Genomic DNA, 83,858 nt, shown 5'->3' on the forward strand with positions numbered 1-83,858 from the left:
GAGCCACAAGTTCTTTTCCAGTACCACTCTCCCCTTTTATAAAAATGGTAGCTTTATTATTCTTTACACGCTCGATAATTTGAATTATATCGTTTATTTTTTCCGAAGAACCAATTATATCGCCATATGGTTCGCTGTCTTGATTGGCTGGTTTAGTTACAGCCGTTTCATTTGTAGAAATTTTTGGGTTGTTATTTGTATCGGCTTGTAACGTGCCATCCACAGCCGTTTTTAATTCATCTTTGGTGAAAGGTTTTGTGAGGTACGCCACCACACCAGATTTAATTGCGTTAAGCGAATCTTGTATAGAAGGATATCCAGTTACTACCAATTTGGGTAAATTTGGATAGTGTTCTGAAACAAATTTAATAAGTTCGAACCCATCAATTTCAGGCATTTTCAGGTCGGTAATCAACAAATCGATTCGGGTATCACGCAAAATAGTGACTGCTTCTTTTACCGAAACAGCTCGATACGTATGAAAATTCCACGAACGTAAATGACGTTGTAACAATTCCAATATATCGATATCATCATCTACAATAAGTATGTTTTCACTGCGTAACTGCATAGGTTATGATTTTGGAAGCCTAACGGTAAAGGTAGCACCTTTGTTTTTATTATTTTCGGCCTTGATAGTTCCTTTATGGCTCAATACGATACCGTGCACCACGCTAAGGCCCAAACCTGATCCATCGCCTGTGGGTTTTGTACTGAAAAAAGGTTGAAATATTTTCTCAAGATCTTTTTTAGGAAGTCCTGGACCTTCATCGGAAATTATAAGGGCATTTTCTGTTTCTGTCTGAAATGCTTTAATAGTCACCAATCCATTTTTAGGCGAAAAGTAAATGGCGTTTATTATTAAATTGAATATAATCTGCGTTAACTGAATAGTATCGGCTTTCAGCCACAATTCTTCTTCTTCAATTTTCACGACATATTTTACTTCTTCCTTACGAAAGGTAGCATCAAGCAAGCTAATGGCATCTCTAATATTGGGGACAATGTTTACTTTCTTCATTTCCTGAGGCATTTCGCAGGCAAAAAACATCAGTTTTTTTACTACCTCTCTAGAAAATATGGCGTTATGAATAATTTTATCTAAATCACTTGAAACATTCTTTTCGTTTTTGAATTCATCTTTCAACAATTCAGCAAAACCTAGGATATTGGCCAATGGTGTATTTAATTCGTGAGCAATTCCTGCTGTTATTTCGCCAATGATACTCAAACGATCGGCACGTTCCATTTGTCGTTTTAAAGAAGCTTCGTTCTCCTTAATTTCAATGCGTTCTAGTAAGTTTTCAATCTTTAGAGCTACATTGTCTAACAACTGCTGTTCCTCTCTTAAAAAAGCACTTTTATCAGCAGTTAAAGATGCTATTATTTTTCCATTAAGTTTGTTGAAAACCTTAATTTCGCTGCTGAGACCGACGTTTTCATCTACATTTCCCGTTTTAAAAGAGTTAATAGATGTTTCGATTGCTATTTCAGTATATTTAGGAAATTGAAAGGCTTTTTTTAAACTATTTGCAATTGCTTTTAAGGTTTCATCTAACTCTTCAACATTAGCACTGACGATAATTGATGATACTTCATATAAACAAGTTAATTCTTTTATTCGTTCTTGTAAGGCTTCTTCTGTATGCGACATGTGCTAGATTTTAGAAGTTTAAAATTTCATTATCACCAAATGGTATCGTGTTACAAAAACTAAGCTTTCTTCTATACTCTAAAAATAGGAAAAGTCTGTTGAGTAGCTGCCTAAATTAATAGAATAACCACGGCGACAGTTGTTTTTCAAAGAAAATTGAGGGAATTTTAAAACCGTTTGCTTTAAAAAGCAGCTATCATCTTATTAAATTAATTTTAATTGATTGATTATATTTTGCAAAGAATCTTTAGCATCTCCAAACAATAAGTTACAATTGTCCATTCCAAACAAATCGTTTGAAACGCCTGCATACCCATTACTCATTCCTCGTTTCATCACCACTGTTTGCTTACTTTGATATGCTTTAACAATAGGCATCCCGTAGATAGGACTATCTTGATTGTTTTCTGCAGCTGGGTTTACCACATCGTTTGCCCCGATTATCAAGACCATATCGTAATGGGCCATATCGCCATTTACTTGATCCATTTCTTTTAAGTGTTCGTAATCTATATTTGCTTCAGCAAGTAACACATTCATATGTCCAGGCATTCTTCCTGCGACAGGGTGTATGATAAAATCTACTTGGGCATCTCTCTTTTCTAAAAGTTGTTGTAGTTGACCACAAAGATGTTGTCCTTGAGCCACCGCAAGACCATATCCTGGGATTATTGCAATTTTATTGGCAAAAGATAGCTGCATAGCTGTTTCGGAAACGGTTGTTTCCTTTATATTTTGCGCTTTTGTATCTTCGGCTACTTTTCCTTTTTTAAATTTCCCCGCCAATACCTTAAGCAAAGAACGGTTCATCGCTCTACACATTAATAACGTCAATAGAATTCCTGCTGCGCCAACAAAAATACCACCCGCAATCATCGCTTTGTTACCATAGACAAAACCTGCCAAAGCGGTAGCAATACCAGTAATTGAATTTAGCAACGAAATTACAACTGGCATATCGGCACCACCAATGGGCAATACAAATAAAACACCATACACCAACGCAATGAACGCCATTGCATACGCTAATATTTCAAAAGATATGGGTAGTACTCCTACGAAATATAAAATAGGCATCACAAAAAATAACACCAATAGGATTCTGGAACCTAAAACAACCATAACATGACGATTGTCTTTCGTTTTTCCGGCAAGTTTTCGATAGGCGACAACACTTCCTGAAGCTGCTACTGCTCCGGTAATCAACCCTAAAAGCAATAAAATTTGCATTCCTAAAAAGGAAGAACTAAAGCCAGCTTGTTTTGCTTCAACAATTCCTAAAAGCATGGCACAACCACCTCCAGTTGCGTTAAATAAAGAAACCAATTGTGGCATGGCGGTCATTTCGACTTTGGAAGCCATAACTTTTCCACCTATTGTACCCAATAATATGGCAACAGCTATTATAATAAGGTTAACAGACGGGACGGTTTGAGTATTGAGCATCCAAAAAGTGCATAATACAGCAATTATCATTCCCGTAGCTGCAATTAAATTACCAATTTTGGCGTGTTTTGGGGAACTCATAAACTTCAATCCACCTAAAAAAGAAACGGTGGCCAATAAATAGCCAACTTCAACTAATACATTCATTTGAAATTATTTTTTCGTGTTGAACATTTTTAACATTCGTCCTGTGACAAAAAAGCCACCCGAAATGTTCAAAGCACCTAGAAATACTGCGATTCCACCTAGGGTGAGAGTTATATAATTTGTTGGTGGAACTTGAAACATCATAATTACGGCACCTACCATAATTACGCCACTAATGGCATTAGCCCCAGACATTAAAGGAGTGTGAAGAATGGCTGGAACGTTTGCTATCACTTCGATACCGATGAAAATACAAAATATTACAAAGTAGATAATATCAAGATTGTTTTGGATAAATTCCATATTATGCGAGTTCAAATTTATTGGTTAATAAAGGGTTTGTTATAGTTCCATTGTCAATCACCTTACTCTTTTCTAACAATATATCGTCTTCTTTGGTTGATTGAATTAAGTATTTCAAGAAATTATAATAGTTTGTTGACAACAATTGTGATGCAGATTGCGACACTTCCCTTGATAAATGCGAATTACCAACGATGGTCACATTATTGTAAACAATGGTTTCTCTGGCTTGGGTCATTTCGCAATTTCCGCCTTGCTCTGCTGCCATATCTATAATTACCGATCCTGATTTCATCGCTTCAATCGATCTTTTTTCGATCAATAAAGGTGCTTTTTTACCAGGTATATTTGCGGTACAGATAACTATATTAGCATTGCGTATGCGCTCGTGGATCAATTCTTTTTGTTTCTTCAGGTATTCTTCAGATTGGGTGACGGCATATCCGCCTGCATCCTTCGCTTCTTCGGCACCTTCCACTTCTACAAATTTGGCTCCAAGGCTCCTGACCTCTTCCCCAGCAGATTTTCGAACGTCGAAAGCTTCTACGACAGCACCTAATCTTTTAGCTGTAGCAATAGCTTGTAGTCCAGCAACGCCCGCTCCTAACACCAATACCTTGGCAGGATTAAGCGTTCCGGCTGCTGTTGTAAACATTGGGAACGAACTGTTGTAATGAGAGATCGCTTTAAGCACAGCTTTATAACCTGCTATAGAAGCCATAGAAGATAAAACATCCATAGACTGCGCCAAGGTGGTTCGAGGTAATAAATCTAAGCTATAAACGGTGGTGTTTTTTTCTACATATTTTTCGGCTCGCTCCGGGTAGAACAACAAATTGAAAATCCCGATCAAGACGTTTTGTTTTCCGTCCAATACAAGATCAGTCACCTCATTAATAGAAAGGATATAATCTGAATTATTTAAAACATTCTTCCGGGTTTGCAAACTTGCTCCCGCTTCTTCGTATTCGGTATCTGAAACTCCAAATCCTTCGCCCAGACCTTTTTCTACTTGAACATCTATTTCTAATAGTTGTGTTAGCTGTTTAACTTCTTTAGGTAAAAAACAAATTCGAGTTTCGAATGCGGGTTCTTTGACCAAACCTATTTTTTTCATATGTTTATTTCAGAATTAGATATAAAATTTAAATTGAAGTGCGATAACACCACATCCTGTTTATAAAGATTATATCTTATTCAAGGGTCGTACCATGAGTAAACCTTTTGAAACAAATGCCAACAATAAACTAACAGCCAGTTCTTTAACTTCAAATAATAAAAATATTCTTGTATTAGGGTCGAGTAATATGAACCCAGTCGGTACTTTTTGTACCAAATAAGTTAAAGTTAAATATAGAAAGTTATTTTTTCTGTGAACGCCATCGCTTTTCTGCGATTGAGTTTAATCTACTTAAGTGAATTGTTTATTCAGAATGAAAGTTCTTTTCAAAAAACTTCAAAAATTGTGGTATTAATAGAAACGACCAATCATTAAATATTCCCTTGATAATACTCTAGAACCTTTACCCGAAGTGCATATTCATATTTTACATTCGCTAGATTCGTTTCGGCATTGTCAAGATTGTTTTTGCTAATAATATATTCTACGCTATTAGAAACACCATTGTTAAACCCAATTTCATTAATTCGGAAAGATTCTTGATATGCTTTTACTTGATCTTGCAGAAGCTTATAGCGTTGAAAAGCTGTCTGCATAGCGCTATAAGATTGGTTTATTGACTGTTTAAGGTTCTGTTTAGTCAATTCGAAAGCTGTTTGGGCTTCTTCTTTTTTAATTTTTTCAAGAGCGACATTATTTTTAGCCCTAAAACCATTAAATATAGGAACACTTACCGCTACTCCTATTGAAGAGTTCAAATTATTGTCAAATTGATCACGATACGGGATTTTACCACTTGTAAAGTTGATTTCTTCCGTGAAAATTGAATAGTCTTGATTATTTATAGTTACAAATTCACCAGTTTCCACAATACTGGTCCCCATTTCATTAAAAAGCCTTGCTGCGCTAGAATAATTTGTATTCAAATTGGCAAAAAAACTAATTTCTGGGATATATTGAGAACGTGCAACAGCAACTCCTTTCTCAGCCGCTTCCAAGCTTAAACCGCTTGCTTTAACCGTGGGGAAAACTTGTAGTGCTTTTTCATAAACTTCTTGTGCCTTATGATTATAACCTTCGAAATCTAATTGTACATTTAAAGGAGCAACCGTTATAGCCTTATTTGTATTAACAAGAGTATTAAGGTTTATTAGTTCGTTTTCAAGTGTATTTTTATTTACTGCGATGTTTGCTGCATCCATCGCCAATTGTCCTTGGAGGTCACGATATTCTGCGGGGTTTCCAGTTTCTTCTTCATATAAACTCTTTAATCTGTCCAACTGTCCTTGGGTAGTTTTTAATCGAGATTCAGCCAGTTTAACCAAATCTTGTGCATTCAATACTTGTAAGTATGTCAAGGTTACATTAAGTATTAAAGCTTGTTTAGCGGCTTCTACTTCCATTTCGGCAGATTCAAGGTTCAATTTTGCTTGTTTCCAACTGTTAATAAGCCTAAACCCGTTAAAAACTATTGCATCCAGCGCTAAACCTGCGTTTGAAAAAGTAAGTTCTTGGTTGATAATACCATTGGTAAAGGGATCGATACTCCGACCACTACTAACTCCTAAGTTATAAGATCCGTTGATGTTAGGCAATAAGGCGTTCTTACTTTGTTTAAAATTTACATCTTGTGTCTCTTTAGATAGCCGAGTTGTTTTAAGGTCAAGGTTGTTTTTTATAGCTAGATCGATGCATTCAGCAAGAGTATGTGCCGTTCTTTCTTCAGTTTGCGAAAAAAGAAACATGGTAGTTGCAAAATATAATGCTATGGAAAGTTTAAAAATCATATTATAAGTGATTGATGAATAGTTTTCTATTTACAGTCTTTTCGTCCATCTAGAAGGTGTATAATTCGCGAACCGTAAGATGCGTTGGCTTCAGAATGTGTAGCTTGAATAATCGTAACTCCTGCCTCGTTAAGCTCTTTAAATAGTTGCATAATTTTTTCGCTTTGTTTCGAGTTAAGATTTCCTGTGGGTTCATCGGCCAAAATCAGTTTTGGTTTTGCAATCAAAGCACGAGCAATGCCTACTAACTGTTGCTGTCCCCCGCTTAACTGACTAGGAAATAAATCCTTTTTACCTACAATATTAAATCGATCTAGCATATCAGCTACTAGTGCTTTTCGTTCAGCCGATTTTACATTTTTGTACAATAAAGGAGTTTCTATGTTTTCATACACAGTAAGCTCATCTATCAAGTGATAGGCCTGAAACACAAACCCAATGTATTCTTTATACAATTTAGACCGGTATTTCTCTTTCATAGTGTGTACCGATTCATCTAGAAACGCATATTCCCCTTCCTGAAAATCATCGAGCATCCCAATAGCATTCAGCAACGTGGATTTACCAGACCCAGAAGGCCCCATAATGGTGATAAACTCACCTTCTTCAACTGTAAGGCTAATGTCATTTAGTAAAAAGACACGCCTTCCACCTTGCGTGACCCATTTGTAAATATGGTTAAGTTGTAGTAACATATTGTATTATTTTTTTATGATTTTTATTCTGAAAGAAATAGCCGTAAGATCTTATTTAGTTATTCCGCTTTTAAACTCTCAACCGGGTTCTTTATAGCAGCCTGTATCGTTCGGAAACTTATAGTAAACACGGCAATTATTAACGCTATAGTACCAGCCATTAGGAAAATCCAAATAGTCAAGTCAATTCGATACGCATAATCTTGAAGCCATTGTGAAGTAGCATACCAAGCAATTGGTGTAGCAATGATAAAAGCAATACCTACAAGTTTTAAGAAATCCTTGGTTAGTAAAAAAGTAATTGTAGATACACTGGCACCAACTACTTTCCGTATGCCAATTTCCTTTTGTCTTTGCGAAACCACCAATAATGAGATAGCAAAAAGACCAATGCAACTTAATATTATTGCCAAGATAGAACCACTAGAAATCATTGTTATCATAGTTCGTTCCTTTACCAAGGTTCTTTCTATATTTTCATCTAAAAAGGAGCCTAAAAACTCTGTATCTGGCTCAAGTCTATCCCAAGCTGCTTTTACAGTAGTAAACGATTGAGCTAAGTTATCTGGCGCAACCTTAACATAAGCGTGATACAGTGGTTTTTTTGAATTCATAAAAAAGCTCATTGGCTCAATAGATTTATTCATGCTTTGAAAATTATAATCTTTGACCACTCCTATTACAGAAAACTGAATTGAATCGTTTAAAATGAATCGAATATTTAATGGATCTTCTTCTCCAAATTCTTTAACCATCGCCTCGTTTATAACTACCGAAAGACTATCTGCTGCATATTCTCTTTTAAAGGATCTTCCCTGCAAGAGCGGCATATCTAATGTTTGTGGATAATCATAATCCACAAAAAGGAGGTTTGTTTTTACTTCACGACCTTTATATTCAAAACCCATAATACTTGTAGAAGTACTACCGTCCTTTCCAAGACCTAAAATATTATTTGAAGCGGTAACACTCATAATATTGGGTTTTGTTAAAAGTTCATTTCGCATTAATTGCAACAACTGCTTACGGTCCTTTTTAGTTTTTAAAGGAAAGGCAATTACTTGTTCTTTATTAAATCCCAGGTCTTTGTTTCTCAGGTAGTTCAATTGTTCTCGCAATACTAAGGTGCTACTTATAAGTAAAATGGCAATACCAAACTGCACTACAATAAGAGCATTCCGCACCCGGTTTCTACCTGAAGTCTCCAGCTTCCCTTTCAATGCATGGAGAGTGCCTAGTTTACTCATTAAAAAAGCTGGATATCCACCAGCAATGAGCGTTATAAGTAATAAGGATATAATTAAGCCAATTATAATTGTTGGGGTTGCTACTAACTCAAATGATGCACTAGTACGAAATAAAGTTTGAAAAGTATTTAGTAATGAAAAAGCCAATAATGCTCCCAAAATTACCGCGATACTAAAAATTAAGATGCTTTCTCCCCAAAACTGGAAGAATAGTTGGGTTTTTCCTGCTCCTAAAGTTTTTCGCATTCCAATTTCACGAAGTCTTTGTGAGCCTTTAGCAATGCTCATATTTATAAAATTGATGCTTGCAATAAACAAAATGAGAAACGCTATGCCTAATATCACATATTGTAGCGTTTTACTAACTTTTACCTCAGCGGCGTTTAAATCCGTAAAACTAACGTCCTCAAATGGCAAAAGGTGTATCTGTCTGTATTGACCTTCTGCATTTGGTTTCGCACCATCCCGTTTAGCATTTGTTATATCATCTGTAAAATGAAGCGTTGAAAATTCTTGGGTAGATTTTTCAAATTTTCTGGGAGAAATACCCTCTGCTAATTGTAAATAAACAGGGTGATTATGTGCGTCCCAACGATCCTTTTTGCTTTTGTAAAATGAATCTGGTAAATCCATAAAATTAAAAATCGCCCCAAAACGTAAAGAACTTGCTTCAGGAAAGTCTTTTAAAATTGCTGATACCGTTACAGGCGTTTCTTTACCGTCACGTTTTATACTAATGGTTTTGCCGATGGCCTTTTCGCTACCAAATATTTTCTTTGCTGTTTCTTCTGTTAACGCAACTGTTGATCTTTCTATTGGATTGTTTTTATTACCCTCTAAAATAGGAAAGGAGAAAATTTCAAAAAATTCTGGATCTGCCCAAGAAGAACCTATGCTCAGGGTTTTATTTTTATAGGTAAGAAGTGGTCCACCAGTTGCATAACGGGTTATTTTTTTTACACCGGGCACTTCACTTTTTAAGGCAGCTGCAAAAGGAATAGGATTGGCATCACTAGATTCTGGCCCTTTTGGGGTCTGAGAGGTAGTATATACTTGATAAATTGAACCTTTATTTTCGTGGAATTTATCGTATGATAATTCAAATAAGGCGTAGGTGCTTAGTAAAAAAGCAATTCCAAATGCTGTTGTTAAGCCAATAATATTTAGAACCGTAAAAGTTCTATCCTTCCAAAGGTTTCGTAAGGCGATTTTGAAATAATTTCTAAACATAACTATTTATTTTTTGATTGGACTTCGATACAATTCTGAAATGCTTAGCTTTCGGAATCACTTAGCCACCTTTATTATAACTTCACTCAATTTTTAATTTCTAAATACTGGATCATTCTGTTCTTAGACTCTTTACAGGGTTTGCGATTGCTGTTTTTATGGCTTGAAAACTTACTGTAATTAAAGCAATACAGATTGCAAGAAGCCCTGCAACCGCAAAAACCCACCAATTAATCTCTGTGCGATAAGCAAAGTCCAATAACCAAGTATTCATAATCCAATAAGCAACTGGAGCCGCAATTACAAATGCAATTAATACCAACTTTAAAAAATCTTTGGTCAACAAGCTGGTAACTCCAGATATGCTGGCACCTAAAACTTTACGAATGCCAATTTCTTTAGTTCGTGCTTCAGCTGTAAATGCGGCCAACCCAAATAATCCCAAACAAGCTATAAAAATGGCTAATAAGGAAAAAGTGGTTGCTGTTTGAGCTGTTTTCTCTTCCGAAGCATATAAATTTGCAACGTGTGTATCTAAAAACTGATAGTCAAAAGCGGTATTTGGTAAATTACCAGTAAAGCTTTTTTGCAATTGCCCCATAAACTCTGAAAGATTCGAGGTATTATATCTAATCAGCAACGTGCGTATCGATTCTGGAGCATTATTCGATTTGTAATACATATATCCGCCAACATCTTCTTTCAATGAATTATAGTTGAAGTTTTCTACTACTCCTGTAACGATAGATTTATCACCCAATTCGGTGTTTATATATTTTCCAACAGCTTCTTCGGGCGTTTTATATCCCAAATAGCTAGTAATTTTTTCATTTATTAAGGTGTAAATAATAGAATCGCCCTTAACAAGGGTTTTAGGCAGCGGATTACCTGCTAGCAGGTTAAGCTGCATGGTTTCTACAACAAAACCGTCGGTACGACAACTCGCTATGGGCATTCCAGTATTGTCGGTACTTAATTTTCGTACAGACCGACCACTTTCATTCTCACCTGGGATGGATTGTACGGCGGAAAGACTTTCTACACTCGTCTGTCTTTTTAAATCGTTTATTACATTCTGAATTTGTTGTCGGCTTTCAGCAGATTTAACGGAAAGCGCTACAACACCATTAGGGTTATATCCTAACTTTTTGTTTCTAATAAAATCCATTTGCTGAAATATGATGGTAACAGCAATAATTAAAATAATGGAGGCGGCAAATTGAAATACCACAAGCCCCTTTCTTATAACATTGGCTACAGCATATTTTTTCTTCGATTTGTTTACCAACGATAACGGAGAAATACTCGACATAGAGAGTGCTGGGTAGCTTCCCGCAATTAGGGTGACCAAAATCCAAGTTACAACAAGACTTAGTATGATTGCAGGAGACAATAATCCAGTATAATTAAGTTCATTTCCTGTAATGCTTCGGAATAAAGGAAGTGCCAAAAATGAAATTCCATATCCTATAATTATGGAAATGAAAACGAGGATACCCGTTTCTATATAAAAAAGGGAAAGTATTTGCTTGCGATTTGCACCTAGAATTTTGTTCATACCAATTCCCTTAGATCGTTTTTGAGAGTTAGCGGTTGCAAGGTTCATATAATTGATACAGGCAATAAGCAAAACCAAAATAGAGAGGAACAGCAAACTTTTTATGGTGCTGATATTCCCCAATCGAGACGAGTATCCCTCTCTGATATCTGTAGAATACAAATGTATTTTTGTTAATGGTTGAAAAAAGAATTTTGTAAAATATTGCCCTTCCTTATCCACATATTTATCAATTAGTTTGCTGGACTGTTTTTGCACTTCGGCAATATTTGCATTAGGCTGAAGCTGCACGTAGGTTTCATAACTAGCATTGCTCCAATACACATTGGTGCCCATCCAAGAGTCCATGATGTTATAGACTAAATCGCAGTCAATCACACTATTTTTAGGCAAATCCTTATAAACGCCAGAGACCTGAAGACTATCACGATTATTTACCGAAATAATTTTTCCCATAGCATCTTCGCTTCCAAACAATCGCTTTTTTGCTGATTGCGAAAGCACAATGGATTTTGGTCGTGAAAAAGCATCTTGACTATTACCTTGAATAAAATTGAAATCGAACATGTTAAATAGAGCGGAGTCTGCCAGATACAAACCATTCTCATTAAAATTCTTGTCGCCTATTTCTAACGAAGCGGTAGCGCCAAAATCATCTTTAATAAGTCGCGTCATATTTTTGGTCTGCGGAATATCTTGTAAAATGGCTGGTCCCACTGCGTTTGGCATGGTAGCCCACGTTTCAAAATCATATTCTTCGGAAGTCTCCATATTCACTATATATATATCTTCTGAATTTGAATACATGGTATCAAAACTCAGCTCCTTATTTATAAAGGCGAATAGGAGAATACAAACGCATAATCCAATGGCCAATCCAGCTATGTTAAGAGCTGTGAAAAGTTTATTAACGCGTATGTTTCGCCAAGCTATTTTAAAATAATTTCTAAACATAATTGTTCGCTTTTTTATTGGACTTCGATGCGATTCTGAAATAATCCGCTTTCAGAATCACTCAGCCACTTTTATTATAACTTCACTCAATTTTTAATTACTAAACACTGAATCATTCTGTTCGTAAACTTTTTACTGGGTTTGCAATTGCTGATTTTATAGCTTGAAAACCTACTGTTAAAATTGTTATCGCTACAGCAAAACCGCCTGCAATTATAAAAACCCACCATTCAATTGTTATTCGGTACGGAAAATCTTGTAGCCAGTTTTGCATGACGTAATAGGCAAGTGGAGAAGCTATAACAAAGGCGATACCCACCAGTTTCAGAAAGTCTTTGGTTAACAAACGGACTACGTTTTGTACACTCGCTCCAAGTACTTTCCTGACGCCTATTTCTTTTTTCTTCTGTTCTGCAATAAAGGAGATTAATCCAAATAGCCCCAAACAACTTATCAAGATTGCTAGAGAGGTAAATACAACCGAAATTTTGCCTAAGCGTTTTTCTTCAGCATATAACTTTTCAACTTCTTTATCTACAAACGTGTAAATAAATGGAGTGTTAGGGTTCATGGTACTCCACGAAGTTTCAAGATTATTTAAAAGGGTTTCGTAGTCTTGAGTTTCAGCTTTTAAAATTATCCAGCCTGGCCAGGTTTCATTAAAGAGCAACATGGGTGCTATTTCTTCTTTTAAAGATGCGAAATGATAATTATCTGTTACACCTACAATTTCAAACTCATCAACTTCGCCTTCGTAGGTTTGGATAAGCTTGGATCCAACAGCATTTTCTAATGGAATGTTGAAAGCATCAATTGTAGCTTTATTTACCAAAACCTGAATGCTATCGTTGCTACGGAGCGTACGCCCTGTAAGTAAAGAGGTTCCAACGGTTTTAAGGTAGTTGGGGCTAACACCATCGTAGTGCACCAACGTTTGATCGGCTGGGTTTCCGCCTGGAAGCGTTAAGCCTAGATCGCCTATAATAAACTCTGAAGGATAATGATTACTTCCAGAAACTTCAGCAACGCCATTAATTGTTTCAAAATTTGACTTTATAGCATTAAAATTTGCTGAAACTTGCTGGGTTCCTAATCGCACGGCAACGAGGTTGTCTTTATTGTAACCCATGTCCATCTTTTGGGAATGTTTTACCTGTTGGGTAATGATAATAACGGAAGAGATCAATCCAATGGAAACTACAAATTGAAATACGACCAAACCTTTTCGCAGGTTCCCACTACCTAAATTGAGGGTTGCTGATCCTTTTAAAACTTTTACTGGCTTAATTCCAGAAAGGATGATTGCAGGGTATAGCCCTGCAATTAAGCCTGTAAGAGTCCCTAAAATTAAAAGAGATGCTAAAATTTTCCAATCAAACAAGGCTGAGTAACCTATAGAGCCTTCTGTTAGTGTATTTAAAAAAGGCAATGCCAAGGCGGTTAAAGGAATACTGATAATCGACGCAAATAAAGATAACAATATGGATTCCCCTAAAAATTGACGGACGAGTGTACCTTTATCAGCACCAATTGCTTTCCGCACCCCAATTTCCTTAGCTCGCTTGTTCGCACGTGCTGTACTAAGGTTGATAAAATTAATACAGGCTACCAATTGAATAAACAATGCCAAAATAAGAAGCATATAGATATAGTTGATATCTGAAACGTTATCAATTTGGTTGCGAATTCCTTTTGAATATAAATGAATGTCCGATACCTTTTGAAGGTAAAGCGATTTTTTGAACCCAACTGCGGCCAAATCCTTTGCCCCATACTTTTGTAAAAATCTAGGAAGTTTTGACTCCAGATGTCCAGAATCTGCACCCGGTTTCAGTTTGATATAACTCAGCACAAAGTTTTGTGTTGCAAAATTTTGGATTTCCATGACACGCTCTCCGGTTCCACCAGAATTCATGGTTAAAATATAATTTGGGTTTAAATGCGTTTTACCATAATCATCCTTAAAAACCCCTTTTATAGTGAGGGTTTGTTCTTCCTCACCACTCCCAAGGACCAATGTTTTGTTTAGTGCCTTCTTTTTTCCAAATAGTTTTTTTGCTAATGTTTCTGAAAGCACAATGGAGTTTGGTACGTTTAAGGCTCCTTCTCGTTCTCCTTCAATAAAGGGATAGTCAAATAGTTTGAAAAAAGTGGAGTCTGCCAAATACCCGCGAGACTCGTAATACGCTTTATCACTATTCGTAACTCTTAAAAGGCTTTCATTTCCTTCACCGAAATAAACTAATCGACACACTTCGGCCACTTCTGGGAAGTCTTCTTTCATTGCAAAGGCAATAGGTGGCGAACTGCCTGCTGAAGGATTCCCGCCATCGTTTCCTTCAATGACGGTTTTGAGCCTATAAAGCGAGGAGGAGTCTTCAAACTGTTGGTCATACCCAAACTGTGCTATAACATAGGTAATGATGCTCAAGCAGCAAATGGTACCTACCGTTAAACCCAGTAAATTAATACCAGTCTGTAGCTTGTTCTTTTGAAGGCTACGCCACGCTATTTTGAAATAATTTCTAAACATAATTGTTCACTTTTTGATTGATAAAAATTATTCAGTCCTAAGACTTTTTACTGGGTTTGCAATTGCTGCTTTAATGGCTTGGAAGCTTACGGTAACCAGTGCGATACATATTGCTATTAAACCTGCAATGACGAATACCCACCAATTAATTTCTGTTCGGTATGCAAAATCTTCTAACCAGTTTTGCATGACGTACCAAGCGATAGGGACCGACACCAAAATGGCTAGAAACACTAGCTTCATAAAGTCTTTTGACAAGAGCCTTACAATCCCCAGAATACTAGAGCCTAAAACCTTACGTACACCTATTTCCTTACGACGTTGTTCTGCTGTGTATGCAGATAGGCCGAAAAGTCCTAAGCAGGAAATAATAATGGCTAAAAGCGCAAAAATTTGAGATAAATTTTCCACTAACTGCTCGCTTTTAAAGCGGTCGTTAAAAGCTTCATCTACAAACCTATATTCAAAAGGAAATCCTGGGTTTTGTGATTTGAGTACGTGTTCTATTTCTTTGAGCGTTTTGTTCATATCTGCCTTGGCTATTGGTTTTATATACAAGTAATCTGCTCCTTCAGCTTGATTGAAAAACATGACGGGATCACTGTTTCCGTACATATCACCGTATAAAAAATCTTTTACAACCCCATTAATCGTGAAAACTTGTTCTTGCCAGTTAATCGTTTTGCCCACCACATGTTCCGTATTCATCAGTTTTGCAAAAGATTCAGATATTAATACGTTGCTACTGTCTGCCGCTTGTGAAGTACCAAAACCTTTCCCTTCCTTGATTTTCATCCCGGTAGTCTTAAAGAGGTTAGGCGTTGCCGTTCTAAAAGAAATCAAAATGTCTTCATTTTCTGGTTTGCCTTGCCATTGTACACTCGAGGTGTTATTCCCTCCAGATAAAATTTGCGAATTCATAAGGCCTGCACTTTGAATTAACCCAGAAGACTGTAGTTCTTGTTCAATAGATTTGAAATTTTTTATGATATTTCCATTTGCTGCAGGTACTTCTATAAGGTTTTCTTTTTCCATTCCTAAGTCTCTATTTTTTACATGCTGCACTTGTTGATATACTATGATGGTGCTTATGATAAAAATGATGGAAGCCGAAAACTGGATAACCACTAAACTTTTTCGTGTAATAGAAGCAGCTCCTGTTTGTCTTTTAGATCCTTTAAGTACATCTATAGGTTTAAAAGATGAAAGGTAAAACGCGGGATAAAGACCGGATAAAAACCCACAGATGAGTGTTATAAAAAGTATTGGTAGAAAATGTAGAGGTTTGGTAAGCGCTAGGCTTAAATTTTTATCTATCAAGGCGTTAAAGTGTGGAATTAAAATCATTAACAGAAAAACACTTACTATGCCGCTCAATAAAGCAGTGAAAACGGCCTCAGTAATAAATTGAAAAATTAACTGTCTTTTACCAGAACCTAAAGCTTTGCGCATTCCCACTTCGTTGGCGCGCTTTTCACTTCGGGCGGTAGCCAAATTCATAAAGTTAATGCAAGCGATGATTAAAATGATGAGTGCTATAAAACTAAATAAACGCACGTATTCAATACGACCTCCACTTATTTCACCATTTTTGAAATTGGATCGTAAATGCCAATCATTCGCCGAAAATAAAATTGCTTCCGTTTCTTGGTCGCCCGATTTGGCAGGAAGTACTGCTTTTACTTTTTCATTTACTTTTTCAAATTCTGCTCCAGCTGTTAATTTTACAAAGGTGTCCGTGAAATTAGAGCCATACCCTTCAGTCCACTCCTTACCGTCAGTAAAATTTTCAAAAGGAACTAGCCAAGAAAATGAAAAACTGGTATTTTCGGGAAAGTTTTCTACAACTCCGGTAACTATAAAATTTGTTTTTTTATCAACCTTTACGTTCTTTCCGATTGCTTCTTGGATATTGCCAAAAAGAATCGAAGCTACCTTTTGAGTAATAACAATTGATTTTTTGTCTTTAAAGGCTTGCTTAGGATTTCCAGCAATAAAATTAAGACCAAAAATATCAAAGAGGTCTTTATCGGCATAACTTCCTTCGCTGTTAATTGATTTCTCGTCAACACTAAGAAGTGAGTTTTTATCACGCTTGCGTGCCGATTTTGTAATTTCAGGTATTTCTGTTTTTAAGACCGCTGCCAAAGGCCCTGGCGTAGCCTCAAAAAAAGTACGCCATTCCCCCTCGTACTTTTGGTTGGTTGGTACGGCATAGACCAGTTCTTTGTCTGCAATAGATTCGTCAAAATTTACTTCATCCTCAACCCAAAGAAGAATTAAGCTCGCGCAGGTAATCCCAATGGCCAACCCAAAAATGTTTAATGCGCTATATCCTTTGTTTTTCCAAAGGTTTCTGAATGCTATTTTAAAATAATTCTTAAACATAATTGTTCGCTTTTTGATTGATGTTTTGGCTTCGAAAGACTTTAGCTTCGCTCAGTGACCGACACTCAGCCACCTTCCCGTTTTTTACTGTCAACTGCCTACTGTTTGCTGAATATCGTTAACTATACATTCTTATACTCCGCCAGAATATTCTCTGTCACTTTCTGCCCGTCGAGCATTCTTATAATGCGGTGGCTGTATTTAGCATCGTGCTCGCTGTGCGTTACCATGATGATGGTTGTGCCAGCTTCGTTCAACTCGGTTAATAAATCCATTACTTCATTACCGTTGCTACTGTCTAGATTTCCTGTAGGTTCATCAGCCAAAATAAGCTTTGGGTTGTTTACTACGGCACGTGCAACTGCCACCCGCTGTTGTTGTCCTCCTGAGAGTTGCTGCGGAAAGTGCTTGCGCCGGTGCATAATCTGCATTTTCTCAAGTACTGCGTCTACCCTTTTCTTACGTTCGGCGGGTTTAACGCCTGTATAAATCAACGGTAGTTCAACGTTTTCAAAAACTGTCAGCTCATCAATTAGGTTAAAACTCTGAAACACAAAACCGATATTATGTTTGCGTAAATTAGCACGTTTGCGTTCGTTGAAACCAGCTACTTCAATGCCATTAAACACAAAACTACCTGCGTCAGGATCATCCAATAGACCCAAAATATTAAGTAATGTCGATTTTCCGCATCCAGAAGGTCCCATTACGGCTACAAACTCACCTTCATTTACTGTAAAGGATAGTTTATTTAAGGCAATAGTGCGTACCTCTTCGGTAGCATAGTACTTTTCTAAATCTGTGATTGTTATCATTCCTATCGTTATTAGTGTTTTTATTCTTTTAAAACCAATTCTTGTACGTCGCCATAAGTATCGTAACTACTAGTAATTACTTTGTCACCAGGCTCTAAACCACTTAAAACCTCATAATACTCGGTGTTTTGGCTTCCTAAGTTTATGTCTGTCTTATAAGCAGTATCGCCGTCTTCACTCACTTTAAAAATCCAGTTGCCTCCAGTTTGCTGAAAAAAGCCACCCTTAGGAATTAACAATGCTTGTTTTTCATCGCTCAATGCCAATCGTATTTGCAACGTCTGTCCGCGACGGATTCCTTCTGGCACTTCTTCTCCAAACTGCATATCCACTTGAAAACGGCCATTGTTCACTTGGGTGTATACTTTTTTAATAGCGAGACTGTAGCTTTTTCCATTAAAACTGAAACTTCCCATCTGCCCTGTATAAATTCTCGAAATATAATGTTCGTCAATATCTGCGCGTACTTTAAAACCGCTTAACACATCAATTTGTCCCAATCGCTCTCCTTTATTTTTAGACTGGCCAATTTCGGCATCTAACGAAGTAAGCTGCCCATCAACCGGTGCTTTTACTACGAGATCCGCTACTTTTCTTCGCATTAATTCAAGTGCGTTTTGGGTTCGAGCATAACTGCTTTGCACTTGGCCCTTCTCTTGTTTTACAGCGATAGAATCCTGTTTTAGTATTTGTTTGGAAAGTTGCATACGTTCTTTTTGATACTCGTATTCGTTTTTCGCTTTGATTAAATCCTGCCTGCCTATGGCATCTTTTTCGTATAATTTACTGTTGAGGTCGTATACTCGCTTGGCTTCAATTAAACCACTCTCCACATCGGTATATTGGTTCAACTTATTAATGGTATTTTGCCGCGCTGCGTTTTGCGAAATTTGCATCTGCGTCAAAAGGTTATATACTTGTGTTTCTTGATTTACAAGACTCAATTCTAAATCGGTGTTAGAAAGTCTTAAAATAGGATCGCCTTTTTTAAGTACTGCACCGTCTTCAACAAACTTCTCTTCTACGCGGCCACCTTCCAAAGCATCTAAATAAATAGTGGTTATGGGCAACACAATTCCGTTTACAGGGATATTTTCTTGAAAAACACCTTTTTCAACCGTATTGATACTGATGCGTTCTTTTTCGACGTTCAATTTTGAACCGCCAAACGAGGAAAAAATCACAAAGATGATTAAAGCCAATAACAGAATAGCACCTCCTATAAGTAGTAGTTTTTTGGTAGTGAATCGTTTCTTTTCCAACTGAATGTCCATATAGTATTTTGTTTTTCAATAGTTATATTGTGAATATGATGCCACAAAATTAACGAGTTGTTTTTCAGATGTATATGTTTTATTTAAACATTTAAAGTGTTCGGTTTTGATACACCCCCTGTTCGCTGCCGGTACACTTTCTTTAATTTTTTAATTATGAATTCAGAATTCACAATTAAAAGTTCTGAATTTATTAATATTGTATCTATGCTTCTCCATAATGCCCGAATATTGGTTATTGACGACGATGAGGATGTGCTCATTGCGCTTCGGCTTTTGCTAAAGTCGAAGGTGAAAGAGGTGGTTACCAATAAAAACCCAAATACGATTCAAAGTCTGATGGAGAAACATCAATTTGATGTGGTAATCTTGGATATGAATTTTAACGGCTTGGTAAACACAGGTAACGAAGGAATATTCTGGCTTAACAAAATAAAAAAACAAAAGCCAGAGGTCGATGTTATTCTAATCACAGCTTACGGCGATATAGATTTGGCCATACGGTCTTTAAAAGAAGGAGCTTCCGATTTTCTTGTTAAACCGTGGCAGAACGAAAAAATAATGGAAGCCATTCGGGAGCGGGTTGAAAAACAGCAAAAAAAGCAACTTAAAAAACTATACTTAGATACTGAAACTAAGATAATAGGCGAAAGCGAACCCATGCAAGATGTGTTCGTAAAGCTTAAAAAAGTGGCCCCAACCGATGCCAATATTCTTATTTTAGGTGAAAACGGCACTGGAAAAGACCTTATTGCCAGAGCGATTCACGATAACTCCCTTCGGAAAAACAAACCTTTTGTAAAAGTAGATGTAGGTTCTTTAACCGATACGCTTTTTGAAAGTGAATTATTCGGCTATAAAAAAGGTGCGTTTACAGATGCGCGGGAAGATCGTAAAGGTCGTTTTGAAACTGCAAATGGTGGCACCCTTTTTCTTGATGAAATAGGAAACATAACCCTTCGACAACAGGCACGTTTACTTACTATTTTGCAGAACAGACGGGTAACGCCTCTAGGGTCTAATCAATCTATCCCTATTGATATTCGGCTAATCTGCGCGACCAATGTGTCAATTAGCGATTTGGCCGATGAACAGCGTTTCAGAAAAGATTTAATATATCGTATCAACACCGTAGATATCACCATTCCACCATTACGGGAACGGGGTTCAGATGTCACACTATTAGCGCATTATTTTGTTGATTTTTATGCTGAAAAGTACGGCAAAGGGACTTTTAATTTGTCTTCCAGTTTTATTCAAAAACTGAAAAAACATCACTTTAGCGGAAATGTTCGTGAGTTACAATATGCCTTAGAACGTGCCATTATTATGGCAGAACAAAATACACTAGAAGCCGAAGATTTAACCTTTTCGGCCATCGAATTACCGCAGGTACAAGTTGCTCAAAAAGAAACCAATCTAGATGCTGTTGAAAAGAACACCATCCTGTCCGTGATTGAAAAGAACAACGGGAACATCTCAAAATCTGCAAAAGAATTGGGTATAACACGTGCCGCATTGTACCGCAGACTCCATAAATATGACTTATAAAAGCTACGTATTCTCGCTTACGCTTCGGGTAGTGGGGTTACTCATATCCTTAACACTACTTGCTTTTGGGATTGCTTGGATAAACACGTATGCGATAATAGGAGGTTCCATTTTTTCACTAATTGTAATATATAACTTCTATCGGTTTGTGATAAAACGGTTTGTTGAAATGGACGATTTTTTTGAATCGGTAAAATACCGTGATTTCTCAAGATGGTTTGTCGAAACGAAAGGTCCTCAAGACATTCGCGAACTGCACAAAGGCTTTAACCTTGTAAACAAAACCATCAAAGCAATCGATAGCGAACGACAGGCGCAGTTTGTCTATCTTCAAAAAATATTGGAGATGGTAAACATAGGCATTATCGCTTATAATGTAGAAAGTGGCGACGTACTTTGGGCAAACGATTCCTTTTTAAAGACGCTGGATTTCCCTTCCTTTAAAAATATAAGTTTTGTTGAAAAAAGGAGACCAAATATTTACGATGAGTTGTTTGAAACGTACCATTCCAATACCGCTTCGGTTACTTTGGAGATGAGACAGGAAACGCTAAAAGTCCTTATTTCAGATACGGTTTTTGAAATGGAAGAACATTCTTTTAAGCTTATTGTGCTTCAGAATATAGAAGAAACCTTGAATAGAAACGAAAGTGAAGCCTGGAAAAAGCTGTTAAGTGTAATGACGCACGAAATCATGAACAGCATAGCACCGATCACTTCTTTGGCGGAAACCCTTCAGAATAACATTCAGGACTCTATGGCACACCCTGAAACCGATAATTTGGAATTAGAAGATGTTAATGCCGGTCTCAATAGCATTAAAAAGCGAAGCGAGGGCTTGATGAAATTTGCTAAAACCTACAGAAGTCTCAATAAAGTTACCCACGTAAATAAAACTAAAATCAAAGCTTCCGATTTGTTCAGCAGCATAAGCGAATTAATGATACCTTCTTTTGAAGAAAAAGAAATTGAGCTTACGTTTAAGCTGAAAGACCCTAATCTTGTTTTTGAAATCGACTCTTACCTAATTGAACAAGTACTTATCAATCTTATTTTAAATGCCATCGATGCTACCGAAATGGTTTCCAATCCGCAGATTGTGGTTTCAGCAAATATAGGTCATAAAGGAACTGCCCAAATACGGGTTATGGACAACGGTGGTGGTATTCCAACTGAAATAATGGACAGTATTTTTATACCATTTTTTAGTACCAAAAAAACCGGAAGTGGTATTGGCCTGAGTCTTTGCAAACAGATTATGTTATTACACGGTGGTAAAATACAATTACGTAGTTCTGAGAACAAAGGGACAGAAGTGAGTTTAGTGTTTTAATTTTTGGAATGTATTGATGTAACTTTCATAACAAATATTAAAACAGCAGTTCTACTTATCACCTAAATCCTTGTATATTAGTAGTTTACTCCTCTACCAATATAATTCCTTTTTTCAACACGATTCAAGCCGCTATTAATTGAGTTTAAGGTTAATATTTAAGTATGTTGTCTTTTGGAAACTGTATCTCCCAAATGTTCCACTTTAGCCATCTTCAAAAATATTATATCTCATAATTATAAACTTTAACAAGAAACCCGATTAATTACTAATAACGTATTATTTATAAAGGTTAATTTTATGCACTCTTTACGTTAATACATTAATACATGTTTCCTATAATTGAATCCTACTTTTCTATTTTGATGCTTTTTGGTGCTTCACAAGCACTTATGGGTATGTTTTTATTACTTAAAAGAAAACAAAAACCATTTTCAAACAATTTACTTGCACTACTTTTATTAGCATGGGGGTTTTCTTGTTATTGGTTCTTTGCTTTCATTGACGAAGGTCCTTTCTTTAGCGTTACCGTTACCACGTTTATCGGTCCTATGCTAGCCCTAACTCTGTTTCCACCAGTATTTCTGTATGCTAAATATCTATTTTACGAATACAAAAGTTTTCAGAAAATTGATCACCTTCATTTTATACCTATATACCTTTATACAGGTTTCACCCTATACCTTTATTTTGATAGTAATTTTTCTATAAGCAATATGAGACAACATGAGTGGTACCACTTAAGAGAGGTTGTATGCTCATATTTGGCTACATTCTTGGGGCCATTCTATTTTATAAAAACTAACCAAATATTAAAGTTACGACAGCAGATGCTCAAAGAAGAGTATTCTGAAATTGAGAGTCGCAAATTGGAGGGTTTCCAAATTATCAATTACAGTTTTGCTTTAGTCTTTATAATTGGTGGCATCTCTACTATTGTTGAAAACACTTATATAAACCCTTACATTCTATATATGGCATACCACGCCGTACTTGCAGTAAGCATATTTTATATAACATTAATGATTTATAAATATCCTATAGTTTTTAATAGAGTAAAAAAAACCTCTGAAGTCTTTAATAAAAGAGCTTCACAGGCTAAAAAAATAGATAAAAATTCCTTCTTACGTAATGTTCAAATTCTTGATGAAAATGATAGCACTAAAGAGGAACTTATTATAACTAAAATTGAAAAAGTGATGCGGGATCAAAAGCTTTATAAAAATCAAAATTTTAGTTTAAATAACCTTGCTGAAGCAATCTCTGAAAGCAGAAATGCTATTTCCCATGCACTCAATAATAGGTTAAATAAAACATTTTATAATTATATAAACGAACTACGTATTGAAGAGAGTAAACGCTTACTCTCTGATAAAAGCCTACTACATTTCACTATTGAAGGAATAGCTACTGAATCGGGTTTTAAAACTATTTCTGTATTCTACAGGTTCTTTAAAGATGTTGAAAAAGTAACTCCAGCGGTATATCGCAAATCAGTAGTAAATAGCTAAAAAACTAGCAAACAACTATGTATATTTTATATATATGTGTTTGGGACTAAAAGGAGTAATATAATTTGTATGATTGAAGTTAAACCAATTAGTTTGTTAGACATTTTTTGCATTCTTCCTGATTGCATTTAACCTTTTAAATAACTCAATTAATGAAAAAATTTTACTTAATCTTTCTGCTCACTTTATTTACAACATTAGCTTGGGCACAAAACATAAGTAGTTCAAACAATCAAGGTCTTTTACAACCTTTTAATGATGATGTAGAATTACATGACGATTTTGAACGAGATAACCTAGAAGGATGGACTTCCTTAGATGTAGATGGATATAATACAGCTGGTTCCTTTCACGAGTTTCCAGGGAAAGGCGGACCCATGGGTTTTGTTGTTTACACTCCTACACAAACTAATCCACCGAATGAATTTGAAGAATTTATTCCACATTCAGGTGAAAAGTATTTCGCAAGTATTTCATCTTACGATGGCCCCGTGAACGATTGGCTTATATCTGACGAACTAGACATTCATCAAGGAGGAACCCTATCGTTCTACGCCAGAAGTTCTTTCGACTTTAGTGGTAACGATGAGTTTAAAGTAGGATATTCTGCTACAGGTACTAGCACTGAAGACTTTATTCTTTTTAACAATGGCAATACCACCTCAACCACATTAACATGGACAAAATATGAATATGAGATTCCTGCTGGTGCTAAACACTTAGCTATAAATTGTGTATCGCAAGCTAATATGTTTCTATTAGATGATATAGAGTTTACACCTAATGTTGACAATTTAGCACCAAATATTATAACCGATTTTTCAGTAGGTACTGATCTAACCAATGATATCCAAGCAATTTTCGACTGGAAAAACCCTACTATTGATTATGCAGGTAATGCACTTGGTAATATGACCGGGGTGAAGGTTTACAGAGGAACACATCCTATGAATCTTACTGAAATTGCCGATTTACCTTCCTCAGCAGGGCAAAATATGACATACACTGATATTCTACCCGAAGGAGAATCCTACATTCACAGGTTTGTTCCTTATAATGATTCTGGTGACGGTAAAATATATGATACTCCAATAACATTTTTTGGATACGAAACCGTACCCGGTGCACCAACTAATATAATATTTACTCAAAACGGAAGTTTGCAAAATGTGATTTCCTGGGATGAAGTAGATTACGGTGAATTAGGAGGCCCTTTAGAAAACCCTGTGGTAGGTTATACGATAACACGAAGCTTAGGGGATGACATCGAAACCTTGGCCGAAATGCACAGCAGTACTACATATACTGAAACAGAAATTCCTGAATTAAACTTATATACTTATACCATAACTGCCCAAACAAGTCCCGCTGATCTTGGAAAACCTGGAGTAGTGTCGGCGTACTCAGGTATGGAAGAAAATCAAGTTTCCATAACTACTGGCGATGAGGCATCTGATCAAGCTTTTGAACTTAGTAGAAATACTATTATTTCTCAAAGTATTTATAAACCTGAAGAAATTGGCAATAGTGGTCTTATTACTTCGCTCTCTTATTTTGGAAATTTGGGGGCTAGCACGACAACTCGTTATAAAATATACATGAGTGTTACAAATCGTGAAACATTTGGAACAAGTCTTTACAATGCAGTTTGGGAATATTTTGGAGATCAAAAGCTTTTATTTGACGGAGAGGTTGAGTTTCTTGAAGGACGTAATGCCATAAACATTGAGCTAGATCAACCTTTTTATTATGATGACAGCAATAATGAAAATATAATTATAACCATAGTAAAACCATTAATAGAAAATGTTCCTAGTGTAAATCCGAGGGAATTTTATAATACTCCGGTTGAAGATATGCGTACTTATTATGCAAAAGGATATACTATTGACCTCAGTGAAGTTACAACTCAGCCAGGGTCTTGGACAACAGAGGAGGTGAATACCATTCCAAGTATTGTTATGGAAAAGAAAACAGATTATGGTAGTTTGGCAGGCGAAGTTACTATGGCTAGCGATGGTTCTCCTTTAGAAGATGTAACTGTAACCATTACTCCCGAAGGTTCTTCAACTTATCAAATTGAAACGACAACAACTAATCAATCGGGTGAATATACTATCCCGGCGCTTATCGCTGGAGATTATTTAGCCACTTTTAGTAAAGACTCCTATAATTCATTTGAAACAACCTTTACTATTGAAGCTAACGAACAGCTTACACTCGATGCCACTCTCGATAACTCTCTTCCTATATTAATTTCAGGAAATGTAATAGATTCTGATGGTAATGGAATAGAAGGGATAAACTTAAACTTAAATGGGTTTTCAAACTTTACTACTACCAGTGATGCTACTGGAAACTTTACCTTAGAAGCTTTTGCCGAAAAACAATACGATTTTCAAGCAATACATCCTTTATATGGAACTGAATCAATGTCCATTACAACTGAAGAAGGTAATTACAGCCTTGACCCTATTACTCTTGAAATAGCACCACACAAACCTAGTAATATTGTGGCTGTGAATAATAATGGCATTGGTGAAGTAGAATGGAATATTCCAGTTGGTTATTATAATGAAACCATGTTAGGTTGGGGTACTTTTGACACTGCTGGAGACTCATGGAGTAATGGAGGCGAGACATTCATTGCTGGAATTAGATTAGAACCTTCAGATTTACAAGCGCAAGTAACAGAAGATGCAGAACTCACTCACGTAAAAGCATATTTTGCGAGCAATGCTGAAGTTATTATAAAAGTTTTTGAAGGCGAAAATGGTGAAAACCTTATTCATTCGCAACCAGCCTCGATTCCAAACGAAGATTGGTATGTATTTGAGCTTACAAAATCTCTTCAAGTTGATGATACTAAAGAGTTATGGATAGGTATAGAATTTATAGCAGGAGAGTATGGCTCATACCCAATGGGACTTGATGATGGACCAAACGCACCAAATAAAAAAGGAAGTATGTTATATGAAAATGGTGAATGGAGAGGCATGAGTCTTACCAATAAAAATTGGAACATATATGGTATATTAAATAATACGATGGAGGCCAATCCATCAGGATATAAAGTATACAGAAGTCCTGCAACAGTGGATAACTGGACAGAACTTACTACAGACCCTATAACAACGACCTCTTATAATGATGCTTCTTTAGAAAACGAAGATCCAGATATGTACAAATATGGAATTACTGCGCAATATCCTAATGAGCTAATTTCAGAAATGGGTATTTCAAATGAAATTCAACATAATTTATTATTTGATTTTGCTATAGATATATATCCCGATTTTGGTACTGCGGACGGTGCCTATATTTCAATATGGAATGACAATAATTTTGCTGAAGCAATTGTTACTTCTTCATCTTCAGTTACGTTCTCAAACTTATTACGGGGAGACTATAACGTTAGAGTAGAAATGGACAATTATGAAATTGTAGAGCTCTCAGATGTTGTAGTTGAAGATAATAGCACTACTTCTATTGCATTGAACCTCCTTAAAGTTCAGCCTTCAAATTTAACCGCTACTCAGATTGAAAACTCTACATCTGTAACTCTTGATTGGAATTTGAATGACACATACACCGATCAAGTTGAAAAATACGATGACTTTGAACGTGATAATATAGGAAATTACACATTAAAAGATTTAGATGGTCTTGGTACTCATACTTATACTGATTTTAACTGGCCTAATGCTGGCACTCCCATGTCATTTATGGTTTTTAACCCGCATGCAACTACACCATCAGTAACTATAGATGCTTTTTCAGGACGTAGATTTTTAAGTGCCTTGGCTGGTCCAGATGGTGCCAACAATGATTGGCTTATAATTCCTGCAGGAAATGGTGAGTTCTCCTTTATGGCAGCATCATTAGTAGGTTCGGAGCCGGAAAGTATGCGAGTTTTATATTCTACTACAGGAACAGAAGTTTCAGATTTTACAGCTTTTGAAGGTGAAATAACCGTTCCAGGAAACTGGACCGAATATTCTTTTGATGCTCCTACTGAAACTAAATATGTAGCTATTAACTATGTAAGTAATGATAGTTATTTTCTAAAAATAGATGATTTAACTTATGAAAAACCATATAGTCATGTTCTTTCTTATAATGTATACCTTGATGGAGAGTTAGTTTCAGAAAATTTAACTGAAACAAGTTTTGTACTCCAAGATCTATCAAGTGAAACACACCTTGCAGAGGTTGAAGCAGTTTATGAAACTGGGCTTTCAGAAAAAACAGAAATTGAACTAGGTCTATTGAATATTAGCGATAGCAATAAGAGTAAATTTAGTATTTACCCTAACCCTACAAATGGTAAGTTTTCATTAGAGCTTGAAAATAACGCTACGGTTAGCATTTTAGATATGCGTGGTAGAGTTCTATATTCTGATGAGAAAAAAGCTGGAATCTCTAATATGGACCATAAGCTTTCCTCTGGAACGTATATTATTCAAGTACGAACTGCAGAAGGAACTGCTTCTAAAAAATTGATTTTCTTATAATTTAGTGTTCTTTGTTTAATTGTAAAAAAAGAGGGTCTAGACCCTCTTTTTTTTATTATAAATAATAAGTTATTATTAAAACAGCTTACTTTTAATCACCTCAAAATAACTATCACTAACAGGTATTTTCACATCCTTAATCAATAGTTTTCTACCCTTTAAGCCTGAAACTTTTTGTCCATTTACAATGTAGGACCTATGTACTCTTAAAAAGACTTTAGGTAGGGTAACCATAAGTTTACTAAGAGACTGATTTGCTATTAATTTCTTTCCGTTTTCCAAGTAATAGTGTACATATTCACTATCACTTTCTATGTATAAAATATCTGTTGGAAGTATTTTATGAAGGTCATACCCCGATTTTATGATGATATTTTCATTAACATCCATTTCCTTGGTAGGATATTTTTCTACTGCAATCAAAAATCGATTAAAGGTTATGGGTTTTAGCAAATAATCCAAGGCATTCAGTTCAAATCCTTTGAGAGCATATTCGGAATAAGCAGTTGTGAAAATGGTTTTAGTTTCAAGTTTAGTAATTAGTTCGGCAAAATCTGTCCCTTTAATTTCAGGCATTTGTATATCCAAAAATAAGAGGTCTATCGTATTTTTTTTTATAAAAGATAATGCTTCTATCGGGTTTTCAAAAGAACCTTTAAATTCCAAAAAAGGAACTTTTTCTACATAGGTTTGCAATAGCGTTCTTGCTAGTTCTTCATCGTCTATTATAATACATTTAATTGTATTCAATGTATGTTTACTTTTAAATTAACTCTAAAGGTATTCGTTTTTTCGATAAGCAACTGGTGTTTTTCTGGGTAGAGTAAATCCAATCTCTTTTGTACATTTTGTAGCCCAATGCCTCCTTGATCATCTTTTATAATAGTTTCGGAAGGCAAACTATTTTCTATAAAAAAGGTAATAGTATTTTCTTCTGCTTTAAGGGAAATATTTACAAAACTATCTCCTCTTTTTTCAATCCCACTATGCTTAAACGCATTTTCAATAAAAGGAACAAAAAGCATAGGTGCAACCATAATAGTGTTATTTTGGACATCATCAGTAAAGATAATATTGAACTTTTTACTACTTTTAAGCTTAAATAAATTAATAAAATTAGTAATGTATTCTAGTTCTTTTCGCAAAGGAACTTCTGGCCTTTCACAATCATATAATACATAACGTAACATTTCAGATAGTGTACTAATACCTTCTTGTGTTTTTTCAGAATTTGTAACTGATAATGCATAGATATTATTCAATGCATTAAATAGAAAATGTGGATTAATTTGCATTTTCAGGAATTTCAACTCAGTTGCCATTAATTCTGCTTTTGCAAAAGCAATACCCTTCTCTTTTTCCTGAGCGTATATAAATGTTTCTAAAAGCACTGCTGTTGCACAGGAAATAGTTAATACCAATAAATTAACAAAAAATCGTGATGGTATATTATAAGGCGGTCTTGCCATTTCTCCCACAGGAGGTCGCTCTATAGGATGTGGCCCAAATTCTGCAGAAATATATGCACTTAATAATAGTATTGGAGCAATGAAAACAATAAAATAAACATACTTTTTTTTGAATAAAAATTGTGGTACTGCATAATAAATCAATCCTAAAAGGAGCAATACCTGAAGTAAAAAAGCCAATACATTTGCTTTAATAAATATCAATTCACCTCCCGTAGAAAACCAAAGCACACACCATATTCCTAACCAGGTAAAGACTTGATATATGTATCTCTTAAATAAATTCATACTGCAAATAAAGTAAATTAAATTTCAACAAACCTTCAAAATGAGGTGTTTTGAATAGGTGATTAAAACTGTTTACAGTACGAGAAAAGCCATTCACTTAAAATTAGAGCCCATTGGTTGAAAGCTCACTTTCTGTATTTAACTATTGTTCATCTTTGGAGTCATAGAAGTGTAACATAAAACAAAATATATGAAAACAATAAATTTAAAAACAGGATTAATAACCGTAGCATTTTGCATTTGTTTTGTAGCGATATCAAATGCTCAAGAACAAGGCAGTGATTTAAAAGAACCACCCACATTTACTCAACTATTGAAAGAAATGGATAAAAACGAAGATGGAAAGCTTGCAAAAGCAGAATTAAAAGGACCACTGAAAGATAATTTTTCAAAAATTGATTCTAACGATGATGGTTTTATCTCTGAAAAAGAATTTAAAAATGCTCCAAAGCCAAAAGGTAGAAAGCAAAGAAGTAACTAATAATTTTTGTTGATTAGGTAGTTTGTTTAGCTAAAAGCTTCATAATTAATTATGAAGCTTTTAATTAAATTATAAACTGACAGAATATGAAATTGATAAAATTATTTGAGATGGATTTCAATTTATTCCCAGCGGGTTCAGTTGTTTTCAAAAAAACTGAACTCGATATAAAAGACATACAAGTAAATACTAATTTAAAAGTAGAGAAAAATGAAAAATCTGATTAAATCTTCAACTTTAATAACAGCTTGTTTTGTATCAATTATAGCTTGTTCAAGTGATGATTCAACCACTCAAGAAGAGGAAGAAACTGTAACAGAATTACACGCTGCGTTCTCAGCGTTTAATCCAGAAGCCACCACTATTTATTTGGATGGATCAAATGTTGTTATAGAGACTACAGGACTGCCCAATCATGAAACTGTCTACTGGGGAGATGGGCATCCGTTTTACATAGAAGAGCCAACGGTTGAACGTACACCAAGTATTATGTCTAGTAATAACAATGCAGTAACTATTACTGTAGATGCAACACCAAATTTAACTGGAAACACCGTAGCTACACAGCTAAACACCATTGGTATTGCAGTTAGTGGCGCATCTATATTTAATGATCAAGAAGGAAACGGACCCTTAACACAAGCCGCTGCTAGTTTAGATTGGACGGGGGCCCACATTGGCCCAGGAGTGTATCACTATCATTTAGAGCCCAAAGCATTTACAAATGATGATGATAATTTAGTAGGTATTCTGCTCGATGGAGTATTTATATATGGAAGAAAGTGTAATGCTACCGGCACTTATCCAACAGATTTGGACGCTTCTGGCGGCCATACAACTACAACGCAATATACATCAGGAGAAGAGGAATATCATTATCATATTATCAACGAACTGTATTCTAACACAGGCTCCTATATTGCTTTTACAGGACCTTACCAAGGATATTAATGTGGTATTATGAAAATAATTTTTATTCTATTCTATATTTTTTTATCGCTTACTAGCTGTAATAAACCTATGGTTCATGAAAATGAAATTGATAGTAAATTTGGAAAAACAATTGTTATTAAAAGTATAGAGGTGTTAAAAAGGAAATTGACTCTAAACCAAATTGAAGGCAATTGGTATTATGAAAATAATCTTTTTTCTGGTTATTCAGTTTCCTTTTACTCCAATGATACATTAGCCGAAAAGCTTGGTTTTGTTAATGGTAAAAGAGAAGGAGTTGCTAGAAGGTGGTCAGAAAACGGTGTACTTAGAGTTGAATCCTATTATAAAGAAAACCGATTGAATGGGATATATAAAACTTGGTGGGAAAACGGTGCCTTAGCATCACAAACCAATTATATAAACAATGTTAAGCAAGGAATAGAAAATGAATGGTATAACACAGGGCAAATTGCTAAAGAAAGGCAACTTGTGGATGGAATTGAAAACGGCATGCAAAAAGCATGGTTGGAAAATGGGAAGTTATATATTAATTACGAAGCTAAAAATGGACGTATTTTTGGTATGCGAAGAGCAAATTCGTGCTATAAGTTAGAAGATGAAATCATTATTACCAATTAACCTAAATAAGCTATTTATACTGTTGCTTCTAGTAAACTTTATAGGTTGTAAAAACAAAATTAAAAAGGAAGATATTAAAGTTGCTGAAACGAGCAGATCTGAATATCTACCTTATTATAATGAAGAATCGTTTACACCAAATTGGCTAATACCAAATAGTGAAGAGGAGATTAATTTCCATAAAATTCCAGATTTCAAGTTAGTTAATCAATTAGGAGATACGGTTACTCAAAAAACATTCGACAATAAAATATACATCACCGACTTCTTTTTCACCATTTGCCCAGGTATATGTCCGCAAATGACTGATAATATGTTTAAGCTACAAGAAAAATTTAAAAATGACCAAGACGTTCTTTTACTTTCACATTCAGTTATGCCAACTACAGATTCAGTTTCAGTTTTACAAGAATATGCTAAAAACCATGGAGTTATTGATGAAAAATGGCATCTCGTTACAGGAGATAAAACAGAAATTTATACGTTGGGAAGAGATTCTTATTTTGTAGAAAATGATTTGGGAGAACCAAAAAGCATTGAGGATTTTCTACATACTGAAAACTTTTTGCTAATCGATAAAAGCAAACACATAAGAGGCATTTATAATGGATTAAATAGAGCTTCGATTGCACAATTGATAACGGATATCAAGACTTTACAAATTGAAAAATAGTGAGACACTTATTAGAGGAACTCTGTATTCTAGCTGAAAATTTTAACTGATGGCGTAAACATTATATCCATCATTTCTAATACTTTACAGATAGTTTCTTTCAACAAAACCGACTCGGTTTTGTTTTACTGAGTCGGTTTTTTTAAAAATATGTGTTTGTGTTATGCTTTTTTAAATTTCGAACTTATATACAATTCTCCTTTTTTAAGTCTTTCCCAATAAGCTACCATATCAGCTTGTATCTCAGGGGACATAATATAAAGTCCTATTATATTCGGGAACGACATGGCTAAAATCATCATATCAGAAAAACTTAACACGGCTCCTAAACTTGCGGATGCTCCTAATACCACGAATAACAAAAACATCACTTTGTAAATAAGCTCGGATTGTTTACTACGTCCAAATAAGTATGTCCACGAACGCATCCCGTAATATGACCAAGAGACCATGGTTGAAAAAGCAAATAAAAATACGGCAAAGGCGAGTACCGCTGGGAACCAAGAGATTACACTTCCAAAGGCATCTGAGGTTAATTCTACACCTCCAAGGCCGCCATCTACTTCGTGCATACCTGTAAAAATTAACACTAAGGCCGTCATGGTACAAACAACCATCGTATCTATAAATGGTTCTACTAAAGAAGTAAAACCATCAGCTATAGGATTATTAGTTTTAGAAGCACTGTGAGCGATAGCTGCCGATCCTACTCCAGCTTCACTAGAAAATGCAGCTCGCTGCAACCCAATAATAAGAACTCCTATAAAACCACCTTTTAGGGCATCGGCTGAGAAAGCACCGTTAAATATCGCTGAAAAAGCACCTCCAATATTTTCAATATGAGTTCCTATTACTACAAGACATCCCACTATATAAACTATAGCCATAAAAGGTACTACCTTTCCGGTTACGCGTGCAATACTATTAATACCTCCAATGATAACCACACCTACTAGTACCGCAAAGAAAACTCCAAACCAAAAGCCGTATCCTTCTAAGAAGGGAAGCTGTTCCGATACTATTTTAAAAGCTTGATTGGACTGTAACATATTACCACCTCCAAATGAAGCGATAACTCCTAAGAGGGCGAATAAAGCGGCTAAAAATTTACCCAAGCCTTTTAAATTTCTTTTTTCCAGACCGTAGCGCAAATAATTCATTGGGCCTCCAAAAATACGGCCATTCTCAATAATACGATATTTTACTCCCAGCGTACATTCGGCAAATTTTAATGACATTGCAAAGAACCCAGCCATAAACATCCAAAAGGTCGCTCCTGCTCCTCCTAACGATATTGCTACTGCCACTCCAGCTATATTACCAAGACCAACAGTTGCGGAAACTGCAGTTGCCATTGCTTGAAAGTGTGTAATTGTACCCGGAGCATCAGGGTCGTCATACTTCCCTCTTGCTAAGTCAATAGAGTGTTTAAAACCTCTAATATTTACAAAACCAAGACGGAATGTAAAAAAGATACTTCCTAAAATTAACCAAATAACAATAAATGGGATGGTATTTGTTTTTATATCGCCATTAGGATATTGTAATGGTTGTGGTTCATCATATTCCACTAAAGCCAACATATGAGCCCCTTGTTCTATAACATCGGTTGCGCTATTGGGGTTGAATATCTCATTGCCTTCAGCTACTAAATATTTCAATTTCCCATTCACTGCAGCATAAACCGGAGATGTATCCCCATTACTCGTTTCTAATATTGCTATTTCATCGCCTTCATTTACGAGTTCTCCTTCAGCAACTATCCATTTTTTTAAATGATACGTGTTTTCTGTTGTAGCTTCCCAATTGGGGATTGGTATTTGTTTATATTCTGTATAAACTACTGGATCATAAATCCCTAGATTAGCAAAAGGATCCCAAAAAAGTATATCTCCTAAAAAATCAACTGCAGGTTGCACTTTGCTGTTAAAGGTTTCTGTAATTGATTCGGTGGGTATTTTAAAGATTTTTGAGACGGTATTTCCAGCAGCGTCTGTAACTACAACTGAATGTTGCATACCTTCAATAAGCTTGGTCGATTTTTTAGATTCTAATGAAGTTGATTGATTACTCCATTTATATTGATAAGGAGCTTTGCCACCTTCAACCTCTATCGTTGCAACTCCATCATTAATTTCTTTAGAGGGATTATTCAGCTCAATTGCTATCGTCAAATTTGTTCCCGTATCATTTTGGGCATTTAAATTGCAAATAGCAATTAAAAACAATACTGGAGTAATTAAACTTTTTATATATTTCATATATAAATTAAACTTTTTTTGAAAATTAAATAATAAAAATTATTTTTAAAGCTGCAAACTTAACAATTATGCAATAAAATGACAAAGAAACTAAAAATCATTGCTTAATTAAAAAACCCATACTTAACAGATGGTTATTAACATTCTTAAAATAGTCATTGTTAGCCTAATATACTAAAGAGTTAATACAAAAGTTAACCAAGTCAAGTTTTTAAATAGTCCTTTTTCAAAAAATTAATAACGAGTGTTTAATTCGTAAAGTTAACTATTACTATAAAAAAACACCCCTCAAAAGATATACTCTTGAGGGGTGTTTTTAGTTTTTATTAAATAATTTAACTGTCAGAGTCTAAGTAATTAGGGATTCCATCATTATCACTATCCATAAAGATAATGTTTCCATCATCATCAAACTCCACCTCAACACTAGTAGCTACACCATCACCGTCATCATCACCATCAATATAATTTGGTACTCCATCACCATCGGTGTCATCATCTTCTTCTATACCATTTTCATTTAAATCTTCTAAAGTGGAAACAACACCATCTTCATCTTGGTCACCAATTTCAACCTCATAAAGTTTAAAAGTAAAAATAAGTTGATCGTATAGCTCTATTCCAGCTCCTAGAGGAGGGTTACTAAAATAACCCAAACCACTTGGTATAAATGCGGCACCAACTCCGAAGTTCTCGAACGTAATAGTTCCGTCTGGATTTTCTACAGTTAATTCAGGATCTGCTCCATTAAATTCAATCATTGCTTCTTGCAGACCATTTATTATTTGCGTTAAATCAAACTTTACAGGAGAAGTTGAGCCATCAAAAACTTCGTTGTTTCGCATTGTTATTCCGGTATAAGAATTTACTGCCAAATCAGGGAAGTTAGGAGATGCCCCTTCACCTTGTCTTGCTTTTAGAATGTATAAATCGTAGAATACATCTTCATCTATTCGATCTTGCACAGATTTTGAAACAACTTGATCCATTAAAGGAGTTTTATTAGCATTATCTCCCGCTATAGTATCAAATTTTATAGTATAATCAAAACCTTCTGGTGGGCTATTAAATTCTTCGTAGTTATAAAAATGGGTTTCTAAATACGTAATTATATCAGCTTCTGCTTCAATTGCCTCTTCCCCCCTATCGCGCGGTGGTACTGTATCAACTCCTCCATCATCTTTTTTACAGGAAAAAAGTAAAAGAGCACCTAAAAGTGCAGTAAATAGTATAAAATTGTTTTTTCTCATCATATTTTTTTTCGGGGCGGAAAGATACAATTTTCCGTTATTTTTGCAGTACGTATTAACGTAGATTTTTGAACAGTATTATGAGAGTTGATAAATATTTATGGTGTATCCGTTATTATAAAACCCGAAGCATTGCTACTAAAGCATGTAAAAAAGGAGCCGTACAAGTTAATGGTGATGGGGTAAAACCAGCACGTGATGTATATCCAGGTGATAAAATTAGGGTTCGGAAAAACCAAATTAACTACGAACTTGAAGTACTGGATTTACCTAAAAATAGATTGGGTGCAAAGTTGGTTGACATATATAGAAAGGACATAACTCCAAAAGAAGCTTTTGAAGGTCAAGAAATGTTACAATATGCTAAAAAACATTATCGAAAAAAAGGAACGGGCAGACCTACTAAAAAAGACCGAAGAGATTTGGAAGATTTTACAGACTCCCAAGAAGAATAATACCCCTGTCTTTTACTATCTTTGAATAAAGTACTATTTCATATGCAAGAACAGATTGTTATCCTTACTAAAAAGCAAATAGATCACAAGATCAAAAGAATAGCCTATCAAGTCTATGAAACTAATGTAAATGAAAAAGAGGTTATCATTGCGGGTATACAGAGTAACGGTTATACCCTTGCTAAAAAACTAAAAAACGCTGTTGAAAAAATTTCACCTATAAAAGTTACTCTTTGTGAAGTAACTATCAATAAAAAGAGACCTACAGATGCAATTGAAACATCCTTGTTAAAACAAGACTACACAAATAAATCTTTATTATTGGTAGATGATGTTTTACACTCTGGAACTACACTTGTTTATGGGGTAAAGCATTTTCTAGAGGTTCCACTTAAACAGTTTAAAACAGCAGTGTTAGTTGATAGAAACCATAAAAAGTATCCAGTTAAGGCAGATTTTAAAGGTATTTCTCTTTCTACTTCACTTAATGAAAATGTGGTCGTGATTTTTGAAAAAAATAAAGATCGAGCGATTTTAGAGTAGTTTTAAAATTATTTCTTCTACAACTTCTGAAACATCTTTATCATCTACTGAAATAACTAAAGCAGCTTTGTTGTAGACAAACGATCGCTCAAAAAGATGTTTTCTAATAAAATCTTGAAGGTTTTCTTTTGATTCTAGATGCGAAATTAATGGCCGTTTTTCTTTTTCGGCATACAAACGCTCTGTCAACACATCTAAAGAAGCTTTTAAATAAATTGGCACCACATTATCAGTTTCAGTTAAATAATCCATTATAGTGCCATAACAAGGTGTTCCTCCACCGGTAGAAAGTACAAGCTTATTTTTTTTTGAAAGAAGGTTTCGTAAAACCTCATTTTCTTTCTTTCTGAAATAAATTTCACCTTTTTCAGAAAAAATAGCTGTTATTTTCTTTTCTTCTACTTTTTCAATTTCAGAATCTAAATCTTTAAAAGTATAACTTAATTTCTTAGATAGTGCTTTTCCAATGGTAGATTTACCACTTCCCATATACCCAATTAGTACAATTTTCATAAAAATTAATTTCGGTTTTTATTGATTTTCAAAGGCTTTAAAAATTAGTTCAAATTTAATTGAAAATCTTTTGGATAGATAAAATAAATGATAGTATATTTGCACCCGCTAAGGCAAACAAATGCAATGGCACTTTAAAAGTAACATTTTAAAGAAAAGAATGACCTGATAGCTCAGTTGGTAGAGCATCTCCCTTTTAAGGAGAGGGTCCTGGGTTCGAGCCCCAGTCAGGTCACAAAGCCGAAAGATACGTAAACAGTGTTTTTCGGCTTTTTTCTTTTCCATTATTACCTATACTATTTAACTAACGTTAATAAAATAGATAATAACATGGCAAACAAGATTATTCTACCAAATGGGTGTTCTATGAGCACCCCATCAGTAAATCCCAAAAATTGGAAATCAGGAGGTGCTAAGCTTCTAAAAAAGAATTGGCAAATTCAATATTACTTCTATCCCAAAAATAGCAAAAAGCCAAAATTGGTTGCTTTAAAGGGAATGAATCATATTAAAAACCTAAAGGGAAGAAGGTTTTTAACTGAAAATTTAATAGAGGATGAAATTGATAATAATAAAATGGGATATAATCCCATCGAAAAAAAATACATACACCCTGCTGATGAGAATACCGATCTACACCCATATTTAGATTTTATATCTGCATTTCGGCTTGCTGTCACGAAAATCCAATGTTCAGAAAAGCACCGTAAACAAATGGGTTGGTGTATTGATCGCCTTGAAAAGAAAGTGGTTAGATTAAGGTTACAGCGAGTGATTATAAGTGATTTAAAAAGAAGACAATTAAAACAGCTACTTGAAGCATGCAATCTTCCAGATAATTATTATAACAAATTTCTATCATTTCTATCAAGAATATTTGGTGAACTTGTCGAATATGAATGTTGTGAAACTAATTTAGTACGTGATATTAGAAAACGGAAAATAACTAAAACACAAAGAGACATATTATCCTCCGAGGATCACAAAGCTATAATGAAGTACCTAAAAGCCAACCATTATGAGTTTTGGCGATATGCAAGAATATTTCTTTTCTCAGGTGCTAGGACTACCGAGCTTTTTCGTGTTCAGGTTAAAGACGTTAATATTGAGAAACAAGAATATCATACAACTATATTAAAAGGTAATCAACCCAAAGAGGTCACAAAGGTAATACTACAGGATGTTATACCGCTTTGGGAAGAAGTGATTAAAGGTGCAAAACCTGATGATTATATATTTTCTCGTGGTTTGAAACATGGTAAAAAGTCTATAAGACCATATCAAATAACAAGACGATGGTTACGTTTAGTTAAAAAATCAGATAAGATCAAAAATTTAAACGGTAACACCATTAATGTTACTGCTGATTTTTATTCTCTTAAACACTCATTCCTTGACTCATTACCTCTAGATGTAGCTAGGCAAATAGCTTCCCATACCAACTCTAAGACCACTGAACTGTATCGAGTAAATTCGGAGAAAAGAAAACGAGAACAATTAAAAAATTTGAATCTAGAGAATAATGACTTTAGTAATTAGAAACATACTAATGACAAAAGATTAAGTTGAACTGAAGACCATTCGATATTTCTAATCTAGAAAAAAAGTTACATCCGCTCTAAAAAATTCCCTTTACTATTAAAACGATTTTATAATAAAAAAAATAAAAAATGAATTTACAATCAAAATTAGATGAAATTGAAGTATTTGCAAGCCTAATTATTAATGACATAGAATTGTTGAAAAGGGAAATTGAAAAAGAAGAGGCCGAAAAAGATAAAAAGTCTAAAGAAGGAGTCGATAAACATTCATATGATTTACTAGTAAAGGCAAGAGCTAAGCGTGCTAAATCTAGACTGTTATAACCTTTAAAACAAAGGAAGAAAACTTTCTAATTAAAACTTAAACCCCAGCAATTATTTGTTGGGTTTTTTTGTAGCATTTATAGACCAAGCTCTATTCGTGATACAAAAAACTGGTGTTCCAGAAACATAAATACTACGATTAGGGTGTATTAAATATACCCACCCTATATTTAATACACTATTTCGATATAAAACCGATATTAGCTAAGTAAGATTCACGAAAATTAAATTACTAAATTCTTATCCGAATTATTCACATTGGAAAGTCTCGGATCGGACAACAATTTTTGAAATTTTATAAATTCAACGATAATAGAATAATAACCTAAGTCATTAACAACTTTACCTGATATCAAATAAACTCCATTAGCACGCACAGCATATTTTTGTGCTATATTCGGAAAGTGAACAGTATCAAATATAGTTCCCTTAAAATCAATAAAGGTTCCAAAATTCATACGATCACCTTTAGCAGTATTGGTTCCTTTTATAGTGATCAATTTACCAAAAATAGTAATTCGCTTATTCTCATACAGCGGAATGTCTTTGGCCAAAATATTCTTTACAACATCCTTTTCAATTAAATTAAAATATCCCTCTAATGGAAAACCAATCAACTCCATCTCATCGTAGGCATCTATTAGGTTGTTTGTGATAATTTCAGGTAATTTAAAACTAACATGTTTAGGGTGGAATAGTTTTGGTGCAGAAATATCGCTTTGTTTTTTTAAAGCTTTTAAATGCGCTTCCCACATAATTTGATGCTTATCCAGTTTTGTAAACCGAAAAGCATCTATTCTAATTAAAATTATCAACTGTTCTAGGCTTATGGGAACCCTATCAATAAAATCATCAAAGCTTTTAAAAATACCATAGGCACTTCGCGATTCCAAAACTTTTTGAATGGCTCTACTCTCTAAATCCTTAATTAATTGAAACCCTAAGTAAATAGTTTTATTTTGAATTATTGTTTCTAAAAAACTATTGTTAACACAGGGTTTTTCAACAATACCTCCCTGCATTATTATTTCTTGTACATATGTTTCTATAGAATAAAAGCCACCCCCGTTGTTTAATACGGCTACCATAAATTCAAGTGGGAAGTATTTTTTAAGATATAAGCTTTGGTAGCTTTCAACTGCATAAGAAGCAGAGTGTCCCTTAGCAAAAGCATACCCCGCAAAGGCACTTACCTGATCCCAAATTTCCTCGATTAGTTTTTTAGGGTATCCTTTTGTAATACAATTATCTTTAAACTTTTTTTCAATTGCTCTAATCTCTTTATTAGATCGGGACTTACCACTCATTCCTCTACGTAGAATATCTGCTTCACCCAAATCCAAACCTGCAAAATAATGAGCAACTTTTAATACATCCTCTTGGTAGACCATGACACCATAGGTTTCTTTTAATATCTTCAACAAAACAGGATGTCCATTTTTCCGTTTTTCAGGAAACTTATGTCTGAGAATATATTCATCTTTCATACCTCCATTGGATACTCCAGGGCGGATAATGGAGCTGGCAGCAACAAGTCCAAGATAGTCTTGAGTTTCTAATTTGGTCATTAAAACCCGCATGGCGGGTGATTCCACATAAAACACCCCCATACAATCACCTATTTTCAGCATATTGTTTATAGCAGGATCCCTCTTAAATTTGGATACAGTATCAATATCGGCCACTTTAGCGTCTGGTTGATTATAGGCAATGATCTCCAAGCATTCCTTTATTTTTGAAAGTCCTCTTTGGGCTAAAATGTCGAATTTAAAGATACCCACATCTTCAGCAATGTTCATATCAATTTGAACAGTTTGAAAACCCTTTGGGGGCATAAAGGTAGCTGTATAGTAATTGATTGGTTTATTAGTGATTAATATCCCACCCGAATGAACACTCAGATAATTTGGAAATCCCTGAATAAGTTTTCCGTATTTGACAATTAATTGAATGTACTCATCATTTTTAGTATCCGTATTGTTTCCCTTTAAAAAACTGTCAATCTCTGCTTTTGGTAACCCAAATACTTTTCCTAATTCCCGAACGACAGCTCTGAATTTAAAGGTAACATAGGTACCCATTAGGGCTGTGTTTTTAAATCGATTAAAAATATAATGAGTTATATCATCCCTATCCCGCCATGAGAAATCAAGATCAAAATCTGGTGGGGACGATCTATATACATTTATAAAACGTTCAAAATAAAGATCCAATTCTATAGGGTCTACATTGGTAATACCAATAATATACGCTACGATGCTGTTTGCGCCACTACCCCGCCCTATATATGGATAGTTTTTGGATTTTGCATATTGCAGTAAATCCCAGTTTATCAAAAAATAAGAAACGAAATCCATTTCTTTTATGGCCTTCAACTCCTTCTCTATTCTTTGAAAGACGATGCTGTCTGCATTGGGATATCGATATGCTATATTATCGAAAACCAATTTTCGCAAGTAGGTATAATCTTCTTGTTTATTAGCTAAGTAGCATTCTTGATTTTGGTTTTCACGTTTACTATTGAATGAAAAGTGAACATTGGAATTTTCAAGAAGATAGTTGGTGTTTTCTATTGCTTTGGGAAATGATTCAAAAACAGAAAGCAGTTCATCTTTTGAAATCATTTTGTCTGTTTTTGAGCCTTGCTCCGTTTCTGGCAACTTGCTCAATAAAATGTTCAAATCAATAGCCCGTAGCAACCGATGGGCATTGTAATCGTTTTGGTTTCTGAAGGATACAGGTTGTTGAATTACTAAATTATCGTAATGCTTGTAACGAGAGAACAAAAGCTTCCGTACGGAAACAATAGATATCCCTATAAACTCGTTCGCAAAAAATTCTTTCTTCTCTAATTCCAATACTTTCTCAAAAGGATATATAACAAAACAGCTTCTCAGTTTGGGGCATAGTTCTGGAAAGTCTTTTTTTTGATGAAGGTGCTCAGTAAGAAATGCATTGATATTCTGAAACCCAATATTGTCTTTTGCTATAACTACATACTCCTGTTTTGTACCGTTTCTAAAATCTACCCCAACCGAAACATCGATATTATAATTTGGAGCATTTTTTATAATACTCAAGCAAGCCGATGTAGAATTAATATCGGTCAGTGCCAATTGTTTTATATGGTTTTCTTGCGCTAATTCTAAAAGTTTAATTTCAGAAAAAGTGCCATAACGAAGCGAATAATATGTGTGACAATTGGTATACATTATTGTTTTCTATGAGCCAGTAAAATTGGTGGTTCCCCATTAAAAGGGTTGCGGTTACTGCGAATCGATTTTACTTCCATTGTAGAAGCGCGCATCACTGTATTACTGCCGTAGCGATTGCGTATATTGTCTAATGAGGCATACAGGTTTAATCTTTTTAAATTATCGTCGAAGAGATCAATTTGATAATGTCCGCTAACTAGATGGGAAAAATTGACCCCTATCAAGCGTATTAACACCCTTCTATTGTACAGTTTTTTAAATAGGTCATGGATTAAGGGGATAAGCACATGATCCGCACTGGTATATGGAATTTTCATTTGTTTAGAATAGGTACTGAAATCTGAATACCTAATTTTTACGGAAACGCAGGAGGTCAGTTTATTTCCTTGACGTAATTGATAGGCTAAGTTTTCACCCATGGCACTGAGACAAGACTCAATCTTTTTAACATCAATAGTATCCTTGTTAAAAGTACGCTCATTAGAAATTGACTTCCTTTCATTATACTGAATTACGGGCGAGCTGTCAATTCCATTAGCTCTATTCCATATGATTCTACCATTTTTACCCAATACCGAAACAACCATTTCTAAAGGCATATTCTGTAATGTTTTTATGTGGTGGACACCTAGATTTCTTAGCTTTTGGGCAGTTACCTTTCCTACCATCGGAATTTTCCGTATTGATAAAGGGGCTAAAAAATCTTTCTCATAACCAATATCTATTTTTATTTGGTTATTTGGTTTGGCCTCGCCAGTGGCAACTTTTGAAACCACTTTGTTTTGGGATAACCCAAAGGATATGGGCAATCCCGTTTCTTTAATAACTGTTTCTCGTATTTGTTTTGAAAATTTATAATTTCCAAAAAAACGATCCATCCCGGTTAAATCTGCATAAAACTCATCAACGCTTGTTTTCTCAAATACGGGAACTTCATTTTTAATAATATCGGTCACCATATCGGAATATTTCATATATGTTCCAGCATCTCCGCGAATCACAATTGCTTGTGGACATAATTGTCTAGCCATTTTCATGGCCATCCCCGAATGCACACCAAAACGACGGGTTTCATAGCTACATGCGGCAACCACGCCCCTATCTCCAGTACCTCCAACAAGGACCGGTTTTTTATTAAGCTTAGAGTCTAATAGCCGTTCAACTGATACAAAGAAAGTATCTAGGTCTAGGTGCAAAATTGATTTATTCACTCAGCACCTCCTTCTCAAATTGAACTACATTTTTGTATGGATTTTTTTTGAAGTAACTTCTAATAATTTGACTGGTATGATAGGTATGATGCATGGGAGAAAGAAAATTCTCTATTTCTTCTACATTAGAGAAACCTTCCCTTTCATCCACAAAACCGAAGCCCCGATATCTTCCTTCCTTTATTAGTACAATGGATTTTTCATCGCTATTTCTTCCGTTGCCATAAATAATATAGGTGGGTTTGTCATCATTTAAGTGGTCTATCGCTGCACCCACCTTTTTGTTATAATCTTCTATTTCTTCCGTCCCATCACAAATACCTTCACAATTATTTATTTTATAGTGTGAGCATACCTCAACGTTACTCTGCAAACCACAATAACGAGGGCATAAATTATATGTCTCACATATATATTCCAGCCGTTCGCGTGCCAGTGTTCTATTATAGAATGTCATTAAGGAATCATCCGCAGCCTTAGTTTTAGTGATGGCCAATTGAATAATGTTTCGTTGGTTTTTATATGAAATGATTTCATAAGAGCTTTGAGGTCTTTTTTGCGCTCTGTTAAACTTAGGATAGTATTTCTTGATTAATTCCGATTCCAATAAAAGGGCGGTAAGCTCATTTCCCGTTTCCTCATGCTCAATAAAGAATGTTTCTTGACACATTAAATACCCCTTATTCTTTTTATTGTAGATATGGGACAAAACCCTTTTCTTTATATTCTTAGCTTTTCCCACATATATCACTTTTTGATCTTTATTCTTAAAAAGATAGATTCCTGCGGAATTGGGCAAATCCAATATCTGTTTTGAATTTAAGTGCGGTGGTAAAGAAGCCTCCTTTGACCTAGGGTTTAAAAATTGATTGAAAACTTCATAGTTTTCATCCAAACTCATCAATCTCTGAAATAAAATTACCGTAGCATTGGTATCCCCTTCTGCTCTATGTCTGTTTTCAATGGGTATATTGATTGAACTGCAAATGCGACCCAAGCTATAACTTAAAAGATGGGGAATTAATTTTCTTGACAAACGAACCGTACATAGCTTCTTTCTGTCAAATTCCATTCCCAATCTGCGGAATTCATTTCGTATTACATTATAATCGAAATGGACATTGTGGGCAACGAAAATGGTATTTTCAGTAATTTTTTGAATTTCTTCAGCCACTTCATAAAATAGTGGTGCACCTTCCACCGTTTCATTGGATATGCCTGTTAACGCTGTAATATGGTGAGGAATTATCTTTTCAGGATTTATAAGTGTGGTGTACTTATCTAAAATTTCACCATTTTGCAGGATGACAATACAAATTTCAGTTATCCTATTACCTCGCATCCCACCGCCTGTAGTTTCTACATCGACAATGGAGAAAATTCTATCTTCCATTAGTTTATTTATTTACTACAAAAGTATAAAATAAAATCACTTATAGGAAATGTTCCATAAAATGGATTAATTCCAAATTACAAATATTATATCAAATTTTCAGTAAATCTCTTTTAAACTAACCCATTAGTTTTATCTTACTATTTCCCTCAAATAAGAATGCACCCAACAAAATCTAGGTTGGACATTTAATGTAGATGATTGAATTAAATTATAGATGCTGACCAAAAAAAATCCATTCTTTCAGAACGGATTTTTCATTTGTACAAAAGAGTTAATGATTCGCTATTTAATATCTTCCAAAGTTTTTACTTTTTGCAGCGTTTTCTCTAATTTAAGCTTTTGTTCTGACACAACATCCATCAACTCTTTGGACAGGTCCGTATAATCGGCCAAAACTTCTTTATACTCTTCTCTTGCTATTCTATCTCCACGCATACATTCCTCTAAAATTGATTCATCGTCATCTGCAGATAACGCAGCTTTAACTTTTAGCCAACCTCTATGCACCGCACCCGCTACACTTCCATCGGTATCTAAATCAACATCAGGATGATAAGCTCTAAGTTTAACGGAAAGTTCATTAGCAAAAGCCTCCCGTTCTTTGGATTGTTTTTTTAAAAAAGTTTTCAATTGATTTGATTCCGCGTGATCCGCTGCCTCTCTAAAACCTTTAGCGGCATCATTATTTTTTTCTATCAAGTCGTTAACTTTCTTACACATTTTTGATTCGCTCATAATTTCAAATTTTATTTAGATTTCTTTTTCTTTTTATTAGTGTCTATCTTCAGCCCATCTTTGGTAGAATTATCATGCTCACTATGCATATTTTTGCTACTGCGTGGAGTATGTGCTCCTGAACTGTTTGCTTCATTTTTCTTCTCCTTATTTTTTTCATCTTTACTCATAGTAATTAATTTTTTTAATTAAAATTTTATATTTTCATTTATAACTATCTGAGAAATACAGATAGCATAACAAAATCAAGATAATTAAAAACACTATTACTTGTTAACACCATTCAAATGATGTATAACAGTATAGACACAAAGTAAATTTCTATAGACAGAAGGCCTATTGATCTTATAAGGATTTATACTTCACTCTAAAAAAGAAATTTTTGAGAATTGAAATATTAAATTGTATAGAATAGATTTAACTTCTCTTTTCGTATTCTGAAGGTAGGACACCAAAATATTTTTTAAATGTCTTAGAGAAATAGCTTTTGCTGTTAATACCTATTGACTCGGCAATTTGTCCAGCATTTAAATCGGTAGATTTTAATAATACAGAGGCTTTTTGCATACGTTGGTGTGTTATAAATTCATTTACTGTAGCATCAAAGAGAAATCTGAAGCCAGCTTGTAGTTTGTTTGGGTTTAATCCAGAGTCTCGAGATAAATCTTCAATTCTTAAAACATCATTTAAATTTTCTTTGATATAACTAGCGGTTTCCCGAATTCTTCGCAAATCACCTTGCCTAAGTAGCTTTCTCTCTGAGCCTATTTTTAGATCATCTTCGAAAAGGCCAATTTGCTTAATAAAAATTTCCAACGCCTTTCCTTCTAAAAACAGTTTTCGAACCATCATCTCATTTTCGTGATCTTTTAAAGAAGAGATTAACTGTTGAAAAGCAACAGTGTAATATCCCTCGTGATAAAAACCTGTAGATGCATTGGTATCTAAAAAAAGATTTTTGAGTTTATTGTTCAGTTGCGATAGTTCACATTTCATTTCAGCAAAAAATTGTTTACGATCAATTTCAAGACTTAAAATATGAGTATGTAAATTTGATTTAAATTTTAATATATGACCATTGTGATCTTGGCTTGCCACAATAGCACATTCATATTTTTCTAATGTGTGAATATTTTCTTCATTTAAGAAACGGTGTGTTAATTGACCTTCCGCAGTGTACACATATTTTACTGGATGAATATCGTTTTTGGTAAATCTAATTTCAGTGTTTTCAATAAAAGTGCAATCATAAATTATTATTCCAAATCCATTCTTAAAGTTAATTCCTCGAATAGTACCTTCACCAAAAGAGTGTGGAATATTCACTATATACTCCTCACATTGTTCTGTGAAATCTGTACCTAAGGATTCTGATATTTCCCTAATAACATCTTTGAAGGGTAATGATTTTACTTTGATACTTTTCATTACAAATATATATGGTTGGTTTCTAGGTTATTTTCGTCCCGAAAAAAATCAACTATCTGTGTACTTCTAGTATAGTCTTTTAAAAATATATTTTGAGAAAGTTTGAATAAATGTGCTTCCGTCTCAAAAAAGTGCATCATATAACCCGCTGTATTAATAAAAGTAACAATATCTCCTACTTCAGGTAGTTTTGGTAACTTTATCTTTCTTTTTAAAATAAAATCCCTTTCTAGACAATAGGCGCCTGTAAAAAAAACAGCAACCGATTCTTTATCAATATCTGGTTTAGCATATGTCATTTTAGGCTCTAAAAGAAAATCTGCACTAGAGCTTGTCATTTGGGTCATATTCATTTCAAGGCCTATTAAGATGTTTCCATCAGCATCTTTCTTTCTATGAGCTACTTTAGCCATGGTAATGCCTACCTGATCAAGTAAGCTGCGGCCTGGTTCTAAGCGTAATTCTATATTTAAATCTTTTAATCGTTTCCAAACCGGCTCATTTTGGCTACCCATAACATCCAATATGTTTTTTATAAAGGTAGTTTTAAATATTTGATTGTAATAGGGATAAGTAGCCAGTTGTCCCTCTATCTTTCCATCTCGTTGTACAAACCCCAACCCATTATTATTATATGTGATTGGATTTCGTTTTTCTAAGATAGCTTTTTTTAATTCTTCTTGAAACGTTTTCCATTGGTCACTATCTTTAAGGTAATTGATCAAAATACCACCGCCAATGTCAATAAAATTGAGTTTAAAATTATAAGTTTTTAGATTTTCAATTAAATCTAAAGTTTGATGAATAGCAACTCCGCGTTGCTGTGTATTATACCCGTCCAAATGAAAATGAAAGCCAGTGAATTTGATACATTTTTTCACTTCTTCAGGCTCAAAAAATTTTAAAATAAAATCGCTAACTGTATCAATATCAAAACCAAATCTACTTTTTAGTTTTTGACTGTTATATTCAAATCCGCTAATTCTCAAACCTATAATTGCTTGTTTGTTTTCTTCTTTACAGATAGCATAAATTAGGTCTGCTTCGTCTTTATTATCTATTATAATCAAGACCTCATGCTGAATAGCGAGCCGTAATAATTTCGTGTTTTTAATTGCAGCGGTAAGCACTAAATCTTCAGGGTTAATATTCAGATCTAAACACTGTTTAAGTTCAGCATAACTAGCGGTATCGACCCCAATTCCACTTTCAAAAGCGACCGTTGCTAGTGTACTACACTTATTGGCTTTACGTGCATAAAATACTTTACTTTTAAAATCATATTGTTTTAAGAAGGCTGTATATTCCGTGATATTCTTTTGAAAGGAGCGGATATGATGAATATTTAAAGGAGAATTATAAGTATCTAATAATTCGTTTTGTAATTCAAAATCACTAGTTAAAGTATCTATCCAAGGTGAAGTAATTGGTTCCAATGTAGGAATATTATTTTTCATAAATAGGAGTTTGTTTGTTTTGTTGTATCAACTCAGCCACATTATTAGCCCATAGCGAAGCAGTATCATTTCGCTTTCGCGATAAACTATCATTATCAAATAAAAACCCTTCTGTTGGCGTTCCATAAAGGGTTATATTAATATCCATATTTCCGTATGTATCTATTGGGTTTCCATTGCTATTGCAAATTAAAGTATTGGCATAATTATATTTAGAGGCCGTTCTATTAAATGTGAATATGGATTTTGCTTGATTTTTAGTAAAAAGTACAGAGTCATTTTTATTATAACCTCTGGGAATTCGAGCATCAATCATTACATGAAATATCTCCGACTTTTCATTGCGTGTTAACTTACTAATTTTACCAGATTCCTCAATTTGAGGGTTTTTTGCAAACGAAAAATCTAAAATCCCCTGTTCCGCTATGGCAAGCATCTTTTTTATATTACTCATAGGAGGGCCATAAGAAATACGATTAAATAGCGAAAAATAATGATTTAAAAATGTTGCTTTCGAAGATGATGTTAGCCGGTTATTTGAATAAAGTATATTGAAATCATCACTTATATTTTTCCATACGGTAGCTGCGGCTACAAGTGAACTATTACTTGTTTGTATCTCGTTTAACCAACCTTTCCAATATACCTGTAACTGAAGGTTTAAAAAATTGCTATCAAAATCCGGATATAATAAATCTGAGGGTTTAAACTCTTGTACCGTGGGATGTTTTAAATGAAAATTAGCTATATCTAATTCTATATGATTAAACTGTTGTTTCAAATTAAGGCTTTCACCATACTTTTTAAATGTTTGAAAATAATATTCACAGACCATATCTTGCTTAATAATTGGAAGTAAGTCTGTTTCGAAATCAAGTAGCTTTGATGACGATGTATTATTTTCTACAAATTTTTTAAAAAAGAAACTTTGTTGCGATACAGTCTGAGAATAATTTCTAGGAATTATTGGATTTCCAGAAATTGAGAATGGATAAATTTTTAAAGGCTCTTTGCCTGACGTATGGAAAGACATCTTCCCTTTATTATCAGTGTAAAATGTTCCACCCCTACCTTCTGTTAATGCCAAAATAGCATCAATAGCAGTTAACCCTAGGCCTTTACAAGCTACAACAGAATTAGGTTTAATAGAATTCAATTTTCTATCTACGGGATAAATAAATGGAATAGTATCTTTTTTATCTTTTATACTATTAATCTTGCTTGTTATGCTTGGGGAATGCCCCGTGGTAATTAAAAGAGAAGAAAAATGAGGACTTTTAAAATGTGGGTCTAGCGTTTGAAGAAGGTAGTGATCTTCAAATTTGACAATTGACTTCACCTCTGTAACGTGCTTATGGATTTTTAGGTTATTCGAGCTACAAAAACACAGCTTTTTGAAGTAGTGAAATAAATACTTTCCCACTTCTGCTCTTGCAGCTATATTAAAATTTTCATCTTCTATAGCAGTTTGATTTTTATCAGCTTGCCATTCAGAAAAAGATTTAATAGGACAAATTTCAGGAGGATTGTTATGAGGTTTTAAAGAAATAAATTTATTTGGATAGTTCATTTTCAAAAAATCGGGTTGACTAGGATCATAAATCCATCCTGATCCAAATAATTTTGAAATATTGAACAGATGAATGTGTATTGTATCACATTCGATTGCGTGAAGATTTGCCAATAAACGTTCAAAACCATATAGTCCTTTCGGCCCCATTCCAATAATACCAATATGTACAGCGTTTTGTTCCATTGGCTTAAAGCTCATATACGTCTTTTATTCCAAAATGTTTTTTTCTCCACTCTGGGTTGTAGATAGTCTCGATATAACGTTCACCTCTGTCACATAAAATAACCGCTACATTACTCCCAGAGGGTAATTCGGGTGCAATTTGTAACATAGCAGAAATTACGGCTCCTGATGATCCCCCTGCGAGTATGCTTTCTTCTTTAAGTAGTTGATAACATCCTTTAATGCATCCCCAATCAGTAATATGAACGACCCTATCAACAACACCCTTCTTTAAAAATCTTGAAGGTAGTCCAGCACCGTGTCCAGGGATCAATCGCTTTTTAGACGCCTGACCAAATAAAACACTTCCTTCCGCATCAACAGCAATAAGTTTTGTAGATAAGTTATGTTCTTCAATAAAATCAGCACACCCCATTAAAGTTCCACAAGTACTCGTTGCCACAAGTAGATAATCCAGTGGACCCACTTTGGCTTCCATTATTTCAGCCATGGTTTGGTGATGAGCTTTGGGATTGGCTTCATTAGCATATTGATTCGTCCAAAAAGTATTCGGTTTCTCATTCAAAATTTCTTTTACTCTTTTCAAACGAGCCCCTAAAAACCCTCCCTCTTTCAACGGTGTTGAAATTTTTTCAATATTGACACCATATGCTTTTAAAATTTTGAGGGTTTGACTATTTGTTTTCGGATCCACCACTATTGTTAATGAAATTTTGAAATAGGAACAAACTTGGGCTAACCCTATAGCCATATTCCCACTACTACTTTCCACCACGGTTGTATCAGCATTTATAGTCCCCTCAATAAGACCTTTTTTTATAATTGAATATGCTGTTCTATCCTTGATACTGCCTCCAGGATTTGACATTTCCAATTTTCCATACACCGAAATCCCAGTTATATTAGATATTCTCGATAAATTAACCATAGGAGTCTTACCAATCGTTTCTAAAATAGAGTTAGAAACATCAAATTTTAAAATTTTTGAATTAGCCACAACTTTCATAATTCATTAAGGTTACGAGATTCACGCGACATAATACGTAGTCTTCTAAGAGCAGATTTCTTTGAGCGATTTTTTTTTCTAACTGCTATTATTTTGTAAAGACCGAGCCCTAGAACTAGCGCTGAAACTATAGTAAAAAACTTACGATTTTTTCTCATTATCTGAAATTTGCTAAGCTAAGTTAGTTTTTAAAACGACTGCGGGCAAAGATATTAGAGACTTTTAACATTACAATCTGGGATATATTAGATTGTGTGATATGCATTAAAAATTGTAGGTTTTTTGCTAAAAAGGTTTAAACCAGAAAATTATTTTTGCAAAAATTGACTGGATTATTTGGTATATTGCATTATTCCTAAAGCGTAATTCAATAATCAAATATTGGTTTACTCATAGCTAGCGTTTATAATTATTATTTAGTGGTCCCTTTTTACAAAAATGTAAACTGTTTTTTCAATTTTATTTAAAGAAAAAAGCACCACAAAGCTTATAAATTTTAAAATTGATTATTTGAGAATAATAAACATACCCATAGCAATTATAGAACATCTTCCACTTAGAGCAATTATAAAAACTTTTTTTTTAGTTTTTTTCTTTTATATAAATGGAATAGGATGGCATAGTTTACATGCTCAAGCTACTACCAAAACCGTCTCACCAAAGAAAGAAAACACTATAGTAAATAATATTGATAATGATGTAGAATCCATTCAAGAGGTTAAGAAAAATTATTACGTTATTAATCGTAAAAATAAGTTTCAAAGCCAGGTTAACATATCTGTCAATAGAGAAACACCACAAGCTTGTCTTGAAAATTTTATTTTAAGTGTCCGAAATAAAGATTATCTAAAAGCTTCACAATCTCTTAATTTAAATTTATTACCAGATGCTATTACCGAAGATCAAGTAAAAGAGTTGGTCAATAAACTTTATATCGTAATCAATCAAAATATTCGCATTGATTGGGATAAATTGCCAGATAGGCCTGATGGGCAGATGGATGGTAGTACATCGCAAAGCAAGGTCGTTTCTAGAAAAACAAATAAAAATATTTCTTTCGGAAACCTTAACTTAGATGAGATAGATGTTGAATTACGTCTTCAACGTGTTAAATATAAAGATAATACGCCATATTGGGTTATATCTGCTAATACAGTAGAAAATATCGATGCGCTTTACGCCAATTATGGCCCTACTCAAATTGTGCAGTTGATTCCGGATTGGGGATTAGAAAATAAATTTTTAGACATTCCTATTTGGAAAATCATTGGTTTCCTTATTTCATTGGCTATAGCTTATGCGTTTGGTTGGCTCACTATTTTTATTTTACGTAGAATATTTGGACGTTCTAGTTGGGAGTGGATTTCTTCCATATCCTTTAGATTGGCTTTACCAGCCTCAGGCTTCATTGCCATGCTCATATTCTACCTTCTTATCTATAATTTCATTTCATTTGATGGAAATTTTGCCAATGGCTTAAATACAACTCTTTTAATAATTACCGTAGCTTTTGGAACTTGGTTCGTTATGAGGTTTATGGATGCCTTTATGTCTTATCTAGCCCAAAACAAAACAGAGAATATCTATGATGAGGAAAATTTAGAATCTCGGAGAACCCTTACCCATTTATCAGTAGCAAGACGAGTAGTTACGTTTATAATTTTACTAGTAGGATTGGGTATCATATTATCTCAATTTGAAAGTCTCAAGAACTTAGGTGTATCCCTTTTTGCATCAGCTGGAGTTGCGACGATAATTATTGGTATTGCTGCTCAAAGTACCTTAGGGAATATTATTGCGGGGATTCAAATAGCAGTTACTAAACCTGCTCAAATTGGTGATTTAGTCATTTTTAAAGATCAATGGGGTCACGTTGAAGATCTTGGTTTTGTTTTTATGGTTGTTAAAACATGGGATGAGAGAAGATTGGTTATACCCTTAAAGAGCGTTATTTCCAATTCATTCGAAAATTGGTCTATGCGGGGCTCCAGCCAAATTAGATCCATCGATATTTATACTGATTATAGAGTTAACGTTCAAAAAATACGTAAGGAGTTTGAGAAGCTATTAAAAAATTCTTCCGATTGGGATGGAAATACACCGCCATCTGTTCAAGTTATAGAGTCAACGGATAAGGCTATAAAAATAAGAGCACTTTGCAGTGCTAAAGATCCCTTCACGGCCTGGGATCTACAGTGTGATTTGAGAGAAAAATTAATAACTTACATCTGTGAGTTAGAGAAAGGAATAGGATTAACTAAAACTAGAGTCGCTATAGAGAATCGAAATGAAAACAACTGACTAACAAGAAGTTTTATTAGTTGTAATTTCTTTTAGAAATAAAATTTCTAAAAATTAGCACATATTAAAATTATAATTACCAATAGAGTTCAATAATACCGACTAAGAATACGTATACTAACCGGATACAATTGTACTCATTCTAAAATTTTTATAGACTAAAATTAACTATTTATGGAAAACTGGATTACTGTAACCCCCGAAACCTTAGGAAAAGTTATAATTACAATTTTACTCATTTTTACTTGTATTATCGTTATTACACGCATTGCTGGTTTAAGAACATTTGCAAAAATGTCTAGTTTTGATTTTGCTTCCACCATTGCTATTGGATCTATACTTGCTTCAATTGTTTTAAATAGTGATCAATCGCTTGTTAAAGGCGCTATTGCCTTAGGTGGTATTATCGCTTTTCAATCGCTTTTTGCGTTATTAGTTCGTAAATCAGATCGTTTTAAAAAGCTAGCTACTAATAACCCCATCTTACTTATGAAAAAAGGAGAAATAATCTATGAAAATTTAAAAGCAACCAACATGGGCGAAGATGACCTTATTGCCAAACTACGCGAAGCGAATGTTTTTAATTTAAAAGAGGTACACGCGGCTATTTTAGAATCTACTGGAGACGTTTCTATTTTACATACTAGCGGCAACAAACAAGTACAAGATAAAATACTTCAAGGAGTGCAAGAATAAAAAATAAAAGTTGTCTATAATCTAAAACAACAGAGATTAATTTAATGTAAATCTATTTGCTTATGAAATTAACAGATAAAGTAGCAGTTATTACCGGAGCGACTGGTGGTATTGGCAGCGCCATTGCCCATGCTCTTTCTAGAGAAGGGTGTCGATTAGTGATTACAGGACGAGATGTCGATGCACTAAAAAAATTACAGCAGAAACTAGCATCCGAAACTTACATAGTAGAAATGGATGTCTCGGACGGCCAGAGTGTTAACGTGGGTTTTAAAATTATCTATAAAAAGATTAAGCAAATAGATATATTAATAAATGCCGCCGGTGTAATGCCACTCACCTATCTTAAAAATAGACATCTTGAAGAATGGTTGGAAACAATCGATGTAAATGTGAAAGGCTGTTTACGAATGATTGATGGTGTTCTACCCGCTATGAAAGAACAGAAGCGTGGACACATTATTAATATTGCTTCTGTTGACGGAAAAGAATTATACAAAGGGGGCGCGGTTTACGGTGCTTCCAAAGCAGCTTTGATTGCCTTGTCACGAGCTATGCGCATGGAACTTTCCCCAGAGTTCGGCATAAAGGTCACTTCGGTTGAACCCGGCACCGTGGGCACCAATTTAAGGAAGGATATCACCGATACAGAATTATTGAATGATAAAGATTATAGCGACGATGAACCAAAACTAAAGGCAACCGACATTGCCCGTGCGGTTTTATATGCTATTAGTGAACCCGCCGGAGTAAACATAAACGAATTATTGATTAAGCCCACTCGAAAGTCTTAGTTTTTAAATAAAAAGTCTATTTTATTTAAAACTTCATCCTGTTACCTTCTATATTTTAGTTTTTAATTAAGAACTAATCCCGATTTTCCTTATTAATTTTAAGTTCACCCTTAAACAAAAAATAATATGAGATCAATATGGAATGGTTCGGTAAGCTTTGGATTGGTTTCAATACCTATTAAATTATTTTCAGCTTCAGAAGACCGAAAAATAGATTTAGATATGCTAGATCGCCATGATAACGCACGTATCAGGTACAAAAGGATTAATGAAGATACCGGAAAAGAAGTAGCTTGGAAAGATATTGTTAAGGGTTACAAAATGGACGATGAATATGTTGTCTTAGAAAAGGAAGATTTTGAGATTGCCAATATGAAAAAAAGTAAGACGATCGATATAGAAGAATTTGTAGCAGAGAAAGAAGTATCAGATTTATTATTTAAAAAACCTTATTTTCTTCAGCCCCAAAAAGATGGGGAAAAGTCCTATAACTTATTACGCAACGCTCTAAAAAAAACCAAGAAGTTAGGTATCGCAACATTTGTTATGAGGCAAAAAGAACACTTGAGCTTAATTGGAGTCTATGAAAACACATTGGTACTTCACGTGATTCGGTTTGCTGATGAAATTAGAGATCCCTCTGAGTTAAAAATACCTAAAAGCAAGGTCTCTAAGAAAGAGATTGATATGGCTTTATCACTTATTGATAATTATACTGCTAAATTTGAATTGGATAAATACGAAGATGTATATAATGACCAATTAATGAAAATTATAGAACGTAAAAAGTCAGGAAAGAAAGTAAAACCTAAAAAGCACAAATCAGAACCTACGAAAGCCACAGATCTTATGGCCAAATTAAAGGCTAGTTTGGAAGCCAAAAAGAAATCAAAAGCTTCCTAATATGTCTTTGGACGATTATAATGCTAAAAGGAACTTCAAAAAAACGAATGAACCTGAAGGCGAAACAAATAGTGACGACCTAAATCGCTTTGTTATTCAACGTCATGAGGCTAGTCATTTGCACTATGATATCCGCCTGGAACATAATGGGGTATTAAAGAGTTGGGCAGTGCCCAAAGGACCTTCTATGAATTCTGCTGATAAACGATTGGCTATCCATACTGAAGATCACCCCGTCTCCTATCTCTTTTTTGAAGGGGTTATTCCTAAAGGTAATTATGGAGCGGGCAAAATGAGTATATGGGATTCTGGTACCTATACATTATACAAAGGTTCTTCCTTTAATTCGCAGTATAAAAAAGGTGACTTAAAATTAACGTTTAAAGGCTCCAAGTTAAAAGGGCAGTTCGCATTAGTAAAAACGGAGCACGGTGACAAACAAAACCAATGGTTACTTATAAAGAAAAAAGATCCATTTGCCACTGAGCTTATGTATGACCCAGAAGAATCTCAGCCAAAAGAATATGCATCCGCAACAAAAACAAATAAAACTATTTCCCTCAATAGTCAAATTAAACCCATGCTAGCCACAAATGGCTCCTCCATTTTTAATAATCCTAACTATATTTTTGAATTGAAATGGGATGGATATCGTTTACTATCAAATGTCAACAATGGAGAGGTAGAAATTTATTCGAGAAATGGAATAGTTTATAACAGTAAATTCCAAAAAATTGTAGAAGAACTACAACAAATACCTCATAATTGTATTCTTGATGGAGAACTGGTCGTAGTGGACACAAACGGAAAGCCTGACTTTTCTAAACTTCAAAATTATACTCCACGACAACCAGAAGGCACCTTACGCTATTATGTTTTTGACCTGCTGTATTTAAACGGTTATGCTACTACTTCCTTGACCTTGTTAGAGCGAAAAAGCCTATTACCGGAATTACTTGAGGACCTAGAGAGCATCTATTATTGTGATCACATCGACGGAATGGGAATCACATTATATAATAAAGCCCTAGAGGAAGGTTTGGAAGGGGTAATGGCAAAAGAAAAAAATAGTGATTATACCCCTAATTATCGAACGGACCAGTGGTTAAAAATAAAACATGTCCACACCGATGAATTTATAATCTGTGGGTTTACCATCACAAAAAAAGATTCCCTGTTTGGTTCTTTATTATTAGGCTCTCGAAAAGATGGTACCCTTAGATATGTTGGGAATTGTGGTACAGGGTATTCCACTACAAAACAAAAAGAAATACTGGAAATCTTACAACGATTTATAATAGATGATTCGCCTTTTTCTGAAGAAATAAATCTGAAAGGACGAACTCCTCAATGGGTATCTCCCTATATATATTGTGAAGTATCCTTTACCGAATATACTAAAAATGAACTTTTAAGACATCCTGTTTTCAAACGGTTACGTCTCGACAAAAGCTCCATAGAGGCTGTTAATGAAATACAAGGCAAACGTACTTTTCCTAATCCAACAAGCAATAAGGACATTAAAAGAAAAGGTGAACGACCTCCAAGATCGGGTACGGATGTACTCACTGTAAATAGTATTCCAGTGCCCATCTCTAATCTAGACAAAGTCTATTGGCCCAAGTCGGGTTATAGAAAATATGATTTAATCGATTACTACCTTCAAATCTCTGAAACTATACTACCATATTTAAAGAACCGTCCTCAAAATTTACATCGGCATCCTAACGGGATTGAAGGCGATTCATTTTATCAAAAAGATAGTGAGAATTTACCAGATTGGATCGAGTCATTTAAACAGTATTCTAAGTCTTCTAATAAAAATATTGATTATTTATTATGTCAGAATGAAGCAACCTTACTTTATATGGCTAATTTAGGATGTATCGAATTAAATCCGTGGAATTCTCAGATAACTCATATAGAACATCCAGATTATGCTATCCTGGATCTAGATCCTTCACCTAATAATACGTTTGAACAAATAATAGAAGTAGCCCAGGCCGTCAAAGCAGTTTTGGATAACGCAGGTATAAACGGTTATATTAAAACCTCAGGCAGTAGAGGACTCCATATCTTTATTCCTTTAGGGGGGCAATATAGTTATTCAGAAACTCGCAACTTCGCAAAATTATTGTGTTATTTTGTTATTGATTTGGTGCCCTCTTTAGCCACGATTGAACGAACCAAAACAAAACGTGATGGAAAGATATATCTTGATTACTTACAGAATGGACGAGGACAAACTATCGCTTCAGCCTATTGCGTACGTCCGGTTTCAGAGGCTTGTGTCTCCACCCCGCTTTTATGGAAGGAAGTGAAATCGGGTTTGAAAATAGATGAATATACCATTAAAACCGTTCCAGAACGCTTAAAAAAGCTAGGGGATATATTCGAACCTATACTTAAAGAAGAGATAGATATGAAAAGCGTAATTGATACCTTAAACGCTTAATATATTGCTACATTAAAAGTACCATCGTAATACCAAAAATTATATGGGCGAATATTAAATGCAGATAATATTTTTTTCTTTCAACTGAAGGCGGATGGGGATGTATTATGAATCCCAATTGCCAAAAGCAAACTCCAATCACCCCAGCGATAGAACCGAAGATAATCCCAGATACTAACGTAATAGGTATATTGAAAATATGTCTGCAAAAATTAAATATAACAACTAAAAAAATCCCAATTAAAACGTGTATGACCCATCCTAATACATGTTCTTTTCCTATTTTAAAAGGTTGAGAAGGTATTCTTCTAATAAATAAGTTTATCAATTGAGGTTCTTTCATATTGCTATGAGTAAAATAAGAAACGCCATAGCTAAATGCTGTCATAGTAAGTGTGGCTAATACTCCAATTGAGATAACTGAAAATAAGATTGTCATAATCATTAAATTGGTGGATTAAAAATAACTTATTTTTTTATAAATAACGATATCTAATTATTCCAATAAAATGATTGGTATGTAATTAAACATTCCACATTCAAAAAATTATAAACTTCCCTTAAAAACTCTAAATGATATCCTAAATCACTGCTTTATATACTTTTAAATAGTTAGCTTTAAAACACTTAACAGAAAACATAGACATTATGAGAACTCTATATGCTACTTTAACAGTGATATTTTTGTTCATTGGATTGGTAAGTCAGTTTTATTTTAATCATACCCCGTTAAACGCATTTTATTTTCTTACAGTGCTATTCGGAATTTTATCCATAATATGGAATAAATCGCCCGAGTATTATCGGAGACATTCCAAATAAACTCCTTTTTTAATTTCAGTTAAATACAATAAAACAGACACCTATGGAAAAATGGTTTGCTACTGATTTTATAACCCTTACCGCAATTGCCATTACTACCGTGGTTATTTATGCTATTGTAATTCTATATACACGCATCTTCGGTAAACGAAGTTTTTCAAAAATGTCGAGTTTTGATTTTGCTATGACCGTGGCCGTAGGTTCATTAATTGCTACAACCATTCTATCGCATTCTGTATCTTTATTGGAAGGGATGTTCGGTTGCTTTATGATTTTTGCTATGCAGATGTTGGCTGCTCTTTCGCGACGCTGGAAACCCTTTAGAAAAGCCATTGACAACAGTCCCTTACTTATTATTAATGGATGGCTCACTTATCTTAGATGATAATTTAAGAAAGGCTCGGGTATCGGAAGGAGATTTGCGCTCGAAATTAAGGGAAGCTAATATTTTATCCCTCTCTGAGGTTAAAGCTGTCATCTTTGAGACTACTGGTGATATTATTGTTATTCATTCTAAAAATGCCGAGGCTCAAGTAGCTGAATGGCTATTAACGGATGTTAAACGTAAATAAAATGTATGCACTGTTCATAAACCTATTGTATAAAAAAAGCCTTAGGTACCCATATCAGTTTACTCAGAGATATCCATTTGCAACGGATTGTATTATGGCTATGGTAACTACTGAAATAAACAATCAAGCTATAAATAATAACCAAAATATTTCTTATACATGAAAGATTTTTTAAATAAAAATAAACGCCCGTTGTTTGGTGGGCTAATAGCAACACTTTTCATCGGAATAGGAGTTTTTTTTCTAGGCAATTTATCAGGATATGAAGCCAAAAAATTAATAAGTACTTCTCTATCTGGCATTAATATGCTTTGCAATACCATTGTTCTGGCCTCAGCAACTATTTTAGCACTATTGCTTACACTTTTGGGTATAAGCACGGGCACAAAATCTAAATTGAAAAATGCTCATTATAAACAGGTGTTATCCATTGCCAAATTTGATACTATTTTATTTGTAGGCGCATTACTACTCTTTCAACTTTTTAATATTCCTATCACCGAAGCAGACAATGTGCCTACAGCGTGGTATGACATAATCTATTGGACAACGTTGTTTTTTTCGTCCGTTTTAAGCGGGATGATGATTACAGTTATTTTAATGTTATATACCACCGTAACCAATATTATAAATATAGTAGGTCTGGGAAAGGATCATTACTTAATTAATGATGAAAAGAAAGACAAAGATTAGACATATTTCTTAATAATTAAAGGGGTGATTTTCAAAAAAATTTAAAATACTAGGTCTATAACTTTGATATATGGACGCTATAACTCTGTTAGGCTTATTTGCAGGCATATGCACCACTTCGGCTGTAGTACCCCAACTAATTCGAGCTTGGAAAACAAAAAAAGTAGAGGACGTTTCTCCCATTATGTTTGCAATTCTTTTATTAGGAGTAAGTCTTTGGGTTGTATATGGTGTTTTAAAAGATGATTTAGCCATCATAGTTACTAACGGTCTATCTTTAATTTTAAATATGAGCATGCTTTATCTAATGGTTTGTTATAGAGGGAAAAAATTGTATCTTTTTTAGTTTCTAAGGGTAATTAAATTGAGCAAACCAAATTGAAATAGAGGTTGAAATTAAAAAAACCAGAACTTCTGTGAATTCACAGAAGTTCTGGTTTTTTACCAATTCCTTCATTAAGTATAGTTTATAGAATTTTTGTAAGTGAGTTTTTAATAAAATTTTCCATTTTTTGGGTTTTAGCTAATTTTTCCAAGAAATCAAATAAAATTTTGAATATATCTACAATGTTTTTTTATTTCCTTCTTATCAAGCACCAGAATATTTAGTTGGCCTTTCTTTCTCGTTTTAATTTTAATCAATAACAAGTCCATCTTTTACTTAGTTGAGGTGTGTTCTAGACACAGTCACATCCACTATTTAATCCAGATATTTTATGACTGTGATCGGAAAAGCTCTTAACAGTAGTAATGTCAATTTTGTTTGTTTATTTTATTTCTTCACCGTTTAGATGTTTTTTAATAATGTCTTATCTAATAAAGGTTCCATAATGAAGTTGTTAAATATATTATACAACTTTTAAAAGTGGTTTAACTAAAGGTAACCCTTCTATTCAAAAAAATACAAGTAACATAGTGTTTAAATTAACTATGAAGGCATTTTCAGACACTGAACGAAAATCTACTTTGGAAATCCTGGAACTTTATTAGGAATTTTTCTAGAGCATGTCAATATAGAAATCAAATAAATTATGTAATGTAACTTTAGTAGGAATCAGGAAGTTGAGAAATACCAGATTAAAATAAATGAAGATTGACATCAAAAAAACCAGAACTTCTGTGAATTCACAGAAGTTCTGGTTTTATACTTTTTTAATGTCGTAAACTGTATTGTTTATAGTACATAAGAAGAATTTTTATAAAATTCAAACAGATTTTTGAGTATAGTTATAATCTTTTTTATTTCCTTCTTATCAAGTACTAGTTCTTTTCATCTTCTATTTGATCTTCAATATCCTTATATTTAGTTGGTGTTTCTTGCCCGTTTTAATTTATATCAACAATTTATGCGTCTTATACTTAGTTGAGATGTGTTCTAAACGCAGTCACATCACCGCGATTTAATCCATATCTTTTATGATCGTAATCGGAAAAGCTCTATACATTAGTAATATTATTTTTCATGATGATTTTATTTCATCCCCATTTAGAGATTTTTATATTAACAACTCTTAATAGTGGTTTGCTTAAAAGATAACTCAATAAAAAATTTGAAATAGTTTTTTTAAATTAACTATGATGACATTCATTAACATCTCAAAATACTGAACTGAAATCTATTTTAGAAACCATTGAATTTTATTGGGAACTTTTTTAGGGCAATTCAATAGGTAAATCAAATAAGTTACGTGATTTAATTTTAGGAGTGAGTGAGGAAGTTGAGCAATACCAAATTGAAATAAATGAAGGTCGAAAAAAAACCAGAACTTTTGTGAATTCACAGAAGTTCTGGTTTTTTACTTTTTAAACAATAGTAAAAAATAAAATTTGAAAAGATAAAATAATAGTCTAATAGTATTATTTATGTTAACTCTGTTCGATTTTACAATTCTCGAGAAAAACTTTTTCTGGAAAAATGTAAAAAAGTTATCATGAAATATTGAATTACAGATCCTTATAGTAAGGAATCTTTAAAACACCAGAAAAAAATTGAAAATGATGATTTTTTAGTTTTTATGGTAGTTTTTGAGCTTTTTAATAGAAAATAAAGTAAGAAATACTTCTCGTTTGAAGAATTTAAACTAACACTTTTACCTTAAATGAGTTTTACATTCATGTTTTCTTAATGAGCTGAAATTAATTATTTTCTTAATAACTAATATTTTTATCCTATTCAATTTAGATTTAATATACGGAAATCTCTATCATAGTTTTTCTTTCGTTATGATTAAATCACGCTTTTATCTATTTTACAGTCTACTGCCTATTTTCTGGATATCTTCTTCAGAAAAGCCAAAGTAGCTCATTTCATAGATGCAATGGACAATAACTTCCTGTTCTGTAAAATTAGTTAATGTTTCATCATTAATATCCATCCCCAGCCAAATCCGCCAAGGGGTCAACTCGATACCTTGTGGATATTTTTCGTCCTCATTTCTCGGATTATTATACTTTGCAGAAACATCAATATATTCTTCATTATCATCTTTTTCTATGGAAAGTACTATTGACATATCAGTATCTTCGGGTTGCATCATTACCAAATTTTCAAAAACTACTTTATATCCTTCTAGATTTTTAATAGCCTCGGGATAAATTTCTGAAAATTTAGAGTAAATATTAGACCAAGTATTATTCTGTATAAGTTTTTTAAACTTCATTGAGACTACTAAATTTTTAATGTTATGATTATAATCAAGTAAGGTTTTTCAAGTAAGCTATCACCGCTTTCCAATCTGCAAAATCTTTATCTCCTTTTGGGCCAAAATGAATATGTTTCCCCAGAAATTTTCCAGCTCCATTTGCAGTGCGATCATCTATAAGGAAATCGCCGTGAACTAAATGTTTATTATGCGAAAGAATCAACCTTTTATATGCTTCATCGGGTAAGTATTTCTTCACCCAAAGTAATTTATCTTGCCAAGCGGAAGGGTTATCCCAAGGAGCTGTAGATAATATATAAGTGTCAAAATTTTTACACAACCACTTATAGCCCTCAATGGCACCATCATAGGGCTCCATTAAAAAGAAAATTCCAGGGACTTCATCTAAATCGCCTTCATATTTTAGCTTATCTTCTTCTGAAATTTTATCGATGCCCGATTTAAAGTTTACCAACACATTGTCCATATCTACAAATACGGTTTGTTTGGTCTTATTTTTTTTATGTTCCAAAAGCTCTTTATAGTTTTTTGTATGACGCACTACTTCTTCACAGAATAGATCAGAAGAATTATCTGTGCTATACCCATCTTCACTTAATAGACTTACGCTAAATGCTTCTCTTTTTTTATTAACTCGATCTATATACTCTTGATTCATAGGATTAATCCCTCTAGATCTATCTTTAGAATCTGCTCCTGAGTCTCCCATAAAATCCCATTCTTCGGCAAATAAAGCAAGTTGTATTGCTTTAACTTGCGTAGTAAAATCTGAAGGTGTTCTTTGAACTTTTCGAAGTTGTTCGACTTCATAATCCATTAAAAAGCCTTGATAGTCATTTAAAATTTTTCCGATTGTCAATGCTGTCATAAATACATTTTTAAATTTAATTAATAACTGCGTCATGCACTAGTTCAGAGAAATGTTCCTGTCGGAAACTTCTAAACTTTATGTACATTTTTTCTGTGATTTTTAAAGTAAAATCACAGAAACCGATAAATATTATAAAATTGAATAAATCATGCTTTTCCTATAAGTAGGCTCATTGTATAAGCACCTTCGCCTGATTGAGCAGGTTGCTATCACTTTATCGTGATTCTAAATGGTATTGCTAAGATACGGTTATTTTATAAATATTTTCCTAAAACTAGCTTTCTTTACCATACATTTCAAGAATGTCTATATGCTTGTTATGCAGTTTTAAGTGATTTTCTAAAGAGTACTCAATATTACCCGTTGCTGATTCTTCAAAATGTTCGGGAAGAGGCTTATACTTTTCCATCAGTTCATTGTATAAATTATCAAGCTTAGAAAAATAATCCATTACATACTCATAGCCAGTTAAATCAACTGTAACATTAATATTATCTGATATATAGGCTATACAAGGATTGGCATTCCATATTTCAGAGTTGGTAAAGTTTATAGAACCATACTGGTCTTTCTGGTGTTCAAAAAACCAAATGAGTTTCTCTCTTTCAGAATTCGCAACTTGGAATGCTATTAGAGCCTCAGCAGCTTGATCATTTATTGATTTAATATTGATTATAGAATTGATGTCAAAAATTAAGTTGTTTGCTTTGTCATATAACTTATAATCGAAGCATTCGAAGACGCCTAATTTGCCTAAGAAATTTTTTATAAAGCTATAATCATCATACCAGTCGGCAAAATCATCTAGCTTAATTGGATCTTGCATCTCTTTTATATCATTTGCCATTGAATAGTATTGCTTTTCAACCAAAATATAGTCATTAGATGGTTTAAAAGTAACTTTCTCATCATGACAAAAAGTAAAATTAAGGCAGTTTGTCTTTTCTAAATCTGTGAAATTAGTGAGTTTGTTGCAAACGTATATATCATCTACGACAGTATCATTTTTACTTTCAATAAACAAATCTAAATAGTGACCAGATTCTGAAAAAAATGTCATTCCTTCACAGCCTTTATTACAAGATCCGCATATACCAAAGAACACATCGTCAAATGAATGACAACCATCTTCTTTTGCAATTTTAAACTTCTTTGCTAGTTTTTGCAGAAATAAAGATTTTGAAACATCCATATAAGGTTTATCATCATCGAGTAGTTTGTTGAGTGCTTCGATATCGAAGTTTTTTATGGAGTATATGATCTTATCCCGCATTATTAGAAACGATTATTATTTAATTAGTGGTTTGATTTTCATAGAAAAGAAAATTAATTACTTCAAAACACTAAATGCTTTCCAACCCCATTTTTCTTTAGATTTATTAAAAGATAAAACTGCTTTAATTTCCAATTTTTTATCATTCAATATGCTATTTTCCTGAATCAGATTTGGTGGTACAATATTAAAGAATACTATTATTCAAAATCAACTCCGTTCCACACTCGCCATTCGTTTCATTGTATCAAAAAATGCTTGATAGAAGGTCTGATCTTTGGCATATAAGCGATACAAATCTAATTCTTGTTTACGTTGTTTAGACATCACATCGTCTAGAATTTTTCGGAAAGCGAGATCTTTGTTTTGCTCATCGCTATTTTCGGCAACTTTTGTTTGAAAATCAGGATGGGCTTGAATGGACTTGCTAAGGCTTATAAACTTAATACGTTGATCATCTGGTGTTGCATCCCACCCTTGGAACCAACGTTCGTTAAATGACTGTATAATCAATTCTAAAGGATCTTTTTCTTCATCACTACCGTAGGCACCGCGTGGAGATGGATTTTGAGGGTCCAAGTCGGAATCCGAATCGTCCAACCCGATAGTGTGGTTCAGCTTTATGCGCTCCAAGCCATAGGTTGATAAATCAACAGAGTTCAACAACTCATCCATACCATCTATAACAGAATCTTTGATGGGCAGTTTAGGGATTAGAAATTTTAGAAACCAAAATAGCTTTTCCCATGTAACTATTTCGAAAGGGAGAATGGAGGCCATTTGCCCATAAATTTTCACAAACTGTTTGGCTTTAATTTTAAAATCGGCTTTGTCCTCATCTTCTAATTGCAATTCAGATACAAATCGTTCTGCTGCCGTATCGATTATAGGACTTAACAGTTGCGCATCTGCTTTTTGGAAAAATAGCGTGTTGAAGTTTTCTACTTCTTCCCATTCATATACACCAACCTCATCTAAGACATTTTTTAGTTCATGAAGTACATTTACATCAGTAGCTTCGCTTAGGGACGTAGCGGTGTAAAAAGGATCAAAAGACTTTTTAATATCATCGGTGGAGTTAAAAAAGTCAAGAATAAATAGATCTTCGGTTTTCTTACCTAATTTATCCGCAGATCTATTTAAACGAGATAGCGCTTGTACCGCCATGACACCCTGTAATTTTTTATCCACATACATGGCGCAGAGTTTAGGTTGGTCAAAGCCAGTAAGGTATTTATTAGCAACCACCAATATTCTATAATCGTCCTCATCAAATTTATCTCGAGTATCCTTTTCACCAAAACCGTTCATACCTCCTTCGGTGTAATCTATACCGGAAACAGTTTTGGTTCCAGAAAAAGCAATGGCTATTTTAAATGGATTGCCTTTGTCTTCCAATATTCGTGTTAAGGATTTATAATATTTAATAGCAGATTCTATGCTTTGGGTAAGTACCATTGCCTTTGCCTTCCCTTTAAGTCTTTTTTGATTAACGATATGCGGAATAAAATGATCTAGAATTATTTCGGCCTTGGTCTGTATGGTTTGTTCATGTTGTTCCACAAACGCACGTAATTTTTTTTGTGCTTTTGCCGTATCGAATAATGGGTTTTCTTCAATAGATTTTTCTATTTCATAATAGCTTTTTAATGTAGTATAATTGGCAACTACATCTAAAATAAAACCTTCCTCTATTGCTTGCTTCATAGAGTACAAATGGAAGGGTGCAAAGCTGCCATCTTCTTGGCGGTTTCCAAATTTTTCTAAGGTAATCGCTTTTGGGGTTGCCGTAAATGCCATATAAGACGCATTGCCACGCATTTTTCGTGACTGCATTGCCATAACAATTTTATCTTGGGCGTCTGTCTCTTCCTCTTCATTTATTTCATGACCCATTGCTTGGTTCATTTTGTCGTGAGTTGTTCCACTCTGGCTACTATGAGCTTCGTCTATAATCACGGCAAAGCGTTTATCACTTAAATCTGAAATACCATCAATGATAAATGGAAACTTCTGAATAGTGGTAATGATTATTTTTTTGCCTTGTTCTAGGCTGTCCCTTAGTTCTTTTGAAGAATAGGCTGGAGCGACGATATTTTTTACTTCGGAAAATTCCTTGATGTTCTCTCGTAATTGCTTATCTAATAAGCGTCTATCAGTAACCACTATCACAGTATCAAACAGCGGATGGTCTGTACCTCTATTTCCTGCTACGCTCTCATTTTCAGGATACGTATCTATTAATTGGTAGGCAGCCCAAGTAATTGAATTAGATTTTCCTGAACCTGCGGAATGTTGTATTAAATACGTCTCCCCAACTCCATTTTTAGCGGCGTGGTCTATAATGTTACGCACCACATCCATTTGATGGTAACGCGGGAAAAACAGGGTACGCGAATTTAAGTTATCTTTTTTGCTCCCGTCTAGCCTAACAAAATGCTGAATGATATTTGCCAAACTATTTCTAGTAAAAACCTCTTCCCACAAATAAGCAGTTTTATGGCCAAAAGGATTAGGTTGGTTTCCCTTTCCATGATTATTACCTTTATTAAAAGGTAGAAAAAAAGTATCCCTGCCATTTAACTTGGTCGTCATATAAGCTTCGTCAGTATCTACAACAAAATGAACAATACATCGTGCAAATTGTAAAAGAGGTTGATGATTATCTCGTTGAGTTTTGTATTGATGTTGACCGTGAACCCGAGCGTTTTGTCCTGTCCAATGATTTTTTAACTCCATAGTGACCAAGGGCAAACCATTTACAAACAACACCATATCAATTTCTTCACGTGGATTATCTGCCGAATATGGAACTTGCCGAGTAACACTAAATATATTTTGTTCAAAGTTTTCCTTAACAGCTTTACTGCTGCTCGCTAATGGTAAAACATAGAATAAAGTAAAATGCGCATCGTCCACGCTCAGTCCTTTTTTTAGTAAGTGTATAATACCATACTTTTTGATCATCCTATCCAACCGATTTAGAATTTTTAATTTCCAATCGCTTTGTCGTTGTAGTTTTTCGAGCTCCTCTTTTTGGGTGTTTTTCAGAAAATCCCAAAAGAATTGTTCATCAATTGCAAATTGTGAATTGAAGTGCTGTGTTTGACCTATATAATACCCATTGCCTGCTCGGTAAAATTCTTCAGATTCATTTACACCATCAACACTAAGCTCTTCTGCTTTGATTGCTTCAAGGCTTGTTCCGGTTAATTGTTTTTCTATGGCGGCTTCTAGGGCTTGTTCGTTAGTTTGGCTATGCATTGTAAAAATTTTAATTAAAAAAGAATCGTTAAAACAATTAATCTTGACACGGCTGAAAAAACTCTGTAGACCAAATATCTTCACATAATTGCTCAACAACATTTGCCCTTTGTTTTATATTACTTAATTTTAAATTAGTATGAGGCTCAAAATTAATTTCTTTTAAATCGCTATTCTTAAAGTTTGGATTTTTAATGTAAAAGTCTGGATGCAAAGTTTGAGTGTACGTATTTTCTTTTAAATAATGTGGTAATTTATCTTCATAAACATCACTGCTAAATGATTGGTTTGTACCATTTGGAAGCAAAACTAATGCACCAATATTATTTCTTACATCATCGAAATCACGTTCTTGCTCAAACTCATCCCTATGTTCATCAAAATGGTCACTCCAAAGATGTTCAATCTCATATTTTTTACCACTTGGTTTAAAGTAAGTGATATAGGTTGAACTTTTGCCTACTTTATTATCAACATAGGCAGTAATACGAGAGAGTAAATGCTTTACAAATTTTCTATTTTGTTGATGTAATCTAAATTTTTCAACTCCCGAAAAGGTATATTCAATTGCATCAGCTTCTCTTTTCAATTCTTCTTTTAAAGCTGGCAAGTCAAGATTCCGTATATTCTTAATGATATTGAAAAATGTGTATTGTATAGATGAAGAGCCAAATTTTTTGAAATTAACGGCTCTTTTCACGGTAAAGGTTTCAATAAACCGTGCTACTAATTCTACTTTTTCGATTATTACATCTTTCTCATCCGAAGATAAAAGTGGAGCTAACAACATTGCATCTTGAATTGAAGCAGCAATTCCCCAATTATTAATGTAATACAAGCTCGGGCACTTTGAATCGTAATTAGCCATCTTTTCCCAAATAAAATCGAATGCTTTTACAGCAAAGTCAAGTTCATTCTTAAAAAAACCATAAAATTGTTCAGCCTTGGTCAACCCCACTTTCTCATCGTGATTATCTTTAAACCAATCATGAAAGCGTGTTCCAATTTGCTCATAATCCTCATTTTCTGAATCTGCTTTCCTAGCTCTCACTGAAATGGCAAACTTTGCTCTAAACCAAGCTTTAAAGAAATCTAAATCTGCCGTATCGTCTCGGTCGTGTAAAGTTTTTATATGTTCTTTCCAAAGATCATTGATTTCATTTCGTTTCTTTCTATTTGAAATTCTTGAGAGAACATATCCTTTTAACATTTCGGTTGAGGTCAAATTCATTCCTCTATCGTTCATTGTCTCAAAAATAGTATATGCATTTTCATCAGAGTATGCAGTTATTTTAACCAAAATCACATTGCCGATAAACCAATCAATAAAATAAGGCAAAGCTTTGCCTGTCAATTCCTCTGGAAAAACATCGTGTATATCATAATAGCGATCAACTATATTTTGCACAGTCTCATCATCCTCAACCTCGTTTAATTTATAAGATCCAGTGTCATAAAGTCCCTTTAATACATCTTGTCGATCTTCATCTGTCATATTAAATGACTTCTCACCGTATTTTTCTGAAAACACTAGGTTAGAGATACTCACCTTGTTTTCACTTTCTCTTTGTAGGTGATTTAAATAGATTAAGAACAGTGTTATAGATGTAATACGCTGTTGACCATCTATTATTGAGTTTTTACCGTCAGCAACGCTAAAAACTACTGGACCTAAATAATAACTTTGATAATTTGCAACGGCAGATCGAGCATCAGTAGATTTATAAGACTTTAAAAAGGCTGCTGTAAGATCTTCTATTATAGCTACCATGTGCTTTTCTTGCCAGCGGTATTCCCGTTGAAAATAATCTATGAAGAATTTTTGGTCTTTAAGTAAGTCGTTTATACTCTTGTCTGAAGCTTGTATATTGTTTTGGTGGTTGGTCATTTTAAGTTTTAATAATATTAATTATTCTTTTTTAATTTTATAAAATAATTCACGGGCTGTTTACATAATGGTTTCAAACTTCCATTCAAAATCTTTACTTTCCCATACCCTGTTTTTGTATTAAAATCATAAACTCGATATAATTTATAGTTTTCTGAATTTTTAATACTCCATTCTAGCTCGTTTCGTGTAATATAAAATGGAGTTTTAAAACCTCCCGTTGTGGCCTTTACCTCTATATAAACCGTATTACCATTTTTATCTACAGATTTTATATCATATCCTTTTCCATCTCCTTCTTCAATTGAAGTATGGATCACTTTCTTATTAAAACCTGAGATTTTAGATTTTTCTTTCTCTAGGTCATAAATAAAAAGTTCAGCAGCATTTCCTATTTCTGAATTTCGCTTTTCCCGTGCTGCATAGTCGACTTGTCTGCCATTGAATGAAGTATTTCCCATTTCGGTAATAAACTGTGAAATTTCAAACTCTTCTATCTCAATTTCTTGCTTATGCGATGTATCTTCCTGTATATTATCAATTTTTATATGATTTACACAGGCATAAATAAAATCTTGCGTCAATAAATGATAAGCTGGATCTTGATAAGTATCATCATTGAGTCGTTGATGATGAAGTAGAAGTAACTCATTATCTTTGAGAAGTATCGGTTTTATTTCACGACACAGGTTATAAAATTTTGTAATATTTGAGAAAGCACCTGTTTTAGGTCGATGTGGAAATTCAAAATTTATAGCAGCTCTATTAAACATACCATATTTATATAAAAAATAATCTTCCGGATATCTCAAGGTTAAGTATACTGTAAATGCACGGTGGTCTTGATAATGACTCTTTGCATCGGTCATGCCTACTCTTATATCTTCCATCGTTTGCTGAAAATAAGTAAACCGATTCTCTAAAGGTGAATTAATGTCAAAAGCATATCGAAACGCATCACGAACTTTTTCTGGTTCACGACGTACAAATTGTATAACCATTGCGGCTGGAAAATAATTTCCCGATACTAGTAAGTTAGATGTATGTCCTATACTTTCTTCAAGCATTGAAGGAAAATCTTCAGCCTCAATATCCCAATGATCTTGAAAGTGTTTTACGGCCTTCCATTTGTATAATTCTTCTTTACTAATACTATCGAATTGTTGTTTATAAGCTTGTATGTATCTTTCTATTATTTTATATTTCATAGATAGCTTTTAATGTAAATTTATATTTCCTTTAACTTCAAATTAACTACTTCTAAATCCTCTTTTTTACACCTAACCAAACGCTTATTTCTTGTATGTTGAAAATTAGAATAATCTAGAACAATAAGCTTAATACTATGTTTCGGCAGTTCGGTTTTTCTTAATTGGTCATACTTTTTACGTTGTTCACCTCTTGTTATACCTGTTGAAGTTATTCGTTTATCAAAAAAATTAACTTGTTCTGTATGCTGACGTTCATAATATTCAATAACAAGATTTAAACTTGGGTAATAAACATCCACTGGTAATTTCACTCCCGTATCGCCTCTTAGAAATTCAAAACGGTATTGGCGTAAACCTTTTACTTTCAAGACTTCATCACATAAACCTATAATGTATGCTTCGTCACTTTGTTTTTTAATAACCGTTTTTAATTGTGTTGTTTCTGAACCAACAGTCTTTAGGGCTTTTCTTTTTGGTTCGAAGTTTTTAACACCAATAGTTACTACAGTCCTAAAATCTTGTACCGTATAGCCACCTCCCAAAGCAAAATCTGATGCATAAAACCCAAAACCTCTTATTTTAGCTCTAATGTTTTTTTGTTGGGTAGCATCTGCCAATAGTTTTTTGGTTATTAACTGCTCTATGGCTTTTGCTTCCACTTTAGAAAATTGATCTTTACCCTTCATATTTTAAAATTTTCACATCACCCTAATTTTTTAAAATCAAAGTGATAGGTAAAAAGTTCTATGTTTTCTTTTTGTTTTATGAGTGCAGTTAATTCGGGATTGGGTTGATGTAAGCATGTAATACCTCGTATAGTTTTGTTAATTTCGGTGGCTAACCCTTCCATATAACTTTCCAATTGAGTAACCACCTCTACCCCGGCTAAATTGCGCTTTAATTCTACTAAATAAAGCGTATCAGTTGCCTTGTCAATTAACAAGAGATCCAATATACCGTTAACCGCCTTAATGTAATATTGTCGACCATATATTGTTTCGTCTTGATAAATTTCTAACTTTTTTCCAAATACTTCGTAGCCATATTTTATTTGCTCCACAATCATATCTTCCAAGTTTTTTTCGCGGGCTACTAATTGTGTTTTGGTAAATTCTTGGATATTAAATGGTTTTTTTACTGGTATTATATTTCGTAAAATCGTGTTGGCAGTTTTATGTCGCTTTAGTCGTTCTTTAAAATTTTGAAGTTGTTGTATATACCCTGTATGGTTTGGATTAAATTCCAATACAGATTCTAATAAAGTAACAGCCTTTTTATAAGCAGTCGTTTTTTCTAAGGTAAAAAGAAAGTTATTTAAAAATATTTCAAATTGATTTTCAATCGTATTTTCAAGAGATTTTTCTGAAAGTATATAGTAGGTATCTTCCAAATTAATAGCACATAATGCTTCATCAAATTTTTGTAGAGCTTTATCATATTCTTTATTTGCATTGTACAAATAGCCCAATTCAATTGCTACCTCCCATTTAAAAAATAACAAGGAAGGGTTTTTGTCTATTTCGGGTATTTTAGAGGTTGCTATAAATTCTTTCAAGCCTTTATTAAATTCTAGAAAGCTTTTTATGGCATTTGGATAATTTTCAAGTTGAATGTAGCTGAAACCAATAAAGTAAGCGGCTATATAATGCTCTATTTGTCCAAAAAATAGTAGAGCCAAATCTGGTGTTTCACTATCTAACGCCGTGACCCCCTTATATAAATACTCAGCATTAGTACCACTCGCCTCTTTAAGTATTTTTGTGTTAATATAAGTAGCTGTTTCAGGAGTTAAAACTTCATATAAACGACAATCTAGTATCAACCAAAATTCTGGAATACTGTTTAGGTTATCACTAAAATTGGTAGCGAGGTGATCGTAGAACGACACTGGTAAACCTTCTAATGCTTTTCTAGCTTGGTCTATGTCTACAAGAAGATCTTCTACATACGTATGCTCAAAAGCAGAAATTAGCTGAGATAGTTTTTTATCAGTAAACGTTTCTTTTACACCTACAGCAGCCTTATAAAAAGCAGCTAAACTATCGCTATTGATTAATTTTCTATTTTTATTCATTTATAATCCTCTTAATTTGGTTTTATCCTTTTACTATAAGCAAAACACCTATTAATTATTCTAGTATAATCACTTTCAATTAAGCCCAAATATTAGCAGTTCCTGCGTTATAGACATTTACTTTACATTGAAACTTATGTTCTATACTTTTTATGTGTTCTAGTCCGCCTTTTGAATATACTCCAATATAAACACTAAATAATTTGTCCCCAGACTGAGCTCCCCTTTTTGCAGCCTTATTTATCGCATCAATAATATGTTCATCGTATTCTCCAAAACCAAAACCAAATGTGATGAGCGATCCCGTTATTTTACATAAATTTTCATAACAGAAATTTAAATAGCGATTATGATAAATATGTTTAAGTTTTTCTTTTCCATCACCAGCAGTTACAAAGATTGGGTAGTCTTTATTATCCATTCGCTCTTTGATGTTTGTAAGTAAATATTTGCGCTCCCGGTACACTTCTTTTTCAATTTCCGTCCCAGTATCGAAAATGGGTAATGTACCATGTACGTGAAATACACTTTGTTCATCCTTGTACTTACCCCAATATAATTCATCAAACTCAGGCTCTTCTCCTTTGCGAGTTTCTGAAGGGTTTAATAATTCTTTGCCAAAGCCATCAATCGCTGTTTTTGATTCATTACGCATAAGCACCCAGTACAACAGTAAATCGTAATTTGTTGAAAATACTTTTTCACCATTGTCTAAATATGCATTCAAAAACGTGAAACAAGATTCACTTTTATCTTCAGACATTTCAAAAACATGCTCTGGATGCAAAGAGCTAACTGCGTCTATTAAGCTTTTTTGAAGTAATGCATTTGCATCTATCAGTTGTGAAACCAATTTTTCATTTCCTCCTAGTGCTTTTGCAATTTCAATAAAGTTATCAAGTTGCCGCATGATTTGCTCGAAGTTTTTGGTATTGATTACCCCAAACAACTTTGATAATACCGGATCTTTCAATTCTTCTATAAAGTTGTACAGTGCATTATAAGAAAATATTCCTGAGTCATAAGCCATGCTAAAACCATTTCCTAATAATAAATGTTTCTGACGTTTCTTATTCTTTAAATCCTTAATTACATCTTCGTAAGACCTTAATTGATTAAATTCTAAATTTTCGATTACACTTTTCTTAGCCATAATTAACACACCTTTATCTTACCCGTTACCACACTATTAATCAAACTCCCCTTATACTCTTTCAACTTCTCAATCTCTTGCTCCTTTATGCTAATAGCCGTTTCTATTTTTTGTGAAGCGGTTTCTATATAAAAAGAAATTTGTTTTTGTTCTGAAAGTGGAGGAACGAGGAACTTGGCTTTTCTCATATCAGAAGTTCCTAAACCTACCCTTGTAATACCATTAGACTCTATTTCAAATTGAACATTAAAGGCTTTGCACTGCAAAGCTCTAAACAAGTATTGTCCATATATATCCTTATTTGGTTTAATAACTGACAAATGATAACCACAAACTACATTAGTAAGTTCTTCAACGATATAAGTTGGAACAGCTATATCACTTGCCGTTTCCGAATCCTTTGTGATAACAATATCTCCCTTGAACAACCGGAATTTTTTTATTTGGTCTTCCGTTGCAGTAGCAATCATTAAGTCCATGTCATCAGTGATATAGTCATTTTTATATACATCGGTATAGTTACATAAGCGAACTTCCTTTTCAGTTGGCTTACTATGTTTATCAACATTACTTGGAAAGCTATCTGAAATATATCTTAAAGCCTTCACCTCCCAATGCTCAGGAATCTCACCAATCCACTCCACACCAGAATCTTTTAAGGTCACATTATCATCTAACCCACGGGTCACTGCTTTGTGTATGAGTATTTGTTTGCGTTCTTTTAGCAAGTCTATTTGTTGCTCTTTTATGCCAATAGCGGCATCTATTTTGGTGGTTTTATCGTCTAAAAATTGGGCTATTTTGGTTTGTTCTAGTAGGGGGGGATAAACAAATTCTGAATTAGCAATATGGTTAAAACTTAATGTTTGTCTTACACCTGCTCCAAGAGTTTTCATAAAAGCAACATCGAAAATATGCAAGAGCCACTTAAAATAACTTTTGTCTATTTTGATAATATTTTGAATAACAATATAACCTGAACTTACAACTACATCTTTATCAGATAATGCTATCCTTAAACTTATAAGGTCATAATTTAAATTTAAAGGATTAATTAAGAACTCTCCTGTTGACAATACTTGATAAGAACTTTTTGTAGATTCTGGAACTTTGTCATCATCTTTATAAACTACCTTACCAAAACTTATAGAACCACAATTTAATTCAACATTTGTTGTCTTTTTCTTTTCATGAAAAATATGTTTAAATCGTTTTAACTTCCAATGGGCTGGAATATCTTCTAACCAACTTATACCAGATTTTTTATAATTCTCGTAGCTTCGATTCCGCTCAGCTACCTTATCTTTATTTTCTGTTTCTACCATTATGCTAAGTGTAATATTTCTGCAATTAAACCTTCGCTTTCCTTTTCCAATGCTAGAATATCTTTTGTAACCTCTTCGATATCGCGTAAAGGCGTATGCTTGTAAAAATATTTGTTAAAGCTAATCTCATACCCTATTTTAGTATTGTCCAGATTTATCCAAGCTTCGTCAACATGAGGTTTTACTTCTTTTAAAAAGTAGTCATGAATGCTTTCTTTTAGAGGTACATTTTCGGTATCGCGGAGGTCTGTTTCTGTTTCGTAGATGATATACTCTCCTTTTTTATCGCTTGGGTAATAACCAAAATCTACTAAACCTTCTTCGCTGCATCCTAAATGAATCAAGAGCTTTTGCAGTTTATCCCCTTTCAGCTTTTGTTTTTTCTTTATTACCTTTTCGGCATCGGCATCATACCAACTTACGGCTTTGAAAATGGCTTTTTTATCAGCTGCCGAGGCGTCTAAATTTTCAGTTTTGATAATTTGGTCTACTTCCTTTTCAAACGCATTAAAATCTGAAAATACAGTATCGCCAAAATGCACTTGTAACTTCTTGGCGAGGGTAACGTAATGACTGTGTTTCTTCCAAGTGGCTTTTTTGGTAAGTTTCTTTTTATTGGCAGCCGATAGATTTAAGTCGTTTTGCTCGCACCATTCGAGGATATCTTCAGCATGTTTATTTAAATTATCATATATGCCTTCACCATAAGTTTTATAAGCATACTGCATCGGTTCTTCTAAGTATTTGTAATAGCGTAAGCTTTCAATACGCTCATCAGTAAACTGTGCTTTTAAACGCTCTGGCCGTTCAATGGTAACTTTATAGTATCCAAAATCCTCATTATCGAAAATCTTAGATTCAATTTTATTGGTTGTTGAGGTTTTAGAGTCCTCTTCATTGCTTTCTAGGGGTTTCATGTCGGTATAAACCTCCAATATTTTAGCTATATGTTCCGGAGCAAATTCACAGTTTTTGTTACCTAGATTCTTTCGCAATTTTCTATATAACTCGCCAGCATCAATAAGCTGTACCTTTCCTTTTCGATTTGGTGCTTTATTATTGCTTAAAATCCAAACATAGGTGGTAATTCCTGTATTATAAAACAAGTTGTTTGGCATTTGGACAATGGCTTCCAACCAATCATTTTCAATAATATAACGACGGATATTACTTTCTCCCCCACCAGCATCACCTGTAAACAAACTACTACCATTATGTACGGAGGCTATTCTACTTCCGCTAGTACTTTGGGCTAAGGATTTCATCTTGCTTACCATTTCCATCAAGAAAAGTAACTGTCCATCAGAAGAACGCGGCGTCGCATCTTCCTCTTCTTCGTCCCCCCAATAATCTGATAGCATTACCTTGAATCTCGGATCAATAACATCGCTCCCATCCTTGATATATTTTTTTTCACTGCTCCAAGATTTTCCATACGGTGGATTGGAAAGCATAAAATCGAATGTAGTGCCTGCAAATTCATCTGTAGACAAGGTAGAACCCACGCGAATATTTTCGGGGTTGTTGCCCTTAATCATCATATCACTTTTGCATATGGCATAGGTTTCGTCGTTGATTTCCTTCCCGAAGAGATAGACATCACCCAAAGCCTTGATAACACCTTCTTGGTTCTTGATGAAGTTCTGAGCTTCTGTGAGCATTCCCCCACTTCCGCAAGCAGGATCATAAATAGTCATTACTGGCGGTAAGTCCTCTTTTATAGGATCGAAAATAATGTGTGTCATTAAATCAATTACCTCACGTGGTGTAAAGTGCTCTCCAGCTTCTTCGTTATTCTCTTCGTTGAATTTTCTAATTAATTCTTCAAAAACATACCCCATTCCCAAATTGGATAGCGCAGGTAATTTTCGTCCATCGGGATCTTCTTTCTCAAAAGGTGTTAAATTAATATCTGGCGAAGTGAATTTTTCCAATACATCTAATAACACATCTTTGGTGGCCATATGACGCACTTGACTGCGCAATTTAAACTTATCGATAATCTCTTTTACATTAGCGCTAAACCCATTGAGATAGTCTTCAAAATTGGTAAGTAAAATTTGCTGACTATTTGTGGCCGTATTATGCAGTAATTGCAAAGTCCATTTGCTTGTATTATAAAAAACATATCCCGACGCATCTCGAAGTCCATTTTCGTCCCATTCGGTGAACTTAGCCTCATCACGTTGAAAAGCGAGTTCTTCTAGTACGGCATCTTTAGTAGGCTCCAAAAGTGCATCCAACCTTCGAAGCACTACCATAGGTAAAATTACATCGCGGTATTTTCCACGCACATATACATCCCTAAGGCAGTCGTCTGCAATTGACCAGATAAAAGAAACTAATTTATTATGAGAAGCTGTATTCATTATTATTTAATTCTATTTAATTATTGTTTTTAATGGAAGTCAAGTTACCTTTTTTTAGATACTTTCTCCTTTTCAGATGCAAATGAAAAATATATATTTTAGAACATGGAAAATCAATATTAAGATCGTATTAATCAAAATAAAAAATAATTTTAAAATATTACTTTATAGTATATTTATATTAATTCCGTTCGTTTTTAGAAAATCCCAATAAAACATTTTCTGGAAATTTATAAAAATTTTAGCGTGAAATGTTAAATTATAGCTACTTACAAAGTATTTAAAAAATACGACACTTAAAATTCAAAAAATGTCCAGATTTTCCAATTTTGGTCGAAATTGAGTTTATCATCCTACTTTTTTGGTCCTATTTTTTTGATTATAGTCTTATTTTATATTCGATCCGATTAATGAGTAATGTATTTTTATCAAACAAAATTGTTGCAATATTTTAAAGTTTTAATAATCCGTATTTAATTACGCAGTAGATTGCACGAACTCCATCTTTCCAATTAATTTTTTTCCCCTCCGCATATGTCCTTCCATAATAAGAAATACCTACTTCATAAATTCTGACATTAGGTACTCTAGAAATTTTTGCAGTTACTTCTGGCTCAAAACCAAATCTTTCTTCTTTTAAATTTATATTTTGTAATAATAATGTATCAAATATTTTATAGCATGATTCCATATCTGACAAATTTAAATTTGTAAAAATATTTGACATGAAAGTAAGAACTTTGTTCCCGATTGAGTGCCAAAAAAATAAAATTCTATGTGGATTACTTCCTTTAAATCTAGAGCCATAAACTACGTCTGCAACTCCTTTTATAATGGGATTTAATAATATATTATACTCTTCTGGATCATACTCCAGGTCGGCATCCTGAATTATTGAATACTCCCCAATGGCTAACCTAATACCACTATGTATAGCAGCACCCTTACCTTTGTTAACCTCATGCGATATTAGTCGAATATTTAGATTCTGGTTATTGTCAATATAACTTTTAAGAGTATTGTTAGTGTTATCTGAGGATCCGTCATCAATAATAATAATATCTTTTGTTATATTACAAAGAAGCTTTACTCTCTTTATTTTATCTAACAATAAGATAATTGTTTTTTCTTCATTATATACAGGTATTATTATAGATAATGTTTTCATTTATATAATTTTTAAAATCTTTTTGATTTAATGATTTTCCATTTATGCAAACGATACTCAAACGATACTAACATACAACCAATACCATATACTATACTCCTCTTTAAATTGATAGAAGAAGCTTCTTTAAAGTATTTTGTTGGACAAGTTATCTCTCCAATTTCATATCCATCCATGAATATTTGTGCCAACATTTGATTATCAAAAACAAAATCATTTGAGTTAATGTCGAAATTGATTTTCTTCAATACTTCAATTGAAAAAGCCCTATATCCGGAATGATATTCTGATAGCTTTTGATTAATGATTAAGTTTTGAGAAAAAGTCAAGAATCTATTAAAAAAATATTTATATAGAGGCATCCCTCCCTTTAATGCTCCTTTGCCCAAAATTCTTGAACCTAATACTACCGGATAAATATCATTAGCAATAATATATGACATTGAATGGATTAACTTAGGTGTATACTGGTAATCTGGGTGTAGCATAATAACTATGTCTGCATTGAGTTCAATTGCTTTATGGTAACATGTTTTTTGATTCGCACCATAACCTAAATTGCTATTATGTCTGAAAACGTTTTTCAACCCATACGATTCAGCTACCTCAATTGTTTTATCTGAACTATAATCATCTACAAGAATAATATCATCTACAATATCAAATGGTACTTCGTTTAAAGTATTTACTAAAGTTTTTTCAGCATTATATGCAGGTAATACAACGACTATTTTTTTATTATTTATCATAAAATGTAATTAAGGTATAGGCCATAATGGCCCATGCAAATGATTTAATGAAGTATTAACATATATGGAAATGCTAACTACTAAAACTAAACCATAAATTATGTTTACAGCAATAATTACAGCTCCTATTCTTTTAACAAATGATTTATTTTTCATTAGACTTCCTAATGTTAAGATTAATAGGATTATACCAGAAAGCATAAACATGGATTTCATACTTGAAAAATATGGATACCTTAATGTTTGCAGGAAGGGTACTATCATAAATAAAAATGCTAACAATATAGGGGTTAATTTAGTGGTAGCCGAATGCCAATTAATTTTTAAATCTAATTTTTTATTACTCTTAACCCATGAGGCTATAACAATTGTAAAAAAAGTAAACCAAATTAAACCTATTGAGTATGCTATAAACCCCAGGTAGTAAAACCAAGAGGTTTTGGGACTAATGAACCTCCATTCATAATCATAAAATGTTCTGGCAAATAATTCTGTGAAAAAAGAAGCTGAGGTACTTTGAGAGATAAAAGGATCTTGAAACAAATTAAAAATACGAAAAGTAAAAAACTCAACTTTTTTAAGTGACCCAGGATACTGATTATCCGCATAATTAAAATAATCTTGATTACTTACTAAGAGATGACCAGTCTGATTGTACTTCCATATTTCCTCTAACAAGGAACATAAAACTCCCAATAATATAATAGGGATTGCCCAGTAGAGCATTTTTCGGTAAACTTTTTTAATCAATAATAAAAATATCACTGCAGGAAATAAATTTAGTAATAAACCGTGCTGTTTTGTAAGGCTACCTAAAATAGCAGCTAGAACTAATGCAATGAACCACTGCCATACTATATTTCCTTTTTTTAAGGCATTTAATGATTTTAAAAACAAATAAAAAGCGAGTACAGAAAAGAACACCAACATATAATCATTTCCAATCATAGCTGCGGTGAATATATCCCTGGGAAGCACAGCAATAAAAGAAAGGACTATAGCATTTACGATTTTTTGCATTTTGAATAAAAGCAAAATTTGGGACGCTATAATGAGTAAAAGGATTGAAAGCAATGGATTAATTGCCTGAACCATTTTCCATGAAGTTATTTGACTTGCTCCTAATATTTTTGATATGCTAAAAACAGTAGCTCCAGTATAGTAATACAAAGGGGGCTGATAACACTCCCAACACTGAAAAGGAGCTGGACGATCAAAATCTTGTGTATAAATATCTATGACCTCTAAATGGTCATCATATGCATTGTTAGGTGGACTTACCCAAAAGACTGTTAACCTCAGAACACTCCCAAGGATAATTAATCCAATAACTAAGTATTTATATGATTTTTCTTTTGACATATTTAATTAACTTAAAAGCACCTATGATTCCAGAAAACAGTAACAAAACAGAAAAAACTCTACTAAATACTGATATTTTCCAATGGAAAACTCGAGCCCACCAAAAATTAATTGAGTTTTTTTCTATAGAGGAATTTATCACTTCCTCATTGGAAGCTGTTCTAATCTCTTTTTTCCAAGGTGAGTTAGGTTGATAATTATTCAATCGATCAAAGTTTTTAGGCAAAATAATTGCTAATTGTTTTGCCTGTACAAAATGTGGCTCCTTATTTATACCTGAAAGATATTTCATATCAGAAAGGCCATTATAAGTTATAAAGTCTTTTAATACATCTCTTTTATAATTAACTGAAATTAACTCTACCTGCAAAATGAGCGCAATAATCATTGCAATGAAAACCCATTTTTTTGGCTTTAAATATATGATTGGCAAATAAAGAAAAGGAATGATAGGTAGAATATAACGAGGACCATATGACCATATACTACCATGCCAAGCAAAATTCATAGAAAAAGCACCAAGATAAGCTGCAATAATCAAAAAAACAGAAAATGACATAATTCTATGCTTTTTCCAAAATGTTTTCACCCCAAACAAAGCAATCAATATAGTTGTAGAGAAGAAAACAAGTCCTTTTCCTGGAGAAAATAAAAATCCTAATATAGCAATTGGGATTCTAGATATTGACCAAAAATCAAATTTATCCCCATTTGCTAAAGACCATGCTAGTGAGTAACCAGATTCTAATGGATTCCCGAATCTGTAGTAATTGTAATACAAAACAAAACCAACACCAATTGTAAGACTTAATAAAAGCTTGACCCTTGATTTATTATCTTTTTGAAGCAGCAAAATAGCTGGAACTGCCAAAATTGTTGTAGTTCTGAAAAACAATCCTAACGCTAACATCAAACCCGATAGTAGTCCTTTATTTTTAGTATTATTTCTAAGAGCATAAAATACACTCATTAAAATAAAGAACATCTCAAAGTGATGTTCATATGTACTTTGTGCAAAAACAAAAGAATATGATGTTAGCCCAAAAAATGCACTTAATAAATAAGCTTGCTTTTTAGAGACTCCCAAAAGTAACGCAATCTTAAATAACAGAAAAGCACAGAGGGCATGGATGAAGTAATTGATAAAAGATACGCAAAATGCTGAGAAATAATAGGCACTAACTTCATTTGAACAAAAAAGGTTGGAGATGTAATATATTGGTATAAAAACTACAGTTTGCCCAGGGTTATAAACCATATACCTCTGTCCACTCTCATTTATCGCAATATTTCCATGCATATCTTCACCTACATCCTCTGGTAGTCCAAACTCTCCATCCTCAAGTATTATCCGAGTTTGGGTTAACCGAAGATGTGTATCTGGATTTTCTATCTGACCTGATGAGAAAAGAATACTTAAAATGAATCCAAAGAGTATAAAAATATAGAACGGTCGCATATTATTTGTATAATAATACCCCTACGAAGGGGATTAATTCTAATTTTTCTTGTTGTTTTCGATTATATTTTTTTTCACGATAGGGTACCCCTAAATTCTCATCAATATAAACAACAGAAGATTCTAAGTTATTAGGAGCCTTGTCTGCTGACATTAACT

At 33.8% G+C, this 83,858-nt stretch carries 65 protein-coding genes, 1 tRNA gene and 1 riboswitch; of the genes, 23 read left to right on the top strand and 43 right to left on the bottom strand.

Annotation, left to right across the window (positions count from 1 at the left end):
* From AACZ92_RS03640 to AACZ92_RS03700, 13 genes are all read right to left on the bottom strand, one after another.
* A partial coding sequence (locus AACZ92_RS03640) for a response regulator (protein ID WP_339697238.1) occupies positions 1-571 on the bottom strand: 571 nt, incomplete at its 3' end.
* A gap of 3 nt (positions 572-574) precedes the next feature.
* The gene (locus tag AACZ92_RS03645; RefSeq protein ID WP_339697240.1) at positions 575-1,654 is read right to left on the bottom strand and encodes a HAMP domain-containing sensor histidine kinase; all 1,080 of its coding nucleotides are present in this window, start codon (positions 1,652-1,654) and stop codon (positions 575-577) included.
* A gap of 204 nt (positions 1,655-1,858) precedes the next feature.
* A complete protein-coding gene (locus tag AACZ92_RS03650) occupies positions 1,859-3,247 on the bottom strand; it encodes an NAD(P)(+) transhydrogenase (Re/Si-specific) subunit beta (RefSeq protein ID WP_339697242.1) in 1,389 nt (462 codons plus the stop codon).
* A 6-nt stretch (positions 3,248-3,253) separates the two neighbouring features.
* On the bottom strand, positions 3,254-3,550 hold the full coding sequence (locus AACZ92_RS03655) for an NAD(P) transhydrogenase subunit alpha (protein ID WP_339697244.1): 297 nt from the start codon (positions 3,548-3,550) through the stop codon (positions 3,254-3,256).
* 1 nt (position 3,551) lies between these two features.
* Positions 3,552-4,667, bottom strand: coding sequence for an NAD(P) transhydrogenase subunit alpha (locus tag AACZ92_RS03660; protein WP_339697246.1), 1,116 nt, complete (start codon positions 4,665-4,667; stop codon positions 3,552-3,554).
* Positions 4,668-5,041: 374 nt separating this feature from the next.
* Positions 5,042-6,457 (bottom strand): TolC family protein, encoded by a 1,416-nt coding sequence (locus tag AACZ92_RS03665; RefSeq protein WP_339697248.1) that lies wholly within the window; start codon positions 6,455-6,457, stop codon positions 5,042-5,044.
* Positions 6,458-6,483: 26 nt separating this feature from the next.
* Positions 6,484-7,152, bottom strand: a complete 669-nt coding sequence (locus AACZ92_RS03670) for an ABC transporter ATP-binding protein (protein ID WP_339697250.1) — start codon at positions 7,150-7,152, stop codon at positions 6,484-6,486.
* A 59-nt stretch (positions 7,153-7,211) separates the two neighbouring features.
* On the bottom strand, positions 7,212-9,629 hold the full coding sequence (locus tag AACZ92_RS03675) for an ABC transporter permease (protein WP_339697253.1): 2,418 nt from the start codon (positions 9,627-9,629) through the stop codon (positions 7,212-7,214).
* A 112-nt stretch (positions 9,630-9,741) separates the two neighbouring features.
* Positions 9,742-12,141: an FtsX-like permease family protein gene (locus AACZ92_RS03680; protein ID WP_339697255.1), complete on the bottom strand. Its 2,400-nt coding sequence runs from the start codon at positions 12,139-12,141 to the stop codon at positions 9,742-9,744.
* A 112-nt stretch (positions 12,142-12,253) separates the two neighbouring features.
* On the bottom strand, positions 12,254-14,674 hold the full coding sequence (locus AACZ92_RS03685; protein WP_339697257.1) for an FtsX-like permease family protein: 2,421 nt from the start codon (positions 14,672-14,674) through the stop codon (positions 12,254-12,256).
* 27 nt (positions 14,675-14,701) lie between these two features.
* On the bottom strand, positions 14,702-17,062 hold the full coding sequence (locus AACZ92_RS03690) for an ABC transporter permease (protein WP_339697259.1): 2,361 nt from the start codon (positions 17,060-17,062) through the stop codon (positions 14,702-14,704).
* A gap of 122 nt (positions 17,063-17,184) precedes the next feature.
* Positions 17,185-17,877 carry an ABC transporter ATP-binding protein gene (locus AACZ92_RS03695; protein ID WP_339697261.1) on the bottom strand — a complete coding sequence of 231 codons (693 nt, stop codon included), beginning with the start codon at positions 17,875-17,877 and terminating at the stop codon, positions 17,185-17,187.
* A gap of 20 nt (positions 17,878-17,897) precedes the next feature.
* Positions 17,898-19,151, bottom strand: coding sequence for an efflux RND transporter periplasmic adaptor subunit (locus tag AACZ92_RS03700; RefSeq protein ID WP_339697263.1), 1,254 nt, complete (start codon positions 19,149-19,151; stop codon positions 17,898-17,900).
* Between the two features lie 207 nt (positions 19,152-19,358).
* Here AACZ92_RS03700 and AACZ92_RS03705 point away from each other — a divergent pair, with 207 nt between their 5' ends.
* The 4 genes from AACZ92_RS03705 (at position 19,359) to AACZ92_RS03720 (ending at position 28,060) form a co-directional block, all read left to right on the top strand.
* On the top strand, positions 19,359-20,702 hold the full coding sequence (locus tag AACZ92_RS03705; RefSeq protein WP_339697368.1) for a sigma-54 dependent transcriptional regulator: 1,344 nt from the start codon (positions 19,359-19,361) through the stop codon (positions 20,700-20,702).
* Positions 20,692-22,035, top strand: a complete 1,344-nt coding sequence (locus tag AACZ92_RS03710; protein ID WP_339697265.1) for a HAMP domain-containing sensor histidine kinase — start codon at positions 20,692-20,694, stop codon at positions 22,033-22,035. The genes AACZ92_RS03705 and AACZ92_RS03710 overlap by 11 nt, the downstream gene beginning before the upstream one ends.
* Positions 22,036-22,364: 329 nt before the next feature.
* Positions 22,365-23,546, top strand: a complete 1,182-nt coding sequence (locus tag AACZ92_RS03715; protein ID WP_339697267.1) for a helix-turn-helix domain-containing protein — start codon at positions 22,365-22,367, stop codon at positions 23,544-23,546.
* Positions 23,547-23,698: 152 nt separating this feature from the next.
* Positions 23,699-28,060 carry a carboxypeptidase regulatory-like domain-containing protein gene (locus AACZ92_RS03720; protein ID WP_339697269.1) on the top strand — a complete coding sequence of 1,454 codons (4,362 nt, stop codon included), beginning with the start codon at positions 23,699-23,701 and terminating at the stop codon, positions 28,058-28,060.
* A gap of 75 nt (positions 28,061-28,135) precedes the next feature.
* On the opposite strand, the gene AACZ92_RS03725 is transcribed toward AACZ92_RS03720, so the two are convergent.
* Both AACZ92_RS03725 and AACZ92_RS03730 read right to left on the bottom strand, forming a co-directional pair.
* Positions 28,136-28,810, bottom strand: coding sequence for a LytTR family DNA-binding domain-containing protein (locus AACZ92_RS03725; RefSeq protein WP_339697271.1), 675 nt, complete (start codon positions 28,808-28,810; stop codon positions 28,136-28,138).
* Positions 28,807-29,709 carry a histidine kinase gene (locus tag AACZ92_RS03730; RefSeq protein WP_339697273.1) on the bottom strand — a complete coding sequence of 301 codons (903 nt, stop codon included), beginning with the start codon at positions 29,707-29,709 and terminating at the stop codon, positions 28,807-28,809. The genes AACZ92_RS03725 and AACZ92_RS03730 overlap by 4 nt, the downstream gene beginning before the upstream one ends.
* Positions 29,710-30,007: 298 nt before the next feature.
* Here AACZ92_RS03730 and AACZ92_RS03735 point away from each other — a divergent pair, with 298 nt between their 5' ends.
* From AACZ92_RS03735 to AACZ92_RS03755, 5 genes are all read left to right on the top strand, one after another.
* Complete coding sequence (locus AACZ92_RS03735) at positions 30,008-30,298, top strand: EF-hand domain-containing protein (protein ID WP_339697275.1); 291 nt, start codon at positions 30,008-30,010, stop codon at positions 30,296-30,298.
* Between the two features lie 86 nt (positions 30,299-30,384).
* Positions 30,385-30,525 (top strand): hypothetical protein, encoded by a 141-nt coding sequence (locus AACZ92_RS03740; RefSeq protein ID WP_339697277.1) that lies wholly within the window; start codon positions 30,385-30,387, stop codon positions 30,523-30,525.
* A complete protein-coding gene (locus AACZ92_RS03745) occupies positions 30,509-31,249 on the top strand; it encodes a YHYH protein (protein WP_339697279.1) in 741 nt (246 codons plus the stop codon). Before AACZ92_RS03740 ends, AACZ92_RS03745 begins: the two co-directional genes overlap by 17 nt.
* A gap of 69 nt (positions 31,250-31,318) precedes the next feature.
* Positions 31,319-31,870, top strand: coding sequence for a hypothetical protein (locus AACZ92_RS03750; RefSeq protein WP_339697281.1), 552 nt, complete (start codon positions 31,319-31,321; stop codon positions 31,868-31,870).
* On the top strand, positions 31,848-32,543 hold the full coding sequence (locus AACZ92_RS03755; protein ID WP_339697283.1) for an SCO family protein: 696 nt from the start codon (positions 31,848-31,850) through the stop codon (positions 32,541-32,543). Before AACZ92_RS03750 ends, AACZ92_RS03755 begins: the two co-directional genes overlap by 23 nt.
* Positions 32,544-32,704: 161 nt before the next feature.
* On the opposite strand, the gene AACZ92_RS03760 is transcribed toward AACZ92_RS03755, so the two are convergent.
* Positions 32,705-34,804, bottom strand: a complete 2,100-nt coding sequence (locus AACZ92_RS03760; protein ID WP_339697285.1) for an amino acid carrier protein — start codon at positions 34,802-34,804, stop codon at positions 32,705-32,707.
* Between the two features lie 335 nt (positions 34,805-35,139).
* Positions 35,140-36,057 (bottom strand): hypothetical protein, encoded by a 918-nt coding sequence (locus AACZ92_RS03765; protein ID WP_339697287.1) that lies wholly within the window; start codon positions 36,055-36,057, stop codon positions 35,140-35,142.
* Positions 36,058-36,134: 77 nt separating this feature from the next.
* On the opposite strand from AACZ92_RS03765, the gene AACZ92_RS03770 reads away from it, so the two are divergent.
* The gene (locus tag AACZ92_RS03770; RefSeq protein WP_339697289.1) at positions 36,135-36,509 is read left to right on the top strand and encodes an RNA-binding S4 domain-containing protein; all 375 of its coding nucleotides are present in this window, start codon (positions 36,135-36,137) and stop codon (positions 36,507-36,509) included.
* A 42-nt stretch (positions 36,510-36,551) separates the two neighbouring features.
* A complete protein-coding gene (locus AACZ92_RS03775) occupies positions 36,552-37,052 on the top strand; it encodes a phosphoribosyltransferase family protein (protein ID WP_339697291.1) in 501 nt (166 codons plus the stop codon).
* Here the strand turns inward: AACZ92_RS03775 and AACZ92_RS03780 are convergent.
* Positions 37,044-37,565, bottom strand: a complete 522-nt coding sequence (locus AACZ92_RS03780) for a shikimate kinase (RefSeq protein WP_339697293.1) — start codon at positions 37,563-37,565, stop codon at positions 37,044-37,046. The genes AACZ92_RS03775 and AACZ92_RS03780 overlap by 9 nt on opposite strands.
* 162 nt (positions 37,566-37,727) lie before the next feature.
* Here AACZ92_RS03780 and AACZ92_RS03785 point away from each other — a divergent pair.
* The 3 genes from AACZ92_RS03785 to AACZ92_RS03795 all read left to right on the top strand — a co-directional run bounded on the left by AACZ92_RS03785 (position 37,728) and on the right by AACZ92_RS03795 (position 39,430).
* Positions 37,728-37,800, top strand: a tRNA-Lys gene (locus AACZ92_RS03785).
* A 131-nt stretch (positions 37,801-37,931) separates the two neighbouring features.
* Entirely contained in the window at positions 37,932-39,104 is a 1,173-nt protein-coding gene (locus tag AACZ92_RS03790) for a tyrosine-type recombinase/integrase (protein WP_339697295.1), read from the top strand.
* A gap of 131 nt (positions 39,105-39,235) precedes the next feature.
* Entirely contained in the window at positions 39,236-39,430 is a 195-nt protein-coding gene (locus AACZ92_RS03795) for a hypothetical protein (protein WP_339697297.1), read from the top strand.
* Between the two features lie 224 nt (positions 39,431-39,654).
* On the opposite strand, the gene dnaE is transcribed toward AACZ92_RS03795, so the two are convergent.
* From dnaE to sbnA, 9 genes are all read right to left on the bottom strand, one after another.
* Complete coding sequence (gene dnaE / locus AACZ92_RS03800) at positions 39,655-42,642, bottom strand: DNA polymerase III subunit alpha (RefSeq protein ID WP_339697299.1); 2,988 nt, start codon at positions 42,640-42,642, stop codon at positions 39,655-39,657.
* On the bottom strand, positions 42,642-43,856 hold the full coding sequence (dinB, locus tag AACZ92_RS03805; RefSeq protein ID WP_339697301.1) for a DNA polymerase IV: 1,215 nt from the start codon (positions 43,854-43,856) through the stop codon (positions 42,642-42,644). The genes dnaE and dinB overlap by 1 nt, the downstream gene beginning before the upstream one ends.
* Entirely contained in the window at positions 43,849-45,249 is a 1,401-nt protein-coding gene (locus AACZ92_RS03810) for an exonuclease domain-containing protein (RefSeq protein ID WP_339697303.1), read from the bottom strand. Before AACZ92_RS03810 ends, dinB begins: the two co-directional genes overlap by 8 nt.
* A gap of 285 nt (positions 45,250-45,534) precedes the next feature.
* Entirely contained in the window at positions 45,535-45,987 is a 453-nt protein-coding gene (locus AACZ92_RS03815) for a PA2169 family four-helix-bundle protein (protein WP_339697305.1), read from the bottom strand.
* A gap of 11 nt (positions 45,988-45,998) precedes the next feature.
* Positions 45,999-46,157, bottom strand: a complete 159-nt coding sequence (locus AACZ92_RS03820; RefSeq protein WP_339697307.1) for a hypothetical protein — start codon at positions 46,155-46,157, stop codon at positions 45,999-46,001.
* A 247-nt stretch (positions 46,158-46,404) separates the two neighbouring features.
* Positions 46,405-47,415, bottom strand: a complete 1,011-nt coding sequence (locus tag AACZ92_RS03825; RefSeq protein WP_339697309.1) for an AraC family transcriptional regulator — start codon at positions 47,413-47,415, stop codon at positions 46,405-46,407.
* A complete protein-coding gene (locus AACZ92_RS03830; RefSeq protein ID WP_339697311.1) occupies positions 47,415-48,872 on the bottom strand; it encodes a Y4yA family PLP-dependent enzyme in 1,458 nt (485 codons plus the stop codon). The genes AACZ92_RS03825 and AACZ92_RS03830 overlap by 1 nt, the downstream gene beginning before the upstream one ends.
* Positions 48,862-50,643 (bottom strand): FAD/NAD(P)-binding protein, encoded by a 1,782-nt coding sequence (locus tag AACZ92_RS03835; RefSeq protein WP_339697313.1) that lies wholly within the window; start codon positions 50,641-50,643, stop codon positions 48,862-48,864. The genes AACZ92_RS03830 and AACZ92_RS03835 overlap by 11 nt, the downstream gene beginning before the upstream one ends.
* The gene (sbnA, locus tag AACZ92_RS03840; protein WP_339697315.1) at positions 50,633-51,634 is read right to left on the bottom strand and encodes a 2,3-diaminopropionate biosynthesis protein SbnA; all 1,002 of its coding nucleotides are present in this window, start codon (positions 51,632-51,634) and stop codon (positions 50,633-50,635) included. Before sbnA ends, AACZ92_RS03835 begins: the two co-directional genes overlap by 11 nt.
* A 510-nt stretch (positions 51,635-52,144) precedes the next feature.
* On the opposite strand from sbnA, the gene AACZ92_RS03845 reads away from it, so the two are divergent.
* The 5 genes from AACZ92_RS03845 to ligD all read left to right on the top strand — a co-directional run bounded on the left by AACZ92_RS03845 (position 52,145) and on the right by ligD (position 58,783).
* Positions 52,145-53,935 (top strand): mechanosensitive ion channel domain-containing protein, encoded by a 1,791-nt coding sequence (locus AACZ92_RS03845; protein ID WP_339697317.1) that lies wholly within the window; start codon positions 52,145-52,147, stop codon positions 53,933-53,935.
* A gap of 174 nt (positions 53,936-54,109) precedes the next feature.
* Positions 54,110-54,631, top strand: a complete 522-nt coding sequence (locus tag AACZ92_RS03850; protein WP_339697320.1) for a YetF domain-containing protein — start codon at positions 54,110-54,112, stop codon at positions 54,629-54,631.
* Between the two features lie 62 nt (positions 54,632-54,693).
* Positions 54,694-55,425, top strand: a complete 732-nt coding sequence (locus tag AACZ92_RS03855) for an SDR family oxidoreductase (RefSeq protein ID WP_339697322.1) — start codon at positions 54,694-54,696, stop codon at positions 55,423-55,425.
* A 126-nt stretch (positions 55,426-55,551) separates the two neighbouring features.
* Positions 55,552-56,328, top strand: coding sequence for a Ku protein (locus tag AACZ92_RS03860; RefSeq protein WP_339697324.1), 777 nt, complete (start codon positions 55,552-55,554; stop codon positions 56,326-56,328).
* 1 nt (position 56,329) lies between these two features.
* The gene (ligD, locus tag AACZ92_RS03865) at positions 56,330-58,783 is read left to right on the top strand and encodes a DNA ligase D (RefSeq protein ID WP_339697326.1); all 2,454 of its coding nucleotides are present in this window, start codon (positions 56,330-56,332) and stop codon (positions 58,781-58,783) included.
* Between the two features lie 7 nt (positions 58,784-58,790).
* Here the strand turns inward: ligD and AACZ92_RS03870 are convergent, their stop codons facing one another.
* Positions 58,791-59,228, bottom strand: a complete 438-nt coding sequence (locus AACZ92_RS03870) for a hypothetical protein (RefSeq protein WP_339697328.1) — start codon at positions 59,226-59,228, stop codon at positions 58,791-58,793.
* Between the two features lie 420 nt (positions 59,229-59,648).
* On the opposite strand from AACZ92_RS03870, the gene AACZ92_RS03875 reads away from it, so the two are divergent.
* The 4 genes from AACZ92_RS03875 (at position 59,649) to AACZ92_RS03890 (ending at position 61,216) form a co-directional block, all read left to right on the top strand.
* Positions 59,649-59,990, top strand: coding sequence for a hypothetical protein (locus tag AACZ92_RS03875; RefSeq protein WP_339697330.1), 342 nt, complete (start codon positions 59,649-59,651; stop codon positions 59,988-59,990).
* Positions 59,965-60,177, top strand: coding sequence for a YetF domain-containing protein (locus AACZ92_RS03880; RefSeq protein ID WP_339697332.1), 213 nt, complete (start codon positions 59,965-59,967; stop codon positions 60,175-60,177). Before AACZ92_RS03875 ends, AACZ92_RS03880 begins: the two co-directional genes overlap by 26 nt.
* 159 nt (positions 60,178-60,336) lie before the next feature.
* Positions 60,337-60,870 (top strand): hypothetical protein, encoded by a 534-nt coding sequence (locus AACZ92_RS03885; RefSeq protein ID WP_339697334.1) that lies wholly within the window; start codon positions 60,337-60,339, stop codon positions 60,868-60,870.
* A 70-nt stretch (positions 60,871-60,940) separates the two neighbouring features.
* Positions 60,941-61,216, top strand: a complete 276-nt coding sequence (locus AACZ92_RS03890) for a SemiSWEET transporter (RefSeq protein WP_339697336.1) — start codon at positions 60,941-60,943, stop codon at positions 61,214-61,216.
* Positions 61,217-63,119: 1,903 nt separating this feature from the next.
* Here the strand turns inward: AACZ92_RS03890 and AACZ92_RS03895 are convergent.
* The 15 genes from AACZ92_RS03895 to AACZ92_RS03965 form a co-directional block, all read right to left on the bottom strand.
* Positions 63,120-63,530: a DUF6557 family protein gene (locus AACZ92_RS03895; RefSeq protein ID WP_339697338.1), complete on the bottom strand. Its 411-nt coding sequence runs from the start codon at positions 63,528-63,530 to the stop codon at positions 63,120-63,122.
* A 34-nt stretch (positions 63,531-63,564) separates the two neighbouring features.
* The gene (locus tag AACZ92_RS03900; protein ID WP_339697340.1) at positions 63,565-64,401 is read right to left on the bottom strand and encodes a hypothetical protein; all 837 of its coding nucleotides are present in this window, start codon (positions 64,399-64,401) and stop codon (positions 63,565-63,567) included.
* A gap of 143 nt (positions 64,402-64,544) precedes the next feature.
* Positions 64,545-64,642: riboswitch (SAM-I-IV-variant riboswitch) on the bottom strand.
* Between the two features lie 36 nt (positions 64,643-64,678).
* On the bottom strand, positions 64,679-65,677 hold the full coding sequence (locus AACZ92_RS03905; protein WP_339697342.1) for a hypothetical protein: 999 nt from the start codon (positions 65,675-65,677) through the stop codon (positions 64,679-64,681).
* A 210-nt stretch (positions 65,678-65,887) separates the two neighbouring features.
* Positions 65,888-68,941, bottom strand: a complete 3,054-nt coding sequence (locus tag AACZ92_RS03910; protein WP_339697344.1) for a type I restriction endonuclease — start codon at positions 68,939-68,941, stop codon at positions 65,888-65,890.
* A 37-nt stretch (positions 68,942-68,978) separates the two neighbouring features.
* On the bottom strand, positions 68,979-70,829 hold the full coding sequence (locus AACZ92_RS03915; protein WP_339697346.1) for a DUF262 domain-containing protein: 1,851 nt from the start codon (positions 70,827-70,829) through the stop codon (positions 68,979-68,981).
* Positions 70,830-70,846: 17 nt separating this feature from the next.
* The gene (locus AACZ92_RS03920; RefSeq protein ID WP_339697348.1) at positions 70,847-72,037 is read right to left on the bottom strand and encodes a DUF3883 domain-containing protein; all 1,191 of its coding nucleotides are present in this window, start codon (positions 72,035-72,037) and stop codon (positions 70,847-70,849) included.
* Between the two features lie 20 nt (positions 72,038-72,057).
* Positions 72,058-72,726 (bottom strand): hypothetical protein, encoded by a 669-nt coding sequence (locus tag AACZ92_RS03925; protein ID WP_339697350.1) that lies wholly within the window; start codon positions 72,724-72,726, stop codon positions 72,058-72,060.
* 17 nt (positions 72,727-72,743) lie between these two features.
* Positions 72,744-74,114 (bottom strand): endonuclease NucS domain-containing protein, encoded by a 1,371-nt coding sequence (locus tag AACZ92_RS03930; RefSeq protein ID WP_339697352.1) that lies wholly within the window; start codon positions 74,112-74,114, stop codon positions 72,744-72,746.
* Positions 74,115-74,193: 79 nt separating this feature from the next.
* Positions 74,194-75,267 (bottom strand): DUF4917 family protein, encoded by a 1,074-nt coding sequence (locus tag AACZ92_RS03935; RefSeq protein ID WP_339697354.1) that lies wholly within the window; start codon positions 75,265-75,267, stop codon positions 74,194-74,196.
* Between the two features lie 2 nt (positions 75,268-75,269).
* On the bottom strand, positions 75,270-76,592 hold the full coding sequence (locus AACZ92_RS03940) for a restriction endonuclease subunit S (RefSeq protein ID WP_339697356.1): 1,323 nt from the start codon (positions 76,590-76,592) through the stop codon (positions 75,270-75,272).
* On the bottom strand, positions 76,592-78,961 hold the full coding sequence (locus AACZ92_RS03945) for a class I SAM-dependent DNA methyltransferase (RefSeq protein ID WP_339697358.1): 2,370 nt from the start codon (positions 78,959-78,961) through the stop codon (positions 76,592-76,594). Before AACZ92_RS03945 ends, AACZ92_RS03940 begins: the two co-directional genes overlap by 1 nt.
* 451 nt (positions 78,962-79,412) lie before the next feature.
* On the bottom strand, positions 79,413-80,129 hold the full coding sequence (locus tag AACZ92_RS03950; RefSeq protein ID WP_339697360.1) for a glycosyltransferase family 2 protein: 717 nt from the start codon (positions 80,127-80,129) through the stop codon (positions 79,413-79,415).
* Between the two features lie 11 nt (positions 80,130-80,140).
* On the bottom strand, positions 80,141-80,878 hold the full coding sequence (locus AACZ92_RS03955; protein WP_339697362.1) for a glycosyltransferase family 2 protein: 738 nt from the start codon (positions 80,876-80,878) through the stop codon (positions 80,141-80,143).
* Positions 80,879-80,887: 9 nt separating this feature from the next.
* Positions 80,888-82,240, bottom strand: a complete 1,353-nt coding sequence (locus AACZ92_RS03960) for a hypothetical protein (protein ID WP_339697364.1) — start codon at positions 82,238-82,240, stop codon at positions 80,888-80,890.
* Positions 82,218-83,699: a hypothetical protein gene (locus AACZ92_RS03965; protein WP_339697366.1), complete on the bottom strand. Its 1,482-nt coding sequence runs from the start codon at positions 83,697-83,699 to the stop codon at positions 82,218-82,220. The genes AACZ92_RS03960 and AACZ92_RS03965 overlap by 23 nt, the downstream gene beginning before the upstream one ends.
* Positions 83,700-83,858: the final 159 nt, after the last annotated feature.

The organism is uncultured Marixanthomonas sp. (assembly GCF_963974425.1).
Classification (GTDB): domain Bacteria; phylum Bacteroidota; class Bacteroidia; order Flavobacteriales; family Flavobacteriaceae; genus Marixanthomonas.

What these genes read in the sequence shown, in the direction of transcription:
- AACZ92_RS03835 (WP_339697313.1), bottom strand. Translation starts at nt 50,643, where the DNA reads ATGAGCTTTAAGCCAATGGAACAAAACGCTGTACATATTGGTATTATT.
- AACZ92_RS03955 (WP_339697362.1), bottom strand. Translation starts at nt 80,878, where the DNA reads ATGATAAATAATAAAAAAATAGTCGTTGTATTACCTGCATATAATGCT.
- AACZ92_RS03875 (WP_339697330.1), top strand. Translation starts at nt 59,649, where the DNA reads ATGGAAAAATGGTTTGCTACTGATTTTATAACCCTTACCGCAATTGCC.
- AACZ92_RS03810 (WP_339697303.1), bottom strand. Translation starts at nt 45,249, where the DNA reads ATGGAAGATAGAATTTTCTCCATTGTCGATGTAGAAACTACAGGCGGT.
- AACZ92_RS03965 (WP_339697366.1), bottom strand. Translation starts at nt 83,699, where the DNA reads ATGCGACCGTTCTATATTTTTATACTCTTTGGATTCATTTTAAGTATT.
- AACZ92_RS03655 (WP_339697244.1), bottom strand. Translation starts at nt 3,550, where the DNA reads ATGGAATTTATCCAAAACAATCTTGATATTATCTACTTTGTAATATTT.
- AACZ92_RS03665 (WP_339697248.1), bottom strand. Translation starts at nt 6,457, where the DNA reads ATGATTTTTAAACTTTCCATAGCATTATATTTTGCAACTACCATGTTT.
- AACZ92_RS03740 (WP_339697277.1), top strand. Translation starts at nt 30,385, where the DNA reads ATGAAATTGATAAAATTATTTGAGATGGATTTCAATTTATTCCCAGCG.
- AACZ92_RS03700 (WP_339697263.1), bottom strand. Translation starts at nt 19,151, where the DNA reads ATGGACATTCAGTTGGAAAAGAAACGATTCACTACCAAAAAACTACTA.
- AACZ92_RS03680 (WP_339697255.1), bottom strand. Translation starts at nt 12,141, where the DNA reads ATGTTTAGAAATTATTTTAAAATAGCTTGGCGAAACATACGCGTTAAT.
- AACZ92_RS03915 (WP_339697346.1), bottom strand. Translation starts at nt 70,829, where the DNA reads ATGACCAACCACCAAAACAATATACAAGCTTCAGACAAGAGTATAAAC.
- AACZ92_RS03870 (WP_339697328.1), bottom strand. Translation starts at nt 59,228, where the DNA reads ATGATTATGACAATCTTATTTTCAGTTATCTCAATTGGAGTATTAGCC.
- AACZ92_RS03795 (WP_339697297.1), top strand. Translation starts at nt 39,236, where the DNA reads ATGAATTTACAATCAAAATTAGATGAAATTGAAGTATTTGCAAGCCTA.
- AACZ92_RS03770 (WP_339697289.1), top strand. Translation starts at nt 36,135, where the DNA reads ATGAGAGTTGATAAATATTTATGGTGTATCCGTTATTATAAAACCCGA.
- AACZ92_RS03815 (WP_339697305.1), bottom strand. Translation starts at nt 45,987, where the DNA reads ATGAGCGAATCAAAAATGTGTAAGAAAGTTAACGACTTGATAGAAAAA.
- AACZ92_RS03820 (WP_339697307.1), bottom strand. Translation starts at nt 46,157, where the DNA reads ATGAGTAAAGATGAAAAAAATAAGGAGAAGAAAAATGAAGCAAACAGT.
- AACZ92_RS03925 (WP_339697350.1), bottom strand. Translation starts at nt 72,726, where the DNA reads ATGAAGGGTAAAGATCAATTTTCTAAAGTGGAAGCAAAAGCCATAGAG.
- AACZ92_RS03660 (WP_339697246.1), bottom strand. Translation starts at nt 4,667, where the DNA reads ATGAAAAAAATAGGTTTGGTCAAAGAACCCGCATTCGAAACTCGAATT.
- AACZ92_RS03905 (WP_339697342.1), bottom strand. Translation starts at nt 65,677, where the DNA reads ATGCGGGATAAGATCATATACTCCATAAAAAACTTCGATATCGAAGCA.
- AACZ92_RS03775 (WP_339697291.1), top strand. Translation starts at nt 36,552, where the DNA reads ATGCAAGAACAGATTGTTATCCTTACTAAAAAGCAAATAGATCACAAG.
- AACZ92_RS03890 (WP_339697336.1), top strand. Translation starts at nt 60,941, where the DNA reads ATGGACGCTATAACTCTGTTAGGCTTATTTGCAGGCATATGCACCACT.
- AACZ92_RS03850 (WP_339697320.1), top strand. Translation starts at nt 54,110, where the DNA reads ATGGAAAACTGGATTACTGTAACCCCCGAAACCTTAGGAAAAGTTATA.
- AACZ92_RS03760 (WP_339697285.1), bottom strand. Translation starts at nt 34,804, where the DNA reads ATGAAATATATAAAAAGTTTAATTACTCCAGTATTGTTTTTAATTGCT.
- AACZ92_RS03765 (WP_339697287.1), bottom strand. Translation starts at nt 36,057, where the DNA reads ATGATGAGAAAAAACAATTTTATACTATTTACTGCACTTTTAGGTGCT.
- AACZ92_RS03745 (WP_339697279.1), top strand. Translation starts at nt 30,509, where the DNA reads ATGAAAAATCTGATTAAATCTTCAACTTTAATAACAGCTTGTTTTGTA.
- AACZ92_RS03645 (WP_339697240.1), bottom strand. Translation starts at nt 1,654, where the DNA reads ATGTCGCATACAGAAGAAGCCTTACAAGAACGAATAAAAGAATTAACT.
- AACZ92_RS03675 (WP_339697253.1), bottom strand. Translation starts at nt 9,629, where the DNA reads ATGTTTAGAAATTATTTCAAAATCGCCTTACGAAACCTTTGGAAGGAT.
- AACZ92_RS03790 (WP_339697295.1), top strand. Translation starts at nt 37,932, where the DNA reads ATGAGCACCCCATCAGTAAATCCCAAAAATTGGAAATCAGGAGGTGCT.
- AACZ92_RS03825 (WP_339697309.1), bottom strand. Translation starts at nt 47,415, where the DNA reads ATGAAAAGTATCAAAGTAAAATCATTACCCTTCAAAGATGTTATTAGG.
- AACZ92_RS03860 (WP_339697324.1), top strand. Translation starts at nt 55,552, where the DNA reads ATGAGATCAATATGGAATGGTTCGGTAAGCTTTGGATTGGTTTCAATA.
- AACZ92_RS03735 (WP_339697275.1), top strand. Translation starts at nt 30,008, where the DNA reads ATGAAAACAATAAATTTAAAAACAGGATTAATAACCGTAGCATTTTGC.
- ligD (WP_339697326.1), top strand. Translation starts at nt 56,330, where the DNA reads ATGTCTTTGGACGATTATAATGCTAAAAGGAACTTCAAAAAAACGAAT.
- AACZ92_RS03720 (WP_339697269.1), top strand. Translation starts at nt 23,699, where the DNA reads ATGAAAAAATTTTACTTAATCTTTCTGCTCACTTTATTTACAACATTA.
- AACZ92_RS03705 (WP_339697368.1), top strand. Translation starts at nt 19,359, where the DNA reads ATGCTTCTCCATAATGCCCGAATATTGGTTATTGACGACGATGAGGAT.
- AACZ92_RS03755 (WP_339697283.1), top strand. Translation starts at nt 31,848, where the DNA reads ATGAAATCATTATTACCAATTAACCTAAATAAGCTATTTATACTGTTG.
- AACZ92_RS03920 (WP_339697348.1), bottom strand. Translation starts at nt 72,037, where the DNA reads ATGAAATATAAAATAATAGAAAGATACATACAAGCTTATAAACAACAA.
- AACZ92_RS03750 (WP_339697281.1), top strand. Translation starts at nt 31,319, where the DNA reads ATGGTTCATGAAAATGAAATTGATAGTAAATTTGGAAAAACAATTGTT.
- AACZ92_RS03715 (WP_339697267.1), top strand. Translation starts at nt 22,365, where the DNA reads ATGTTTCCTATAATTGAATCCTACTTTTCTATTTTGATGCTTTTTGGT.
- dnaE (WP_339697299.1), bottom strand. Translation starts at nt 42,642, where the DNA reads ATGTATACCAATTGTCACACATATTATTCGCTTCGTTATGGCACTTTT.
- AACZ92_RS03885 (WP_339697334.1), top strand. Translation starts at nt 60,337, where the DNA reads ATGAAAGATTTTTTAAATAAAAATAAACGCCCGTTGTTTGGTGGGCTA.
- AACZ92_RS03650 (WP_339697242.1), bottom strand. Translation starts at nt 3,247, where the DNA reads ATGAATGTATTAGTTGAAGTTGGCTATTTATTGGCCACCGTTTCTTTT.
- AACZ92_RS03710 (WP_339697265.1), top strand. Translation starts at nt 20,692, where the DNA reads ATGACTTATAAAAGCTACGTATTCTCGCTTACGCTTCGGGTAGTGGGG.
- AACZ92_RS03940 (WP_339697356.1), bottom strand. Translation starts at nt 76,592, where the DNA reads ATGGTAGAAACAGAAAATAAAGATAAGGTAGCTGAGCGGAATCGAAGC.
- AACZ92_RS03855 (WP_339697322.1), top strand. Translation starts at nt 54,694, where the DNA reads ATGAAATTAACAGATAAAGTAGCAGTTATTACCGGAGCGACTGGTGGT.
- AACZ92_RS03670 (WP_339697250.1), bottom strand. Translation starts at nt 7,152, where the DNA reads ATGTTACTACAACTTAACCATATTTACAAATGGGTCACGCAAGGTGGA.
- AACZ92_RS03880 (WP_339697332.1), top strand. Translation starts at nt 59,965, where the DNA reads ATGGATGGCTCACTTATCTTAGATGATAATTTAAGAAAGGCTCGGGTA.
- AACZ92_RS03895 (WP_339697338.1), bottom strand. Translation starts at nt 63,530, where the DNA reads ATGAAGTTTAAAAAACTTATACAGAATAATACTTGGTCTAATATTTAC.
- AACZ92_RS03695 (WP_339697261.1), bottom strand. Translation starts at nt 17,877, where the DNA reads ATGATAACAATCACAGATTTAGAAAAGTACTATGCTACCGAAGAGGTA.
- AACZ92_RS03830 (WP_339697311.1), bottom strand. Translation starts at nt 48,872, where the DNA reads ATGAAAAATAATATTCCTACATTGGAACCAATTACTTCACCTTGGATA.
- AACZ92_RS03685 (WP_339697257.1), bottom strand. Translation starts at nt 14,674, where the DNA reads ATGTTTAGAAATTATTTCAAAATAGCGTGGCGTAGCCTTCAAAAGAAC.
- AACZ92_RS03690 (WP_339697259.1), bottom strand. Translation starts at nt 17,062, where the DNA reads ATGTTTAAGAATTATTTTAAAATAGCATTCAGAAACCTTTGGAAAAAC.
- AACZ92_RS03910 (WP_339697344.1), bottom strand. Translation starts at nt 68,941, where the DNA reads ATGCATAGCCAAACTAACGAACAAGCCCTAGAAGCCGCCATAGAAAAA.
- AACZ92_RS03935 (WP_339697354.1), bottom strand. Translation starts at nt 75,267, where the DNA reads ATGGCTAAGAAAAGTGTAATCGAAAATTTAGAATTTAATCAATTAAGG.
- AACZ92_RS03900 (WP_339697340.1), bottom strand. Translation starts at nt 64,401, where the DNA reads ATGACAGCATTGACAATCGGAAAAATTTTAAATGACTATCAAGGCTTT.
- AACZ92_RS03930 (WP_339697352.1), bottom strand. Translation starts at nt 74,114, where the DNA reads ATGAATAAAAATAGAAAATTAATCAATAGCGATAGTTTAGCTGCTTTT.
- AACZ92_RS03950 (WP_339697360.1), bottom strand. Translation starts at nt 80,129, where the DNA reads ATGAAAACATTATCTATAATAATACCTGTATATAATGAAGAAAAAACA.
- AACZ92_RS03780 (WP_339697293.1), bottom strand. Translation starts at nt 37,565, where the DNA reads ATGAAAATTGTACTAATTGGGTATATGGGAAGTGGTAAATCTACCATT.
- AACZ92_RS03945 (WP_339697358.1), bottom strand. Translation starts at nt 78,961, where the DNA reads ATGAATACAGCTTCTCATAATAAATTAGTTTCTTTTATCTGGTCAATT.
- sbnA (WP_339697315.1), bottom strand. Translation starts at nt 51,634, where the DNA reads ATGAAAGTTGTGGCTAATTCAAAAATTTTAAAATTTGATGTTTCTAAC.
- AACZ92_RS03960 (WP_339697364.1), bottom strand. Translation starts at nt 82,240, where the DNA reads ATGTCAAAAGAAAAATCATATAAATACTTAGTTATTGGATTAATTATC.